General features: G+C 65.1%; 104 protein-coding genes (1 of these 104 running past the window's edge). 43 read left to right on the top strand and 61 right to left on the bottom strand.

The window, feature by feature from the left end; translation table 11 throughout:
* On the bottom strand, positions 1–374 hold the beginning of the coding sequence (locus tag ACLBYA_RS13950) for an acyl-CoA synthetase (RefSeq protein WP_447710011.1). 1,279 nt of this gene lie to the left of the window's left edge; the window shows 374 of its 1,653 coding nt (coding positions 1–374); it begins with the start codon at positions 372–374; its stop codon lies beyond the left edge, outside the window.
* A gap of 69 nt (positions 375–443) precedes the next feature.
* Between ACLBYA_RS13950 and ACLBYA_RS13945 the strand changes: the two genes are divergently transcribed.
* A complete protein-coding gene (locus tag ACLBYA_RS13945; RefSeq protein ID WP_447710010.1) occupies positions 444–1,244 on the top strand; it encodes a crotonase/enoyl-CoA hydratase family protein in 801 nt (266 codons plus the stop codon).
* A 51-nt stretch (positions 1,245–1,295) separates the two neighbouring features.
* On the opposite strand, the gene ACLBYA_RS13940 is transcribed toward ACLBYA_RS13945, so the two are convergent.
* Positions 1,296–2,630, bottom strand: coding sequence for an MFS transporter (locus ACLBYA_RS13940; protein WP_447710009.1), 1,335 nt, complete (start codon positions 2,628–2,630; stop codon positions 1,296–1,298).
* A gap of 88 nt (positions 2,631–2,718) precedes the next feature.
* Positions 2,719–3,315: an FMN-dependent NADH-azoreductase gene (locus tag ACLBYA_RS13935; RefSeq protein ID WP_447710008.1), complete on the bottom strand. Its 597-nt coding sequence runs from the start codon at positions 3,313–3,315 to the stop codon at positions 2,719–2,721.
* 82 nt (positions 3,316–3,397) lie between these two features.
* Between ACLBYA_RS13935 and ACLBYA_RS13930 the strand changes: the two genes are divergently transcribed.
* A complete protein-coding gene (locus ACLBYA_RS13930) occupies positions 3,398–3,871 on the top strand; it encodes a MarR family winged helix-turn-helix transcriptional regulator (RefSeq protein WP_447710007.1) in 474 nt (157 codons plus the stop codon).
* Here ACLBYA_RS13930 and ACLBYA_RS13925 read toward each other — a convergent pair.
* From ACLBYA_RS13925 to ACLBYA_RS13915, 3 genes are all read right to left on the bottom strand, one after another.
* Positions 3,868–5,091 carry a cytochrome P450 gene (locus tag ACLBYA_RS13925; RefSeq protein WP_447710006.1) on the bottom strand — a complete coding sequence of 408 codons (1,224 nt, stop codon included), beginning with the start codon at positions 5,089–5,091 and terminating at the stop codon, positions 3,868–3,870. The genes ACLBYA_RS13930 and ACLBYA_RS13925 overlap by 4 nt on opposite strands.
* On the bottom strand, positions 5,088–5,768 hold the full coding sequence (locus ACLBYA_RS13920; protein ID WP_447710161.1) for an acetoacetate decarboxylase family protein: 681 nt from the start codon (positions 5,766–5,768) through the stop codon (positions 5,088–5,090). The genes ACLBYA_RS13925 and ACLBYA_RS13920 overlap by 4 nt, the downstream gene beginning before the upstream one ends.
* Positions 5,769–5,872: 104 nt before the next feature.
* Positions 5,873–6,904, bottom strand: coding sequence for an LLM class F420-dependent oxidoreductase (locus ACLBYA_RS13915; protein ID WP_447710005.1), 1,032 nt, complete (start codon positions 6,902–6,904; stop codon positions 5,873–5,875).
* A 58-nt stretch (positions 6,905–6,962) separates the two neighbouring features.
* Between ACLBYA_RS13915 and ACLBYA_RS13910 the strand changes: the two genes are divergently transcribed.
* From ACLBYA_RS13910 to ACLBYA_RS13890, 5 genes are read left to right on the top strand one after another with little or no spacing between them, the layout of a single operon-like run.
* Positions 6,963–7,964, top strand: a complete 1,002-nt coding sequence (locus ACLBYA_RS13910; protein WP_447710004.1) for a Zn-ribbon domain-containing OB-fold protein — start codon at positions 6,963–6,965, stop codon at positions 7,962–7,964.
* 12 nt (positions 7,965–7,976) lie between these two features.
* Entirely contained in the window at positions 7,977–9,032 is a 1,056-nt protein-coding gene (locus ACLBYA_RS13905; protein WP_447710003.1) for a thiolase domain-containing protein, read from the top strand.
* Positions 9,032–10,207, top strand: a complete 1,176-nt coding sequence (locus tag ACLBYA_RS13900; protein ID WP_447710002.1) for a thiolase domain-containing protein — start codon at positions 9,032–9,034, stop codon at positions 10,205–10,207. Before ACLBYA_RS13905 ends, ACLBYA_RS13900 begins: the two co-directional genes overlap by 1 nt.
* Positions 10,204–10,605: a nuclear transport factor 2 family protein gene (locus ACLBYA_RS13895; RefSeq protein WP_447710001.1), complete on the top strand. Its 402-nt coding sequence runs from the start codon at positions 10,204–10,206 to the stop codon at positions 10,603–10,605. Before ACLBYA_RS13900 ends, ACLBYA_RS13895 begins: the two co-directional genes overlap by 4 nt.
* 54 nt (positions 10,606–10,659) lie before the next feature.
* Positions 10,660–11,271: a hypothetical protein gene (locus tag ACLBYA_RS13890; RefSeq protein ID WP_447710000.1), complete on the top strand. Its 612-nt coding sequence runs from the start codon at positions 10,660–10,662 to the stop codon at positions 11,269–11,271.
* Here ACLBYA_RS13890 and ACLBYA_RS13885 read toward each other — a convergent pair.
* Positions 11,268–11,792, bottom strand: a complete 525-nt coding sequence (locus tag ACLBYA_RS13885; protein WP_447709999.1) for a gamma carbonic anhydrase family protein — start codon at positions 11,790–11,792, stop codon at positions 11,268–11,270. The genes ACLBYA_RS13890 and ACLBYA_RS13885 overlap by 4 nt on opposite strands.
* 110 nt (positions 11,793–11,902) lie before the next feature.
* Here ACLBYA_RS13885 and ACLBYA_RS13880 point away from each other — a divergent pair, with 110 nt between their 5' ends.
* Positions 11,903–13,075: a Rieske 2Fe-2S domain-containing protein gene (locus ACLBYA_RS13880; protein ID WP_447709998.1), complete on the top strand. Its 1,173-nt coding sequence runs from the start codon at positions 11,903–11,905 to the stop codon at positions 13,073–13,075.
* Positions 13,075–13,551, top strand: coding sequence for a hypothetical protein (locus ACLBYA_RS13875; RefSeq protein WP_447709997.1), 477 nt, complete (start codon positions 13,075–13,077; stop codon positions 13,549–13,551). The genes ACLBYA_RS13880 and ACLBYA_RS13875 overlap by 1 nt, the downstream gene beginning before the upstream one ends.
* A 76-nt stretch (positions 13,552–13,627) precedes the next feature.
* On the opposite strand, the gene ACLBYA_RS13870 is transcribed toward ACLBYA_RS13875, so the two are convergent.
* The 3 genes from ACLBYA_RS13870 to ACLBYA_RS13860 all read right to left on the bottom strand — a co-directional run bounded on the left by ACLBYA_RS13870 (position 13,628) and on the right by ACLBYA_RS13860 (position 16,765).
* On the bottom strand, positions 13,628–14,773 hold the full coding sequence (locus tag ACLBYA_RS13870) for a sulfotransferase family protein (RefSeq protein ID WP_447709996.1): 1,146 nt from the start codon (positions 14,771–14,773) through the stop codon (positions 13,628–13,630).
* A gap of 76 nt (positions 14,774–14,849) precedes the next feature.
* Positions 14,850–15,608 (bottom strand): SDR family oxidoreductase, encoded by a 759-nt coding sequence (locus tag ACLBYA_RS13865; protein WP_447709995.1) that lies wholly within the window; start codon positions 15,606–15,608, stop codon positions 14,850–14,852.
* A gap of 29 nt (positions 15,609–15,637) precedes the next feature.
* Positions 15,638–16,765 carry a hypothetical protein gene (locus tag ACLBYA_RS13860; protein ID WP_447710160.1) on the bottom strand — a complete coding sequence of 376 codons (1,128 nt, stop codon included), beginning with the start codon at positions 16,763–16,765 and terminating at the stop codon, positions 15,638–15,640.
* 102 nt (positions 16,766–16,867) lie between these two features.
* On the opposite strand from ACLBYA_RS13860, the gene ACLBYA_RS13855 reads away from it, so the two are divergent.
* Positions 16,868–17,773 carry an IclR family transcriptional regulator gene (locus tag ACLBYA_RS13855; RefSeq protein ID WP_447709994.1) on the top strand — a complete coding sequence of 302 codons (906 nt, stop codon included), beginning with the start codon at positions 16,868–16,870 and terminating at the stop codon, positions 17,771–17,773.
* Here ACLBYA_RS13855 and ACLBYA_RS13850 read toward each other — a convergent pair whose 3' ends face one another.
* On the bottom strand, positions 17,774–17,980 hold the full coding sequence (locus tag ACLBYA_RS13850; RefSeq protein WP_447709993.1) for a DUF4287 domain-containing protein: 207 nt from the start codon (positions 17,978–17,980) through the stop codon (positions 17,774–17,776). It lies immediately after the preceding gene.
* A 72-nt stretch (positions 17,981–18,052) separates the two neighbouring features.
* Positions 18,053–20,131: a RecQ family ATP-dependent DNA helicase gene (locus ACLBYA_RS13845; RefSeq protein WP_447709992.1), complete on the bottom strand. Its 2,079-nt coding sequence runs from the start codon at positions 20,129–20,131 to the stop codon at positions 18,053–18,055.
* 49 nt (positions 20,132–20,180) lie between these two features.
* On the opposite strand from ACLBYA_RS13845, the gene ACLBYA_RS13840 reads away from it, so the two are divergent.
* Positions 20,181–21,014, top strand: a complete 834-nt coding sequence (locus ACLBYA_RS13840; RefSeq protein ID WP_447709991.1) for an alpha/beta fold hydrolase — start codon at positions 20,181–20,183, stop codon at positions 21,012–21,014.
* On the opposite strand, the gene dmpG is transcribed toward ACLBYA_RS13840, so the two are convergent.
* The 3 genes from dmpG to ACLBYA_RS13825 all read right to left on the bottom strand — a co-directional run bounded on the left by dmpG (position 20,986) and on the right by ACLBYA_RS13825 (position 23,780).
* Complete coding sequence (gene dmpG, locus ACLBYA_RS13835; RefSeq protein WP_447710159.1) at positions 20,986–21,990, bottom strand: 4-hydroxy-2-oxovalerate aldolase; 1,005 nt, start codon at positions 21,988–21,990, stop codon at positions 20,986–20,988. The genes ACLBYA_RS13840 and dmpG overlap by 29 nt on opposite strands.
* A gap of 77 nt (positions 21,991–22,067) precedes the next feature.
* A complete protein-coding gene (locus ACLBYA_RS13830; protein ID WP_447709990.1) occupies positions 22,068–22,985 on the bottom strand; it encodes an acetaldehyde dehydrogenase (acetylating) in 918 nt (305 codons plus the stop codon).
* A gap of 9 nt (positions 22,986–22,994) precedes the next feature.
* The gene (locus ACLBYA_RS13825; RefSeq protein WP_447709989.1) at positions 22,995–23,780 is read right to left on the bottom strand and encodes a 2-keto-4-pentenoate hydratase; all 786 of its coding nucleotides are present in this window, start codon (positions 23,778–23,780) and stop codon (positions 22,995–22,997) included.
* Positions 23,781–23,875: 95 nt separating this feature from the next.
* Here ACLBYA_RS13825 and kstD point away from each other — a divergent pair, with 95 nt between their 5' ends.
* Together kstD and ACLBYA_RS13815 are read left to right on the top strand one after the other, a co-directional pair.
* The gene (gene kstD, locus ACLBYA_RS13820) at positions 23,876–25,558 is read left to right on the top strand and encodes a 3-oxosteroid 1-dehydrogenase (RefSeq protein WP_447709988.1); all 1,683 of its coding nucleotides are present in this window, start codon (positions 23,876–23,878) and stop codon (positions 25,556–25,558) included.
* 1 nt (position 25,559) lies between these two features.
* Complete coding sequence (locus ACLBYA_RS13815; protein ID WP_447709987.1) at positions 25,560–26,420, top strand: MaoC/PaaZ C-terminal domain-containing protein; 861 nt, start codon at positions 25,560–25,562, stop codon at positions 26,418–26,420.
* 77 nt (positions 26,421–26,497) lie between these two features.
* Here ACLBYA_RS13815 and ACLBYA_RS13810 read toward each other — a convergent pair whose 3' ends face one another.
* The 3 genes from ACLBYA_RS13810 to ACLBYA_RS13800 all read right to left on the bottom strand — a co-directional run bounded on the left by ACLBYA_RS13810 (position 26,498) and on the right by ACLBYA_RS13800 (position 30,325).
* Positions 26,498–27,640, bottom strand: a complete 1,143-nt coding sequence (locus ACLBYA_RS13810; RefSeq protein ID WP_447709986.1) for a glycosyltransferase — start codon at positions 27,638–27,640, stop codon at positions 26,498–26,500.
* Between the two features lie 57 nt (positions 27,641–27,697).
* Entirely contained in the window at positions 27,698–28,396 is a 699-nt protein-coding gene (locus ACLBYA_RS13805) for a response regulator transcription factor (protein WP_447709985.1), read from the bottom strand.
* 714 nt (positions 28,397–29,110) lie between these two features.
* A complete protein-coding gene (locus ACLBYA_RS13800) occupies positions 29,111–30,325 on the bottom strand; it encodes a hypothetical protein (RefSeq protein ID WP_447709984.1) in 1,215 nt (404 codons plus the stop codon).
* Positions 30,326–31,140: 815 nt separating this feature from the next.
* On the opposite strand from ACLBYA_RS13800, the gene ACLBYA_RS13795 reads away from it, so the two are divergent.
* Genes ACLBYA_RS13795 through asnB form a run of 3 tightly spaced genes read left to right on the top strand, consistent with a single transcriptional unit; the run spans position 31,141 to position 40,194 of the window.
* A complete protein-coding gene (locus tag ACLBYA_RS13795; RefSeq protein WP_447709983.1) occupies positions 31,141–34,389 on the top strand; it encodes a non-ribosomal peptide synthetase in 3,249 nt (1,082 codons plus the stop codon).
* A gap of 4 nt (positions 34,390–34,393) precedes the next feature.
* Positions 34,394–38,329, top strand: coding sequence for a type I polyketide synthase (locus tag ACLBYA_RS13790; RefSeq protein WP_447709982.1), 3,936 nt, complete (start codon positions 34,394–34,396; stop codon positions 38,327–38,329).
* Positions 38,329–40,194 carry an asparagine synthase (glutamine-hydrolyzing) gene (gene asnB / locus ACLBYA_RS13785; protein WP_447709981.1) on the top strand — a complete coding sequence of 622 codons (1,866 nt, stop codon included), beginning with the start codon at positions 38,329–38,331 and terminating at the stop codon, positions 40,192–40,194. Before ACLBYA_RS13790 ends, asnB begins: the two co-directional genes overlap by 1 nt.
* Before the next feature lie 33 nt (positions 40,195–40,227).
* On the opposite strand, the gene ACLBYA_RS13780 is transcribed toward asnB, so the two are convergent.
* Positions 40,228–40,992: a class I SAM-dependent methyltransferase gene (locus ACLBYA_RS13780; RefSeq protein ID WP_447709980.1), complete on the bottom strand. Its 765-nt coding sequence runs from the start codon at positions 40,990–40,992 to the stop codon at positions 40,228–40,230.
* A gap of 402 nt (positions 40,993–41,394) precedes the next feature.
* Between ACLBYA_RS13780 and ACLBYA_RS13775 the strand changes: the two genes are divergently transcribed.
* A complete protein-coding gene (locus ACLBYA_RS13775; RefSeq protein WP_447709979.1) occupies positions 41,395–42,174 on the top strand; it encodes a heparin lyase I family protein in 780 nt (259 codons plus the stop codon).
* A gap of 67 nt (positions 42,175–42,241) precedes the next feature.
* Here the strand turns inward: ACLBYA_RS13775 and ACLBYA_RS13770 are convergent, their stop codons facing one another.
* The 20 genes from ACLBYA_RS13770 to ACLBYA_RS13675 form a co-directional block, all read right to left on the bottom strand.
* Positions 42,242–43,303 carry a GNAT family N-acetyltransferase gene (locus tag ACLBYA_RS13770; protein ID WP_447709978.1) on the bottom strand — a complete coding sequence of 354 codons (1,062 nt, stop codon included), beginning with the start codon at positions 43,301–43,303 and terminating at the stop codon, positions 42,242–42,244.
* 33 nt (positions 43,304–43,336) lie between these two features.
* Positions 43,337–44,479, bottom strand: coding sequence for a glycosyltransferase family 2 protein (locus tag ACLBYA_RS13765; RefSeq protein ID WP_447709977.1), 1,143 nt, complete (start codon positions 44,477–44,479; stop codon positions 43,337–43,339).
* A 62-nt stretch (positions 44,480–44,541) separates the two neighbouring features.
* On the bottom strand, positions 44,542–46,035 hold the full coding sequence (locus ACLBYA_RS13760; RefSeq protein ID WP_447709976.1) for an oligosaccharide flippase family protein: 1,494 nt from the start codon (positions 46,033–46,035) through the stop codon (positions 44,542–44,544).
* A gap of 20 nt (positions 46,036–46,055) precedes the next feature.
* A complete protein-coding gene (locus tag ACLBYA_RS13755) occupies positions 46,056–47,171 on the bottom strand; it encodes a glycosyltransferase family 2 protein (RefSeq protein WP_447709975.1) in 1,116 nt (371 codons plus the stop codon).
* 53 nt (positions 47,172–47,224) lie between these two features.
* Positions 47,225–48,295: a polysaccharide deacetylase family protein gene (locus ACLBYA_RS13750; RefSeq protein WP_447710158.1), complete on the bottom strand. Its 1,071-nt coding sequence runs from the start codon at positions 48,293–48,295 to the stop codon at positions 47,225–47,227.
* A 45-nt stretch (positions 48,296–48,340) separates the two neighbouring features.
* Entirely contained in the window at positions 48,341–49,501 is a 1,161-nt protein-coding gene (locus ACLBYA_RS13745) for a glycosyltransferase family 4 protein (protein WP_447709974.1), read from the bottom strand.
* Positions 49,502–49,510: 9 nt separating this feature from the next.
* Entirely contained in the window at positions 49,511–50,842 is a 1,332-nt protein-coding gene (locus ACLBYA_RS13740) for a nucleotide sugar dehydrogenase (protein ID WP_447709973.1), read from the bottom strand.
* Positions 50,839–52,965, bottom strand: a complete 2,127-nt coding sequence (locus tag ACLBYA_RS13735) for an alginate lyase family protein (protein WP_447709972.1) — start codon at positions 52,963–52,965, stop codon at positions 50,839–50,841. Before ACLBYA_RS13735 ends, ACLBYA_RS13740 begins: the two co-directional genes overlap by 4 nt.
* A 31-nt stretch (positions 52,966–52,996) precedes the next feature.
* Positions 52,997–54,211, bottom strand: a complete 1,215-nt coding sequence (locus tag ACLBYA_RS13730) for a glycosyltransferase family 4 protein (protein ID WP_447709971.1) — start codon at positions 54,209–54,211, stop codon at positions 52,997–52,999.
* A 43-nt stretch (positions 54,212–54,254) separates the two neighbouring features.
* Positions 54,255–55,379 carry a glycosyltransferase gene (locus ACLBYA_RS13725; protein WP_447709970.1) on the bottom strand — a complete coding sequence of 375 codons (1,125 nt, stop codon included), beginning with the start codon at positions 55,377–55,379 and terminating at the stop codon, positions 54,255–54,257.
* A complete protein-coding gene (locus ACLBYA_RS13720) occupies positions 55,376–56,458 on the bottom strand; it encodes a glycosyltransferase family 4 protein (protein ID WP_447709969.1) in 1,083 nt (360 codons plus the stop codon). The genes ACLBYA_RS13725 and ACLBYA_RS13720 overlap by 4 nt, the downstream gene beginning before the upstream one ends.
* Positions 56,451–57,833: an O-antigen ligase family protein gene (locus ACLBYA_RS13715; protein WP_447709968.1), complete on the bottom strand. Its 1,383-nt coding sequence runs from the start codon at positions 57,831–57,833 to the stop codon at positions 56,451–56,453. Before ACLBYA_RS13715 ends, ACLBYA_RS13720 begins: the two co-directional genes overlap by 8 nt.
* A 44-nt stretch (positions 57,834–57,877) precedes the next feature.
* On the bottom strand, positions 57,878–59,167 hold the full coding sequence (locus ACLBYA_RS13710) for a hypothetical protein (RefSeq protein ID WP_447709967.1): 1,290 nt from the start codon (positions 59,165–59,167) through the stop codon (positions 57,878–57,880).
* 121 nt (positions 59,168–59,288) lie between these two features.
* On the bottom strand, positions 59,289–60,275 hold the full coding sequence (locus ACLBYA_RS13705; RefSeq protein ID WP_447709966.1) for a GDP-mannose 4,6-dehydratase: 987 nt from the start codon (positions 60,273–60,275) through the stop codon (positions 59,289–59,291).
* A gap of 34 nt (positions 60,276–60,309) precedes the next feature.
* Positions 60,310–61,869, bottom strand: coding sequence for a sugar transferase (locus ACLBYA_RS13700; RefSeq protein ID WP_447709965.1), 1,560 nt, complete (start codon positions 61,867–61,869; stop codon positions 60,310–60,312).
* Positions 61,866–62,192 (bottom strand): hypothetical protein, encoded by a 327-nt coding sequence (locus tag ACLBYA_RS13695; RefSeq protein ID WP_447709964.1) that lies wholly within the window; start codon positions 62,190–62,192, stop codon positions 61,866–61,868. The genes ACLBYA_RS13700 and ACLBYA_RS13695 overlap by 4 nt, the downstream gene beginning before the upstream one ends.
* Positions 62,193–62,480: 288 nt before the next feature.
* On the bottom strand, positions 62,481–63,122 hold the full coding sequence (locus tag ACLBYA_RS13690; RefSeq protein WP_447709963.1) for a LuxR C-terminal-related transcriptional regulator: 642 nt from the start codon (positions 63,120–63,122) through the stop codon (positions 62,481–62,483).
* A gap of 369 nt (positions 63,123–63,491) precedes the next feature.
* Entirely contained in the window at positions 63,492–65,267 is a 1,776-nt protein-coding gene (gene glmS, locus ACLBYA_RS13685; RefSeq protein ID WP_447709962.1) for a glutamine--fructose-6-phosphate transaminase (isomerizing), read from the bottom strand.
* Between the two features lie 187 nt (positions 65,268–65,454).
* Positions 65,455–66,087 (bottom strand): LuxR C-terminal-related transcriptional regulator, encoded by a 633-nt coding sequence (locus ACLBYA_RS13680; RefSeq protein WP_447709961.1) that lies wholly within the window; start codon positions 66,085–66,087, stop codon positions 65,455–65,457.
* Between the two features lie 377 nt (positions 66,088–66,464).
* Positions 66,465–67,244 carry a LuxR C-terminal-related transcriptional regulator gene (locus tag ACLBYA_RS13675; RefSeq protein ID WP_447709960.1) on the bottom strand — a complete coding sequence of 260 codons (780 nt, stop codon included), beginning with the start codon at positions 67,242–67,244 and terminating at the stop codon, positions 66,465–66,467.
* Positions 67,245–67,794: 550 nt separating this feature from the next.
* Here ACLBYA_RS13675 and ACLBYA_RS13670 point away from each other — a divergent pair.
* Entirely contained in the window at positions 67,795–68,511 is a 717-nt protein-coding gene (locus ACLBYA_RS13670; RefSeq protein ID WP_447709959.1) for a GAF and ANTAR domain-containing protein, read from the top strand.
* A 19-nt stretch (positions 68,512–68,530) separates the two neighbouring features.
* Here ACLBYA_RS13670 and ACLBYA_RS13665 read toward each other — a convergent pair whose 3' ends face one another.
* Genes ACLBYA_RS13665 through ACLBYA_RS13630 form a run of 8 tightly spaced genes read right to left on the bottom strand, consistent with a single transcriptional unit; the run spans position 68,531 to position 76,397 of the window.
* The gene (locus tag ACLBYA_RS13665) at positions 68,531–69,274 is read right to left on the bottom strand and encodes a hypothetical protein (protein ID WP_447709958.1); all 744 of its coding nucleotides are present in this window, start codon (positions 69,272–69,274) and stop codon (positions 68,531–68,533) included.
* Between the two features lie 11 nt (positions 69,275–69,285).
* Complete coding sequence (locus tag ACLBYA_RS13660; protein WP_447709957.1) at positions 69,286–70,383, bottom strand: hypothetical protein; 1,098 nt, start codon at positions 70,381–70,383, stop codon at positions 69,286–69,288.
* A gap of 44 nt (positions 70,384–70,427) precedes the next feature.
* Positions 70,428–71,588, bottom strand: a complete 1,161-nt coding sequence (locus ACLBYA_RS13655) for a lipid-transfer protein (protein ID WP_447709956.1) — start codon at positions 71,586–71,588, stop codon at positions 70,428–70,430.
* Entirely contained in the window at positions 71,585–71,986 is a 402-nt protein-coding gene (locus ACLBYA_RS13650; RefSeq protein ID WP_447709955.1) for a MaoC family dehydratase, read from the bottom strand. The genes ACLBYA_RS13655 and ACLBYA_RS13650 overlap by 4 nt, the downstream gene beginning before the upstream one ends.
* Positions 71,983–72,942 carry a bifunctional MaoC family dehydratase N-terminal/OB-fold nucleic acid binding domain-containing protein gene (locus ACLBYA_RS13645; RefSeq protein WP_447709954.1) on the bottom strand — a complete coding sequence of 320 codons (960 nt, stop codon included), beginning with the start codon at positions 72,940–72,942 and terminating at the stop codon, positions 71,983–71,985. The genes ACLBYA_RS13650 and ACLBYA_RS13645 overlap by 4 nt, the downstream gene beginning before the upstream one ends.
* A 28-nt stretch (positions 72,943–72,970) precedes the next feature.
* On the bottom strand, positions 72,971–74,134 hold the full coding sequence (gene fadE29, locus ACLBYA_RS13640; RefSeq protein ID WP_447709953.1) for an acyl-CoA dehydrogenase FadE29: 1,164 nt from the start codon (positions 74,132–74,134) through the stop codon (positions 72,971–72,973).
* Positions 74,135–74,140: 6 nt separating this feature from the next.
* A complete protein-coding gene (locus ACLBYA_RS13635) occupies positions 74,141–75,139 on the bottom strand; it encodes an acyl-CoA dehydrogenase family protein (RefSeq protein WP_447709952.1) in 999 nt (332 codons plus the stop codon).
* A 10-nt stretch (positions 75,140–75,149) separates the two neighbouring features.
* Complete coding sequence (locus tag ACLBYA_RS13630) at positions 75,150–76,397, bottom strand: cytochrome P450 (RefSeq protein WP_447709951.1); 1,248 nt, start codon at positions 76,395–76,397, stop codon at positions 75,150–75,152.
* A gap of 170 nt (positions 76,398–76,567) precedes the next feature.
* Here ACLBYA_RS13630 and ACLBYA_RS13625 point away from each other — a divergent pair, with 170 nt between their 5' ends.
* The 8 genes from ACLBYA_RS13625 (at position 76,568) to ACLBYA_RS13590 (ending at position 82,683) form a co-directional block, all read left to right on the top strand.
* Entirely contained in the window at positions 76,568–77,731 is a 1,164-nt protein-coding gene (locus ACLBYA_RS13625; protein ID WP_447709950.1) for a steroid 3-ketoacyl-CoA thiolase, read from the top strand.
* Position 77,732: 1 nt separating this feature from the next.
* The gene (locus ACLBYA_RS13620; RefSeq protein WP_447709949.1) at positions 77,733–78,119 is read left to right on the top strand and encodes a hypothetical protein; all 387 of its coding nucleotides are present in this window, start codon (positions 77,733–77,735) and stop codon (positions 78,117–78,119) included.
* A 9-nt stretch (positions 78,120–78,128) separates the two neighbouring features.
* Positions 78,129–78,608 (top strand): nitroreductase family deazaflavin-dependent oxidoreductase, encoded by a 480-nt coding sequence (locus ACLBYA_RS13615; protein WP_447709948.1) that lies wholly within the window; start codon positions 78,129–78,131, stop codon positions 78,606–78,608.
* 107 nt (positions 78,609–78,715) lie between these two features.
* Entirely contained in the window at positions 78,716–79,987 is a 1,272-nt protein-coding gene (locus ACLBYA_RS13610) for a histidine phosphatase family protein (protein WP_447709947.1), read from the top strand.
* A gap of 54 nt (positions 79,988–80,041) precedes the next feature.
* Complete coding sequence (locus tag ACLBYA_RS13605; protein ID WP_447709946.1) at positions 80,042–81,370, top strand: EspA/EspE family type VII secretion system effector; 1,329 nt, start codon at positions 80,042–80,044, stop codon at positions 81,368–81,370.
* 53 nt (positions 81,371–81,423) lie between these two features.
* A complete protein-coding gene (locus ACLBYA_RS13600; RefSeq protein WP_447709945.1) occupies positions 81,424–81,894 on the top strand; it encodes a hypothetical protein in 471 nt (156 codons plus the stop codon).
* A complete protein-coding gene (locus ACLBYA_RS13595) occupies positions 81,891–82,187 on the top strand; it encodes a hypothetical protein (RefSeq protein ID WP_447709944.1) in 297 nt (98 codons plus the stop codon). The genes ACLBYA_RS13600 and ACLBYA_RS13595 overlap by 4 nt, the downstream gene beginning before the upstream one ends.
* Positions 82,188–82,227: 40 nt before the next feature.
* On the top strand, positions 82,228–82,683 hold the full coding sequence (locus ACLBYA_RS13590) for a nitroreductase family deazaflavin-dependent oxidoreductase (protein WP_447709943.1): 456 nt from the start codon (positions 82,228–82,230) through the stop codon (positions 82,681–82,683).
* Between the two features lie 18 nt (positions 82,684–82,701).
* Here ACLBYA_RS13590 and ACLBYA_RS13585 read toward each other — a convergent pair whose 3' ends face one another.
* Together ACLBYA_RS13585 and ACLBYA_RS13580 are read right to left on the bottom strand one after the other, a co-directional pair.
* Entirely contained in the window at positions 82,702–83,607 is a 906-nt protein-coding gene (locus tag ACLBYA_RS13585; RefSeq protein WP_447709942.1) for an SDR family oxidoreductase, read from the bottom strand.
* Positions 83,608–83,619: 12 nt separating this feature from the next.
* The gene (locus ACLBYA_RS13580; protein ID WP_447709941.1) at positions 83,620–84,390 is read right to left on the bottom strand and encodes an SDR family oxidoreductase; all 771 of its coding nucleotides are present in this window, start codon (positions 84,388–84,390) and stop codon (positions 83,620–83,622) included.
* A 59-nt stretch (positions 84,391–84,449) separates the two neighbouring features.
* Between ACLBYA_RS13580 and echA20 the strand changes: the two genes are divergently transcribed.
* From echA20 to hpxO, 10 genes are all read left to right on the top strand, one after another.
* Positions 84,450–85,205 (top strand): (7aS)-7a-methyl-1,5-dioxo-2,3,5,6,7,7a-hexahydro-1H-indene-carboxyl-CoA hydrolase, encoded by a 756-nt coding sequence (gene echA20, locus ACLBYA_RS13575; protein ID WP_447709940.1) that lies wholly within the window; start codon positions 84,450–84,452, stop codon positions 85,203–85,205.
* A complete protein-coding gene (gene ipdA, locus ACLBYA_RS13570; protein WP_447709939.1) occupies positions 85,202–86,071 on the top strand; it encodes a cholesterol ring-cleaving hydrolase subunit IpdA in 870 nt (289 codons plus the stop codon). The genes echA20 and ipdA overlap by 4 nt, the downstream gene beginning before the upstream one ends.
* Complete coding sequence (ipdB, locus tag ACLBYA_RS13565; protein ID WP_447709938.1) at positions 86,071–86,817, top strand: cholesterol ring-cleaving hydrolase subunit IpdB; 747 nt, start codon at positions 86,071–86,073, stop codon at positions 86,815–86,817. Before ipdA ends, ipdB begins: the two co-directional genes overlap by 1 nt.
* A complete protein-coding gene (gene ipdC / locus ACLBYA_RS13560; RefSeq protein ID WP_447709937.1) occupies positions 86,814–87,887 on the top strand; it encodes a (3aS,4S,5R,7aS)-5-hydroxy-7a-methyl-1-oxo-octahydro-1H-indene-4-carboxyl-CoA dehydrogenase in 1,074 nt (357 codons plus the stop codon). The genes ipdB and ipdC overlap by 4 nt, the downstream gene beginning before the upstream one ends.
* A 63-nt stretch (positions 87,888–87,950) precedes the next feature.
* On the top strand, positions 87,951–89,063 hold the full coding sequence (locus ACLBYA_RS13555; RefSeq protein ID WP_447709936.1) for an NDMA-dependent alcohol dehydrogenase: 1,113 nt from the start codon (positions 87,951–87,953) through the stop codon (positions 89,061–89,063).
* 50 nt (positions 89,064–89,113) lie between these two features.
* The gene (locus ACLBYA_RS13550) at positions 89,114–90,226 is read left to right on the top strand and encodes an NDMA-dependent alcohol dehydrogenase (protein ID WP_447709935.1); all 1,113 of its coding nucleotides are present in this window, start codon (positions 89,114–89,116) and stop codon (positions 90,224–90,226) included.
* Between the two features lie 72 nt (positions 90,227–90,298).
* Complete coding sequence (locus tag ACLBYA_RS13545) at positions 90,299–92,200, top strand: solute carrier family 23 protein (RefSeq protein WP_447709934.1); 1,902 nt, start codon at positions 90,299–90,301, stop codon at positions 92,198–92,200.
* Positions 92,197–92,703, top strand: coding sequence for a 2-oxo-4-hydroxy-4-carboxy-5-ureidoimidazoline decarboxylase (uraD, locus tag ACLBYA_RS13540; RefSeq protein WP_447709933.1), 507 nt, complete (start codon positions 92,197–92,199; stop codon positions 92,701–92,703). Before ACLBYA_RS13545 ends, uraD begins: the two co-directional genes overlap by 4 nt.
* Positions 92,704–92,797: 94 nt before the next feature.
* Entirely contained in the window at positions 92,798–93,115 is a 318-nt protein-coding gene (uraH, locus tag ACLBYA_RS13535; protein WP_447709932.1) for a hydroxyisourate hydrolase, read from the top strand.
* A gap of 2 nt (positions 93,116–93,117) precedes the next feature.
* Positions 93,118–94,281: an FAD-dependent urate hydroxylase HpxO gene (gene hpxO, locus ACLBYA_RS13530; protein ID WP_447709931.1), complete on the top strand. Its 1,164-nt coding sequence runs from the start codon at positions 93,118–93,120 to the stop codon at positions 94,279–94,281.
* Here hpxO and ACLBYA_RS13525 read toward each other — a convergent pair.
* Positions 94,268–95,614 (bottom strand): guanine deaminase, encoded by a 1,347-nt coding sequence (locus ACLBYA_RS13525; protein ID WP_447709930.1) that lies wholly within the window; start codon positions 95,612–95,614, stop codon positions 94,268–94,270. The two genes, hpxO and ACLBYA_RS13525, sit on opposite strands and share 14 nt — an antisense overlap.
* 84 nt (positions 95,615–95,698) lie before the next feature.
* On the opposite strand from ACLBYA_RS13525, the gene ACLBYA_RS13520 reads away from it, so the two are divergent.
* Entirely contained in the window at positions 95,699–96,514 is an 816-nt protein-coding gene (locus ACLBYA_RS13520) for an FAD binding domain-containing protein (protein ID WP_447709929.1), read from the top strand.
* Positions 96,511–99,213 (top strand): molybdopterin-dependent oxidoreductase, encoded by a 2,703-nt coding sequence (locus ACLBYA_RS13515; RefSeq protein ID WP_447709928.1) that lies wholly within the window; start codon positions 96,511–96,513, stop codon positions 99,211–99,213. Before ACLBYA_RS13520 ends, ACLBYA_RS13515 begins: the two co-directional genes overlap by 4 nt.
* Here ACLBYA_RS13515 and fadA6 read toward each other — a convergent pair.
* The 9 genes from fadA6 to ipdE1 all read right to left on the bottom strand — a co-directional run bounded on the left by fadA6 (position 99,210) and on the right by ipdE1 (position 107,794).
* Positions 99,210–100,370 carry a steroid 3-ketoacyl-CoA thiolase FadA6 gene (gene fadA6 / locus ACLBYA_RS13510; protein ID WP_447709927.1) on the bottom strand — a complete coding sequence of 387 codons (1,161 nt, stop codon included), beginning with the start codon at positions 100,368–100,370 and terminating at the stop codon, positions 99,210–99,212. The genes ACLBYA_RS13515 and fadA6 overlap by 4 nt on opposite strands.
* Positions 100,370–100,966, bottom strand: coding sequence for a TetR family transcriptional regulator KstR2 (gene kstR2, locus ACLBYA_RS13505; RefSeq protein ID WP_447709926.1), 597 nt, complete (start codon positions 100,964–100,966; stop codon positions 100,370–100,372). The genes fadA6 and kstR2 overlap by 1 nt, the downstream gene beginning before the upstream one ends.
* 43 nt (positions 100,967–101,009) lie before the next feature.
* Positions 101,010–101,183 carry a hypothetical protein gene (locus ACLBYA_RS13500; RefSeq protein ID WP_447709925.1) on the bottom strand — a complete coding sequence of 58 codons (174 nt, stop codon included), beginning with the start codon at positions 101,181–101,183 and terminating at the stop codon, positions 101,010–101,012.
* 176 nt (positions 101,184–101,359) lie between these two features.
* Positions 101,360–102,883, bottom strand: a complete 1,524-nt coding sequence (locus tag ACLBYA_RS13495; RefSeq protein ID WP_447709924.1) for a DUF4153 domain-containing protein — start codon at positions 102,881–102,883, stop codon at positions 101,360–101,362.
* Entirely contained in the window at positions 102,880–103,860 is a 981-nt protein-coding gene (locus tag ACLBYA_RS13490) for an ATP-binding protein (RefSeq protein ID WP_447709923.1), read from the bottom strand. Before ACLBYA_RS13490 ends, ACLBYA_RS13495 begins: the two co-directional genes overlap by 4 nt.
* Positions 103,857–104,522 (bottom strand): response regulator transcription factor, encoded by a 666-nt coding sequence (locus ACLBYA_RS13485; RefSeq protein ID WP_447709922.1) that lies wholly within the window; start codon positions 104,520–104,522, stop codon positions 103,857–103,859. The genes ACLBYA_RS13490 and ACLBYA_RS13485 overlap by 4 nt, the downstream gene beginning before the upstream one ends.
* 66 nt (positions 104,523–104,588) lie before the next feature.
* Positions 104,589–105,785 (bottom strand): acyl-CoA dehydrogenase family protein, encoded by a 1,197-nt coding sequence (locus ACLBYA_RS13480; RefSeq protein WP_447709921.1) that lies wholly within the window; start codon positions 105,783–105,785, stop codon positions 104,589–104,591.
* A gap of 63 nt (positions 105,786–105,848) precedes the next feature.
* The gene (gene ipdF / locus ACLBYA_RS13475; protein WP_447709920.1) at positions 105,849–106,637 is read right to left on the bottom strand and encodes a (5R,7aS)-5-hydroxy-7a-methyl-1-oxo-2,3,5,6,7,7a-hexahydro-1H-indene-carboxyl-CoA reductase; all 789 of its coding nucleotides are present in this window, start codon (positions 106,635–106,637) and stop codon (positions 105,849–105,851) included.
* The gene (ipdE1, locus tag ACLBYA_RS13470; RefSeq protein WP_447709919.1) at positions 106,634–107,794 is read right to left on the bottom strand and encodes an acyl-CoA dehydrogenase IpdE1; all 1,161 of its coding nucleotides are present in this window, start codon (positions 107,792–107,794) and stop codon (positions 106,634–106,636) included. The genes ipdF and ipdE1 overlap by 4 nt, the downstream gene beginning before the upstream one ends.
* A 47-nt stretch (positions 107,795–107,841) precedes the next feature.
* Between ipdE1 and fadD3 the strand changes: the two genes are divergently transcribed.
* The 4 genes from fadD3 to ipdE2 all read left to right on the top strand — a co-directional run bounded on the left by fadD3 (position 107,842) and on the right by ipdE2 (position 112,469).
* On the top strand, positions 107,842–109,374 hold the full coding sequence (gene fadD3 / locus ACLBYA_RS13465) for a 3-((3aS,4S,7aS)-7a-methyl-1,5-dioxo-octahydro-1H-inden-4-yl)propanoate--CoA ligase FadD3 (protein WP_447709918.1): 1,533 nt from the start codon (positions 107,842–107,844) through the stop codon (positions 109,372–109,374).
* On the top strand, positions 109,374–110,504 hold the full coding sequence (locus ACLBYA_RS13460) for an acyl-CoA dehydrogenase family protein (RefSeq protein ID WP_447709917.1): 1,131 nt from the start codon (positions 109,374–109,376) through the stop codon (positions 110,502–110,504). The genes fadD3 and ACLBYA_RS13460 overlap by 1 nt, the downstream gene beginning before the upstream one ends.
* A gap of 79 nt (positions 110,505–110,583) precedes the next feature.
* Positions 110,584–111,537 (top strand): acyl-CoA dehydrogenase family protein, encoded by a 954-nt coding sequence (locus tag ACLBYA_RS13455; protein WP_447709916.1) that lies wholly within the window; start codon positions 110,584–110,586, stop codon positions 111,535–111,537.
* Entirely contained in the window at positions 111,534–112,469 is a 936-nt protein-coding gene (gene ipdE2, locus ACLBYA_RS13450) for an acyl-CoA dehydrogenase IpdE2 (protein ID WP_447709915.1), read from the top strand. The genes ACLBYA_RS13455 and ipdE2 overlap by 4 nt, the downstream gene beginning before the upstream one ends.
* On the opposite strand, the gene ACLBYA_RS13445 is transcribed toward ipdE2, so the two are convergent.
* On the bottom strand, positions 112,457–113,017 hold the full coding sequence (locus tag ACLBYA_RS13445; RefSeq protein WP_447709914.1) for an isochorismatase family protein: 561 nt from the start codon (positions 113,015–113,017) through the stop codon (positions 112,457–112,459). The two genes, ipdE2 and ACLBYA_RS13445, sit on opposite strands and share 13 nt — an antisense overlap.
* Before the next feature lie 43 nt (positions 113,018–113,060).
* On the opposite strand from ACLBYA_RS13445, the gene ACLBYA_RS13440 reads away from it, so the two are divergent.
* On the top strand, positions 113,061–114,257 hold the full coding sequence (locus tag ACLBYA_RS13440) for a pyridoxal phosphate-dependent aminotransferase (protein WP_447709913.1): 1,197 nt from the start codon (positions 113,061–113,063) through the stop codon (positions 114,255–114,257).
* Here ACLBYA_RS13440 and ACLBYA_RS13435 read toward each other — a convergent pair.
* Positions 114,223–115,047, bottom strand: coding sequence for an alpha/beta fold hydrolase (locus ACLBYA_RS13435; protein ID WP_447709912.1), 825 nt, complete (start codon positions 115,045–115,047; stop codon positions 114,223–114,225). The genes ACLBYA_RS13440 and ACLBYA_RS13435 overlap by 35 nt on opposite strands.
* Positions 115,048–115,343 lie beyond the last annotated feature (296 nt).

Here is a 115,343-nt window from a genome sequence, read left to right as displayed (position 1 = left end):
TTGACGTTCGGGGTCTCGGGCAGCACGTTGTCCACCCGGTCGGCGTAGCGGCGCTCGTGGATCAGCGCGACCATGTCCGAGTTCTCGAACAGGTACTTCAGCTCACCCTCGACGTAGCGGAAGTTGACGTTGACCAGGATGGCGCCGGCCTTCACGATGCCGAGCATCCCGATCACGATCTCGATGCGGTTGCGGCAATACAGCCCGACCTTGTCGTCCTTCTTGACACCCTGGTCCTTGAGGTAGTGGGCCAGGCGGTTGGCCCTCTCCTCAAGCTGGGCGTAGGTCAGCTGTTCATCCCCACAGATGAGGGCTACGCGGTCCGGCACGGCGTCGATGGCATGCTCGGCGAGATCGGCGATGTTCAGGGCCATGGCACCTAAACTAGAACGTGTTACATTTCGTGACAAGTCTGGGGTCGGAACACAGAGAGGCGGACTGTCGTGAGCGAGACCGAAAAGGGGCCCGACGCCCTCATCGAGCAGCGCGGACACACCCTCATCGTGACGCTCAACCGGCCCGAGGCGCGTAACGCACTGTCCGGCGAGATGCTCTCGATCATGGTCGAGGCCTGGGATCGTGTCGACAGCGACCCGGAGATCCGCAGCTGCATCCTGACCGGCGCCGGCGGCTACTTCTGCGCCGGCATGGACCTCAAGGGCGCGACCAAGAAGCCGCCGGGCGACTCGTTCAAGGACGGCAGCTACGACCCGTCGCGAATCGACGGCCTGCTGAAGGGTCGTCGTCTCACCAAGCCGCTGATCGCCGCGGTCGAGGGGCCCGCCATCGCCGGTGGCACCGAGATCCTGCAGGGCACCGATATCCGCGTCGCCGGCGAGAGCGCGAAGTTCGGCATCTCCGAGGCCAAGTGGAGCCTGTACCCGATGGGCGGCTCCGCCGTGCGCCTGGTCCGCCAGATTCCGTACACCATCGCGTGCGACATGCTGCTGACCGGACGGCACATCACCGCGGCCCAGGCGCTGGAGTACGGGCTGATCGGCCACGTCGTGCCGGACGGCACCGCGCTGGACAAGGCCCTCGAGATCGCCGAGATCATCAACAACAACGGCCCGCTGGCGGTGCAGGCGATCCTGAAGACCATCCGTGAGACCGAGGGCATGCACGAGCTCGACGCGTTCAAGCCCGATACCGCCAACGGCATCCCGGTCTTCCTGTCCGCCGACGCCAAGGAGGGCCCGCTGGCCTTCAAGGAGAAGCGGGCCCCCAACTTTCAGATGAAATAACTGCGATTTGTGGAGTCTCAGCCGCACTGATTACGGCTGAGACTCCACAAATCACCGTAGAAACGCCTCGCCCTGCTCGCGGTCCAGGTAGGTGCTGGACTTGTTCTTCAGGAAGAACAGGTACACCACCAGCGAGATAGCGATGCAGACGGTGACGTAACCGATGAACAGCGGCACCTGGTCACGCTCCTTGAGTGCGGTGTAGATCAGTGGCGCGGTGCCGCCGAACATCGAATTGGCCAGGGCGTAGCCGACTCCCACGCCGAGTGCGCGCACGTGCGACGGGAAGAGCTCGGATTTCACCAGTGCGTTGATCGAGGTGTAGCCGGTCAGGATGATGTAGCCGACGGCCACCAGCAGGAACGACATGATCGGCGAATGCGTCTGCGGCAGATAGGTGATCAGCACGTAGGTGTAGATCAGACCACCGAACCCGAACCACAGCAGTAGCGGTTTGCGGCCCACCCGGTCGCTGATCATGCCTCCGACGGGCTGCAGCAGCATCAGGAAGATCAGCCCGATCAGGTTGACCCAGGTGGCGGTCATCGCCTGGTCCTTGTAAGTGGCCTTCACGATGGCCGGCGCGTTGACGCTGTAGGTGTAGAACGCCACGGTGCCGCCGAGGGTGATCAGGAAGCACAGCAGCAGTGGCTTCCAGTACCGGTTGAACAGCTCCCGCATCGATCCCGAACTGGTGTCCGCGCCGGTGGCCACCGCAGCGAGCTGTTCGGCGGACAGCGACTCGTCCATCGAGCGCCGCAGCCAGAAGACGACCACCGCGGCCACACCGCCGATGGCGAAGCCGATGCGCCAACCGAAATCGCGCAGCTGGTCGTCGGTGAGGAAGACATCGAGCACCAGCAGGGTGAACTGCGCCAGGACGTGCCCGCCGACCAGCGTCACGTATTGGAACGACGAGAAGAAACCCCGTCGTTCACGGGTGGCCGCCTCGGACATGTAGGTGGCCGACGTGCCGTATTCACCGCCGGTGGCGAAGCCTTGCACCAGCCGAGCGAGGATCAGGATGATCGGTGCCGCGATCCCGATGGTGGCCTGTGAAGGCACCAGTGCGATCACCATCGAGCACGCCGCCATCAGCGACACGCTGACGGTCAGCGCGGCGCGGCGGCCGCGCCGGTCGGCGTACCGGCCGAAGAACCAGGATCCGACGGGGCGCATCAGGAAGGTGACGGCGAAGATCGCGTAGACGTAGATCGTCGAGTTCTTCTCGGATTCGTCGAAGAACTGGCCCTCGAAGTACGCGGCGAACACCGTGTAGATGTACACGTCGTACCACTCGACGAGGTTGCCAGAGGACCCCCGCAGTGTGTTCCAGATGGCGCGGCGGGTCTGGGCCCTCGGTGACGTCGGTGTCGATGTGGTCATGGCCACATCCTGTGCGATCAGTCCGCCCGACGGAAAACCCTTCGGCGAATCCGTTCGTTTTCTTGCAGAGTCCTCACATTGGCCGTAGTCACACGGCGATCTCCTGCACATCCCACAGCGCATCGATCTGCGCTTGCCCCTCGGCCAGGCTCTGCGCTGCCCGGCCCCTGAGCTCGGCCATCGCGGGATTGGTCTCCGCCATCGTCAGCTCGACGACAACGAATCGGGGCGTCAGGCCGGTCAGCGACACCCCGTGGGTCAGCCAGCCCTGCGAATGATCCCAGCCCGCGCGCGGCGTGCCGGGGCCATAGCCACCGCCACGTGTCTCGATGGCGACCAGGTCGGTACCGCCGAGCAGTCCAGCGCCGGTCTGCGCATCGATGGACAGGCCGTGTGCAACCAGGTGGTCCACCCACGCCTTGACGGTGCTCGGCGGTCCGAAGTTGTACAGCGGCAGCCCGAGGACGATCGTGTCGGCCGCCTTGACCTCGTCGATCAGAACCTCGCTGAGCCCGGCCGAGGTGCGCGGGTCCAGGTGCGGCAGCGGGTCGGCGAACAGGTCGCGGTAGGTCACCGTGCCACCGGGGTGGGCGGCACGCCAGCCCTCGGCCGCGCGGGCGGTGAGCCGGCGGCTGGCCGACTGCTCGCCCTGGACCGACGAGTCGAGGTGAAGAAGGTGCGACATCATTAACTCCTCATAGATAGTTTGCGTTGTACTAACTATCTATACGACACAGGAGTTCGTCAAATTCCCGTACGCTGGCGCCGTGACCGACCAGCCACGCCACGAGTTGCTGCTCGGCCCCCTGCTGGATCTGGTGTTGCGACGGTTACGCGGCGCCGCCGATATCGAGGTCGCCAAGGTCGGCTTGCGGACACGGCACATCATCGCGCTGACGCTGCTGCGCGATTTCGGTGAGCAGAACCAGTCGGATCTGGCCGATTCACTGGGCATCGACCCGACGAACGTGGTCGCGCTGCTCAACGAACTCGAATCCGCCGACCTGGTTCAACGCCGACGCTCACCTCGGGACCGGCGACGGCACACCGTGCTGTTGACCGATGCGGGCGCCCAGCGACTCCGCGAGGCCGAGGCCGTGCTGGCGACCCTGGAGCACCGGATGTTCGCCGGCCTGACGCAGACCGAACTGGCCGATCTGCACGGACTGCTGCAGCGGGCGGCGACCGTCACCGGCGGTCAACCCGACGCGGTCTGCCGAATCGTCGATGAAAGCTGCTAGGCCAGAACAGGTTTCGTCGGCGTGAACACCACCGGCATGGACTCCAGACCACTGACGAAGTTGGCCGGCCGCAACGGCAGCATGTTCGCATCGGCCAGCCGCAGATCGGGAAGCCGTTGCAGCACCTTCTCGATCATGATCTTGAGTTCGAGTCGGGCCAGCTGATTACCCATGCAGAAGTGGGTGCCGAAACCGAAGGCGACGTGGTTGTTCGGCGTCCGGTCGATCCGGAAGTTCTGCGGGTCGCCGAACACCTCCTCGTCGAAGTTCGCGGACTCGAACATCAGCATGATCTTCTCGTCCTTGCGCAGCGCCTGGCCGTAGAACTCGGTGTCGGCGGTCAGCGTGCGGCACATGTTCTTCACCGGGGACGTCCAGCGCAGCATCTCCTCGATTGCGCCGGGCAGCTTGCCCGGATCGGCCGTCAGCGCCGCCCACTGATCCTGGTGGCGCAGAAGCTGTTCGGTGCCGCCGGACAGTGTGTGCCGGGTCGTCTCGTCCCCGCCGATGAGGATCAGCAGCGTCTCCATGACGATCTCGGCGTCCTCCATCCGCTGCCCCTCGACCTCGGAGTTCACCAGGATGGAGAACAGATCGTCGCGCGGGTTGGCACGCCGGTCGGTGATGACCTCCATGGTGAAGGCGGTGTAGGCGGCGAAGGTGTCCATCAGCATCTGCACGGTCTGCTCGTCGACATGCGAGCTGAGCCCGCAGACCAGATCATCGGACCACTTGAGCAGCAGTTCCCGTTCCTCGGGCAGCACCCCGAGCATGTCACCGATCACGGCCATCGGCAGCGGCGCGGCGATATCGCGGACGAAATCACACTCACCCTTTTCGCACACCGCATCGATCAGGGTGTCGCACAGGTTGCCGATGGAGGGCAGTTTGTCCATCACCCGCTTGCGGGTGAAGCCGGCGTTGACGAGCTTGCGGCGCAACAGATGTGCCGGATCATCCATGTCGATCATGTAGGGCATGCCCGGCTGATCGGGACGGATCCCGCCGGCATTGGAGAACAGCTCGGGGTTGCGCTCGGCGTCGAGCACCGCGGCATGGCTGGCCGCGGCGGCCTGGCCGTTGCGGTCCCGGAACACCGGCTCATGCGCCCGCATCCATCGATACGCCTCGCGGGCGTTGCCGTCGGCGTAGAACCGGCCGTCGGCCAGGTCGACATCCGGCTTGGTATCGGGCGTCGCCTGAGCAAGAACTTCGGTCATGCAATCTCCTCGGCGTCGGCGAAGGTCATCTCGACGTTGGCGGCGGAACCGGAGAACATGGCACGCTTGGGGAATCCCAGGGCGGCCAGTTCGCGTCCGTACGGGTGATCACCGAGGCGCACCGTGACGCCACCGGGCCGGTAGCGCACGCCGGTCATCGCCATCTGCCCGGATGTCAGCCTGGTGACGCCGTCGAGATGCGAGTAGGTCGGGTGCACCTGCGGCTTGCCCGAGAACGCCGCAGGGACCGGCAGGCCGGGCTTGAAATCCATGCCGACCGCGAGCTGCCCGTCCACCGAGGTGTCGAACGAAAAGGTGTGTCCGTCGCGAACGACGAAGTCGGCCAACACCTTCGGGTAGCCCCAGATCTGGCGACCGGCCGCACACGTGAACTCGCCGTCGACTGGCAGGTGGTGGATGAAGGCGCCCGCCTCCCCCAGCGCCTTGAACCCGGATGCGCTGGAGCCGGGCGGGTTCACCATGACGTTGGTGCCGTACTCCAGGTACGGGCCGAGGTCGCCGTCGATGTAGCGCATCAGCATCAGCACCACGACGGACTTGCCGGGCCGGTACCGGCAGACGGTCAGGCCGCTGTAGTCGATCATGGCTTGTGCCGCGTCGGCGTCCACCGAGAACATGGCCATGTGCTGCTGCGCGGTGCGGATCCGCACGGGCATGGTCACGGTCTCGCCCGCGATCACGTACTGCGATGTGGCGTGGGTCACGCGCCCCAATGTAGAACCCGGAGTAGACACATTGCAAGGAAGTGTCTAGTCGCGGGTCAGACGAGAGCGGCGAGATCCTTGATCTGCTCCACCGACCGGGCGCCGACGACCATCATCGTCACCCCGGAGGCCTCCCACGCCTTGATCTGCTCCTTGACGTACTCCAGGTTGCCGACGATCGCCGAGTCGTCGACCAGTTCGTCCGGGATGATCTTGGCCGCTTCGTCTTTCTTGTCGTTGCGGAAGAGCTTGGTGACATCGTCGACGACCTCGGCGTAGCCCATCCGGCGGTACACGTCGGCGTGGAAGTTGGTGCCCTCGGCGCCCATGCCGCCCATGTAGAGCGCCAGGTGCGGCTTCATCAGCTCCATGATCGCCGGGCGGTCATCGGTGACCACGACCTGCGCCGTCGCGCAGATCTCGAAGGTCTCCCGGGTGCGCCGGGCCCCCGGCCGGGCGAAGCCCTCGTCGAGCCATTCGTTGTACATGCCGGCAATGCGCGGCGAGTAGAAGATGGGCAGCCAGCCGTCGGCGATCTCGGCGGCCAGCGCGACGTTCTTCGGCCCCTCGGCGCCGAGCATGATCGGGATGTCGGCGCGCAGCGGATGGGTGATGGGCTTGAGGTTCTTGCCCAGTCCGGTGGTGCCCTCGCCGGTCAGCGGCAGCGGGTAATGCGGGCCGTCGCTGCGCACGGGGGCCTCACGCGCCCACACCTGGCGCATGATGTCGATGTACTCACGGGTGCGGGCCAGCGGCTTGGGGAACTTCGCGCCGTACCAACCCTCGACGACCTGCGGGCCCGAGACGCCGAGGCCGACGATGTGCCGACCACCGGAAAGATGGTCCAGCGTCAGCGCGGCCATCGCGCACGCGGTGGGCGTGCGCGCCGACAGCTGCAGCACCGAGGTGCCCAGTCGCATCCGCGTGGTCTCACGCCCCCACCAGGACAACGGGGTGTAGGCATCCGAGCCCCAGGCCTCGGCGGTGAAGACGGTGTCGAAGTTCGCCTCCTCCGCGGCGGCGACGAGTTCCGCATGGTTGGTCGGCGGCTGCGCGCCCCAATAACCCAGTTGCAAACCCAGCTTCATCGAACCGCCTCCAGACCCATGGTTGAAACCATTCTTAGAACCTGTTCTACTCGATGCCGTGACCACAGGCCAAAGCAGCCCGGTGCAGATCGACAAGCATGAGCGGCCCCTCTCGGCTCCGCTGAAGCTCTCATTCGACTACACCCGTTCAGTTGGACCGCTCCTGTCCCAGTTCTTCACCGCGCTGCGGACGCGACGCATTGTCGGCGTGCGCGGATCGGACGGTCGGGTACATGTCCCACCCGCCGAGTATGACCCCGTCACCTACGCGGCATTGACCGAGGTCGTGCCCGTCAGTCCCGTGGGCACCGTGCAGTCCTGGACGTGGCAGTCCACCCCACTGGAGGGCCAGCCGCTGGACCGCCCGTTCGCCTGGGCGCTGATCCTGCTCGACGGCGCGGACACCCCGCTGCTGCATGCCGTCGCGGCCGAGGAAGGTGCGATCAAGACCGGCGACCGGGTGCACGCGCACTGGGTCGACGAGCCCGTCGGCGCGATCACCGACATCGCCTACTTCCTGTCCGGTGAGGATGCGGAGCCCGAGGGCGCACCCGACGACCTCGATCCGGTCACCGTGCAGGTGACCCCGAGTTTCATCGAGATCCAGCACACCGCGTCGCTACCGGAGACCACCTTCCTCAAGGCACTCGAAGAGGGCAAGCTGCTGGGCGGTCGCACCAAGTCCGGTCGCGACGGCAAGCCGGGCAAGGTGTACTTCCCGCCCAAGGAGGCCGATCCGGCCACCGGCCTGGAACTCGACGAGTTCATCGAACTCCCGGATCAGGGCACCGTGACGACCTACGCGGTCATCAACATCCCGTTCCCAGGACAGCGCATCAAGCCCCCGTATGTGGCTGCCTACGTGCTGCTCGACGGCGCCGATATCCCTTTCCTGCACCTGGTCACCGAGATCGACCCCGCCGATGTGCGGATGGGAATGCGCGTGCAGGCCGTGTGGAAGCCCCGCGAGGAGTGGGGGCTGGGGATCGACAACATCGACTACTTCAAGCCCACCGGCGAACCCGACGCCGATTACGACTCCTACCGCCACCACCTGTAAAGGAACCCACCGATGACAGACGTTGCCGTCGTGGGTTTCGCCCACGCACCCCACGTCCGCCGCACCGACGGCACCACCAACGGCGTCGAGATGCTGATGCCGTGTTTCCACAAGCTCTACGAAGAGCTCGGGCTCAAGCAGACCGACATCGGATTCTGGTGCTCGGGATCCTCGGATTACCTTGCCGGCCGCGCCTTCTCGTTCATCTCCGCGATCGACTCGATCGGCGCCATCCCGCCGATCAACGAGAGCCACGTCGAGATGGACGCGGCCTGGGCGCTGTACGAGGCCTACATCAAGCTGCTCACCGGACAGGTCGAGACCGCGCTGGTGTACGGCTTCGGCAAGTCCAGTGCGGGCACCCTGCGCCGGGTCCTGGCGCTGCAGACCGATCCGTACACCGTCGCCCCGCTGTGGCCGGATTCGGTGTCGATGGCCGGCCTGCAGGCCCGCGCCGGTCTGGACGACGGCAAGTGGACCGCCGAGCAGATGGCCCAGGTCGCGCTGGATTCCTATGCCGCAGGCGGACGTACCGACCGTGAAGAGGTCGTCGGGAGCATCGACGAACTGCTGGCCCGGCCGTACTTCGCCGACCCGCTGCGCCGCCACGACATCGCGCCGATCACCGACGGTGCGGCGGCGATCGTGCTGGCCGCCGGCGACAAGGCCCGCGAACTGCGGGAGAACCCGGCCTGGATCACCGGTATCGAGCACCGCATCGAGACGCCGATCCTGGGAGCCCGCGATCTGACCACCTCCCCGTCGACCGCGGCCTCGGCCAAGGCGGCGCTGGGCGGAGACACCGGTTCGGTCGACATCGCGGAGATCTACGCGCCCTTCACCCATCAGCAGCTGATCCTCACCGAGGCCATCGGACTGGGCTCGAAGACGAAGGTGAACCCGTCCGGCGGTGCGCTGGCGGCCAACCCGATGTTCTCGGCCGGGCTGGAGCGCATCGGCTTCGCCGCACAGCACATCTTCTCTCGCTCGGCCCAGCGTGTGCTGGCCCATGCCACCAGCGGCCCTGCGCTGCAACAGAATCTGGTCGCCGTACTGGAGGGCAAATAATGACCAAACAGCTCGCCGCGGTGCTCGGAACCGGGCAGACCAAGTACGTCGCCAAACGCCACGACGTCTCGATGAACGGCCTCGTGCGCGAGGCGATCGACCGGGCGCTGGCCGATGCCGGATCCACGTTCGACGATATCGACGCCGTGGTGGTCGGCAAGGCGCCCGACTTCTTCGAGGGCGTCATGATGCCCGAACTGTTCATGGCCGACGCCACGGGCGCGACCAACAAGCCGCTGATCCGGGTGCACACCGCGGGTTCGGTGGGTGGCTCGACCGCGATCGTCGCGGCGAGCCTGGTGCAGTCCGGCAAGTACAAGCGCGTGCTGACCATGGCCTGGGAGAAACAGTCCGAGTCGAATGCCATGTGGGCGTTGAGCATTCCGGTGCCCTTCACCAAGCCCGTCGGTGCCGGTGCGGGTGGTTACTTCGCCCCGCACATCCGCGCCTACATCCGTCGCTCCGGCGCACCCAACCACATCGGTGCCATCGTCGCGGTCAAGGACCGACTCAACGGCGCCAAGAACCCGCTGGCACATCTGCATCAGCCCGATATCACCGTCGAGAAGGTGATGCAGTCCCCGATGCTGTGGGACCCGATCCGCTACGACGAGACCTGCCCGTCCTCCGACGGCGCCGCGGCCCTGGTCATCGGCAACGAAGAGGCTGCGGAAGCGCACCTTTCCAACGGCAATCCGGTCGCCTGGATCCACGCCACGGCCTTGCGCACCGAACCGTTGGCCTATGCCGGCCGCGATCAGGTCAATCCGCAGGCCAGCCGGGACGCCGCCGCCGCGTTGTGGCGCGACGCCGGTATCACCTCGCCGATCGACGAGATCGACGCCGCCGAGGTGTACGTGCCGTTCTCCTGGTACGAGCCGATGTGGCTGGAGAGCCTGGGCTTCGCCCCCGAGGGTGAGGGCTGGAAGCTGACCGAGGCGGGTGAGACCGCGATCGGCGGACGCATCCCATTCAACGCCTCCGGCGGCGTGCTGTCCTCCAACCCGATCGGCGCCTCCGGGATGATCCGGTTCGCCGAGTCCGCCATCCAGGTGATGGGCAAGGCGGGTGACCATCAGGTGCCCGGTGCCAGCAAGGCCCTCGGGCATGCCTACGGCGGCGGCGCACAGTACTACTCGATGTGGGTCGTCGGGGCGGACAAGCCGGCACAGTGACGGCTCCTGTCACCCTGGCCGGCCAGGCCTCGCGGGCGGCTGCCGCCGCCCGCGACAAGGACGCCTGGTTGGCGCTGTTCGCCGACGACGCGATCGTCGAGGACCCGATCGGGCCGTCACATTTCGACCCGGACGGAGTCGGGCACCGCGGCAAGGAGGCGATCGCGGCCTTCTTCGACATGGCGATCGCGCCGAGTCAGCTGGAATTCCACTTTGAGAAGACCTATGTCTGCGGCGACGAAGAAGCCAACACGGGCCATATCGTGATCGTTGCGAGCGGGTACCGCGTCGTCGCCGAAGGCGTGTTCACCTATCGGGTCAACCATGACGGCAAGATTGCTGCGCTACGCGCGTACTGGGAGCTCGAGAAGGCCGCAGCCAGCGCCACACCGGTGTGATGCCGCCGATCGCGTACTCTGGTAAGCGATTTCGTCCTCTACCCCGCTGAATCGATGTTGTCCCGATCACATTTGGCTGCCGCCGCACTGCTTGCCGTCGGCCTCACCGCCTGCACTCCGGCCGAGCCCGGCGCCCCGAGCAGCGCCGCGCCGACGCTGCCGGCCTTCACCACCACCAGTGCGGCACCGACCACCACCTCGCAGGCGACCGACTACACCCGACTGCTGCTGACCGCGGCCGATATCAGCGATGCCGAGGACACCTTCACCGAACGGCATCTGGAGAGCTCGCCGGGCGGACTGCCCGGTGCCAGCGCCTTCTTCGTCAATGCGCAGGACACCCGGGCGATCAGCAGCACGATCCTGGTCTATGCCAACCCGGACACCGCGGCCACCGCGCTCAAGGATGCGTCGGGCACCCTGAACACCCGAGTGGTCGGCGGCACTCCCACTCCCGCGGGCGTCGGCACCAACAGCGTCATGGTGCGCGGTACCGACCCCGACCAGGCCAAGGACGTCACCGTGCTGATGTTCACCGAGGGACCCGCGCTGGTGCGTCTGGAGTTCCAGAGCGCCGGCGGCGATGCGACCACCGACGGATTCGTCACCAACGTCGGCAAGATGCAGCAGATCGCGCTGCGGGTGGGCTTGTCCGAAAACAGCTAGATCTCGGCCATGCCGTCCCGGTACCGCTGCGCCAACTCCTGATAGATCCCGGCACTGGTCTTCACCCAGTTCTCCGCACCGGTTCCGGCCACCGGACCGCGGATCTCGGCAGGCGCACCGGCGACCAGCACGTCATCGGGTATCCGGGTGCCGCCGATGACCAGCGCGTGCGCCGCCACCAGGCTGCGCGCACCGATGACCACACCGTCGAGCACCGTGGCGTGGTTGGCGATCACCGCGTTCGCCCCGATATGGGCCCCGTGCACCACACACCCGTGCGCCACCGTCGCTCCCGGTCCGATATCCACCGGGATGCCGGGCGGGGCGTGTAGCACCGAACAGTCCTGCACATTGGCGCCGGCCCGGAGGATGATCGGCGCATAGTCCCCACGTAGGACCGCGTTGAACCAGACCGAGGCACCGGCCTCGACGGTCACATCGCCGATCAGCGCCGCCGTCGGCGCCACGAAGGCTTCCGGGTCGATTCTGGGTACCCGACCATCGAGTGAGTAAAGCGGCATCGTCTACATATACCGTGCGGTCCCTGCAGGTAGCGGCGATTACGTTGCGGAACGACCGGTTAAAACTGTAACGTGTTCTAGTTAGAGAGACCAGATACGGGAGGCCCACCGTGAGTACTGAAGCCACCGGCACTGTTGGTGTCAGGGAAATCGACACCGGCGACCTGCCCGACCGCTATGCGCGCGGTTGGCACTGCCTGGGACCGGTCAAGGATTACCTCGACGGCAAGCCGCACGGCGTCGAGATCTTCGGCACCATGCTGGTGGTCTTCGCCGATTCCGAGGGCAACCTCAAGGTCCTGGACGGGTACTGCCGGCACATGGGCGGCAACCTGTCGCAGGGCACCATCAAGGGCGACACCGTGGCCTGCCCGTTCCACGACTGGCGCTGGGGCGGGGACGGCAAGTGCAAGCTCGTCCCGTACGCCAAGCGCACCCCACGACTCGCCCGCACCCGCTCCTGGGAGACCGATGTGCGCGGCGGCCTGCTGTTCGTCTGGCACGACGCCGAGGGTAACCCGCCCTCACCCGAGGTCCGGATCCCGGAGATCCCCGAGGCGGCCGACGACGAGTGGACCGAGTGGCGCTGGAACACGATGCTCATCGAGGGCAGCAACTGCCGCGAGATCATCGACAACGTCACCGACATGGCGCACTTCTTCTATATCCACTACGGGCTGCCGACGTACTTCAAGAACGTCTTCGAGGGCCACATCGCCAGCCAGTACCTGCACAATGTGGGTCGCCCCGACGTCAACGACCTGGGCACCACCTACGGTGAGGCGCACCTGGATTCCGAGGCGTCCTACTTCGGCCCGTCCTTCATGATCAACTGGCTGCACAACAACTACGGCGGTTTCAAGGCCGAGTCGATCCTGATCAACTGCCACTACCCGGTCAGCCAGAACTCGTTCGTGCTGCAGTGGGGCGTCATCGTCGAGAAGCCCAAGGGCCTCGACGAGAAGACCACCGACAAGTTGGCCCGCGTCTTCACCGAGGGTGTGTCCAAGGGTTTCCTGCAGGACGTCGAGATCTGGAAGCACAAGACCCGCATCGACAATCCGCTGCTGGTCGAGGAGGACGGTGCCGTCTATCAGATGCGCCGCTGGTATCAGCAGTTCTACGTCGACGTCGCCGATGTGACCGCCGATATGACGGACCGTTTCGAGATGGAGGTGGACACCACCATCGCCAACGAGAAGTGGCACGTCGAGGTCGAGGAGAATCTCAAGGTCCAGCAGGCCGAGCAGGCAGCCGCCGAAGAAGCAGCACAGCCGAGCTGATGACCACGCACGACGAGCGGACCGAATCGCCAGATGTCGACGATCTGGCCCGCTCGATGCTGCTGTTGCACGGTGGCCACGACGACGAGGACGATCACGACCATCCTGAGCCTCGCCCGAGTACCGGAAACTGGTCCAAGGCACCGGATTTCGCATCGGACCCGCAGCGCGCGGCGGCAGTGCACGAGGCCACCGAGCGGGACAAACAGCGGTACTTGACATCCGGGCTGGCCTCAGTCGACTGCCGGTTCTGTCATGCCACCGTGCAGGTCAAGAAGCTGGGCGCCGAGCACACGTCGGTCCAGTGGAACAGCGTGGCGGCCAAGCGGTGTGCGGTGTTCGACGAGATCCGTTCCTCCGGAGGCGATCCGGCCCGGGCCCGCTCCTGCCACCGGCTCACCGACAGCATCAAGCACGCCATCGCCGAAGGGTGCCTGGAGGAGTTCTCCAGCTCCCCCTCCCCCGGCGACGGCTGACTTTCTTCCCGCGAACAGACGCAAACTCCCGCTATCTGTGCAGAAAAGCGGGAGTTTGCGTCTGCTCGCCGGGGAACTAGAGCCTCCCGAAGCGGTCCTTCACCTGGTCCTCGGTCAGACCGTAGTCGCTCAGCGAGTAGGTGTGCTTGGGCGCCCGCGGGCCCTTCTTGCTCTCCTCGTGACTCTCGGTGATGGCATGACGCGCCGTATCGGTGAACTCGATGCCGAACCTGTCGTAGATCCCCTCCACCGCGCCGACCGGATCCTTGACGAACTCGAAATAGTCGACATCACAGAACTGGGCCGGATCGTGTTTGGCCCGTTCGGCATCGAACAGCTCCAGGCCCCGCGACCAGGTCTCCAGGGAATCCTCGCCGATCACCTTGCCGAAGAAGCTGTTCGACCATCCCTCGGTGGTGTGCTGAGCCAGTGAGCACATCGACGCCATGATGGTCTCGGCCGGCCGGTGGCACTGCACGACGAGCGCGTCGGGGTAGGTGGCGAACATTGCGTCCAGCGCGAACAGGTGGCTCGGATTCTTGAGGACCCAACGCTTCTCGGGTTCGTTCAGACCGATCAACTGCAGATTCTTTCGGTGCCGCTGATAAGACTTCGTCCAGTCCTGCTGGGCCAACCACCGCGAGTAGGTGGGGATGTGCGCCAGCGTCTCATAGGACACCGAGTGCAGCGACTGCCGCAGCAGCTGCCAGCACTCCTCGACCTCGTCGGCGGTCATGTAGTGCAGACCGGTGTAGTCCGGATTCTCCTCGTGCGCCTTGGTGAACTGTGCATCGAGTTGGGCGAAGGTGGGGTTCTGTGACCAGGTTTCGCGCGGCGGGCGTGGCTGCGGGAACTCGGCCAGCCACAGTTCCAGGCCCTGGTGGCGTGGATCGGCGGTGAGCAACCGGTGGATGACGGTGGTGCCGGTGCGGGGCAGCCCGGTGACGAAGATGGGCCGCTCGATCGGCACATCCGCATGCAGCGGATACTGCTTGAACGCCGCCTCCGAGACCAGACGGGCCACCAGAGCGTTGCGCACGAAGAAACGCTGCATCTTGCTGCCGAACTCGGTCAGGTCGGCGTCACGCCGATAGGCGTCCAGCAGGACGGCCAGCGCCTCCTTGTAGTTGTCGCTGTCATCGCCGAAATCATCGAGCCCGCAGGCCTTCACGGCGGAGGCATGCAGGTCTTCGACGGTGCCGACATCAGTACGCTGGCTCATGGCTCGCCTCCCACTCGCTCCGGTCCTTGCTCGTCCCTCGCTGCGATCCTCACTCGCGCTCGGCTTCGCTGACTCATCAGAACTTGTACTCCCCGCAGTTGACGTCCAACGTCTGCCCGGTGATACCGCTGGACAGATCGCTGGCCATGAACAGGATCGCCGAGGCCACCTCGTCCTCGGTCGGCAGCCGCTTCAGATCACTGTTTATGGCGGCGGCCTTGTAGATCTCGTCGACGGTGGTGCCGTACTTGCCGGCCTGGTGTTCGAAGTAGCCCTGCAGGGTGCCGCCCCAGATATAGCCCGGCAACACCGAATTCACCCGGATACCGGACCCGCCGAGCTCACTGGCCAGCGACTGGGACATCGCCAGCAGGGCGGACTTCGCCAACTTGTAGGCCCCCTGCTTGGGGTCCGAATGCCGCACCACCATGGAGTTCACATTCACCACCGAACCCTTGGATTCGGTCAGCGCGGGTGTGAATCCCTGGACCAGCCGCAGCGCACCGAGCACCGTCAACTCGACCGTCTCGCGGATGTGATCGAAGCTGGTCTTGGCGAACGGCTTCATCGACGGCACCCGAAATGCGTTGTTGATCAACACATCGACCTTGCCGAACTCGGCCAGCGACACCTCGACCAGGTTGGCGACCTGGGCGTCGTCGGTGATATCGGTACCGACCGCCAGCGCCCTACGGCCGAGTGCACTCACCTGGCCTGCGACGTCCTCGAGACGTTCCACGGTACGGGCGGCCAGCACCACATCGGCGCCGGCTTCGGCACAGCGACGCGCCAGCGTGGTACCCAACGCCGGTCCGACACCGCTGATGACGACCACGCGATCTTCTAGAAGTCCTCCGGACACTGCTAGCCCACCATCCTTTCGCCGATCTGCTTCTGACGCAGCGCGATCCGCGCCCGCCACTCGTCATCGGAGATCTTGTTCGACTCGTAGTAGGGCAGCACATCGACCACCTTGCCGATATCGACCAGCTCCATGGTCGGCCCGTCGGCCTCGGTGAGCTGCCGGGACACCCGTTGCCAGCGGAACTGCAGATATCCGCGGCCGTGACCGAGTGTCTCGCACCAGTTCGTCACGCCGGGATTCTGGTCGGCGACCACGATGCGGATCTTGCCGTCCGGATCCGCCTGTGCCTGAGTACCGTTCAGCGAAGTCTGGTGATTGATGTAGTCCAGCGAGATGTACCACAGGCTGCCGAGCTGGAAGCCCAGGTAGGGAGCATCAGAGACCGGCAGCGTGATGATGATCGCCTGATCCGGCGTGATGTCGTAATGCCCCACCGAGGAATACTGGGTGGCCAGTCCACCCGGAGTGAGCCGCGGCGCGGTCAGTGTGTTGACCGGCAGGTTGTCGTAGAACCACTTCGGGAACTGCAGCCAGGTCTTCACCCGCTGTACGAGTTGCTTACCGGCCACCGAGAACCGCTTCTCGATGAGCGCCATGCTCAGCGGGTCCGGTGCGGTACCGGCCGTGTCGGTACGGGCGATGGCGAAGGACCCGCGCTGTGCCGACCAGTCGTTGTAGACCTCCCGGATCACCAGCTGGGACGGCTCGGCCGGGGTGAACCGCCATTCGAAGGTGCCATCGGCGGCGATATCGAGCTTGCGATCGTCGAACGCGGTCTCGCTGTCGGGCACCACCTCATCGGTGTACTCGCCGCCGAGCAGCTGGAAGCTGACATCGGTGGTGGTCCCCCGGCGGCCGGTGACGACGTATTCGTGACCCGGTTGCACCCGGGTGCCGAAGTACATGGTGTCCGGATTGTCCAGACCCATCTTGGTGAAGGGACCGGTGCCGCTGTGCAGGAAGGGGTGGTCGCGGTCGTAGTCGAACGCCACGTGGGTGCAGGCCGCGATGCAGCCGGCCAGGTACTGGAGGCCTTCGAGCAGGTCGGCCTCCGATTCGATGAAGGGGGCCTCGGCGACCAGGCGCTCGGCCTCGGCGATGGCGTCGACCAACGGTTGTGCATACATCCGGACTGCTGCCTTTCGTTCCATTATTGGACCGTGGTGGTAGAGTTTCCGACCTGAGACTAGAACGCGTTCTAATTCGAGTCAACGTGCGGGAGGCGTCTGATGTCAGCGGAGTCGACGGTGCGCGCCTCACCACCCACCGTCCGCGTCGTCGCCGTGCTGAACTTCCTCGCCCGGCACCCACACGACCGATTCGGACTGTCCGAACTGGCTCGCCGCGTCGGCCTGAGCAAGCCCACCTGTCTGGGGATCCTGACGACCCTGACCGAGGCCGGCTATCTGGTGCGCGACACCGGCGACGGCCGCGACAAGACCTACCGACTGGGCCCCGAGCTGATCACGCTGGGACACACTGCCCAGGAGTCGTTGCGTGTGAGCCCCGCGGCCCGCGACGAACTGCGCAGGCTGTCCGACCGGTTCGGTACCACCGCCGCGTTATCCGGCGTGGTCGACGACCGCATCACCCTGCTGGAACTCGTGGCGCCACCGGGCACCCCCGCGACGGTCCGGGTCGGGCAGAGCTATCCGTTCGCCCCACCGGTCGGCCTGATGTTCGTGCTGTGGGACGAGGGCGCCGTACGGGACTGGCTGGCCAAGGAGGCGACCATCCCGTTGCGCACCGACACCGACCGGCTGGAGCGGGTCATCACCGAATGCCGAGCGTCGGGCTATCTCGTCGAGCGCCTCACCCCGGGCGGTCGCAGGCTGTACGCGCTGATGGCCGGCATGTCGAATACCCTGCCGGACGAGTTACGGGCCCTGCTGGGCGAATTGGTGTCCGATATCGGCGAACGGGTCTACCTGCGTGGTGAGCCCGACGGGCTGGAACGCCACGATGTCAACGTCATCGCCGCACCGGTTTTTGATCACCACCGGCGCCAGGTGATGGTCGTGTCCCTGCAGATCGGCGCGGCGCTGACCGATACCGAGATCACCGAGCGCGCCGGCGGGTTACTGCTGACCGCGGACGCACTCACCACACAACTGGGCGGCACCAAGCCGTGGTGATTACTTGTCCTCGGCCAAGGTGTAGGCGACCAGCGCGTTGGCGTGGCCGTGGCCCATACCGTGTTCGGCCTTGAGCATGCCGACCAGTTCCATGTGTTTGGTCAGCGGCGACGAACGGATGAGTTGCTGCCACTCCGCGATCGGCCGACCGTACTTCTTCTCGATCGAGGGAAAGTAACTGCCGGGTCCGGTCACTGCGTCGGCCATCCTCATGCTCCTTCAACCAGGTGTTGTCCCCGATACCGACTCGGCCCACGGCGCAAACTCATCGCTCGGGACTCAGCTGACGGCGGCCAACGCGAACGGCAAGACATCCGCGGCACCTGCCTCACGGATGGTCAATGCCGCCATCGTCATGGTCCACCCGGTATCGGTCATATCGTCGACCAGCAGCACCGTCTCGCCCGCGACACCGGCCGGCGCCTCCCAGGCATCACGCAGGGCGGCCACCCGGTACGCCGAGTTCGCGGCGACAACCGGCCGGTGCTGTGGTGAATACTGCAGCACTCCAAGATCTTTGAGCCGGCCGACCTCGGCCAGCCGGGCGGCCATACTTCCGATCAGCAGCGGGTGCCGCTGGGAATCCAGAGCCAATACCGCCGTCGGCCGGTGCTGCCAATCCCAAGCCTTGAGCACCGCGACGGCGGCGTTCACCACCTCGGCGGGCACCTCACCATCGGGCTCGTCGAGCAGGCCGCGCAACCGCGCACCCCACCCCAGGTCGGTCAGCCGCCCGATCACCCGGCCCGGCGATGGCCCGTCCCCGATACGTCCCGACAGGTCGACACCGATGCGCGCCATGCCGGTCGGCCACTGCTTACGCGGTGCGATCTCCACCCCCGGTCGCATGAGCTGTTCACGGGTCGCCTCGGCCGCGCCGGCGTCCACCTCCGCCGTGTACTGCGGGCCGGTGCAGTTGTCACACCGGCCGCACGGCTGCAGACCCAGTTCGGGATCGTCGAGTTGCTTGCGCAGGAACGTCATTCGGCATTCGGTGGTGCTCTGATAGTCGAGCATCGCCTGCTGCTCACGCTTGCGCGCCTCATCCAGCCGCCGATAGCGGGGTTCGTCGTACTCCCATGGCACTCCGGTGGCGATCCAGCCGCCCTTCACCCGGCGGACGGCACCGTCGACATCGAGCACCTTGAGCACCATCTCCAGCCGTGAGCGATTGAGATCGACCAGCGGTTCCAGCGCCGCCGTGGACAGCGGCCGCTCGGACTCGAGTGCATTGATCACGTTGCGCACCATGGGTTCCGACGGAAACGCCACCGAAGCGAAGTACCGCCAGACGTCGGCGTCCTCACGGCCCGGCAGCAGGATCACCTCGGCGCTGGCGGTCGCGCGGCCGGCTCGGCCGACCTGCTGGTAATAGGCGATGGGCGAGGATGGGGCACCCAGGTGCACGACGAACCCGAGGTCGGGCTTGTCGAAACCCATGCCCAGGGCCGAGGTCGCGATCAACGCCTTGACCTTGTTGCCCAGCAGATCGGCTTCCAACTGTTCACGTTCGGCGGTCTCGGTGCCCCCGGTGTACGCGGCGACGGTATGCCCCTGGTCGCGCAGCAGGGTGGCGATATCGTGGGCCTGAGCGACCGTCAGGGTGTACACGATGCCCGAGCCGGGCAGTGAATCCAGCTGCGCTCCCAGCCATGCCGCGCGTTGCGCCGGACCGCCGGCCTGCACCACCGACAGCCGCAGCGACTCCCGATCCAACCCGCCGCGCAGCACCAAGGCATCATCGGCAGCACCACCGACGCCCAACTGCGCCGCGACATCCTCGACCACCCGGTCGTTCGCGGTCGCCGTGGTGGCCAGCACCGGGATGTCGGCGCCGAGTTCGGCGACCAGTGTGCGGATGCGCCGGTAGTCGGGCCGGAAATCGTGGCCCCAGTCCGATACACAGTGCGCCTCGTCGACCACCACCAGACCGGCGTCGGCGGCCAGTGCGGGCAGCACCTGATCACGAAAGTCGGGATTGTTCAACCGTTCCGGGCTGACCAACAGCACATCGAGCTCACCGGCCTCGACGCGCCGGTGCACATCCTGCCACTCGGTGACATTGCTGGAGTTGATGGTGGCGGCCTGTACCCCGGCTCTACGCGCGGCATCGACCTGGTTGCGCATCAGCGCCAGCAGTGGGGACACGATGACTGTCGGCCCGCGCCCGGCCGCGCGCAGCAGCTTGGCCGCGATGAAATACACCGCCGACTTTCCCCAACCGGTGCGCTGCACCACCAGGGCACGCCTGCGGCCCACCACCAGCGCCTCGATGGCCGTCCACTGGTCGTCGCGCAGCGCTGCCTCCGGCCCGGCAAGTTGTTCGAGGATCGCCTGGGCGTCTTCTCGGGTCACCATCACCCCAGCATGCCCTGCGCGTCTGACAGCAAGAGTGTTAGGTGAGGGGGTGATCTTTCCCGACAAAAAAGATTTCGTCCTCCCCGACGGTGCATCGATGGCCTATGTCGACCGGGGCAGCGGCCCGGCCGTGCTGCTGGTCCACGGTGTCTGCATGACGAGTGCGTTCTTCGCCCACAACATCGATGCGCTGTCGCAGAGTCATCGAGTCATCGCGGTGGACCTGCGCTCGCACGGTGATTCGCCGACATCGGCCACCGGCAACACCGTCGCGCAGTATGCCCGCGATCTGCACGACCTCATGGTCGGCCTGGACCTGCAGGACGTGACGGGCGTGGGCTGGTCGATGGGCTCGTTCGTCTTGTGGGACCACCTGCGCCAGTTCAGCACCGACCGGTGCAGCCGACTGGCCGTCGTCTCCCAGGGGCCGGCCGATCTGACCCGCCCCGACTGGCCGCACGGGATCGCCGACCCGGATGTGCTGAGCGAGTACGTCGACGCCATGCAGTCGGACTTCGCCGGCTTCTTCGCCGAGTTCGTCCCCGAGATGTTCAAGGACCCGGTGCCCGAGGAGGACGCCGCGCTGCTCGTGGGAGAGATCACCAAGATCGAACCCAACCCGGGCACGGTGATCCTGGCCGACCAGACGCTGCGCGACTTCCGCGGTTTCTTGCAGGGGAACGACGTGCCCCACCTTCTCCTCTGGGGTGCGGACGAGAAGGTGGTCAAGCTGGCCTCGGCGGACTGGCTCAAGGAGGCCTTGACCGACGCCGAACTGCACGTCTTCGCCGACAGCGGGCACTGCCCGATGTGGGAGGAACCCGACCGGTTCAACACACTGCTGACCGACTGGATCAGCCGGCGTTCTCCATCTCGCGCTTGATCTCCAGCGCGATGTCGATCAACTGATCCTCCTGGCCGCCGATCAGCTTGCGCTGCCCTGCCCGGTGCAGCAGCTGATGCGCGGGCACGCCGTAGCGTTCGGACTGGCGGATGGCGTGCTTGAGGAAGCTGGAGTACACCCCCGAGTAGCCCATGATCAGCGCGTTGCGATCCAGCAGGCACTCCTGCGGCATCGCCGGGGCGACAACCTCCTCGGCGGCGTCGGCGATATCGAAGAAGTCGATACCGGTCTTGACACCGATCTTGTCGAACACCCCGATCAACGCCTCCACCGGCGCGTTACCGGCCCCGGCGCCGAACCGCCGGCACGAGCCGTCGATCTGCTTGGCCCCGGCCCGGACCGCCTCGATCGAGTTCGCGACACCCAGCCCGAGGTTCTCGTGCCCGTGGAAACCCACCTGCGCATCGTCACCGAGTTCGGCCACCAGGGCACTGACCCGATCGGAGACCTGGTCGAGCACCAGCGCACCGGCCGAGTCGACGACATACACACACTGGCAACCGGCGTCAGCCATGATGCGGGCCTGGGCAGCCAGCTTCTCCGGCGAGATGGTGTGGCTCATCATCAAAAAGCCCACGGTCTCCAGCCCGAGTTCACGGGCCAGCCCGAAATGCTGAATGGAGACATCAGCCTCGGTGCAGTGCGTGGCGATGCGGCAGATCTCCCCGCCGTTGTTCTGCGCCTCCTTGATGTCCTCCTTGGTACCCACACCGGGCAGCATCAGGAAGGCGATCTTGGCTTCCTTGGCGGTCTCGGCCGCCAGCTTGATCAGTTCCTGCTCAGGAGTTTTGGAGAAGCCGTAGTTGAACGACGAGCCACCCAGACCGTCACCGTGGGTGACCTCGATGACCGGCACACCGGCGGTGTCCAGCGCGGCCACGATGGACTGCACCTCGTCCTTGCTGAACTGATGACGCTTGTGGTGGGACCCGTCGCGCAGCGACGTGTCGGTCATCCGGATGTCCCACACCGGGTTGAAGAAAATCTCGCCTACGGCGCCGATGCGCGATCCGCTTCGCTGCTCGCTGCTGCTCATGCCTGTGCTCCCGCTCCCGCACCCACGCGTTCCTTGGCGATCTCCTCGCCGACCTTCGTCGCTGCCGCGGTCATGATGTCCAGATTCCCCGCGTACGGCGGCAGATAGTCTCCGGCACCCTCGACCTCGACGAACGTGGTCACCACGTGCTGTCCGCCGTTGACCACCGACGGCTCATCGAACTGCGGCTCATTGAGCAACCGGTAACCGGGCACATAGGTCTGCACCTCGGCGACGACCTCCTTGATCGACGCGGTGATCGCCGCGTGATCGGCATCCTCGGGAATCGCACAGAAGATGGTGTCGCGCATGATCATCGGCGGCTCGGCCGGATTCAGGATGATGATCGCCTTACCCCGAGCAGCCCCACCGATGTCCCGCACACCGGCACTGGTGGTCTTGGTGAATTCGTCGATATTGGCCCGCGTGCCCGGACCCGCCGACGCCGAGGACACCGACGCCACGATCTCGGCATACGGCACATCCACGACACGACTGACCGCATAAACCATCGGAATGGTCGCCTGCCCACCGCAGGTCACCATGTTCACGTTCGGCGCATCCAGATGCGCATGCAGATTCGCCGGCGGGATCACCCCCGGCCCGACCGCGGCCGGGGTCAGATCGATGGCGGTGATACCGGCGTCCGCGTACCGCGGGGCGGCATCACGATGCACATACGCCGACGTCGCCTCGAACACCACATCGGGCTTCTCGGACTGATTCAGCAGCCAATCCACCCCCTCATGGGAGGTCTCCAACCCCAGCTTGCGGGCTCGCGCCAACCCCTCGGACTCCGGATCGATACCGATCATCCACCGCGGCTCCAACCACTCCGAGCGCAGCAGCTTGTACAGCAGGTCGGTGCTGATATTGCCCGACCCCACAATGGCTACCGATAGTTTTTCGGCCATAAAGGGCTCCTACTCGAAAGAGAGACGGACTGAACCTAGCCCGTCGAATTCAGCTACGAAATCGTCACCCGGAGTGGCATCTATCGCACGCATGCAGGCACCGGGCAACACAATGTCCCCGGCCCGCAGACGCACCCCGAACTGATCGACCTTGCGCGCCAACCACGCCACCGAGGTCACCGGGTTACCCAACACCGCATCACTGCGACCCTCGGCCACCACCTCACCATTGCGCTTCAGGGTCGCATTGATGTTCTTGATATCAATATCCTTGGGCGACACCCGTTCCGGCCCCAACACCCAACCCGCCGAAGACGCATTGTCGGCGATCGTGTCGCACAACTTGATCTTCCAGTCGGTGATCCGGGTATCGATCAACTCGATCGACGGCGCATACGCCGCCGTCGCCGCCAACACGTCGTCCTCGGTGCAACCCGCACCCGGCAGGTCGTCGGCCAGGATGAAACCCACCTCGACCTCCACCCGCGGATACAGGAACCGCCCCGCCTCCACCCGCTTGTCCTCATACACCTGCATATCGGCCAACAGATGCCCGTAATCGGGCTCGTCGACGCCCATCATCTTCTGCATCGCCTCACTGGAGAGCCCCACCTTGTGGCCCACCACCCGGGCGCCCTCGGCCACCCGCTGCCGAATGTTGATCAACTGGATCTCGTAGGCATCCACCACGTCGATATCGGGATACCGATCCGTCAACGGCGTGGTCGCCACCTTGCTGCGCTCCGCCTGAGCCAGATCGGCCGCAAGCTCATCGCGGACCTCGATACTAAGCATCGTGGTGAATTCCCCTCATAATCCTATTAGGCCCTCGACCGGCACAGTTACGGGCCTGTTGTCGAAAGGCACTGCAATTCTATAACGTGTTCTACATGACTGGACAGGTGTATGACGTCGTCGTGGTCGGCAGTGGTGCCGCCGGCATGGTTGCCGCCCTCACCGCTGCTCACCAGGGACTCTCGACAGTAGTCGTTGAGAAGGCCGCACACTATGGCGGTTCGACGGCCCGATCGGGCGGTGGCGTGTGGATTCCGAACAATGAGGTGCTCCAGCGCGACGGCGTCAAGGACAGCGCCGCCGAGGCCCGCAAGTACCTGCACGCGATCATCGGCGACGTCGTGCCGGCCGAGAAGATCGACACCTACCTGGACCGCGGTCCGGAGATGCTGTCCTTCGTGTTGAAGAACTCGCCGCTGAAGCTGTGCTGGGTGCCCGGCTACTCCGATTACTACCCGGAGACCCCCGGTGGCAAGGCCACCGGCCGGTCGGTGGAACCCAAGCCGTTCAACGCCAAGAAGCTCGGCCCCGACGAGAAGGGCCTGGAGCCGCCGTACGGAAAGGTACCGCTCAACATGGTGGTGCTGCAGCAGGACTATGTCCGGCTCAATCAGCTCAAGCGGCATCCGCGCGGTGTGCTGCGCAGCCTCAAGGTGGGCGTGCGCTCGGTGTGGGCCAACGCGACCGGAAAAAATCTGGTCGGCATGGGCCGCGCGCTCATCGCGCCGCTGCGCATCGGGCTGCAGAAGGCCAATGTGCCGGTGCTGCTGAACACCGCGCTGACCGATCTGTTCATCGAGGACGGTGTGGTGCGCGGTATCTACGTGCGGACCGCGGGTTCTCCGGAATCCGCTGAGCCGCAACTGATCCGGGCTCGCAAGGGCGTCATCCTGGGCTCCGGCGGCTTCGAGCATAACCAGGAGATGCGCACCAAGTACCAGCGTCAGCCGATCACGACTGAGTGGACCGTGGGCGCGGCGGCCAACACCGGCGACGGGATCCTGGCCGCCGAGAAGCTGGGCGCCGCACTGGAGATCATGGAGGATTCCTGGTGGGGGCCGACGGTCCCGCTGGTCGATGCCCCGTGGTTCGCGCTGTCCGAGCGCAACTCGCCCGGGTCGATCATCGTCAACCTCAACGGCAAACGCTTCATGAACGAATCGATGCCGTACGTCGAGGCGTGCCATCACATGTACGGCGGCGAATACGGCCAGGGCTCCGGGCCCGGTGAGAACGTGCCGGCCTGGCTGATCTTCGACCAGCAGTATCGCGACCGCTACATCTTCGCGGGATTGCAGCCCGGACAACGTATCCCGAAGAAGTGGCTGGAAACCGGCGTTGTCGTCAAGGCGGAGAGCCTGTCCGAACTCGCCGAGAAGACCGGACTGGCATCGGATGCGTTGAACGTCACCATCGAGCGGTTCAACGGTTTCGCCCGCTCGGGTGTGGACGAGGACTTCCACCGCGGCGAGAGTGCGTACGACCGCTACTACGGCGATCCCACCAACAAGCCGAACCCGAACCTGGGCGAGATCAAGAACGGCCCTTTCTACGCCGCCAAGATGGTGCCCGGCGATCTGGGCACCAAGGGCGGTATCCGTACCGATGTGCACGGTCGGGCGCTGCGTGACGACGACTCCGTCATCGAGGGGCTCTGGGCCGCAGGTAATGTCAGCTCACCGGTGATGGGTCACACCTACCCCGGCCCGGGCGGCACCATCGGTCCCGCCATGACCTTCGGATACCTCGCGGCCCTCGATATTGCCGGAAAGGCCTGACATGCCCATCGATGTCGAGAAGGCGCTCGCCGCCGACCTGGAGCCCATCGAGTTCTCTTGGACCAGTAGCGATATCCAGCTTTATCACCTGGGCCTGGGAGCCGGCGCGGATCCGATGGACGAGCGCGAACTGCGCTACCTCACCGACAACACCCCGCAGGTACTGCCGACCTTCGGCAATGTCGCGGTCAGCTTCCACATGACCGAGGCGCCGACGGTGCAGTTCCCCGGTATCGACATCGAGCTGTCCAAGGTGCTGCACGCCAGCGAGGGCGTCACCGTGCCCGGCCCCATCCCCACCATCGGCAAGGGTTTCTCCAAGCAGCGGTTCACCGAGATCTGGGACAAGGGCAAGGCCGCCGTCATCGTCAGCGAGTCCACCGTGACCGACGAATCGGGCACGGTGCTGTGGACGACCAAGCGCTCCATCTTCGCCCGCGGCGAGGGCGGCTTCGGCGGCGAGCGGGGGCCGTCCACCGCAGTGGAACTGCCCGACCGGGCCCCCGACGCCGAGCTCGCGCTGCCAACCCTGCCCCAGCAGGCACTGCTGTACCGGCTCTGCGGTGACCGCAACCCGCTGCACTCCGATCCGGGCTTCGCCAAGGCCGCCGGCTTCGACCGGCCGATCCTGCACGGACTGTGCACCTACGGCATCGGCGCCAAGGCGATCGTCGATCAGTTCCTCGACGGTGACGTCGCCCAGGTCGACACCTATGGCGCGCGGTTCGCCGGCACCGTCATCCCGGGTGAGACGCTGCAGGCAAACATCTGGCGCCAGGACGGCAAGTTCATCGGGACACTGACCGCACCGAGCCGCGACAACACCGTGGTGCTCTCCGGTATCGAGCTGATCCCACGCTGATCGAGTCGTCGCGCGCCCGTCGGCCCGAATCCGGTGCAGTTGCAAAAGGGCGGTCAGGGACTGCGGCGTACGCGCTCTCAGCGGACGAGAATCCCGCGACATTGGTGCCGTCGACACCACTGCGTCACCTTCAGCGCCGATTCCCTCCAGGTATGGCGCTGCGAATTCGCAAGTCCTTTGCGTTGCAACTCATCACAGAGGCCAGGTTCGGCGTCGAGCCTGTCTAGTTGTGCGATCAGCAGGTCGGGGTCACCTACGTCGAAGTACAGCCCTCCGTCGCGGCAGATCTCAGGCAGCGCAGCCGAATCCGAACACACGACAGGGCAACCGAGCGCCTGCGCCTCCAGCGTCGCCAGACCAAGCGTCTCATAGTCCGATGGCACGATCACTGCCCGCGCATGCCTATACAGCCAGGCCAACTCGGCATCGGTCAGTGATCGCGGTACGGCGACGCAGTCGCACAACACATCCACGGTGCCGCGTTCGCAGCTCTTCTCGGGCAGGCCGACGACCACCACCCTGCGGCCGGATTCGGTGACCGCCCGAGCGATCGCAAGCACACTTGTGTGCTGCGCGGACCAACCGATGATCAGGAACTCTTTCCCTGTCCATGCCACGGGCGGGGGCGTCGGATTCACCCCCGTCAGCATGTCCGCCGCACCTTGTGCCACGACGAAGCGGTCGACGTCGACACGTAGGACATCGGATAGTTCGTGCGCGGTGAACATTGCTGTCGTGGCCAGCCCGTCAGCCGCCCTGCCGAGCCACCACAGGGCAAGATAGCGGAGACGAACTTTCTTTCCCCGCAACGCCGCGGGCCGCCGGAACAGCGCGGCATCATGGATGGTCACCAGTTGTCTGCGCTTGAGCAGGGGCGCCGTCCCGGCGAAGTTCAACAGCTGCTGTCCGGCGGTCACCCACGGCAGATAGATCTGTTCGAAGACCCTGCCGGCGAATCTCGTCGACCGAACTTGGATGTGCGGGCCGCAAAGCCAGGTCGGCAAGGCTCCGGTGACACCCGCCGGCACGTGAACGATGACTTCCCAGCTGTTCAAGGCTGCGATGGCTTTGACCATCTCGGCGGCATATCGCGACTCCTGCCGCGGCTCGCCCGCCAGCCATGCACCGTTGACGTGCAGGCAATCGCGCGACGGATGGTCGTCGGCCGGACGCTGCCACAGGCACAGTCTCGAAAAGATCGTGGCCAGAGCGATATACACGCCTTCGACTATCTGGCACCGTCACGTTGCCGGTACATAGACCGAATGGTTCGAATCTCAGCTCGATCCGGACTGGTTCTCTGCCAGGGCAACGTCGTATCGCATGGTATGAGCAAGGGCTACCGCCTGCGCACGTGAACTCACGCCGAACTTGGTCAGCAGGCTGTGGACGTGATTCTTGACCGTGTGTACGGCGATCGAGAGCTGAGCTGCGATATCCCGATTGGACAGCCCCTGGGTGAGCATGCCCAGGATCTGATCCTCCCGAGCGGTGAGGACCAGACCTTTCGGTGCAGGCCCCTGCTGGGCAGCTAACGCCGACAATCTCCGCATCAGTATCGCGGAGACTCGCGGTGAGCAAACCGATTCGCCGGCAGCGACCTTGCCGACCAACTCGAGCAGATCATCCAACGATTCTGTCCGCGTGTGGTAGCCGGCGACGCCGGCCTCCGCACACGCAATGACACCTGACTCGTCGTCGTCAGGAACGCCCAGCACGACGACCCGCAACTTCGGATTCGTTGCCAGTGCCACACCGATCAGCGCCGCACTGCCGGCAGTTGCGATGTTGACCAGCGCAATGTCGACCGCACCCGCGCGGATGGCTGCCACCACCGTCGTCGCGTCCCAGGCGATCCCCACAACCTCGATATTGCTGCTGGTCAGGGCGTCGGCCAAGCTGTCGCGGTAAAGAATGCAGTCGTCGACGATCAGAACCCGTACGTCGCCACGAGAAATGGGAACCTCGGCGTCCATCATGGCTACCGCAACGGCCGTCGAGGATCTCCCGTTCGGCGCCCCCGAGATCGACCCTCCTGTGCCATGTACCGACTGGCCGGCCGGTCCGCCATACGCGGGCTCCCATGACCGCGCCACTGACCCATAAGCCTTCACATCACTCCCCCGGGATCGATTCGCACCTGTTGATCAAGGTGCCCACCCGCCCAACCCGACCCGCCGGAGCGGACGTTGCTGAGCAAAAAATACGCGGGTAGGCAGATTTGGCTAATTTCCCTCCTCCGCTGAAGCAGATCCTTCCAGAGAACCCACTTCGGGCGATGACGCTTGATCCGTTGTGATCATATCCGCCAGACCAGGGTACGTAGTCGTAAGTTGGCAAAAATATTAATTTACGCCAATCGTAGCCCGCAACCTTTTCAGTCACCGAGCGTTGAGTTCTAGCGAATTTTCGAGCATTCATCCGACGCATCCTGGATCGAGTCCGAAGATCTGGCATGTCGACCGAAGGATTTAGACGGCCTGTCGACCGAAGGATTGAGACGAGTTGACGGTTGCGTGGCGGACAGAACCAGCCGGCACGCCGCGTGGTCACGTGAACGCGGCACCACGACATGAGCCGCGATACCGCGTGGTTACCGGCGACATGCGGGGGTATGGGTGCCGGCCATCGATGCGCGGCACCCATACCCGACCCGCCTGGTCTGCAAGTCGAATGCGGACAGCCGGGAGCTAAGCGCCCCCGCCGCTGTCCCCGCCGGACGAGCCGTCGGACCCATTTCCGGCACCGGAATCGCCGTCACCAGAGCCTCCGGAGCCCGACGTGCCCTCCGATGCGCCACCAGCGACGCCACCATCACCGTTCGGCGGATCATCGTCCGAGGGATGTGCCGATTGCGCCTCCGGCGCCCGTGGGGAGCCGGACGGGGATGAATTACCCACGTTGTGCTGCGGTACCGACTCGTCGGACTCGAACTGTTCTCTTACGATCTTCGCGTCTTCGGACGTGTGCTGGGCCGGCTCCGCCGAGGTCGTCGACACGTGCACATGTTCGACCGGCGGCTGCGGCGGCGGCGGAGCGACGTCCACACTGACTGGTGCCGCGATCGGGGCTGGGGCGAACTCGAACTGCGCCATCATTGTCATCGGGGCCGGCGCAGGCAGAGGTGCAGGCGGCGGTGGGGCCGCCGTCGTGAACGTGGACACGATGACGCCGGCCAGCTCATCGAACCGAACGGCAACCGTCATCAGCGCTTCTGCCGCTGTCGGCACCGACTCCGCAGCCACGATCGATGTCGTGACACCCTCATCGGCCGTCGGCGTACGTACCGTGAACGCCACGTGCTCGCTCACTTTGACCACCTGAACCTGATCCCCGGCTCCCGGCACAGTCGCCACGTCAACCTTGTCCAGCTGAGTCTTGATGTCACCCACGCCGGACGTCCCGTAGAACACCGAGTCCAGCACGACGTTCAAACCGACGAGGTCAGGATGCTGAAGTAATTGGACGAGGACCGAATCCGGCAGCTCCAGCAGCGCCTCGATCTTCGCCCCCAGCTCAGCCGCGTCCAACTCGTCCATCTGAGCGTGGAGAATTCTCAGTAGTGCTTCCAGTTTTGACCGAATCGGTATCACACTCACGTCGATCACCGCACTGGCATAACGGATCTGGGGCTTTCCCGCCACCGAGATCACATTGGCATCGACATCGACGTTGTTGCGAGACAGAGCAATAGGAGGCAATCCGGCTTGGCGGCCGGGTTCATCCTGGTTGATCGACAACGCACCGGGGAGCGACACCTCAGGCAACGGGACGTAGGTTGTCGACTCGATTGCGGATGGGAACAGCGCCCAGGATGAGACGACGACTCCCGAAACCACAAGCACAGCAATGATTTCCCTACCATTCTCATGGTAGTTGTGGTCCCGCCGCGGCAACGCCGTCATGGGTGGCCCATCTATCTGCTCGACCGAAGGAGACTCCTTGTGCGCGCGAGCCGAAAAATTCGAAGTCATCTGAACATCACCCACCCCGGGCCCATAAGCGCCATCCGAAGCGCTGCCAAGTTTTAGGGTAAGACTTTGCTGTTTCGCATGTCAATGGCACCTGTGGCTGATCAGCAGGCAATGCCGATCTCGGCCGGACGAACCACACGTGGCCGCTCCGGCGCAGACCTGCTCGAGTATGGACCCACGAGCGCAGATGCCTCAGTAACCGCTGGTTCTCCTTTATAGGTTGTCTTTTCGCCACCGTCTCGGTGTACGGCGATGTACTTGCCGGCATCAGAACGGCGCCGACGCGGACCGGGTTCATGCAAGACTGCTCAGCCATCCGATCCACGGGGGCGCACTGTCCGGCGATCTGCACACCGTTGCTGAAATCGCACGTCGACGTCAATGGGGACAGGCCCACAGCACAGGGTACGGGCCCCTCCCAGGACTGGTTCCGATCTGAATCATTCGGACCACAACGCTTAGGTACATCGATGCGGGCGGTAGTCCAGGACCATTCGTCCGCCGCCGGTGAAGAGTTTGCCAGATACGAGCTTTTCGGTCCCGCAACCTCTCCTAAATGCCCAAACCCACGCGATTGCACCGACAATCGTTTGCCAAGCGTCGCGAAGGCTCTGCGGCTCAGAAGCCTGTTTCTCTTTGCTGGAAGTCGGTACCCTGAATCTCGACAGGCCGGAAGAACCGACCGAAGACACCATGCGACATCGGGGGGCGGGGTGTGCAGCACATGCTGAGCGGGGTAGTTGACCATGGTCGACGTCGTTGATTCGTACGAGCTGACCCCCCTGCAACAGGGGATGCTGTTCCATGCGATGAGCGCGCCCGGCTCCGGGGTCGACATCGAGCAGATCACCTTCGAGCTGGACGAGCAACTCGATGAGGAGTTGTTCGTAAAAGCCATGTCTGACGTGATGGCGCGCTATCCGGTGATGCGTACACGACTGCGATGGAGCGATCTTGGGGAGCCACGGCAGGAAGTGTTGGCGCGACCGGAGATGCCCACCCTGATCGCCGACTGGACCGCCGTTCCTCTGGAGGTCGCGCAACAGCGTTTCGATGCGTATGTCCGTGCCGATCGCCGCCGCGACTTCGACCTGTCGTTCGCGCCGATGATGCGTCTGTTCATTGCCCGGTTCCCCGGCGAAAAGACGCGGGCGCTCTATACCTTTCATCATGCAATCGGCGACGGACGCTCGTTCATCGCGCTGCGTGAATGGCTCATGTTCTATGACGCTGCCCGCAATGGCGAGGTCCTCTCGCTACCACCGGTGCGCCCGTTCCGTGACTACGTCACATGGCTGGGCTCGCAGGATTCCACTGCGGCAGAACAATTCTGGCAATCACGGTTGGGTGACTTCGCAGCACCGACGCTTTTTGGGGTCGATGCACCGAACCGGCGTGGCGTGAGTGTGAGGTCCGACGCGATCGAGCGTCGCCTCTCGTGGTCTTGTTCGGAGGCCATTCGTAACGCGGCCGAACGGGCCGGCGTGACGGTGAACACGATGGTGCAAGCCGCGTGGGCGGTGTTGTTGTACCGGTACAGCGGTGAGTCCGACGTGGTGTTCGGCACCACCCGCGTCGGTCGCAACGGATTGGATGGGGCCGAGCGAATCGTCGGCCCACTTTTCAATACGTTGCCGATGCGGGCAGAGGTGGATGATGGCGCCGAGGTCATGCCCTGGTTGCAGTCGTTACGTGCCCAGCAACTCGGTGTGCGGCCGTTCGAGTACGCGCCGCTGGCAACAGTCCACGCCTGCAGCGGTGTCGCTCGTGGCGGCAAACTGTTCGAAAGCATCGTGATCTATGACCACAAGACCCTCGACGCACTTCTGCAGAGTCCGGGCCGGCGGTTTCGCTACGTCGGACTGACGAACTTCCCGCTGGCATTGCGGGCGTGGGGCGATGCCGGTGGTGGCGAGATGATGTTCCGGCTGGAGTATTCGACGCAGCGTTTCTCCGATGTGGTGATCACGCGGATGCTCGGTCATCTGATGAACCTGTTGACCGGATTGGCTGATCCGCACTGCACCCACATCAGCGACCTGAACCCGCTCACCGGCACCGAACGTGTGGAGTTGGTGGGTGTGGAACCGATTCCGACGATCCCGACCCGGGATGAGACATTGCATGCCGGGTTCGCCCGCCAAGCCACCGCGACCCCAGCGGCGATCGCTATCAGCGCCGAGACCTCCTCCGGGCGATTGGAATTGAGCTACGCCGAACTCGATACCCGCGCCGAAGCGGTCGCCGCACACCTACGCGCGCTGGGCATCGGCGCCGGAGACGTGGTCGGACTACGCCTACACCGCGGCCCCGACGTCGTCATCGCCATCCTGGCCATCCTCAAAGCCGGTGCCGCCTACCTACCCATGGACCCGCTCTACCCCACCGACCGCATCGCCTTCATGCTCACCGACGCCGCCGTGCACGTGGTACTGACCCAACACGCCTTCGTCGACGAACTGCACCCGCTACCCGTGCACACCGTATGCCTGGACCAACCACTACAAGACCAACCACCACCGCCGATCACCACACCCACCCCACCACCGGCCGAAGCCACCAGCACCGACCTGGCCTACGTCATGTACACCTCCGGATCCACCGGAAAACCCAAAGGCGTACGCGTCACCCACCACAACGTGCTGCGCCTGTTCGCCGCCACCATCCCACACTTCGGCTTCAACTCCGAAGACGTCTGGACCCTCTGGCACTCCTACTCGTTCGACATCTCGGTCTCCGAACTATGGGGCGCTCTGCTGACCGGCGCCCGCCTGGTCATCGTCACCCAGGACACCAGCCGCGACCCAGCCGCCTTCCGCGCTCTGGTCGAACGCGAACACGTCACCGTCATGAGCCAAACCCCCACCGGATTCCAAGCATTCATCGACGTCGACCACACCGCAGACCCAGCCCACTTCGCCCTGCGATACATCCTGCTCTGCGGCGAAGCCCTACACCTGCAATCCCTGCAACCCTGGTTCGACCGCTACGGCGACCACACCCCACAGATCATCAACATGTACGGCCCCACCGAGGCCACCCTCTACGTCACACACCAACACATCACCCAAGCCCACCTCGACGCAGGCCTCGGCAGCATCATCGGCACACCCCTGCCCGACATCCGGATCTACCTACTCGACCCCCGCGGCGAACCCATACCCACCGGCGTGGCCGGCGAACTCTGCATCGCCGGCGCCGGAGTAGCCGCCGGCTACCTCAACCGCCCCGACCTCAACGCCGAACGGTTCCTACCCGACCCCTTCCACGGCGCACCCATGTACCGCACCGGCGACCTGGCCCGCCGCCTCGAAAGCGGCGAACTCGAATACCTCGGCCGCATGGACCAACAAGTCAAGGTCCGCGGCTTCCGCATCGAACTCGGCGAAATCGAAACCACCATCGCCACACACCCCGACGTCCACCAAGTCGCCGTCATCGACCACGAAAACACCCCCGGCGACAAAGAACTCATCGCCTACCTCGTCGCCCCCAACGCGGCACCCACCCTCCTCACCGACCTACGCCAAACACTGCGCGAACACCTCCCCGAATACATGGTCCCCGCCCACTTCCACCACCTCGACCAACTCCCGCTGACCACCAGCGGAAAACTCGACCGCAAAGCACTACCCACCCCCACCCGCCAACGCACCCACACCACCACCGCCTACACCGCACCACGCGACCCCGCAGAACAAACCATCGCCGACATCTGGAAAGCCGTACTCCGCATCGACAAAGTCGGCCTCGACGACCACTTCTTCGAACTCGGCGGGCATTCGCTGCTTCTGGTGCGCGCACACACCCAACTCGCCCACCATTTCCGGACCGACCTGTCGGTGGTGGCGCTGTTGCAGTACCCCACCGTGCGCACCCTCGCCAACCACCTCAGCGGCCATAAACAGAGCGCCACCAGCGAGGCCACCATGACACGCGCCCGAAAACAACGCGAAGCCCTTGCACACCGACGCAACCTAGCCGGAAGACGCTGACACCATGACCTATTCCGATGCCTACGATCCGCTGGACGGCATTGCCATCATCGGTATGGCCGGTCGTTTTCCGGACTCGCCGAGCGTGACCGAACTATGGCAGAACCTGCTCGCCGGGCATGATTGCATTTCACGGTTCGCGACGGAAGAGATCGAGGCCTCGCATGCCGACGACCCGCTCGCATGCTCGAAGCCGAACTACGTCGGGGCGCGCGGCGTTCTCACGGCGGTGGACGAATTCGACGAGGAGTTCTTCGGATTCACCCCGAGAGAGGCCGCCGTCCTCGATCCTCAGCAACGACTCTTCCTCCAGTCCGCGTGGTCGGCGATCGAGCATGCGGGCTACGACCCGCAACGCTTCGACGGACCCATCGGTGTGTTCGCCGGTGCGACGACCAACAGCTACTACTTCGAGAACCTGTTGTCGCGCCGGGACCTGACCGACCCCCTGGGTCCGGTGCTGATGATGATGGCCAACGGCAACGACTATCTCGCGACGCGCGCCGCGTACAAGTTCGATCTGAAGGGGCCGGCACTCAATCTCCAGAACGCCTGCTCGACTTCCCTGGTCGCGGTCTGCACAGCGGTACACAGTCTGCAGACCTATCAGTGCGACATGGCCCTCGCCGGCGGCGTATCCATCTTGTTGCCGCAGCGGCGCGGCTATCTGCACCAGGAGGGCTCGATCCTGTCACCCGACGGTCACTGCCGTGCCTTCGACCGCGACGCCGCGGGAACGGTGTTCAGCAACGGGCTCGGCATCGTCATGCTGCGGCGGTTGCGTGACGCGATCGAAGACCGGGACACGATCTATGCGGTCATCAAGGGCGCGGCACTGAACAACGACGGCAGCCAGAAGGTCGGATTCACCGCGCCGAGCGTCGATGGTCAGGCCGAGGTGATCTCGATGGCACAGATGCTAGGTGGCATCGACCCGGCAACCATCTCCTACATCGAGGCGCACGGAACAGGTACCGCCCTCGGCGATCCCATCGAGATGGCCGGCCTCACACAGGCATTCCGTGCCGGCGGCGCGGACGAGAACGGCTACTGCGCGATTGGTTCGATCAAATCGAACATCGGTCATCTCGACGTGGCGGCCGGTGTCGCCGGATTGATCAAGACAGCACTCGCATTGCATCACAAGGTCATTCCGGCCACCATCAACTTCGAATCGCCGAATCCGAAACTCGGCATCGAGAGCACCCCATTCTTCGTCAACGCCACGCAACGCGACTGGCCAAAAGGGAACACACCACGCCGGGCCGGTGTCAGCTCGTTCGGTATCGGCGGCACAAATGCGCACGTCGTCCTCGAAGAGTCGCCGCTGGTCGAATCGACAGCGCCCGGGTCGCGCCCCGAGCAGTTGCTGCTGCTCTCCGCATGCGATGCCGAGACTTTGGATCGCGTCGCACAGGACCTCAAGACCCACCTCGAGCAGGACCCGGTGACCGAACTCGCTGACATCGCCTACACACTTCAAGTCGGTCGCCGACGCTTCAACCACCGGCGCTCGCTCGTCTGCCGGGATCGCGCCGATGCGATCGCACTGTTGACAACCGCTGATCCGAAACGCGTCGACGATTTCACCGTCGACGACAGCACACCAGTGCGAGCCGCGTTCATGTTCCCCGGACAGGGCTCACAGTATGTCGACATGGGTCGGCGTCTGTTCGACACCGAGCCGTTGTTCAGAGATACGGTCGAATACTGTGCACGCGTGCTGGAACCGGAGGTCGGTGTCGACCTCCTCGGTGCGATCTATCCGGGTGAGTCCGACCGCGAGCATGCGCAGACACTCTTGACCAAGACCGCGATCACCCAACCGGCACTGTTCGCAATCGAATACGCGTTGGCCCAGTTGTGGATCTCCTGGGGTGTGCAACCCGATGCGATGATCGGGCACAGCATCGGCGAGTACGTCGCGGCGACCATCGGCGCCACCTTCGCCCTGGACGACGCGCTCGTACTCGTGGCGCGCCGCGCTCGCCTGATGGACGCGATGCCTGCCGGTGCCATGCTGGGCGTCCGCGCGTCTGCAGACGAGGTCGCGGCCGAGTTGACGAGCGGTGTGTCGATCGCCGCCATCAACGCGCCGCGACACACCGTGGTATCGGGCGATTTCGAAGCGATCACCGCGTTCGAAGCGAGACTGGACGCAAAGGGCACCGCCCACCGGCGGTTACACACATCGCACGCGTATCACTCGCCGATGATGGATCCTGCGCTCGACGCCTTCACAGACATCGTCGCGCAGATGCCGCGACGCGCACCGGACTTGCGCTGGATCTCCAGTGTCACCGGCCGCCCGATCACCGACGACGAAGCCGTCGATCCCGGTTACTGGGCCCGTCAACTGCGCGAGCCGGTGCAGTTCGCGGGTGGTGTCAGCCAGCTTGTCGATGCACACCGTGCACTGATCGAGGTCGGTCCCGGCCAGACCCTCGCGGCACTGGCTCGACAGAGCGACCAGCGCCTGCCACAGCAATTGATCACGACATCGCTGCATCCAGGACAGGACTGGCACGCGGATGTCGATTACATGCTCGCAGCCGCAGGCAAGCTGGCTGCCCGCAACATCGACCTTGATTGGCACACTTTTCACGGCAGCGCGCGCGGCCGAGTACCACTGCCCACGTATCCCTTCAGGCGCCGATCGCACTGGGTGGATCCGACGGCACGGAACGACGTGCGTGTCGCCCCAGGAAAGGCGATACCGTCTGTGCAGCACCCGCCCGCGGTCGCTCCTCGCACCGAACACCCCGTCGATGCCGGTGATCGCTCCGAGGCATTGTTGTCCCGGCTGCGGAAGGTGTTCGTCGATCTCTCCGGCGTCGATCCGGCGATTCTCACACCCGATGAGACCTTCGTGGAGATCGGCTTCGATTCACTGTTCCTGACACAGGCGGCCAGCGCACTCCAGAACGAGTTCGCGACAGAGTTCACCCTGCGCACTCTGGTCGAAGAGTCCCCCACGTTGACGCTGTTGATCGAGCGCATTCTGCCGACCCTGCCCGACATCGTGCCGACTGGCGCGGCTACAAATGCCCGAGCCGATGCTGAACGCGCCTACCGACCCGCGGACCGCGACGCCTGTGTCGCGTTCTTACGGGATTCGTTGCAGATGAACGATTTGCAGTGTGCCATCGTTCCGCTCGAGGCCGACGGCACGCGAACACCGATTTTCGCCGTGGGAGGGCACAACGGTGATGTGTTCACATTCCGCTCGCTCGTCACGCAGCTCGGGCCGGACCAGCCCTTCTTCGGCCTTCAGCCCCCCGGGCTCGCTGAAGGCAGCCAACCGCTGACTCGTGTCGAAGATCTGGCGTTCTACTTCGCCGAACAGATTCGTACGTTCCGACCAGCCGGGCCCATCGCAATCGCCGGCTACTGCGCCGGCGGCACGATCGCGTTCGAACTTGCCCGCCAGCTCGTGAATTCGGGGGTCGACGTCGCCAATCTGATCCTGATCGGCTCGCCGTACTATGCCGCGTACCGACGACCGCTGGCCTGGAGGACTGCACAGGCGCGCGACTACACGAACCGATTCGCGGCGCACGGGCGCACGCTGCACGGCATGTCCACGGCCGAGCGCGCCGGTTACATCGGCGCACGAGCGCGCAGGCGCCTCACCCGGGAAGCGACCACCGATCCGGTACTGGTTCGACGCGATGTTGTCGAGAAGTCGACATTGGAGGCAGTACGTTCCTATGTACCAGGGCCGTTCGACGGCCACCTCGACCTGGTGATTCCATGCGAGTCGTCGATGCGTTCGTGGATCCGGCCGTTGCGGTGGACCCGCCACGCCGCGAGCAGCACGGTGTACGTCGGACCCGACGACTGCGAAAAGGACACCATGCTCCTCCCCGGGAACGCCGCGAAGATCGCCGCCTTCATCACCGAAGCGCAGCAGCGCTCGACTCCGGTCAGGACGATCTGATGTGCGGCATCTGCGGCATCTGGAGTACTGGGGATCCGGACGCGGAAACTACTCGTATGGACCGCATGCTCGGGTCCATCGTCCACCGGGGTCCGGACGGTGCGGGGCGGTTCTCTCGTCCCGGCCTCGTCCTCGGAATGCGTCGACTGGCGATCATCGACCTGGCGGGCGGCGATCAACCGATCTTCAACGAGGACCGTTCCGTCGCCGTCGTCTTCAACGGTGAGATCTACAATTTCCGCGAGCTACGGGCCGATCTCGAGCGCGCCGGCCACCGTTTCACGACGCGGTCCGACACCGAGGTTCTCGTCCACGGTTACGAGCAATGGGGCGACGATATGCTCCATCGCCTCGTGGGGATGTTCGCCCTCGCACTCTGGGATGAGAAGCGCCGAAGGCTGCTCCTCGCCCGGGATCGTTTCGGAAAGAAGCCGCTCTACTACTCACGTATCGGGCAGGAGGTGGTGTTCGGCTCGGAGATCAAGGCGCTCTTATCCTCAGGAGTGCCCGCAGATCTCGACGAGACCGCGCTGCAGCAGTACCTGGCGCTGCGTTATGTCCCGGCGCCGCGAACGCTGTTCCGGACGGTGAGTCAGCTTCCGCCCGGTCACAAGATGGTCCTCGAGAAGGGTACGTGTGACGTGCAGCGCTGGTGGCGACTGCAGTACAGCCCCAAACTCGCGGTCACTCTCACCGACGCCGCCGCGGAAGTCGAGGACCTCATGCGCAGAGCGGTCGAACGACGCCTGGTGAGCGACGTGCCGGTGGGGTGCTTCCTATCGGGCGGGCTCGACTCGAGCACGGTCCTGTCGTTGATGACCGAACTGACAGATGAACCGGTGCGGACATTCTCGATCGGCTTCGATGAGGGCTGGTCGAGCGACGAACTGGGGGCCGCCCGCTCAACGGCGCACACGTTCGGTACACAACATCACGAGATTCGGATCGGACCCGACGAGTTCCTCCGACTCATGCCGACGGCGGTATGGCACCGCGACGAACCGTTGGCCGAACCGTCCGAGATCCCGTTGCTCGCGCTCTCCCGGATGGCTCGCGAGCATGTCACCGTGGTTCTTTCGGGAGAGGGCGGTGACGAACTATTCGGCGGCTACCCGAAGTATCGTGTCGACACTCTTCTGGAACGTGCCGGCCGACCGACCCGCGCCATCATCGGCGATCGACCACTCCACGCCCTCGCCGGCTGGCATCGTCTACCTCGGCGAGCTCGTTTGGCGGTCACCGCATTGGCGACGGACGCTCCCACTGAGCGGTGGCCGGCCTGGTTCGGCGCCGACCGCGTAGCGCGACTCTCATCGAACGGACGAAGGCCTCTCGCCGCCGCCCTGGCTGATATCGACGTTGATCTCGATCCACTCGATCGCATGCTCGCGTTGGATACCGAAACCTACCTGGTCGACAACCTGCTCGTCCGTGGGGACAAGATGACAATGGCCGCGTCGATCGAAGGCCGAATGCCGCTCCTCGACCACAATCTCGCCGAATATGCGGCGCGCCTGCCTGCGGAGTTCAAAGCCTCGCCGTGGACGACGAAGATCGTCATCCGCGAGATCGCACGAAGACGCCTCCCCGCAACGCTGTTGTCCCGCAAAAAGGTCGGGTTCTCGGTTCCGATAGCGTCGTGGTTTCGAGGTAGCCTGGGCGACAGCTTGGAGAGACTGACTTTCGGGCGCGACGCGCGCCCGTACCCGCTGGTGGACCCTGACCGTATCCGTCGCGCCTTGGCTCTGCACCGAGCGGGTCGTTACGACTTCGGGAAAGAACTCTGGAGCCTGCTGACGCTCGACGTGTGGGCGAGGATCTTCCTCGACGGAGCAGACCCGTCCAGCCTCACGTTCGATGCGTGACGCACTTTGACGTCTCCCGCGGCACGCGTGAGATCACCCGACGGCAGTGGACGATCCCGAACGCACCTGTGCGCACGGCCGGATGGCCATCAGCGACTTGGGCATGAGAAGAAAACGCTCACTCACGATGTGTGCGTCATAGAACAGTTCTCCCATCTCGGAACGGTCCAGCAGATACCAGTCCGGGCTGGTTTCCTTGACCCAGAATCGGTTAGTCAGTCCGAGAAACGGTACCAGCACACGCCTCGGCAACCATGCCACAAATGGCAGCCAACTGTGGCTCTCGATCGGAAAATGCCTGTAGGGAGTCTGGACAAAGTACCCTCGTCCCAGCCTGCGTACTTCGTCGGCGAATGCGCCCTGACGTTCCCGCGACTCACGACGAAACTGCCTGCCACTGCGAAGTTGCCAGACATCGGCCTTTGGGACGGTCACATGCTCGATCACCGACGAGCAGTACACGATGTCGAAATAACCGTCAGGAAACGGCAGGCGGCCGCACTCATCGATTGTCGTCGGCGCGAAACCATAGAGCTCGTAGCCCAACTCAACGGCTTCCTGATCGATGTCGGCGATGTGGACATTCTCCGGACGCACGTCTGTTCCACGTAGCACAGCATGAATGTTTGCACCTGATTCCGATCCCAGATCGAGGATCCGCGTGGTGGAATCCAACACAAACGACGACCGGAACATTGCGGCTCGGCGCTCGCGAGCGCGCGCCGACACGAAGCCGGCCGCCTTGCGCAGGTACGCCTTTCCACTACTCCCCCGTGTCAGAGCAGGACGATCTGACATGCCGACACCCCAGCTTCCCCGTGAATCAGATTCTCATGTAGGAGTTTCCGCACACCTGGCGTGCGGAACCACACGTTCTGCTATGCCCGCAAGTGTAGTCCCACCAGCTCGCGGCGAGGGCAATTTGGTCATCAAAAGGACGTCTGCGCCATGCCATTTCGGCATCAGTCACGTCACCGATGATACGTAAGGCGGACACCGTCGACTCGTAGGAGCCCGCCGCCGTGGAATGACGGCGATCACCACCGTTCCATGAGTGCTATACCGCTCAAGATCACGAAACTTGCTGCCGCAAAGGACTATCCGAATGCGCACCTCGCCGCGGCATGCCATCATGAATGGCGGCGAGATTATGGACAACCAATCGTAGAGGGCCTACGCTCAAACCGGAGGGTGAGGCCAATGAGCGACGTCACGAAGCCCACGTTGAACAGACGGAAAGTGCTGGCACTGCTCGGTGCGAGCGGCGCACTCGGCGCCGCGTACGCACTGCCCGGCGGTGGCGAAATCGCCGCCTCGGACGCACAACCGCCATTGAGCCACGCCGCAACGATCAACGGCTTCGGCGATCTGACCGCTGTGTTTGCGCCGGACTGGATACAGCCCGCGACCGCCGCCGACGGTTTCTCCACAGTGTCGACCCCTCTGGGTGACGGTTTCGAGTTCATCGTGCCGGATTCGGAGATCTCCCCGTGGGATTCGACATGCAAGTCGATCCTCGCGGTCAAGTACCCCGATACATCGCCCGTCGGAAGTGCGGAGCGCTGGACATTCCACATCCTCCTCCCGAAGCAGTCACTGATCGATGAATGGCACACCGGAGTGTTGTGGGAATTCCACACCAATACCTCCAGCGGGCATCACCTCAGCCTCAGCAGCGATTCGAGGTTCCGAATCGGCCGCGATATCGAACCCGTCGGCTCGAGGCCCGCATTCGACTACACGACCGGTCCTGCCGTGCCATGGGATCGCTGGATCAAGGTGACGATGGAACTGAAATGGTCATATTCTAACAACGGCTATTTCAAAGTGTGGATAGACGGCGTTCAGTACGTCAACGCAACTGCTGTAGCAACGGTTTTCACCGGTGATCCCTACCTCCAGTTCGGTTGGTACTCGACGCGCGGTGCCGGAATCACCAATAGAATCCGATTCGGAGGCATCCGCCGGGAAATACTGTGAGAAGCCACGCCGCGTGCCGCACTCGGGTGACAGTGGATTGAAGGCGAGACGCCATCATTTCACATCATCACGCGGGGTCGCTCTCATGAATGACCCTGATGGCTCGGTTCTTCACCGTACGAAGTCGCGGCCACAGCGAGGAGGACTTCAAGCTCTCGGTCGCGGCACGTTGCGCCGACCACAGTCGCGCCTGCAACGCATCGACCGCTACCTCGCCGTCGCAGACGGAAACCGAGTCCGTCATCGAGCGAAGTTTGTAGTCTTCATCGCCGACCCCCAGATCGATGCGCGTCAGCCCCTTGCTCGGGGCTGACGCGATCAACTCGCGCAACAAGATCCACCCGGGTGACACATGTGCATGAGGCCGGCTGAATACCGGGAACCACCAGTGCAGAACCTGACGGTCGCGCAGCCCGAAATGTGCGGCAAGAAGCGTGTCATCTGAGTATACGGCGGAAAGAACACCCTGAAAGCCGTCCACCTTGGTTCGCGCGAGCCGATGTACGAGGTCCCGATTTCGCGGCATCGCGAAGAAGTCATAGGCACCCGTAGCCCGGTATTGGGCCCGCTTGATCTCGATGAGGTGGTCCAGGAGGCCTTCATCCTGGGAATCCCACACCAGACGCACGTTGCCCAACTCGCGCTCGGCCTTGTTCGTGACCCTCCGCATCTTATGGCGCCCTTGCTTACCGACACGCGACAGGTAGCCCTCCAGGCCACCGTCGACGTCGATGAACGGAGACTGCTTCCGTTCCTTGATCCACGGGTCGAATTCGTTGTTGCACTCCTGGAGAAACTTGAACCGCAATGCACGTAATCCCGTTTGCCGCAGCAGTTCCAGTGGATCGATGATGACTCCGGGAGGCGCGATGGGGCCCTGGAAGTCAGACCCTGGGGTCAGTACCGGACGCGCCACCTTCCTGCGCACCTGCAATGGGAACCACACCTGGCGCTCTTCGTCCACAGCCACCGAAACATCACCGAACACCGCATTGACCGCACCTGCGAACGCCGGGTGGAAGAACGGGCTGTCGAGTGTCGGATCCGACTCACGAACCTGCCGCCACTTCTCCAACTCAGCCGCACCAAGCGCGCCAAAACTGGTCAATCTCCATGCCACAGTGCTCATTCAAGTAATCCTGACTAGTATCGGTGGGCTCTGTTACGGCAATCCGAATCTGCACGCGTACGCCCAAAGGTCGTAGCGGTGTGCAGCAAAAGCATGGTCAAGGTACTGACTTTCCGCACCTTGCCGATTGGTCCCGACCTGGTCTCGTATCGCGTTGACGACGACGCATGCTGCGGAGAAGACCATCCGGAGGACTCGCGGATCCTGGCCGGCAAGCCTCAACCAAAGGAGTTCGCCGAACTGGAACTCGACCGTATCGAGGAGACGCTCGTCCACCGGTATCCCGAGACGTTTCCGTTGTTCGAGCAGGACGGAAACGATCCAAAAGGCGTCGAGCGCAGACGCGCTACGGAGAACCTTACGTGTTATCCCGTCAGGATTGTCGCGGTAGTTGTATACCGGCTCACTGAGCGTCGTGTAGCGTCCGCACAGCGGGAAGAGCAGCAACGAGAAGATCGTGTCCTCGAAGTCCATTCCGTCGGGGAAGCGCACCGTTTCAAACATGCTCTTGCGTATGGCTTTACCCCAGGGATACCCGGAAAGATGCCGACCGGCAGGTGGTACACCCGAGGTGAAAGAATCGTATCGAACGTCGCCTGTCACCTTCCCCACTCCGTCTATGACCAGATAGCCACCCTGCACGATGTCGGCCTGAGTGGAAACTGCTGCACCGATCAGTAGCTCAACGCTGTTGCGCTCCAACCGGTCATCGCTGTCGAGAAACATGAGATACTTGCCTCGCGCTCGGGTGATCGCCCGGTTCCTGGCGGATGCCACTCCTTCATTCGCGACGCGAATGACGCTGACCTTGTCGCAGTTTCGGTATTCGTGGAGAATGGATCGAGTCTCGTCGGTAGATCCGTCGTCGACCACAATGATCTCGTATCGGAACACGGTGTCCTGGAGAAGAGCCGAATCCACGCATTCAGCCAAGTACGCCTCCGCGTTATAAGCCGGGATCAAGATGGATGCGTCGAGTTCGTCCGGTAGCAGCTCGAGCTCGACACCACACGAGAGTCCCGAGCGCGGTCTGATCGCCGCCAGCTGCTCTTCACATCCGGTCAGTACAGGTTCTGCCGATGGCCTCCGCATCACCTGCATCACCCAAAATCCAGTTCGCACAGCGATGTCGAAGATGCCGCAGGCTACTACGGCGGCGGTCTCAGACCTCGTCATCTCAGTGACGCGCCTGGAAATTCTATCTCTCATGATTGGAGCCCGAGGTCATGGTAGGGATATCACCGATCGCGCAGTTGCTTTACTGCTGAGAGCAACTCACGCCACGCGAGCGGAGCGCAGACTGCCAGTCCCGCAGTGTAGAGCGTGAAGAAGCCCGCACCTTCCAGCAGCAGCAGCCCGGCGCCCAGCAGGAAACCGTGTTGGTCTGAATTGATGACCGTATGTTCAAGGAATCCCATTGCGACGGTGATCACCAGCGCCAGCGGCAAGGGCGGGAGCAGTCGGTGAGCCAGTTCCGCGAACGTGACCCCAGCCAACGGACGAGCGATCAGCAAGCTGATCACGCCGGCACTCAAACACGAGATCGACAGGGCCAGCCCGACCCCCGCAACTCCGAGGGGCAACAACGCCAGCAGCAGTCCGATCGCCAGCACCGTACCCAGTAGCGTCACCCAGTGCAGGAGCCGGGTCCGGCCGATCCCCTTGATCGACTCCATGCCGACCGCCATCAGCGCCACCCCCGGGCCGATACCCGCGAGCGCCACCAGCATGACCCCGGCCCCTCGCCATGTCTCCCCGAGCAGAACCGCCACCAGCGGTTCCCCGGCGGCGATGATGAAGCACGCCACCGGGACCATCAGACACCACAGCACCTGCAGGGCTCGCAGGAAGGCCGAACGAAAGCGCTCCGGATCGGCGGCCAGCCGAGAGAAGGCCGGGAAGAGCACATAGGAACCGATCTCGATCACGGCCAGTTCCGGCAGGGCACCAAGTCGCCGACCATATCGGTAATAACCCAGAGCAGTGGCACTCAAGGCGGCACCGACCACCGCCGTCTCGAGTAGGTCCCGAGCACGGTTGACCACGGTCCACACCACGAGTGGCAACGAGAACCTGACCAGCTCCCGCCACAACGCGATTGATGGGCGGCCGACAGCCGCCACACGCCACCCGGCCAATGTCCAGGTCGCGACGAGCCAAGCGACAATCGAGCAGTAGGATCCGATGACCAGGCCCCAGACCCCGAACCCGTGCGCACACAGCGCGACGGAGCTCACCGCGAATGTCACTGCAACAACCGGTTGCACGATGGTTCGCGAGCGGAAGTCGAAGCGGCGCTGAAGAAGACCATCAGGCACGTAGGTCAAGGCATGCAGCACGATCGTTCCTGCCGACACGGCAGTGATGAGCCCGACGACATCGCTGCCGAAGATCCGTGACATCAGCGGTGCGCTGGCCACAGTCACGATGCCGGACGCGATGCCGGTGAGTACGGTCGCCCAGAAGATCGTCGCCGCAGCGTCGTCGAGCCGGTCCTCCCGCTGAACCAGGGCGTTGGACATGCCGCCTTCGGCAAAGGTGAGGAGAAAGGTTGACAGCACCGTGCCGGCGGCAAACCAGCCCACCTCTGCCGGCGACAGTAGCCTGGCAAGGATCAAGGTCTGGGCCAGCGACACCAGCTGGGTGAAGACCAGCATTCCGGTCGATATGGCTGCACCGCGGCGCAACGTGTTGGACAACGAGTCGGGCGCCTTCACGTCGAGCGAGTCCATGTCGGGTCCGGGTGGGCTACTCACTTGCCCACGATCCCGGTCGTGTCATCCAGGACGTGAGCCCTCGTGCCGGCGGATCGAGGTCCTGGCAACTCGGTGTGTGCGGTCGCCGCCGTACGCCGGCATACGTTGAGCGACGCGTGTACCGCGGCACGGGCACGCACCGGCGGCCGACCCTGTGATGCGCGGTACGAGAGCAGGTCAGTCGCATAACGACGACCGAATCTCATTCCCTCCAGCTTCGTGGCATGTAGCAACACCCGATCCCAGGCGCGCGCCGCGGCACGCGCGAGCGCGTCGGGCGCGTATCGGCCGCTACGCTCATTGGCTCGCTCGACATCCCGCATCCATCGCCGCAGGGCCAGCAGCCGGTCGAAGCTCAGTGCTCCTCGGCGCTGCGTACCGAAGTGAATGAGCGCGGCCATCAGGGCAGGATCGCAGGCTTCGGTTGCCACGCCGACATCCCGCAGAAGCAGCCGCTGGGTGACCAAGGTGTCGCGGCACACCTGGTCCAGCTTCGTGCCCATGATGCCGCCGGGCGACTCGCGGTAGTCCACGAGTGCAGCACGTACCATCGCGACGCTGTGATGGCGCGCCACATCGGCGGCCATCGCGTAATCCTCGGCATAGATCGGACGGAAGCCGCCTGCAGGGATGGCGGCTCTGCGCAACATCTGTGTCACTGCTGGAAACGGGTTGTTGAACAACATGAATGGCTTCAACGATTCGTCATCGAGTCGCCAAGCGTCGATGCCACGCTCGACCCGTCGACCGTGGACATCGATACGATTCACCAAGCAGCCCACCAGACCGAGGTCGGGTCTTCCCTGGAAGGCTCGCAACTGGCGGGCGATGCGGGTGGGTCTACTGACGTCGTCGGCATCCAACAGTGCCACGAATGGGCCACGTGACAGCGCGAGCCCGGCGTTACGCGCCCCTGCCAATCCCGCGTTCCGACGCAGCAGAAAGATCCCCAGCCGCGAGTCGTCGATGTCGAGTACTGCACCAGCGGAGTCATCGGGTGAGGCGTCATCGATCACGATGACCTCCAGATTGTGAAATGTCTGGTGCAGCAGGCTGTCGACGGCCTCCCGCAGAGTCTCCCGAGCCTGGTAAGCGGGGACGATGACCGACACTGCCGGCGTTCTGACGGCGACAGGTCTGAGGGTCGTGTACTCGGGTAATGAGTTCACACCGAGACCCCCTGTCGGTTCACTGACTTCGACGATGCGGCACCGAATCGACGCAGCGGAGGTCCGAATCCCGACACCTTCAGCCGGAACATCGCAAAGGACAGATTGCTCCCGATCCCGATGCGCGGCAGCGCAAGAGGGTCGGACTGACCATCCGCAAACCCGTGAATCGTCGCCAGTGACCAGCGGACACCATTGCGGCGCAGTGATTCCCGCGAACGATGATCGAAGTCGTCCGGCCCTCCGTTCGGGTAGGCGAAGATCTGTGGCGCGCGTCCGGTCTCGCGTTCGACCACCGCACAGGATTCCGCAATCTCGAACTCGACCTTCTCGTCGGAGCACCGAGAGAGGATCGGATGAGTGACCGTGTGCGGGTAGATGTCGACCAGACCATCCCTCGTGACGGTGCGAGCATCATCCCACGAAAGCATCTCGAACGGTCCTCCGTACGCGTCGAACGCGGGACCGAGAGCGGCAACGAGCGACTCGACCCGGGCGATCCGCTGCGCGTCGGGCAATCGTTTGAAACATTCGATGACCTCATCGCGCGTATGAAAGCGGTCGGCGTCGTCACGAAGCGAGCGCACTCCCATGCCGTCCTCGGTGAGGTCGATCTCGGTCGCCGCGGTCCGGCCGAAGGCGAGGAAAAGCCTATCGGGCCACAGCGCCTCACCGGTTCCCATCGGCCCGGTCGCGACGAAAACCGAAGCGGGCAATTGCAAATCTCGTAGGACGGGGGCGGCATGGACGGCCAGGTTTCGGGTTCCGTCGTCGAACGTCAGCGCCGCAGCACGGTCCGGCAACGAGCCGTCACGCAGTCGTTCCAGAGCCTCCTCGAGCGGAAGAACCGTGAAATGCCGTCGGACGTACTCCAACTCACGCCGCAGCGTCGCGGCATTCGTCACGTAACCGCACGGGGGATCCATCGGCTCGCCTTCAACTCCGTGGAACATCAGGATCGCCAGTCGCTTCGCTTGTCTCCGGCGGTTGCGTGCGGGACTGCCCGTCGCGCAAAGGACACGGGCCAGTGCATCTTTCGCGGTAGCACGCACCTGGGTGCTACGCAACCGGCCACGCCACTTCCTGCCGGAACTTGTTGGGACAGCCATGCGCTACGCCTCCTGACTCAGTGCTGTTCGGTATGCGTCGACGGTCAGCGCGGCGACCCTGTCGGGGCTGTACCGGGCCTTTGCGACCTCATGCCCGCGTGTGCCCATCCGCAGACTGAGATCTTCGTCTTGCAGCACGGTCAACAATCGGTCGACCAGCTTGGCTTCGTCCTCGGATTCGACAACGAAACCGGTCGCCCCGTCGTCGACCATCTCCGCGATACCACCGACGCGGCTTGCAACGACGGGCTTCCCGGCAGCCATGGCCTGCGCGATGATCGTCGGAGCAGTCTCCTGGCGCGAGAACAACACGACCGCCCTTGCCCGTGCGATCTCGTGCCGCATCCGTTCGTTGTCGACCTGGCCGACCATGTCGACACGGTCGTGCACTCCCAGCGATGTCACCCGCTCCCGAACGCGTCGGGCGTAGTCGGCGTCCGGCTGCGGCCCGACCAGCGCAAGTCGCGCGCCGGGCAAGATCTTGACGATCTGCGCGAACGCGTCCACCAGACCGAGCTGATTCTTGCGTGGGGTCAGCGCCCCGGCACACAGTAGACGCGGCTCAGTCGGTGCCGGTGGCGCCGACGCGAAGAACTCCCAGGACGTCGCATTCGGAATGCTCAGCAGTTTGCCGCGGACCATGCCGGCCACTTCTTCAGCGTCGTATCGCGATATCGAAACAACCACCTTCGCCCGCCGCAGTACACGCTGGGCAACATGTCGAATCAATTTCTCTCGCAGATACTTCCAGGCCGCGGGACCTCCGAAGAGACGACACTCGACGTAGGTGATGCCGTGCACCGTCACCACACATCTCGGGCTGCAGCGCGTGGCGATGTCCCCATCCACGTTGATCTCCTGAGCGTGGATCACGTCGGGTTTGACCTGCGCGATGAGCTTGCGCGCCTTGCGGAGGTCCAGTAGGGCGCCGGTGAGCATCCGGAGCCGATTCTGCGCACGCACATAGTGGATTTCGACCTTCGTCGACTCGCAACGGAAGGGTGTCGGCGCGTCACCGTGGTGAAAGCACAGTACGGTGACGCTGTCGATGTCGTCGCGTTGTGCCAGCGCCGGGACCAATGTGCTGGTCGCCGACTCGACGCCCCCGTTGACGACACCCTGCTCCAAGGGATAGACGCCGATCATCAGTACTTTCAGGCCCATGGGACTCGCCTACCAACCGATGCCCTGGTAATTGCTGGCGGCGCGGAGTTGCTCCGCGTCCGGTAGTCGTACGAGGTCGACGATGAACTGTCCCGATCCGGCCCGCGCAATCGCCTCGGCCACGCAGGTTTCACGCGACCCGGCGATCAGTACATCGCCATGCTCGAGAACTGCATCGACGTCGTCGGTGAGCAGGTCGCCGATGTGCGGCAACTGCTGACGGATGTACGTTCCGTTCGCGCCCGTCAACCGCGACAGCACGACGTTCGCATCGTAGATCTTGACGTCGAACCCCTTGCCGATGAGGCGTTCGGCGAGTTCCACCATGGGACTGTCCCGGAGGTCGTCGGTTCCGGGTTTGAACGACAACCCGAAAATGCCCACCTTGTGGCGGCCGGTGCCGAGCACGAGGTCGACAGCGCGGCGCATCTGACTCTCATTAGAAGTGAGTAGGTTCGCCAACAGCGGTACATCGAGATCGTTCCGGCGCGCGATGTGGGTGAGTGCGCGGACGTCCTTGGGCAGGCATGAGCCGCCGAAGGCGAATCCGGGCTTCAGATAGGCGGAGCTGATGTTCAGCTTGGTATCTGCGAGGAAGACGTCCATGACGGCATGTGAGTCGAGAGTCAAGGTCGAGCAGATCGCCCCGATCTCGTTGGCGAAGTCCACCTTGAGCGCGTGAAAGCTGTTGTCGACATACTTGGACATCTCGGCCACCCTGATCGGCACCCGGAACTGCCTACCCGGCAGGCCTTCATAGAGACCGAGCACCATATCCGCGCTTCGTGTGTCCGACGCGCCGACAACGGTTTTCGGCGGATCGAAGAAATCTCGGACACTGGTTCCCTCGCGCAGGAACTCCGGGTTCACGCACACACCGAAGTCGACGCCGGCCCGTTTACCCGACGCCAGTTCCAGCCGTGGGATGAGCAGGCTCTCACACGTCCCCGGCACCATGGTGCTGCGGTAGACGACGACGTGCCAACCGTCCTTGTCGGCCAAGGCGGCACCGATCTCATCGGTGACGTGTTCGAGGAATGCTGTGGACAGGCCTCCACCCGAACCGGATGGAGTGCCGACGCAGACCAGCGAGAGGTCTGTCTGCGACACCGCCGCTGTGGCATCCGGGGTGACGACCAGGTCGCCCGCGGCAACCACTTCGGCGGTCAGGTCGCCGATTCGCTCCTCGATCACCGGCGACCTGCCACGGCGGATGGCATCGATCTTGTCCGGATTGATCTCCACACCGGTCACCCGATGTCCCCGCGACGCGAGGCACGCCGCACTCACACAGCCGACGTACCCGAGCCCGAACACGCTCACCGAAACCGAATCACTCACGATTTGCTCACCAACCCCAGATCGGAAGAAGAGGACACCATCACTGCGCCGTAGGCACTCGTATCGATCGTCAACTCGCGCCGGACGCCCGACTCGGACCACCGAGCGAGCAACGTCGAACCGTCACGGACGATCTCCGCTGCTGCTATCACGGCAGAATCGCCTACCCTCAGCAGCGACAGAATCGCCATCGGTGCCGCTGCCCTGGCGCGCACCCCGACCAGCCACGCGGGAGTACGCGCCTCGAGCCGGTCCGACCACCATCCTAGGTTCGCGTCACCGTCCGCACGCACCTGCTCGGTCTGGATCGGCGCCGTTGCGGCGTAGCACAATTCCAGGACGGGACGGCAGTCAAGGCTGACCGCATGACCGTCCGGCGTGGCTGTAGATTCCAGCGCTGGATGCAATGGCCACGACACCGCCACGCCGTGGTCGGACCGGCCGTCCACCAGATCGACGACGACTGCGGTCGCGTCGCCGGGCGGTGCGATGAGCCACCGCCGGTGCACCACCGGATCATCGAGTCGGCAGTAGCCATCATGTTCCGCATCGACGACACCGCGGACGAGATCAACAGAGTACAGCGTGATTTCGGCGTGCCGGCGCCAGTAGAAGGCGCCGCCGAGGATCGACTGGTCGACATCGTCGACGCATACGGTGGGATGGGCGCGCGTGCCTCGATGCACATTGCGCACGGTCGGGTTTCCGTAGAAACTGCCGGTCCCAGGATCCACGATGAGGTCGTGTCCCCGGGCGCTGACCGTGACGGCAAGGGCATCGGCGTGCCCGTGCGCGGCGGTGGACAGGTAGCCGAGGGGCCCGACATCCATCGTCAACCGCCGCCGGTCACTTCGCAGCACAACCAGTCCACCGTACGGTGCGTAGGAGCTCGGCAGCGGTTCGCCGCCGCCGACGACCGCGACGGACTCGCCCGCGGACCTGCGCAACGCGGCAGCGAACCATTCAGCGGTCAGCGTGAATCCGCCATACCTCGCCGCGGTCGCGCTTCCCGTGATTGCTGCCACGATCCCGAGATGCTGGCGTACCGTCCGCTTCGGTTCGGCTCCCAATCTGAGCGCGAAACTGTCGTCGTCGTCCCCGTATCGCGGGTCGGGGTCCTCGGATCCGACGAGGGAGACGAAGTACTGTGCACCACGATCGAGGGCGGATACCAGTTCAGGTGGCACCCGATCTCCTCTGAGCTGCAATATCATCACCACCACGCCCAGCAGTTCGGCGGCGAAGATCTGATAGGAGACCGACTGTTCGGCACCGGCACCGTCAGGGAGGATCAATCGCGTCGATTCAGCCGCGAGACAGTCCAGCGCCCGATGGTAGAGAGCTGCGGGAGCGGCCAATTCGGGGAACAACAGATGCACGACCACCAGTCCGGCCAGCTCGCCGATCAGGTGGTTGTTGGCCGAGCTATAGCGAGATCGCGCGCGCCAGCAGTAACGGGCGCTCGCGTCCAGCAGACGGACCACACGACGGTACCGGTCTCTGTTCAGATCAGGCGAGTTCCGCAATCCCTGCACGGCGATGGCCACGGAGATCGCTCTGACACCCGCCTCGAACGCACCGCGCCAGGCGATTCCGCTGCCGATCGGGTTCTGGGCAAGCCAAGAATCAAGCTGCGCAAAAGCCGCTTCGGCGTATCGCGGGTCACCGGTGAACAACCACGATTCGGCCAGCACCGGCAGCTGCTGCAGGCGATTCAGCTCCCAGATCCATTTCGGGTCGCTCTCCGCCGTCCGATGATCGACCTTCGAGCCTGCGATGGCCGGCCAGTGGAAGTCGGTGATCGGATCATAGTTCCAGTCCACGACGGCACCGACGTTCACACTCCGATAACCGAAGTATGCGCGCTCGCCGGCGAGCACTCGGTCGGCTTCGGCCACCAGACGAGCAACCGCCGCTGGTCGTTTGGCGGCGAGCTGCTGTGCGAGAGCCGCGTCGAGGAGCACCGGCCGCTCTTCGTCGTCGCGGAACCGCTGCAAGAGTTCGTCCCAGTCGGGTGCTTGAGGTTTCAGAATTCTGAAATCCGCACGCTCGCGCAGTCCTTCACGGCAAACCAACTTGTCGATAGCACCGCCTGCACGCCAGATCATCTCGTGCGGCGACATCGTCGCAGCACGACCCAGATACCACGCGGGGCTAGGCACTTATCGTCCCGATACGGGCGGCTGTCTCAGTCTCATCCGAATCGAAAAGCCCGGCGTAGAAATCGATCAGTGCACGGCGCGACACCTCCCATGACAGTTCTCGCTCGACCCTGAGGCGTCCCAGTTCGCCCATCTTTCTTCGCCCTTCGGAGTCGTCCAACAACGCATTGATGGCCGACGCGAAGGCGAGTTCGTCGTTACCCGGCACGTACAGCGCAGCATCGCCGGCGGACACCCGTGCCTCTGCGAGATCGAAAGACACGATCGGACGTCCCATTGCCATGTACTCGACGACCTTGTTCATCGTCGAGACGTCGTTCAGCGGGTTCATCGGGTCCGGTGACAGGCACACGTCGGCGGTGGACAGGCATCGCAGGACGTACTCGTCGGGTACCCGACCGGGAAAGTCCACGATGTCAGCGATGCCGAGATCCCCACTGAGCTTGACCATTTCATCGAACGTATCGCCCGCGCCCATGAAGACAGCGTGGAAGTCGTGCCGTCCGAGGTGTTCACGCAGCAACTTCACCGATCGCAATGCGTAGTCGACGCCGTCCTGCGGTCCCATCACACCCAGGTAGGCGAGAAGAAACCGTTTGTCCCGGCGCAGGCTCGTGTCAGGTGGCCGTACGGTGAACCGACCGAGGTCTGGCGCGCTGCGCACCACCGTCACCTTCTCGGGTGACATTCCGCCCCGCTCTATCGCCACCCGCCGATAGCTTTCGTTCGTCGAGATCACGGCGTCGGCCGCAGCGAAGGTCAGTCGTTCGGTGAACCTGGTCAGCCGATAAAGAAGTCGACCGCCATGGGGAAAGCGTGACAGGAACAGCTCGGGCACCAGATCGTGGTGGTCGAAGACAAATCGCGTTCCACCGGGCCGCAGCAGCAAGGCGATCAGGAAGAGAAGATCCGGCGGATTGCACGCGTGCACAACATCGATGCGGCCTTGCCGACGTACCTTGAGCGCCAGCCGCAGCGTGTACCAGAGCGCAAGACTGTACTCGCGAAGGTACTCGGCAGGCCCTCCTGTCGCCGGTCGCAGTGGATAGCGCAGAATTCGGACACCGTCGATCTCGACCTCCCTCTCGGTATCCTGTTCGGTACCGGCCGGACAGATCACGGTGACGGCAAACCCGCTGCGGACAAGCGCCAGGGCCTCCTGCCACACTCGACGGTCGAACGGCACCGGCAGGTTCTCGACGAGCATCAATATGTGTCGCTTCATTGCGTACATCCCCCATAACCGATAATCATCTGACTACAACCGTTTCCTCGATCGCGAGCTGTGCTCCTTCGACACTGCGGTCCAGACCGAACTCCGACTCGACGCGACAGCGCCCAGCAAACCCCATGGACCGTGCCGCCTGCGGGTCCGACAGGAGGTGCACCACCCTGGCCGCGATCTGAGCCGGGTCCTTGGGTGGTACCAGGTAGCCAGTCCGCCCGTCGTCGACGATCTCGTTGATTCCACCGACCGCTGTGCAGACCACCGGACGCGCGCAGGCCATTGCCTCGAGCAACGCCATGGGAAAGCACTCCGTTACCGAGGTCATCGCAAAAACGTCCATGGCACAGAGCAAGCGGGATACGTCACTGCGCATTCCGGTAAAGCGGACGTTCTCCGTGATCCCGAGTTCACGGCACAGCCTCTCCAGTTGACCGCGGCATGGACCGTCGCCGACAACCAGGAACTTCGCCGAGGGCATCTGATCCAGCACGATGTGGGCCGCCCGAAGGAACGTCTCGTGATCCTTCTCCCAGCGGAGTGCTCCCAGAATGCCGACCACCGGTCCGGCCTCGGGTAATCCGAATTCGGCCAGCACATCTCGGTGCGTCGTGACGTCGAACAACGCCGCATCAACGCCGTTGTGGATGATCCGGATCTTCTGATCGGGATAGTGGCGTTCGCGCACCATGAACGGCCGCTGAACATCGGCGACTCCGAAATAGGCGCTTGTCCAGCGGATCATCCAACGGTCCAGTGTCCTGATCAGCGGGCCCCGTGACAGGATCTCCGTGGCGTTGTGCAACCACACGATCGTGTGGTCCACACCGGCGATGCGGGCAGCGACGCGGCCGAGGATCTCCGCGTTGCGGCCGGCCACCATCACGACGTCCGGTCGTTCGCGCCGCATGATCGAGATCAGTTCACGTAAGGCACGCGGCGCCTGCCTCTTTGGCATCCAGAGCGCCCTGGCGTCGATGCCTGCTGCGCTCACATCGGCGAAAAGCTCACCATCCCAACCAATACAGACAACCGACGGTATGAAGCGCGACGGGTCCAATCGTGGTAACAGCGTGCTCACGTGCCGCTCGGCACCACCGGCCGCCAGGTGCGGCACCACGAAAAGCAAACGGATCGGTCGCCCGCTCATGCGCACACCTCGCGGTATAGCGCGTCGAGCCTGCGAGCGATTGTCCGGGTGTCGAACACCGCTTGGACACGGGCGTGGGCGGCGGACCCGCATCTGGTACGAAACTCAGTATCAGCGAGCACCTCGCGAAGTGCTGCCGTGATCGCCTCAGGGTCCTCGGGCGGAATCGTGACACCACATCCGTCGCCGATCATCTCCGGCAATCCCCCTACCGCCGTGGCGATCACGCACAAACCCCGTGCCATCGCTTCCAACACGGCCATCGGCTGCCCCTCGTTTCGGGACGGCAGCACCAACACCTGCGCGCTGTCCAGCAGTTCGCCGACCTGTTTCTCCGAGAGCCATTCGTGTATCTCGACGCTGCGTTCGAGACTCAGTTCCCGAATTCGCTTGCGTGCCCGTTCGACGTCGCCGTCACCGGCAATCGTCAACCTCGCGGTACATCTGTCGACCATGCTGAATCCCGGTTCGCATGCCAGCTTGGCCCAAGCGTCGAGTAGGTTGTATGTGCCCTTGTGCGTGCCGATGCGACCGAGAAAGACGACATGGGTCGGCGCGTCCGGTGCCGGCTGATCCACTTGGCGTCCGAGTTGTACTCCGTTGGGAATAGCGACTATTCGTGACTCCGGTGCGATCTGCCGCATCCGATCGGCCCATAATTCGCCCAGCGTGACGAAGGCATCGGCACGCCCGAGTGTCGCGCGGACAATCGCCTGCACCACGCGGGGCGAGTTCTCGTAGTCCCCCTGAAATCCAGATCCGTGCATGTGGATGACGATGGGCACCCGCGTGGGTCTGCTCATCCAGAACAGAATCGCCTTACGCACGAAGCTGCCGCGTGTACTGGCGTGCAGATGGATGACGTCGGGGCGGAATCGGATCAGCTCGATCAGGAACTGCACGGTGCCGATCGCGAATGCAGTGACCTTCTGCATGGTGGAGCCATCCCGGTGGGTGGCGATGTGCCGAATGTTCCACTCGCGCCACAGCGGCGTCTGCTGCATGGCCCGGACATAGGATGCGATGCCGCCTCGGGTATCGATGCTCGTGGACACCCAGAGTGCTCGCTGCTCACCCATGGTGCACCAACTTTCCCGGCGAACTGCTGCCGGCCTCGGCGAGAATCGGTCGCTCGGCACGCTCCGACCAGCCAACCGCCATGCCGGCCAGCAAGAATGTCACCGCCGTCGGGAAGTCGAAGAAGCGCAGGTCGACTGTGAAACCGGTGAAGATCAATACACCGAAGGCCATGATCGCCATCACCACAAGGGGTTTGCCACACAGATCCTCCTCGGACGACTCGCGGTACGCCTTCCACAGGCGATACGCGATCAGCGCGAGGACACACACCCATCCCGCGAATCCGATCAACCCCAGCTCCGCGAGGATGCCGAGCTCGTTCTCGTGTGAGACCTCACCGAGCCCGCGAACCCACGGGGTTTCGGCAGACCACTGTTGGTGGTGGTACAAGTTCACCGCCTGGAACCGCGCGATTCCCCATCCCTCGACCGGCTTCTCGGCAAAGGCCCACAACGACGTCTGAATGGTGTTCAGCCGATCTTCGACCTCACTTGCCGACCCGACGCCACCCGCTTCCCGGTCGGCACTGGTGAACGTCGACCAGTTGGCTACCACCCCCATCGCCACCATGCTGAGCGCCCCGACGAAGCCTCTGCGGTGCCTCGTCGCCATGAGCGCGCCGATGACCAGCACCACCACGGCGCTCAACCAGGCCGCTCGTGTGTGCGTCAGATAGATTGCCCAGCCGCAGGCAGCCGCGGTGACGAACGCCAGGATGCGACACCATGCGGGTTCGCTGCGACGACTTGCGAAGAACATCGCAATGGCCAAGCCGAGTGTGAGGACCATTCCGTTGACGACTGGCTGAACGAAGATCCCGAGTGCCCGGCCGGCCCACGCGCCCGGGTCGCTGAGGACGATGTACCGGGGCCATACGAAGTCGCTGAGGCCGATGAACGGCATGATGCTGACAACCGACGAATAGGCCGCGAATGCCACGATGAACCAGAGCATTGCCCGTACTGCTGCGGGACGGTCGAAGGTTTGGCGCCCAATGAAATAGAAGACGAACGGCAGCATCGTCCCGATCACGATGAACCGGGTGACCGGAAGCGGCTCCCCGGTCAGCACATCGATCGCGGGGTACTTGTGGGGCGCCACCATCGAGTAGAAGTTCCACAGCAAGTACGCGGCCATGGCCCATTCGACGGGGCCGATGCTACGCACTCGCACCGATGTCCGGTCCAGCCACAACACGGTCGCGGTGAGCAGCAGGGCGAACCCGACCCACCAGAGTTCGACCGGCGTCTGGACCGCCGAGTTCAACACCTGGCGCAGACAGATAGCTGCCAGGACGACGATGGTGGCGAACACCGGGCTCCGCAGCGCGTAGAACCCGATCACCAAAGCGATCGCCAAGGCGAACAGTATCATTCGACCACCTCGGCGGGATGCGACACCGCATTTGTCGCGGTCATCTACGGTTCGCCTCGTCGGCCGTCGGTCAGCACTGTGCCGAGCAGTACCGCGCGCGCCTCGGCGAGTGCTCCTACCGCGGAGGTGACGTCGCCCGCGTGCGACGATCCCCTCGCCACAACGAGCACGGTGAAGTCCGCTGCTGCGCAGATCATCTGCGATTCGATGCTGTCGCTGATCGACGGCGCGGCGATCACTATGGTGTCGGCTCCGATACGCAGTTCGTCAAGTACCGCATCGATACGTTCACGGCCCATGAGTGTGTAGCGATCAGCAACACACGAACCAGCCGGCAGCGTCTTCAGCGACTCGATTGCGCAGTCCTTGAGCGCATTCTGCACCCCGTTGCTGTCGAGCAGCACGTCATTGAAGCCGACGCTGTCCGTCGGCTGCGAGTCGTCACCGTTCGCATATACGAGCACGGTTCGACGTCCTTGCTGCCCCGATATATTTGCCACCGCCTCGGACAGTTCTTGTGCCGCCCGGGATCCGCGACAATCGGTCAGGGCGACAACGGTGGACTTCGGCAGGTCGTGAAAGCTGATGAGGTTCGTGAGCGTGCGCAACCTGTCTTCGCGTAGTTTCGCCGTCTTCTCCGACCCCTTACCAGGTATCTCGATCGCGGGTTCGATGCCGGTCTTGTCCCGCAGGTCCGCCGAGACGACGATGCGTGAGGACAACGCCGCGAGCCCGAGGGCCGCGAGGATTCCCAGGAGCACGCCACCTGCGGCCCGCGTTGCCAAGCCGAACACGATGTCGGGTTCGATCTTCGTTACGCCGGCCCGTAGTTGAAGTTCCTGCAGATGATTGGCTGATTCGGCCCTGATGGCATCCAGACGCGTCTGCACCACCGGCACCATCGGGTTCAGCTGACCATCTGGACTGGGCCGAGCGACCAACGACTCGAGCTCTCGCTCCGTGCTCGCTATCAACTTCTGAGACGCCGCCTGTCGTTGCGCGCCGATGTCCGTTCGGAACGCCGCAGCCACGTTCTGTGCCGCATCCTGGGCCACTTGCGGACTGTCTGCCGTCGCCTCGATAGCGAGGATGGGGCTGGTTGCGATTGACCTGGCTTCGAAGGTGACCGCCTCAGGAGTCTTCGTCGCCTCCTTCAACCGGCCGATCGTCGCCGGGTCGTTGAACACCGTCGCGTATCCGATGGACATCGCCGCATCCTGCTCGGGAGCCAGTCCGGGTGTGGACTGAATCAACAGCGCCCTGGCGACGTAGGTCGGCTGCATCTGCAAGATCGGCAGCGCCGCCGCATAGGTGGCCAGCACAGCGACTGCCAAGACCAGCCACCATCGGCGCCTCACCTGGTCGATACGGTAGCTCAAACGAGATTTCACGCTCTCCCCCAATCTGATTCGTCCGAGTTCGCACCCGCCGCATGAGAGCCGTCCTGCGTCCCCATCACGCGCCGATCAGCTCGTCGGATTCGGCCTCCAGAACGGAACGGAGCCACTGAACCGTGCGTGCGATCCCATCGGAGAGGTCCACACCAGGAGCCCAGCCGAGTTCGGTCAGCGCCTTCGTTGCATCCAGGGCAATCGCCTGCAACTCGCCACTCCGTTTCTCCACGAAGCACGGCGGAGTCGACTTCCCGAGGACTTCGGCGATGAGCCGGTGCACCTCGATCACCGTGGTTTGTTGTCCCGTGCCGATGTTGTAGGTGCCAACAGTTCCGTCGGGAGTCTGAGCGGCCCGCACGAAGGCTTCGACGACATCATCGACATAGACGTAATCGCGTGCAGCAGAGCCATTTCCGAACACCGTGGCAGTTCGATTGGCGATCATCGCACTCCCGAACACCGTGATGACACCCGCTTCACCGCGCGGATTCTGACGTGGGCCGTATACGTTCGCCAGCGCCAGACAGATCGGCCAGATCCCATACATCTCGGCGTAGGCACGCAGATACATCTCGCCGGCCAATTTGGCCACCGCATACGGTGAGATCGGGTCAACCCGGACGGATTCATCTGCGGGAAGAGAATCTGGTGTTCCATAACGCGACCCACCCGACGCGGCGTAGACGACACGTCGAGCATCCGACTGGCGCACGGCCTCCAGTACGTTGATGGTGCCGAGCACGTTGGTTTGCGCATCGAACATCGGATCGGTCACCGAGGCACGCAGATTGACCTGCGCAGCGAGGTGAAATACCACATCCGGATTCGAACCCGCCACGATGTCCCTCAGCTCTGGGGCTCGTATATCGGCTTGCAAGAACGTGAAGCGCCCACGACGTGCCCGTTGGTGGTTGCTGGCCTCGTCCAGATTGGCCAGGACCCCCGTGCTCAGGTCATCGATTGCCACGACGCTGTGGCCTTCTTTCAACAGCCTGTCCACCAGTGTTGAACCGATGAACCCGGCGGCGCCGGTGACGAGTGCTCGCATGATTTGGTCTCCTGTTTCTCGTGGCCGATGGGGATCAGTAGGCACCGGTGCGGCGCAACACGGCCTGCACTGTCTTGGCGACGATCAGAATGTCTCCCACCATCGACCAGTTGTCGACGTAAGAGAGATCGAGTCGAACGGCTTTGTCCCACGGCAGATCTGATCGTCCACTCACCTGCCAGAGTCCCGTCACGCCCGGCTTGACGAGTAGCCTGCGCTGGACGTCGTCGTCGTAGCATTCGACCTCCCGCCGTAACGGAGGCCGAGGACCCACGACACTCATGTCCTGCGTGAGGACGTTCAGGAACTGCGGCAGTTCGTCGATGCTGAAGCGGCGCAGGAACCGTCCTACCGGCGTAATTCGTGGGTCATTCCTGACCTTGAACATCAGGCCATCGCACTCATTGGCCTGGAGAAGTTGCACCACCTGCTTGTCGGCGCCATCCACCATGGTTCTGAACTTCAGCATCGAGAACGGCTTGCCCTCGATACCGATGCGCTCCGATGAGTAGAAGATCGGCCCCCTGCTCGTCAGCTTGATGGCCAGAGCCACGACAACCCAGATGGGCAGCGTGGCGATCAGCGCCGCACCCGCGAAGAGGAAGTCGAACGTCCGTTTCTGAACTCGCTTCGCGCCTCGATACTGCGGTTTGTCGATGTGGAGCAATGCAAGACCGTCGACCGGCCGCATCACCAGCCTGGAGCGCGCGACGTCCATTACTCCCGGTGCGACAACGAGTTCGACGTCAAGGGGCTCGAGGTCCCAAAGCAGACGCCGAATTCCTCTGACTCCAAAATGCTCGGTGCCGGCGATCGCGACTGTGTCGGCTCCACAGCTGCCGACAGCCTGCAGGACGTACCCTTCACCGCCGACGACGGGGATCCGTTGACCATTGATCGTGAGGTACTCGCCGGTCGGCGCACCGTATCCGGGTATCCCGATTCCAACGACCGTATAGCCGTTCGCCACGTTGGCGGTGAGTTCGGTTGCCAGATCCACCACGGCTTCTCGGTGACCAACTGCCAAAACCGCTGTGCGGTATCCACCTTTAGAACGCTGCCGCAGAATGTACCGTCGCCAGCCGAAGCGTCCGGCCAGCAGGCCCACCATACCGATGGGCAATGCAACGGCCAGGTAGCCTCGCGACACCTCCAGTTTCAGGAGCAACTCTGCCATGGCGATCGTGCCGAACGTCCAGAACGAGGCAGTCACGACCCGCCGGTACTCCTCGATGCCAGATCCGATGTACTTCGGTGACCTCGTTCGGAGCCCGGACAGAGCAGCCAGCCAGATGATCGCGAGGACCGCGGAGCAGAGCGTCGCTATGAGATCGTTGCGGCTCTCTGCGGCCAGTGTGCTTCCGAACCGCAAGTACTGGCTCATCAGCACCGCACCAACGACCACAAGGGAATCTGTGATGAGCAGGTTGGCGCTGTATCGACGTTGCCACCGGTCGCGCTCAACCGCCCTGACCGACGACTGTATCGGTTCTACTGCTTCTGTTTTCGCCTCGATACTCTCGGCAAGGTCGGCCGGTTCGGGTGCCAGCGACAGCAATGGCCCCGGTGCGCCGCCGCTCTGCTGGACGGTCATCGGGCCAGACTCACGAGCGGTTCGGCACCGACAATCCACACCGGTGGTGTGCCGGCTGCGTGGTAGATCAACCACGTAGCGTTGGTCCGGCCGTACATCCCCACGTTGGCACATACGAACTGGGCGTACACCCGGTCGTCGACGGAGATTCGGTTCCCCGCAATGGTGGCGCGCCGCCCGGCACTCCTCAGCGCATCGCAGGCCGCGCCGATCTGGGGAATGCCGGCGACAACCGCGGCGACCTGCTCGGTGGTGACGGTGATGTTTCCGTCGTCATCGGCAGGTGCGGCTCGATCGGCCGATCCAGAGTTCGCCGTTGTCATGACCATGCCTGCCCATCCCGCAAACTGCGCTCCCGCTCGCACCGCTGCCTTTTCTTCGAGATGCTCGGCTTCTGGCACACCCCGCCGACACCCGTACCGCCGCGGTGTTGCGGCAACTTCCTCGCTGTCGCTGTGCCTTCACTCGTCACCTGCGCGGCTGTAACCACCTCACGGCACGGTGTCATGCTCTCAACGAAAGATGCTTTCCCCCAGATCATTAGCCAACTATCGGCCAGATCCAATCGTGGGTACATGGGCCAATGGAGCGAATTCAACCCGGTCCGGGATTCAGATCTCCGGGCCCTGCTGCCTGATGCTCACCGTTCGAAATTGCGCCGCCGCCTCGATTCGGGTGCTGACGCCCAGTTTCTTCAACACGCTGTGCACGTGGTTCTTCACCGTGTGGATGGCGATCCGCAGATCTGCAGCAATCTCGCGATTGGAAAGGCCCATTTCGAGCAATCGAAGGATCTGGGCCTCTCGGCGGGTGAGAACTGGTCGTTGGATTGATGACTGGTTCTCGGCAGCCAGGGTGGACAACCTACGCAGCAGCGTTGCTGAGATGGCGGGTGCGCATGTCCATTCGCCCTTCGCGACTTTGTGGACCAGAGACATCAGGTCGTCGAGCGATTCGGTGCGAAGGTGATAGCCGGCAACTCCGGCCTCTGCACATTCGATGATCCTGGCCTCGTCGTCCTCCGCCACCCCCAAGACGATTATTCTCGCCTGTGGGCAGATCTCGAGCGCCGCGTGCAGCAACCGACCGCTGTCTCGGGTGTCCATGTTCAACAGCACGAGATCCGGTGGGTTCATGGTCAGTGCGGTCAACAGCGAGTGCAGGTTCCACGCCGACGCGGTCGCGGCGCCGCCTGACGCAAGGACCGCGGTCAGGCTCTGGCGATGCAGCGTGTGGTCATCGACAATCAGCAAGGTCGGCTGTGTAAAGGGACTCCACGCCGTGTGCCCGACGGCGGACTCCGGAACCGGTACCCGTTTCACATTCTGCAACCCGTTGTGTCCGTTGGGCACATCTCTCGTCGGCATAGCCCGTCTCGACAAACCGTTGAACCGGCCGTGTCCCATAGCGTTCGGGTCGGTGCGCTCCCACGCACCCGCACCGGTGTCCGCACCGGAGTGTTTGTCGTCGGCCCTCCACATGTCCGCTCACCTCCCACTGCCTCCTGCGTGGATGTGCGGGCATGCCGCACATCTGGGCCGGCTTAGGTGCCGGTTAGGTGCTGCGCCGCCATGCCTTCGGCGAGAAAGTTCGGGGGATGGTTCGCCGTCGTTACCCAGCGCTCATTCCACGGTCACCGCCTTGGCGAGGTTGCGAGGCTTGTCCACATCGCGTTCCAGTTCGAGCGCCACCGCCCTGGCGAGCATCTGCAACGCGACTACGCTTTCCAGTGGACCCCAAGGTTGAACGGCCGCATCGAGTACCGGGAGCGTGCTGCCGTTCGACCCGATTCTGACAATCCGTCCGCCGCGGGCACGAACCTCGGAGATATTGCCTGCCAGTTTGGGCTCGCCGTTGTCCACCACTATGACCGGCGTACCGTCATCGATAAGGGCCAGTGGTCCGTGCTTCAACTCCCCCGCGGGATAGTAATCTGACCATCGGTAGCTGAGCTCCTTCATCTTCAATGCGCCCTCGGCGGCATATGGAAGCCCGGAACCTCGTGCCATGTAGATGAACCCACTCGCCCCCGCCAGTTGGCTCGCTATCTGCGGCACAAGCGTCTTGGCGGTCGCTATGGCAGCGGTAAGCCGATCCGGTATCCGGTGTACTTCTGCGCCGAGCGCACGCCCTTGGGCCGGAGACAGTCGGTCGCCGGCCACCAATGCGGAGATCGTCAAGGCGACGCCGCAAATGACCTGATTCACGAACGTCTTGGTTGCCGCAACCCCGATCTCCGGTCCCGCGGAGCAATTCAGCACAGCGTTTGCGCGCCGAGCCAATGTCGAATGCGTGTTATTGGTGATTGTCACCAGCGGGACGTCGGGCGGTACCGAGACCAACGCGGTGAGCACATCCGCGGTTTCCCCGGACTGGCTGATCGCCAAGCGATGTGTGCCAGGGTGGACGACGGTGGCACCAACCTCGCTGGCCACCGTTATGGTGACGGGAAGCCCGCCCAGAACGGCCGCCACGTGCCGGATCACCCTGCCGGCGTTGAGGGATGTGCCACAGCCGATTATCTGGAGACTGTTGAGCTCTCCCAGCCCGAGTTCGCGCCACAGCTCCCCGTTCGAAATGCCGCCGCCGATGGTATCGAGCAATCTGCTTGCCGCTGCTGGTTGTTCCTCGATCTCCTTGGCCATGAAGTCGGTATGCCCCTGCAGGTCTGCGTCCTGGTTGCGCCAGCAGTGCTGAATGAGCACCGGCTCGTCAACTGAAGAGCCGGACCGTCGGTCACGGGCCAGTTCGAGGACTTCGCCATCATCGAGTGCCCGGAACTCCGGCACCCAGTCGGCGATCGCGGCGATGTCGCTGGCAGCGAATGCCCCTGCCGAAGTCCAGCCGACCAGCAATGGCGACCGGTTGGCCGCGACCACGATACGCCCGGTCCCCTCCTCGAGAACCGCTATGCCCCATCCGCCCTCGACCGTTTCCAGTGCGGCGCGTACCGCGTCGACCAGATCCGCAGTCTGCAGCATTCGGGCTTCGATCAGGTGGCACAGGACCTCCGTGTCGACGTCAGATGTGAATCGGTGCCCCGCCGCCGCGAGCTCACGCCGGAGTCGATCAGCGTTCTCGATGATGCCGTTGTGCACGACACTGATTCGACCGGTGCAATCGGTATGCGGGTGGGCATTGGCCTCCGATGCGACACCGTGGGTAGCCCACCGGGTGTGTCCGATCCCGGAGCCGTTGAACTCCGCACCGGCGTGTAAACGCACCGCTTCCTCAAGGACGTGGATACGGCCGGCTCGGCGAAGTCGCACCACGCGACCGTCGGCGGTCTGAATGGCGACACCGGCGGAGTCATACCCTCGGTACTCCAGCCGCTTCAGGCCCACGAGAAGGTAATCCACTGCCGGGGCGTGGGTTCGGCACGCGATGATGCCGCACATCAGCCGGCCGCCCGAGATACGGCGAGGCCGACCGCGGCGAAGACAGCCGCACTTGGCAGCTTCGCTGGACGCGGCGGTCGAGCTAATCCTTGGTGCACCCCATCACTATCGAGGCAACCGGCATCGACGTATATGGACCATCGGGACCAACTTTGGCGGGGTCACGAACTAGTTCGCTCGATCAGGACTATCGACGCTTCAGCCCGCGCGACATCGCGGCTGCCTCGGCCCGGGTTCCGACCCTCAGTTTGGTGAGCAGGCTGTGGACATGATTCTTCACGGTGTGGACCGTGATCGACAGTTGCTCGGCGATTTCCTGGTTCGAACTACCCAGCTCCAGCATCTTCAGGATCTGGGTCTCGCGAGTGGTGAGGGCCGCATTGATGGTCGAGGATTGGCCGCCGTCTGCGAGCGCCGACAGCCGTCGCAGCAACATCGCTGATACTGCTGGGGTGCAGAATATCTCACCGTCAGCAACTCTCTGGATCATTCTCAACAGACCGTCGAATGAATCCGAGCGCATGTGATAGTCAGCCACACCTATCTCGGCACAGGAGATGATGCGCGCCTCATCGTCTTCCGATACGCCCATCACGATCGTGCGGAGCCCGGGGACGATGTCGGTGGCTGATTTCAGAAGTTCCACGCAGTCGCGGGTGGTGATGTTCAGCAGCAGAATGTCCGGTTCGATCTCATCCATCGCCCTGACCAGCGAGCGTAGATCCCAGGCCAACGACGGGGTTTTGGCTCCGGTCAGGGTGAGAGCGGTACTGAGGTTCTCCCGATGCAGCGTGCAATCGTCGACGATCAGGAGGGTCACGGTTTGCAACAGACCGAGTATCTCTCGTCGCGGTACGAACTGAGGGGCGCGAGCATCAACCGACGAAGGCGTTCGGAGGTCCGCCTTTGGACGTGGAAACGGATGGCCGTCTCTCGCCAGGTGCCGGCCGGCTTCGTAAGTATCAATGATGCCTGCCCCCACCAGTCGGACTGCAACCTCGCGGATTTGGCGCATTCGGCGCGCCTTGCCTCGATCGGCACGCTCCGAAATGAGTCGGCCAAAATCTGTTTCGCCGCCACTGTGATCTCGACCGGTCAGGTCAATAGGACGGTGGCTACGGCTCAACTATCACTTCGGGTGGGCCGTCCGTACATAGACCTGCGGACTCATTTCTGACCAACCCCGGATCTAGATCCTCAGGACGACTGCAGTGCGCTCTGCGGCGGTGCCAACGCGACAGCCTGAGCCCGGGTGCGAACGCCGAGCTTCGCGAGCAAGCTGTGCACGTGGTTCTTCACGGTGTGAACCGCGATACACAGTTCCCCGGCGATGTCGCGGTTACTGAGCCCCAGCCGGAGTAGCTCGAGGATCTGGGCCTCGCGAACAGTCAGGACCGGCTCGTCCGGTACCGCGGTCTGCCGCGAGGCCAGCGTCGACAATCTCCGGAGCAGCATCGCCGACACCAGTGGAGAGCAGAACGTCTCGCCGGCCACGACCTTCTTCACGAGCAGCACAAGATCATCCAATGACTCTGTGCGAGTGTGGTATCCGGCGACGCCGGCCTCGGCACACGCGATCACCTCGGCCTCATCATCCTCGGAAATGCCCAGGACGATCACGCGGATGGCCGGGTTGGTGGCCAGCGCGGCGCGTAGCAGTGACGCGCTCTGCCGCATCCTGATGTTCAACAACAGGAGCTCCGGCGCATGGTCCTCGATTGCGGTGAGCATCGTGTCCAGGTCCCGGGCGCACCCCGTCGGCCGCATACCGGCGGCCGCCAAACCCGCGGCAATGCTGTCCCGGTAGAGGACACAGTCGTCGACCATCAGGATTGCGGCATCGCACGCGCGTTCCGATTCCGGTGCCGGATGCATCGGCCGCCGGTCTGACTCACTGCTCGACACCGCCGATATCCGGTGTGCCGGTCCGGCCACCGTCGTCGCCGGAAGGTACGACGGAATCAAGACCGGTGCCACTGAACCAAAAGCTTTCATTGTGCACGCCCCATCCACGACATGGGCCGCTGACGCGGCCTCCCCCATAGATGCCCGGATAACCTGAGCCTCGCGAACGGCTCAGATCGGTTGATGCGGTCCCCCGACCGCTCTGACATCCCGCGCATCTTCTCTGACACCCACGCAACCAGGGACTGGGGCGGCGAGGTGGCTCCGAGATTAATTGACCGGCTCGCAAGTTCGCAAGGCTTTCGCAACCCCAGAGCGGCGATTGTGGCGAACGCAAAAAAATTTGCCACAAACGGATTCACAGGGGCAAAGCTCCCGGCAACGCTGTTCTGGCAACTGAATCGGGCGCTGCGCAGCCGCATGTCGAGCGCGACTGTCAGCCCCGCCGGAAACGTTATTCCTGCACCGTGGCGACCACAGCTACGGCTGCGCGTCGATGCGATCTCCCGCTTCTACCTGCGCAGTCCAACAGTCCCTGGCACCACGGCCAAACTGCGCAGCAATCCGTTTTTCCCGGTCTCAGCAACACCCGACTGTGGCAAAATGACGACAGGGGGCTCCGATGAATCGCTACAACGGGCTGGCGTTTGCGTTTGTGGGGTTGGCAGACACCTTGGTTGCCGACTTCGATATCACCGCACTGGCACAGCAACTTGTCGAGAGCGCTACGGTTCTGCATGCCGTCGACGCGGCTGGAGTTGCGCTCGCGGACCCCCAGGGCAGATTGGGCAAGCTGGCCTCCAGCGGTGCACAACTTCGCGAACTGGATATTCTGCGTAGCGATGATGGTCCGTGTGAGCGCGCGTACCGCACCGGCGCCGCCGTCGTCAACGAGGACCTTCGGGCCGACCATCAGCCATGGGAACAACTCGCCCGTACCGCGGTCGGCCACGGCTTTTTGTCCCTGCTGGTGCTGCCGATGACATTACGGTCGGACCGGGTCGGGGCGTTGTACCTGCTGCGTCGCGAGGCCGGCCGGATGGCCGATGCGGACATGGCCATCGTGCGATCGCTGGCCGACGTCGCCACCATCGGGATTCTGCACCAGCGGGTCGCGAATCAACTGCAGCAGTCGAATCAACAACTGCAGATCGCACTGGACTCACGCACGGTGATCGAACAGGCCAAAGGATTCCTGGCCGCCCACGGGTCGATCGACGTCGACCGGGCCTTTGCCCTGCTGCGTGGACACGCCAGACGGACCAATACCCGGCTGGCCGACCTCGCGCAGGCGGTGGTCTCCGGATCCGACACCACCGCGATCCTCAATCCGAAGTAGTCGACGGGGTTGAGCAGCACTAAACCCGACGAGACAGATCGCCCCCGTCGGTCGCTCTCGACGGACCGTGCGGCGGCGCGATGGGAGCCGGGCCGGCGGTGAATCCACCCGCGCTCGGTCCCGCGGCGGCCGAGTCCCGCGCATCCAAAGCCGACTCACGCTCATTCTGCAGATGCTCGCGGGCATCCTGCCCGGCCGCGCGCTCGTTCAGCTGGTCCTCGCGGTCATCCTGCTGCTGCTCACGCTCGTTTTGCTGCTGCTCGCGTTGTTCGGGTGTCAGAGCCCCGGGAGCTGCCGGTGCTCCCGGCGGCGGACCACCGGCGGGACCGCCCTGCCCCTGTCCCTGTTGGGCGGCCTGGGTGCCCTGCTGCACCGCACCCTGCGCGGCCTGCATGGCCTGTTGCATCAGCTGACCGAAACCACCCTGCCCGCCGCCCTGGCCGCCACCGCCGAGGCTGCTCGCGGCCTGCTGCGGCATCTGGGCCAACTGCCCGAGCTGGCCCAACATGCCGCCCACCTGACCGACCGACTGCCCACCGGTCTCGTCGCCGGTGTTGTACTGGCTTTGCGCCGCGCCCACCTTGCCCGAGAACGTATTCTCCTTGGCTGCAAGGGAAGTCACATTGGTGGTGAGGGACGCCTCCAGCATCGGCAGTACCGCGGCGATGGTCATGCTCATCGCATCGGCACCGGGCGGGATCACCGGCATCGGGGGCAACTCGACGGAAGCTGCGGTCCAGTTGATGTTTTCGGGTTTGCGCATCAGGCTCATCGTCACCAGTCCTCGTCGACGTCGTCTTCGGCCAGGTCGTAATCCAGCGATTCGGGTAGCGCCAGCCCGGTTTTGTTTCCGCCGCTACCGCCACGTTGGCCCATCATGGGTGCGCCCATGCCACCACCCATTCCGCCACCGGCGGCGACCGGCGCCAATCCACCGAGCGCGCCGCCGCCGGCATTGGCGCCCGACGGCGCGACGGACACCGGCAGGGTGCCGACCAGGCTGGCCATCAACGGGGACTGGGCCGAACCGCCACCACCACCGGGCAACGAGGCGGCCCGCATCATGCCCGCGCCGGCCGCCGCGCCCCCGCCACCGGCGAGCGGATGGTTCGAGAACGCCGAGAACGGCGATACACCCCCGGCACCCATGCCTGAACCGCCACCGCCGCCCAACATCGAGGTGAGCTGCTGCAGCGGTTGACCGACGGTCTGCATCAGCTGCTGCGGCGCCTGGGTCACCTGGCCCATCGCCTGGCCGAGCATCTGGGGCAGTTGGCCGACGAGGCCGGCCATCTGGCCCAGCATCTGCATGGCTTGACTGGGGTCGGCTTGGGATACCTGCTGTGCACCGACCGGCGGCGCCCCCGTGGTGGGAGTGCTGGCCGGCGCGCCGATGGTGTTGGCCATCGAGGATGCGTTCCCGGTGACGGTGGCGGTGTTCTGCGACAGCCCCATCATGATCCGGCTCTGCACCAGGGCCTGGGTGTTGCTGTAGGGCATCGACTGCAGTGCCATGCATTCGGCCTGGGTTTCCTGGGCCACGATATTGGCCATCGTCTTGGTCTGGATGACGGCGGCCTCCATGGTGCGCAGCTTGGCCGCAATGGCCGCGGCCTGGGCGGCGTTGGCCTCGTGCCCGCCGATGATGGAACTGGCTTCGCCGGCAGCCGACATGAAGGCGACGCCCTCCCAGTCGGCGCCCATCTTCGTCAGCTGGCCCTGCTGCTGCGGCACCACCGTGCCGCCGATCTTGGCCGCCAGCGCCTCGTACTGCGCGGCGGCCGCGGCCAATGCGTTCTCGTCGACGTTCGGCCACCCCGGGCCGGTCACCGTCTGCCCCCCGTATGGGCTCACATCAGGCTGGATCCCCATGCACTCGAGGTTACCGTGCCCCTACCGGGGACAGCACACCAAACTCAGCCCAGGATCAGTCCCGAGGTCGGAACCCCAGTACCCGCCGTGACCAGCACATGTTCGACATTGTCGACCTGGTTGACCGAGGTACCGCGCAGCTGTCGGACACCCTCGGCGATGCCGTTCATGCCGTGCACGTACGCCTCGCCGAGCTGACCACCGTGGGTGTTGATAGGCAGCCTGCCACCGATCTCGATCGCGCCGCCGGCGATGAAGTCCTTGGCCTCTCCTCGACCGCAGAAGCCCAGCTCTTCCAGCTGCAGCAGCGTGTACGGCGTGAAGTGGTCATACAGCACCGCGGTCTGGATATCGGCCGGGGACAGCCCCGACTGCTCCCACAACTGCCGGCCCACCAACCCCATCTCGGGCAGTCCGAGCTCATCGCGGTAATAGGAGTACATGGTGAACTGGTCGACACCCGCCCCCTGGGCCGCCGCCTCGATGACCGCCGGACGGTGCTTGAGGTCGCGGGCCCGCTCCGGGGTGGTCACCACGATGGCCACTCCACCGTCGGTCTCCTGGCAGCAGTCCAGCAGCCGCAGCGGCTCGGCGATCCACCGTGAACTCTGGTGATCCTCGATGGTGATCGGCTTGCCGTAGAAGTGCGCCTTGGGATTGTTGGCGGCATGCTTACGGTCGGCCACCGACACCACACCGAAATCGGCACTCGTGGCGCCATATTCGTGCATGTACCGCTGTGCGATCATCGCCACCGAGGCGGCCGGGGTGCTCAACCCGTGCGGATAGGACCAGCTGTACTCGACACCACGGGAGTCGGCGTTGATGGTCAGCCCGGTCATCACCTGACCGAATCGGAACTCCGACCGCTCGTTGAAGGCCCGGTAGGCGACCACGACGTCGGCGACGCCGGTGGCGACCGCCAGCGCGGCCTGCTGCACGGTGGCCGCAGCCGCCCCGCCGCCGTAGCCGATCTGGCTGAAGAACTTCAGTTCGCCGATCCCGGTGGACCGCGCGACCGCGGTCTCCAGATTCGAGTCCATGGTGAAGGTCACCAGGCCGTCGACGTCCGCCGGGGACAACCCCGCGTCGTCGAGAGCGTCCAGTACAGCCTCGGCCGCCAGCCGCAGCTCACTGCGACCGGAACTCTTCGAGAAGTCGGTGGCGCCGATACCGGCGATCGCCGCTTTTCCGGACAGGCTCACGCGGCCCCTCCCAGCGTCAAGGTGGATGTCGCGATGACATGGGCGCCGAGACTGTTGGTACCCACCACTTTCAACGTCAGCACATCATCGTCGATCGCGGTCACCTCACCGGTGAAGGTGATTGTGTCGTAGGCGTACCACGGCACCCCGAGTCGGAGCTTGATCGACTTGACGATCGCGTTCGGCCCCGCCCAGTCGGTCACATACCGCCCGACCAGTCCGGTGTCGGTGAGGATGTTGACGAAGATGTCCTTGGAGCCCTTGGCCTGCGCCTTGTCCCGATCGTGGTGCACGTCCTGGTAGTCACGGGTGGCGATGGCGGTGGACACGATGAAGGTCGGGTCACCGTAGATCTTGAGTTCGGGCAGCTTTGTGCCGACGTCGACAGTGCTGGTCATGCTTGTGGCTCCCATGCGTACAACGTCCAGGCCGGGCTGATCTCACTGTCGGGGAAGTCGATATACGTTGCGTTGACCGGCATTCCGATCTTCACCTGATCGGCGGCCACCCCGCGCAGCTCGCCGAGCATCCGGACACCCTCCTCGAGTTCGACCAGGGCGATCACGAACGGCAGCGTGCGCCCGGGCACCTTCGGCGCGTGGTGCACCACAAAGCTGAACACCGTGCCCTTACCGGAGGCGACGAGATAATCGACTTCAGCATCTTTGTCGGCCCATACCGCCGGAACCGGCGGGTGTTGCAGGCTGCCGTCAGGGCGGCACTGGATCCGCAGTTCGTGTGCGTTGATGCCATCCCAGAAGAACTTGGTGTCCCGCGACGAGGACGGCCGCATCAGCTTGTCGGGGTCCAGATCCTCTGGGATGGAGGATGTTTCGTCCTTCTCCTGTTGCGCCGCCGGCAGGAATTTCATGATCCGCCAGTCCATGTCGGCCACTTCTTCGTCGCCCACGTGCCAGCGGATCTTCTGGTTGATGAAGTAGCCCTCACCGAGTGCGGTCTGCTTGGGCCCGACGATCCCGACGATCTCGGCGCTCATGACCACCTGTTCACCGGGCTTCAGGTAGCGGTGATAGGTCTGATCGCAGTTGGTCGCAACCACACCGACATACCCGGCGTCGTCGAACAACTTCATCGCCAGACCCAGCGGATCGTCATCGGAGCGGCTGCGCCCCAAGCCCATCATGGTCCACACCTGGATCATGGCCGGAGGCGCGACGATGCCGACGTGACCGGCGGCCCGCGCCGCCGCCTCGTCGACATAGATCGGGTTCTTGTCACCGATCGCATCGGTCCAATGGTGGATCATCGGCTGGTTCACCGGATCCCGAGCGATCGTCGGCTTGCTGGTTCCGCCGGCGAGGATCTGGTCGATGCCGGATTGAAGGTCGTTCACCTGTGCTCAATTCTCTTCGCGCAAGCGCTCATCGGGGGACCCTCGGCACCTTGAGTCCGGACGCCGCGATCATCTCGCGCATCACCTCGTTGACACCGCCGCCGAAGGTGATGACCAGATTGCGCTTGGTCATCTTGTCCAACCAGTCCAGCAGTGCGCCGGTCGCTGGGTCGGCGGGGTTGCCGTAACGTCCCACGACCTCCTCCGCGAGGCGCCCGACCTCCTGAATGCGTTCGGTGGAAAAGACTTTGGTTGCGGCGGCGTCGGCGACGGCGATGGTCTCCCCCGATGCCGCGACCTGCCAGTTGAGCAGCTCGTTGACCCGCCAGATGGCTTTGATCTGGCCCAGCAGTCGTCGCGCACCCTCGTGCTCGATCGGTGCCACCCCGTCGGGACCGGGCTTGGCGGCCCATTCCCGCACCTCGTCGTAGATACCGGCGACGCGGCCGGCCGGTCCGAGGCCGACCCGCTCGTGGTTGAGCTGGGTGGTGATCAGCTTCCAGCCACCGTGTTCCTCGCCGACCAACATGTCGGCGGGCACCCGCACATCGTTGTAGTACGAGGCGTTGGTGTGGTGCGCACCATCGGACAGGATGATCGGCGTCCAGGAGTAGCCGGGATCCTTGGTGTCGACGATGAGGATCGAAATGCCCTTGTGCTTGGCGGCTTCCGGGTCGGTGCGGCAGGCCAGCCAGATGTAGTCGGCGTCATGGGCGCCGGTGGTCCACATCTTCTGCCCGTTGACGATGTACTCGTCACCATGTTTGACGGCCGTGGTGCGCAATGACGCGAGGTCGGTACCGGCCTCCGGCTCGGAGTACCCGATCGCGAAATGCACTTCACCGGCCAGGATTCCGGGCAGGAACTTCTTCTTCTGCGCCTCGGTGCCGTGCACCTGCAGGGTGGGGCCCACCGTCTGCAGGGTCACCATCGGCAGTGGCACGTCGGCCCGGTTGGCCTCGTTGATGAAGATCTGCTGCTCGATCGGGCCGAAGCCCAGACCGCCGTACTCCTTGGGCCAACCCACGCCGAGCTTGCCGTCGGTGCCCATCCGCTTGATGACGGTGCGGTAGGCCTCGTTGTGGCGATCGGACTCCATCGCTGCGGCTTCCTCGGCGGTGACCAAGGTGGAGAAGTACTCCCGCAGTTCGTCCTGCAGCTTGCGCTGTTCCGGGGTCAGTTCGATGTACATGCTGATTTACGCTCCCACCAGATCGAGCCGATGCGAGGGCCCGCCCAGCAGCCGGGTCAGATCCTTGATCGAGGAGAAGTACCGATCCATCGGATAGGTGATATCCATACCCATACCGCCGTGCAGGTGATGACACAGCCGCATGGCCGGTGGCGCCTGCGAGGTCACCCAGTAGCCCAGCAGCGCCAGATCGTCGGAGGCGTCCAGGCCCTCGGTGAGCCGGTAGATGACCGAGGTCGACACCAGAGCGATGGTGCGCGCGGCGATGTAGATCTCGGACAGCTGCGCGGCGACGGTCTGGAAGGTCGACAACGGTCGGCCGAACTGCTCACGGGTCGCGACGTAGTCGGCGGTCAACCGCAACGCGCCGGCGACCAGTCCCGCAGCGAAGGCGCCGGTGGTGGCCAGTGCCAACTGGTTCACCCGTTGGACCGTCGCGCCGTCGAGGACTCCGTCGACCTGCGCGTCGTCGAACACCACAACGTACTCGTCGGTGGCGTTGGCGGTCGGAGTCTTGGTGACTGTGACACCCGGGGTGCCCGGGGCAATCACCGCGACGCCACCGGCCGCGGTAACCAGTAGCCACTGCGCCTTCTCCGCATAGGGCACACCGGTTTTGGTGCCGCTCAACGTCCCCGCGGTCAGTATCACCGACGGACTGTCCGGCAGGGACGCACCCGGCTCGTTCAGCGCTGCCGACAGCAGAGCCCCCTTGGCCACCTCGGACAGGTAATGGTCCTGTTGTTCCGGGGACGCCAGCTCCAACAGCGGCACCAGACCCAGACCGAGTGTGGCCAGGGCAGGCCCGGTGGTGCCGTGCCGACCGATCTCGGTCAGCGCGGTGGCGATCTCGGCCAGACCGAGCCCGTCACCACCGAGGCGTTCCGGTACCGCCAGCGCCGCAACACCACCGGAAACCAGTGCGTCCCAACTGTTGTCCCGCTCCAACACGGAGGTCACCACATCGGCGACAGCCTGCTGCTCCAAGTTCGGTGTGAAATCCACCCGAGTACTCCTAGTTCGAGGCGCCCGCGCCGGTGTAGTCGACCTGCCAGTGCTTGATCCCGTTGAGCCAGCCGGACTTCAGCCGTTCCGGGTCACCGACCGGCGTGATATCGGGCATCACGTCGGCGATGGCGTTGAAGATCAGGTTGATGGTCATCCGGGCCAGGTTGGCCCCGATGCAGAAGTGCGCGCCGGTACCGCCGAAGCCGACATGCGGGTTGGGGTCACGAAGGATGTTGAACTCGTCCGGGTTCTCGAAGACGTCCTCGTCGAAGTTGGCCGACCGGTAGGACAGCACGACCCGCTCGCCCTTCTTGATCTTCACCCCGCCCAGTTCGGTGTCGACCAGCGCGGTGCGCTGAAACGCCGAAACCGGTGTGGCCCAACGCACGATCTCGTCGGCGGCGGTGCTGGGCCGTTCCTTCTTGTACAGCTCCCATTGCTCGGGGTGCTGTGCAAAGGCGATCATGCCGTGCGTGGTGGAGTTGCGGGTGGTCTCGTTACCGGCCACCGCGAGCATGACGACGAAGAAACCGAACTCGTCGTCGGACAGTTTCTCACCGTCGATATCGGCCTCGATCAGCTTGGTGACGATGTCCTCGGTCGGATTCTTCGACCGTTCGGCAGCCATCTGCATCGCATAGCTGATCAGCTCGAACGAGGACATCGCCGGATCGACATCGGCGTATTCGGGATCCTCGCCGGCGGTCATCTCGTTGGACCAGCGGAACAGCTTGTCGCGGTCCTCCTGGGGCACACCGAGCAGACCGGCGATTGCCTGCAGCGGCAGCTCGCTGGCGACCTGCTCGACGAAGTCACCGACACCTTCGGCCGCCGCGGTTTCGGCAATGGCGCGAGCGCGGTTGCGCAGCTCCTCTTCGATGCGCCCCACGGCCCGCGGGGTGAAACCGCGAGAAATGATCTTGCGCAGCCGGGTGTGCTGCGGTGCGTCCATGTTCAGCAGGACGGCCTTCTGCAGGTCGATGGCGTCGCGGGTCATCTCCTGCGGCCAGACCGGGATGGCGCCGTCGGGCGAGCTGCCGAAGACCTCGCTGTTCTTGGAGACCTCTTTGACATCGGCGTGCCGGGTGACGATCCAGTAACCCTTGTCGCCGAAGCCGCCGGTTCCACCCGGCACGTCCACCCAGTGGATAGGCTCCGCCTTACGCAGCTCGGCGAGCTCCTCGACCGGCAGCCGTTCGAGGTTCAGGCTCGCGTCCAGTGGGTCGAAGCCTTCGGGCAGGTTGGGGCTGGCCATGCGGAGATCTCCTTGCTCAACTCGGGACATGTCTCGCTCGACTGGCTGGTGCCGAGACAATTCCTTCTAGTGCCACTTGCGAACCATTGAAACATGCCTTCACCGCAGATAAAAGGCACGGGGGCATCGTCGCTTGTCAGAGTAATGAAACGTGTTCTAGCCTGACAAGCATGGGTAATCCTGTCATCGTCGAAGCCACCCGCAGCCCGATCGGCAAGCGCAACGGCTGGTTGTCCGGCCTACATGCGACCGAGTTGTTGGGCGCCGTGCAGAAGGCTCTGGTCGAGAAGGCCGGCATCGACGCCGGGGACGTCGAGCAGCTCATCGGTGGATGCGTCACCCAGTTCGGCGAGCAGTCCAACAACATCACCCGGGTCGGCTGGCTGACCGCGGGCCTGCCCGAGCATGTCGGGGCCACCACCATCGACTGCCAGTGCGGCAGCGCGCAGCAGGCCAACCATCTGGTCGCCGGTCTGATCGCCGCCGGTGCCATCGATATCGGCATCGCCTGCGGTATCGAGGCGATGAGCCGGGTCGGTCTGGGCGCCAATGCCGGGCCCGACCGCAGCATCATCCGCGCGTCGTCCTGGGATATCGACATGCCCAACCAGTTCGAGGCGGCCGAACGGATCGCCAAACGTCGCGGAATCACCCGCGCGGATCTCGACGCATTTGGCCTGGCCTCGCAGGCCAAGGCCAAGCTGGCCTGGGCCGAGGGCCGCTTCGATCGGGAGATCTCCCCGATCTCGGCGCCGGTGCTCGACGAGAACAAGCGGCCTACCGACGAGTGGGCTCCCGTCACCCGCGATCAAGGCCTGCGCGACACCACCGCCGAAGGCCTGGCATCGCTGAAGCCGGTCATGGAGGGGGCCATCCACACCGCGGGGACGTCGTCGCAGATCTCCGACGGTGCGGCTGCGGTGCTGTGGATGGACGAGGACAAAGCTCGCGCTCTCGGTTTGAAGCCACGCGCCCGCATCGTGGCGCAGGCCAATGTCGGTTCGGAGACCTTCTACCACCTCGATGGCCCGGTGCAGTCGACGGCGAAAGTGCTGGAGAAGGCCGGGATGAAGCTCGGCGATATCGACCTGGTCGAAATCAACGAGGCCTTCGCATCGGTGGTGCTGTCCTGGGCGCAGGTGCACGATGCGAATATGGACAAGGTCAACGTGAACGGCGGCGCCATCGCGCTCGGACATCCCGTCGGTTCCACCGGCGCCCGACTGATCACCACCGCGCTGCACGAACTCGAGCGCACCGACAAGAGCACCGCGCTGATCACCATGTGTGCCGGTGGTGCTCTCAGTACCGGCACCATCATCGAGCGGATCTGACTTGCCTGCGACCGAAGCCGAACGCATCGCGGCCGCACAGGCCTATATCGATGCGTTGGCCAGCCACCGGGCCGACTCCGTGCCGTTCCACCCGGACTGCATCCGCATCGAGATGGGCCTCAAGACCGGGCGGTCCGGAGATCACCTGCGGCGCAGTCTCAACAACGGCCCGCAGTTCAAACTGATCGAGCGATGCACACCGCCGGTGTTCACCGTCGACGGCGACCACATCCGGGCCCAGTTCGATGTGCTGACCAAACCGCGACTGTTCGGGCGGCGGGTGTGTTCGCACGTCGACGAGACCTTCCTGATTCCCGCCTCTGATCCTGGTGGGTCACCCCGGATCCGCCACATCCGGGCCTCCCTCAAGCCGTTCATCAGCCGATAGGGTTCCACCATGGCCGACACCCCGAAACCGCTCAACGCCAAGCAGGTCGAGCGACTCAACGCCGCTTCCACCCGCACCGTCATCAAGTGGATGTCGCGCATCAACACGTGGCTGTTCAAGAAGTCGGGCGGCAAACTCGGCAACAAGTTCCTGCGCGGCGCCGAGGTCGGCATCCTGACCACCACCGGGCGCAAATCCGGTGAACCCCGGGACAGTCCGCTGCTGTTCCTGCAGGAGGGCAAGCGCATCGTGCTGGTCGCCTCGCAGGGCGGCCGAGCCACCAACCCGATGTGGTACCTGAACTTGAAGGCCGACCCGAACATCTCCTTCCAGACCAAGAAGGAGAAGCTCGATCTGGTGGCTCGCGAGGCCACCGACACCGAGCGCGACGAGTACTGGCCCAAGCTGGACGCGATGTACCCGGACTTCGTCAACTACCGGTCCTACACCGATCGCAAGATCCCGATCCTCATCTGCGATCCCGCCTAGTGCCCTGAGCCCCGTACCCGACCGGTTCGCCGGGGCAGGTACACGGATCATGTCAGTGTTCTGCGGATCTTCATCTGCGGTCCGCCCGGGCTGGCTAGGGTGAGCCGATGGTCACGGGGTCGCACCGCCGGTCACTGAAACTCCTGCTCGCGGCGTTGACCGCGGCACTGCTGCTGGTCATCACCGCGCTGCCGGCGGCCGCGCTGACGGTGACGTTCGTCCGGCACGGCGAGTCGACGGCCAATGCGTCGGGGACCATCGACAACTCGATTCCGGGCGCCCACCTCACCCCGCTGGGCCAGACGCAGTCGCAGGCCGTGGCCGCGGCCTTGGTTGCCGACGGCACTCCCTACGACGCCATCTATGCGTCGAACATGGTGCGCACCACCGAAACCGCCGCACCCTTCGCGACCGCCACCGGACTGACACCTGTCGTGTTGCCCGGGTTCCGCGAGATCAACGCGGGTTGGTTCGAGGGCTGGTCGGATTCCGGGCTCGGCGGCATCGGTTATGTGCTCAGCCCTGCCCTGTGGACCCTGGGTGCGCGATCGCTGCCGATTCCCGGTGGTGGTGACGGCAATGCCTTCGATGCACGCGTCGACCAGGCACTGCAGCTCGTCGAGGAGTCCGGCGCCCAGAACCCGGTGGTGTTCTCGCACGCCGCGACCATCATGTTCTGGACGATGATGAACGTCGACAACCCGGATCTCGGGCTGATGTTGTTCAACCGGTTGCACAACACCGATGTCGTGGTCGTCGAGGGCAGCGCCGAGGAGGGCTGGACGCTGAAATCCTGGGCCGGCCGCGAGGTGGGCCCGGCGACGCTTCCGACGAAACTACTCGTCAACTTCCGCGATTTGGTGGTGACGCCGCAGACCGCAGCCTACAACGTGGTGCGGGCATTCCGCAGCGGAGATATCGGCACCATCGCCAAGGCCCTGCGCGACGGTGTCGGCGATGTGCTCAGAGCCCCAGTCGAATTCGTGAGCGCAGTGGTGCGCGACGTCGCCGGTGCCGTGACGGATGCAGTGCGACCGCGGGTCAGTACACCCATCGCACCGGCGTCGGAGATCGCCGCGCGCACGTCTGCGCCCGAGGTGACCGAGACTCCCGAAGTGGCCGAGGCAGCTGAGGTGGCCGAGACCCGCGAGTCCGACGAAGCAGAGCCTGCCACGAAGCGTTCCGCCGATCGGGTACCGCTGTCGGTGCGCAAGGTCCGGACCGCACAGCGGCCCTCGCCGCGGGCCGCACAGGCCGAGGACACCTCAGACGACGACGAAGCCCCGAAGCCGACAACAAAGCCCGCGAAGGACGACAAAGCCACCGGCAAAGACACCGATAACGACACCGGGACAGACACCGACCAAGCCGCCGCCTGACACAGGCAGAATCGGCGCACCTGACCCACCTGCCGCCGTGCCAGACTTGAGCACATGGGTGTGCTCGACGCGTTCCTGTCGACCTGGTCGAACGCGCGCAACACCTTCGGTCAGGGCACACCGCAGAGCGGCGATGGGTTCGACCAGAGCGCGACCCTGGACGGCCTGGCGGCGCAGCTCGAATCCGCGGCCCCCGGCGCGCAGTGGACCGGAACCGCCGCTGCCGCCTATGGCACGGTCAACACCGAGCACCGCCGGGTGATCGGCCAACTGGCCGATCTCGACCGCCGCCTCAGACACCAGATCGACATGTCGGCGCATGTCGTCAGTACCGGCCGGACCGGCCTCGACGAGGTCCGGCGCTGGGTCACCGACGCCGCCGCCTCGGTGCCCGGCAACGCCGCCGGCGAGCGCATGCTGGTGCCGATCGTGCAGAAGGGCATCGGCGAGGTCATGGAAATCGTGAGCCGGTCCAACAGCGAGCTCAACACGATCGGCGCGACCATCCGTCGGCTCGGCGACGAGTATGTCGCCCTGGGCGATCAAAAGTTCGGCGGCGGCGGGCAGCCCGGCGAAACTCCCGCCGATGGCGAGCCGACGGACCCCTACGAACAGGCGCTGCGCGATGCCGGCCTGCTCGACGGGCCGCCACCGGACGGTCTCTACAAGGAGTGGCTGGACAACGCCGAGCGCCAGGGCGTCCCGCCGGAAACCATTGTCGACATCGCCCGCAGGCACAACATCACACCGTCGAGTTTTGCCGTGCTCAAGGACATGCCACGGGTACGTGACCCCGACGGCAAGACCTTTTTCCAGCTTCCGAAGGGCACCTCGGGTGAGGACGCCCGAAAGGCGGTGCTGATGACCTACATCTTCAATGCCGGCACCGATTACGGGGACGGCACCGCGACCGACTTCACCCCCGAGCCGTACTCCGCGGACGAGGTGCAGCGGATCATCGACCGCCAGGACGCCAACTCGTGGACCTATGACGAGGACGTACCGTTCATCCTGAATGCCGACGGCACCCTGATGACGACACCCAACGGCATGTTGATGGGCATGGGCGGCAACTGGGTTCAGGATCAGTTCAGCTGGAAGGGTGGCACCGCATGGGGCGACATCTTCATGGAGAACATCGATCACGGGCACAATCCGACCGAACAGCTGACGCAGATCATCGAATCCGGGAAGTCGTGGAACGTGGGTGACAACGGCGTGCCGAAGGCGGGCTCACTGGATCTGGACCGACTGCTGCACCATGAGGAGATGCATTCGCGGCAATGGGCGGACAAGGGCTACTTCGGCATGTTGTGGGCGGCGATCAGCGATTCCGACGGGATCGAGAAGGAAGCCGGTCTGGGCGATGGGGGTTACAAGTGATGCTCCGCAGTGCGGCCACCCTGGCGGTTGGGCTTGTACTCTCGGGTTGTTCCGTGATCGGCGATGATCCCGAAGACCCCTCGCTGCCACCGGTTTTCGGCGCACGCGTCACCGACGGCCGCCTGCAGCTGTCCACCGGGACGCCATGCCAGAACGTGTCCCGCATCGTCGTGAACTTCAATCCGGGCAGTGCCCGGTTGATTCTCGAACCAGCCCAGGGCGCTTCGGCCGACGTCGAAACACTGACCATCGGCGGGCCGTACCCAGGAATGGAGATCGTCGAGGACCTGCCCGTGGGGTTCGACTGGAAGGCCGAACAGCAGGTGTTGATGACGGTGGACAGTGAACCCGCCGGTGCGGGGGCCACCCCGACGAGCATCGCCGAGCTCACCGCCGGCTCCGGCGACCATCCGGCCGACAGCTACTACTTCGAGGGCGTCGGCTGGCTGGGACCCGCCGAGGTTGCCGAGGGCAACGGAACCTCGCTGCTGACGGTCTGCACCCCCGACCCGGCCGCACCGTGAGTCCGGCCATCGCGCGGGTCGTCGCCGGAATGCTCGGTTCGACGGCCGGGTTCCTGTGGCTACTGTGCATGTATCTGGTTGCGCGGTCCGGGCTTTCGACCGACCCGGCCATCGACCCGCACGGATTCGCGCTGATGTTCGGCACCATCGTCGGGCTGGTGTCGGGACTGTTGTTCGCTCTCGTACTGCCCGCGGCGTTTCCACCCGACCGCCGCCGGCCGGTATCCCGGATCTGTATGGCCGTTGTCGTGGTGGCGACAGCACTGGTCTACGCAGCGCTGTACCTGCGATAGCGGGCGTTTGCCCGACGCCGGTTCGGGGCAACTATGCGGGATGGCCGATGTCTTCCACCGCGTCCGCAACTCCGGATTGCTCGCATGGTCGATGAAGCAGTTCGCCAGGGCACACGTGTGGGTGTACCAGCGCACGGATGGACGTGTCGGCTCGCGGCTGTTGTGGCTGCCTGCGGCGCTGCTCACCAGCACGGGTCGACGCACCGGCCAGCCCCGCGTGACCGCGACACTGTGCCTACGTGACGGCGACCGGGTGGTGCTGCCCGCGTCCTTCGGCGGCCGCGACCACGATCCCGCCTGGTACCTCAACGTCCAGGCCGATCCACGGGTACACGTCCAGTACGGCTCCGACCGACGGGCCATGTCGGCCCGCGACGCGACGCCGGAGGAGCGAAACCGCTACTGGCCGCGCCTGACCCGAATGTATCCGCCCTACCGCGGATATCGGGACGCCGCAGACCGGGTCATCCCACTGGTGGTGTGCGAGCCGATCTGACTCAGCTGCGGGATCCGGTCAGGCCCCGAACACCGGCAGCGCTATCCGTGACTTGGCCAGCAGATCGCTGACCACCGGACCGAGTTCGGCAGGATCCCAGCGCGACCCCTTGTCGATCTCGCCACCGCGGGCCCAGCCCTCGGCGACCCGGATGATGCCACCCTCGACCTCGAACACCTTGCCGGTGACACCACGAGATTCGACGCTGCCCAACCACACCACCAGCGGGGAGACGTTCTCCGGCGCCATGGCGTCGAAATCCGAGTCCTGCGTTGCCATCATGTCCGCGAACACGGTCTCGGTCATCCGGGTGCGCGCCGATGGCGCGATGGCATTGACTGTCACCCCGATGCGACCCATCTCGGCGGCGGCGACCAGGGTCAGCGCGGCGATACCGGCCTTGGCGGCGCTGTAGGTGGCCTGCCCGACACTGCCCTGCAGGCCGGCACCGGAACTGGTGTTGATGATCCGGGCATCCACGGCCTCACCGGCTTTGGACTTCGCGCGCCAGTAGGCTCCGGCGTGCTTCATGGTGGCGAAATGTCCCTTGAGGTGCACGGCGGTGACGGCGTCGAACTCGTCCTCGGTGGCGTTCACGAACATCCGGTCGCGCACGATCCCGGCATTGTTGACCAGCACGTCGAGACCACCGAACGAATCGACGGCCGTCTGGATGAGTCCCTCGGCCTGCCCCCAGTCGGCGACGTTGGCCCCACTTGTGACGGCTTCGCCGCCGGCCGCGGTGATCTCGTCGACCACACCCTGGGCCGCGCTACCACCACCGGCGGGCGAACCGTCGAGGCCGACGCCGATATCGTTGACCACGACCCGCGCGCCTTCCGCGGCGAACGCCAGCGCGTGCGCCCGGCCGATCCCGCCGCCGGCGCCCGTCACGATGACCACCCGGCCGTCAAGCAAACCCATTGCCAATTCTCCTTATTTGTTCGCGCTCGATGCGTCGAGATAGGTCGGCGGCTCGCCGCCACCGTGCACCTGCAGAGTCGCCCCACTGATATAGGAGGCGGCATCAGATGCCAAAAATGCACTGGCCCAGCCGATATCGGCGGGCTTGGCCAGTCGACCCAACGGTACGGTCGCGGCGACTGCGGCCACCGATTCGGCGTCACCGTAGAAAAGTTCGGACTGTTCGGTCTCGACCATGCCGACGACCACCGAGTTCACCCGCACCTTGGGCGCCCATTCGACGGCCAACGTCGTGGTGAGGTTGTCGAGACCGGCCTTGGCCGCGCCGTAGGCCGCGGTACCCGGGGTGGGCCGGTGCCCGCTGACGCTGGAGATGTTCACGATGGCGCCGCCGGAGTCCTGGGTCTGCATGGCCGCATTGGCATGTGTCGATACGGACAGGGCGCCGATGAGGTTGAGTTCGATGATCTTGGTGCTGAACTTGGCCGAGGCGTCGGCAGCCAAGACATACGGCGATCCGCCGGCGTTGTTCACCACCACATCGAGTCGGCCATGCCTGTCGACGATCGCCGCGATGAGCGCGGAAACCGAGTCGTCATCGCGGATATCGCAGGAGTGGAACTCGTACGGCGAACCCTCCACCGGACGGCGCGCACAGGTCACCACCGTGGCGCCCTGAGCTGCGAAAACAGAGCTGATACCGGCACCCACCCCGCGCACACCGCCGGTCACCAGGACCACCCGGCCGCCCAGTTGCAGATTGATTCCAGCCGCATCGCTCACTGTGCTAGCGTACCAAGCAAGTGCTTGCTTAGGTAGCGACCCCATCAGGAAGTGACTCGATGACGATCACCACCACGACAGTCGAACCGGGCATCGTCTCGGTCACCGTCAACTACCCGCCCGTCAACGCCATCCCGTCGGCCGGTTGGTTCGAACTCGGCGACGCCATCACCGCTGCCGGCCGCGACCGCAGCACTCACGTGGTGATCCTGCGAGCCGAGGGCCGCGGTTTCAACGCCGGTGTGGACATCAAGGAAATGCAGAACACCGAGGGCTTCACCGCACTCATCGACGCCAACCGCGGCTGCTACCACGCGTTCCGCGCCGTCTACGAGTGTGAGGTGCCGGTCATCGCGGCGGTCAACGGATTCTGCGTCGGCGGCGGGATCGGCCTGGTCGGCAATGCCGATGTCATCGTCGCCTCCGATGATGCCAAGTTCGGCCTGCCCGAGGTCGAGCGCGGCGCCCTGGGTGCCGCCACCCACCTGTCCCGACTGGTCCCGCAGCACCTGATGCGGCGACTGTTCTTCACCGCCGCCACCGTGCCCGCCGAGACCCTGCACCACTTCGGCTCGGTGCACGAGGTGGTGCCACGCGCCGATCTCGACGAGTCCGCGCTGCGGGTGGCCCGCGATATCGCAGGCAAGGACACCCGGGTGATCCGGGCGGCCAAGGAAGCGCTGAACTTCATCGACGTCCAACCGGTCAATGCCCGGTACCGAATGGAGCAGGGCTTCACCTTCGAGCTCAACCTCGCCGGCGTGTCCGACGAACACCGCGATGCGTTCGCAGGCACCGAGAAGGGGTCCAAATGACAGACAAGAGGACAACGCTGGACGAGGCCGTCGCCCCGATCGAGAGCGGGATGACCATCGGTATCGGCGGTTGGGGTTCGCGGCGTAAGCCGATGGCCTTCGTCCGGGCGCTGCTGCGCACCGATGTCACCGACCTGACCGTGGTCAGCTACGGCGGACCGGATCTGGGTCTGCTCTGTTCGGCGGGCAAGGTCAAGCGCGTCTACTACGGCTTTGTCTCGCTGGATTCCCCGCCGTTCTACGATCCGTGGTTCGCCAAGGCCCGGACCACCGGCGCCATCGAGGCCCGCGAGATGGACGAGGGCATGCTGCGCTGCGGCCTGCAGGCTGCGGCCGGGCGGCTTCCGTTCCTGCCGATCCGCGCCGGGCTGGGCAGCGATGTCCGCACCTTCTGGGGTGACGAACTCAAGACGGTGAAGTCCCCTTACGACGATCAGGAACTCATCGCGATGCCCGCGCTCAACCTGGATGCGGCGTTTGTGCACATGAATCTCGGTGATGCCAAGGGCAACGCCGCCTACACCGGCATCGATCCGTACTTCGACGACCTGTTCCTGATGTCGGCGCAGCAGCGCTTCCTGAGTGTCGAGAAGGTGGTGTCCACCGAGGAACTGGTGAAATCTACCGTCCCGCAACAACAGCTGATCAATCGGATGATGGTGGACACGGTGGTCGAGGCGCCGAACGGCGCACACTTCACCACGAACGAACCCGATTACAAACGTGACGAGAAGTTCCAGCGCCACTATGCCGAGGCCGCCGGATCGGACGAGACCTGGGCCGAGTTCGTGAAGACCTATCTGTCCGGCAGCGAGGCCGATTACCAAGCGGCGGTACGCAAGTTCGCAGAGGAAGGTGCCCAGTGATGTCGGTGACCCGTGCCGAGGTGTGCGCCGTCGCGTGCGCCGAACTGTTCCGCGACGCCGGCGAGATCATGGTGTCGCCGATGACGACGATCGTGCAGATCGGTGCGCGACTGGCCCGCCTCACGTTCTCCCCCGATATCGTGCTGACCGACGGTGAGGCACGCATCATCGCCGATACCCCGGCCATCGGCGCGCCGGCGGCGATCGAGGGCTGGATGCCGTTCAACCGGGTCTTCGAAACGCTGTCCTGGGGCCGTCGCCATGTCGTGATGGGCGCCAACCAGATCGACCGGTACGGCAACCAGAACCTGTCGGCGTTCGGTCCGATCCAGCACCCGACCCGGCAGATGTTCGGCGTGCGCGGCGCGCCCGGCAACTCCATCAACCACCCCACCAGCTACTTCGTCGGCAACCATTCCACGCGGGTGTTCACCGACAAGGTGGACATCGTCTCCGGGATCGGTTGGGACAAGATCGATCCCGCCAATCCCGCCTACCGGTTCGCCGACGTCTACCGCGTGGTGTCCAACCTCGGGGTGTTCGACTTCAACGGCCCCGACCACCAGATGCGGGCGGTATCCCTGCATCCCGGTGTCGAGGCCGACCTGGTCGCCGAGAACACCAGCTTCGAAGTACACGGGCTGGACACCGCCGAGACCACGCGACTGCCGAACGCGGAGGAACAGCGGCTGCTGCGCGAAGTCATCGATCCGAAGTCACTGCGCGACAAAGAAGTCAGGGTATGAGCACCCTCAGGACTCCACTGACCGAACTGGTCGGCATCGAGCACCCCGTCGTGCAGACCGGGATGGGCTGGGTCGCCGGCGCGCGACTGGTCGCTGCGACGTCCAACGCCGGCGGTCTGGGCATCCTGGCCTCGGCGACCATGACACTGGCCGAACTGGCGACGGCGGTCACCAAGGTCAAGGCCGCGACCGACAAACCGTTCGGCATCAACATCCGTGCCGACGCCGGCGACGCGAACGAACGTGTCGACCTCCTGATCCGCGAAGGGGTCAAAGTCGCCTCCTTCGCCCTGGCTCCCAAGCCCGACCTGATCGCCAAGCTCAAAGACGCAGGCGTGGTGGTCATTCCATCGGTCGGACTGGCCAAGCACGCCAAGAAGGTCGCGGGCTGGGGTGCGGATGCGGTGATCGTGCAGGGCGGTGAAGGCGGTGGCCACACCGGCCCGATCGCCACCACGCTGCTGCTGCCCTCGGTGCTCGACGCGGTCGCCGACACCGGGATGCCGGTCATCGCCGCGGGTGGGTTCTTCGACGGCCGGGGTCTGGCCGCGGCCCTGTCCTACGGTGCCGCCGGCGTGGCGATGGGGACCCGCTTCCTGCTCACCTCGGATTCGACGGTGCCCGATGCCGTCAAGCAGCGCTACCTGCAGGCGGCACTGGACGGCACCGTGGTGTCGACCCGCGTCGACGGTATGCCGCACCGCGTTCTGCGCACCGGTCTGGTGGAGAAGCTCGAAAGCGGCTCCCCGGTGCGCGGTTTCGCCGCCGCCGTGGGTAATGCCCAGAAGTTCAAGAAGCTGTCCCAGATGTCGTGGCGCTCGATGGTCAAAGACGGTCTGGCCATGCGGCACGGCAAGGACCTCACCTGGTCGCAGGTCGTGATGGCCGCCAACACCCCGATGCTGCTCAAGGCCGGTTTGGTCGAGGGCAATACCGAGGCCGGTGTGCTGGCATCCGGTCAAGTGGCCGGCGTCCTGCAGGATCTGCCGAGCTGCGCCGAACTGGTCCCGCGGATCGTCGACGAGGCCGTCGCGCATCTGCGTGAAGCGTCGGGTCACATCGCCGACTGACGCTCCCCGACGATGTTCCCGAAATGGCGACAGTAAGGCTTTCGACTCTTCTACGCTCACCCCATGAAGTCCAATGCGGCCATCCTGTGGGAGTACGGCGCCGACTGGACCGTCGAGGAGATCGATCTCGACGGTCCGCAGGAGGGTGAGGTCCTGGTGGCCTTTGAGGCCACCGGGCTGTGCCATTCCGACGAACACGTCCGCACCGGTGATCTGCCGGCACCGCTGCCGCTGATCGGCGGGCACGAGGGGGCCGGCGTGGTACAGGAGGTCGGCCCGGGCGTCCGCGACCTCAAACCCGGCGACCATGTCGTCGCGTCGTTCCTCCCGGCATGCGGCCGCTGCCGGTGGTGCGCCCGCGGCCGGCAGAACCTGTGCGACCAGGGCGCGATGACCATGACCGGTCTGCAACTCGACGGCAGCTACCGCCGTCGCGCGCGTGGCACCGAGGTCGGTGTGATGGCCGGGCTGGGTACCTTCGCCGAGTTGAGCACGGTGTCTGACTCGTCGATGGTCAAGATCGACGACGATATCCCGCTGTCCCGGGCCTGCCTGTTGGGCTGCGGTGTCACCACCGGGTGGGGCTCTGCGGTCAACACCGCCGATGTCCGCCCCGGCGACACCGTCGTGGTGATCGGCTTCGGCGGTATCGGCAGCGGCGCCGTCCAGGGCGCCCGACTGGCCGGTGCCGAACACATCGTCGTCGTCGAAGTGCTGGAGAGCAAACGCGAGACCGCGCTCCGGTTCGGGGCGACCCATTTTGTCGGTACCGTGGCCGAGGCCGTCGAGGTCGTCGGCCAGCTCACCCGCGGCGTGATGGCTGATTCGGCGATCCTGGCCGTGGGGCTGCTGCAGGGATCGATGATCAACCAGGCACTGGACCTCGTCAGCAAGGGCGGGGCGGTGGTGGTCACCGCGATCGCCGCGATGACCGAGCTGACCACGGAGCTGCCGCTGATGTTCTTCACCCTGTTCCAGAAGCGGCTGCTGGGCAGCCTGTACGGCGAAGCCAACCCGCGCAACGATATTCACCGTCTGTTGGACCTGTACCGCGACGGCAAACTCCTGCTCGAAGAGACGGTCACCCACGAGTACAAGCTGGGCGAGGTCAATCAGGGGTACGCGGACATGCGCGACGGCCGCAATGTCCGCGGCGTCATCGTGCACGACCATTGATTTCGCACATTCACCTGACCCAGCTCCCGACCAACTCTTAGGTTGGGGCCATGAAAATGGATGCGGCGGTCCTCTCCGAGATCAACGGCGACTGGAGTATCGAGCAGGTCGACCTCGACCCACCCCAGGAGGGTGAGGTGCTGGTCTCCTTTGAGGCCACCGGCCTGTGCCACTCCGACCACCATCCGCGCACCGGCGATTTCCCGGTGCCGTTCCCGGTCATCGGCGGACACGAGGGCGCAGGCATCGTGCAGGAGGTCGGCCCGGGCGTCCGCGACCTCAAACCCGGCGACCATGTCGTCGCCTCCTTCCTGCCCGCCTGCGGCAAGTGCCGGTGGTGCGCCAGCGGACAGCAGAACCTCTGCGATCTCGGCGCGATGTTGTTGGCGGGCACCCAGTTGGACGGCACCTTCCGCAGACATATCGGCGATCAGGGCATCTACGTGGCCTTGCTGCTGGGAACCTTCGCCCAGTACGGAGTGGTCTCGGACGCCTCACTGGTCAAGATCGACGATGACCTACCACTGAATCGCGCCTGCCTACTGGGCTGCGGTATCACCACCGGATGGGGGTCCGCGGTCAACACCGCCAAGGTCGCCCCCGGTGACACCGTCATCGTGATCGGAGTCGGCGGCGTCGGCGCCGGAGCCATCCAGGGCGCCCGCATCGCCGGGGCCGCCCACATCATCGCCGTCGACCTGGTGGCCGAAAAGCATTTCAAGGCAATCGAACTGGGCGCCACCCATTTTGTCACCTCATTCGAGGAGGCCACCGCACTGGCCGCCGAACTGACCCGAGGGGTGATGGCCGACTCGGCCATCCTGACCGTCGGTCTCGTCGAGGGGCAGATGATCGGGGCGGCCCTGGACATGATCCGCAAGGGCGGCGCGGTGGTGCTCACCGGCATCGCATCGATGACCGATATCACTCCGACGCTACCGATGGCGATGTTCACCCTGTTCCAGAAGCGATTGCTGGGCAGCCTGTACGGCGAGGCCAATCCACGGGCCGACATCCCCAAGCTGCTCAGCCTGTACCGGGACGGGCAGCTGTTGCTCGACCAGTCGGTGACCACCGAGTACAAGCTCGGCGATATCAACATCGCCTTCGACGACATGCTGGCGGGCCGCAACATCCGCGGGGTCATCCTGCACGACCACTGACCCGCCTGCGTCGCAACGTCAACGAAACCTGCGCGACACGGGAAATAAGCACAGGTGTCAGATTCTTACCGCATGTCGGCACCGACCAAGAGCTCGAAGAAGCGCGTGCACCCCGTCGACGAGGTGCTCCCCCTTCCCAAGTTGGCCACCTACGGCTTCCAGCACGTCGTCGCGTTCTACGCCGGCGCGGTGCTGGTACCGATCCTCATCGCCAATGCGATCGGGCTGTCGAGTGAAGAACTGGTCATGCTCATCACGGCGGACCTGTTCACCTGCGGCATCGCCTCGATCATCCAGGCGGTCGGGTTCAAGAACGTCGGTGTGCGACTCCCGCTGCTGCAGGGCGTCACCTTCGCCGGTGTCGCACCGATCATCGCGATCGGCCTGGCCCACGGCGGCGGCACCGAAAGCTTGCTCTACGTCTACGGCGCGGTGATCGTCGCCGGTGTCTTCACCTTCCTGATCGCCCCGGTGTTCGTCCGGCTGCTGAAGTTCTTCCCACCGGTCGTCACCGGCACGCTGATCACCATCATCGGTCTGTGCCTGGTGCCCATCGGCGCGCTCGACGCGGTCACCAATCCCGCGACGCATGAACCCGATCCGACCAACCTGCGCTGGGTGCTCTACGCGCTGGGCACCATCGTGGTGATCGTCGCGATCCAGCGCTTCTTCCGCGGGTTCATGTCCACCATCGCGGTGCTGCTCGGTCTGGTGGCCGGCTGCGCGGTGGCATATGCGCTGGGCGACATGAACTTCGACCGGGTGGGCCAGGCCTCGATGTTCGGCTTCACCCCACCGTTCGCGTTCGGTATGCCCAAGTTCGACATCGTCGCGATCATCACCATGATCATCGTGATGATGATCATCGCGGTGGAATCCACCGGCAGCACCATCGCCACCGGCGAGATCGTCGGCAAGCGGGTCCGGCCGGCCGATATCGGCAACGTCCTGCGCGCCGACGGGGTGGCCACCACAATCGGCGGCATCTTCAACTCGTTCCCCTACACTGCGTTCTCCGAGAACGTCGGCCTGGTGCGCCTCACCGGCATCAAGAGCCGCTGGGTGGTGGCCGCCGCCGGCGTGATCATGATCCTGCTCGGCTTCCTGCCCAAGGTCGCCGCCATCGTCGCGTCCATCCCGAACCCGGTGCTCGGTGGCGCGGCGCTGACCCTGTTCGCCACCGTGGCCGTCGTCGGCATCCAGACCCTGGGCAAGGTCGACTTCACCGACCACCGCAACGTCATCATCGTCACCACCAGCCTGGCGCTGGCCCTGCTGGTCACCTCATACCCGGACATCTCCTCGCAGCTGCCCGCCGGCCTGGACATCCTGTTCGGCAGCGGTATCAGCACCGGGGCTATCACCGCGATCGTGCTGAACATCGTCTTCTTCCACCTCGGCAAGAAGGGCCCGCGCGTCGCGGGCTCGGGTTCGATCACCCTCGACGAGGTCAACACCATGACCCGCGAGCGGTTCACCGAGGTCTTCGGGCATGTGGTGCAGGGGGTCTCGTGGGCCGCCGACCGTGCCTTCGACCAGCGTCCGTTCGCCGATACCACCGCGCTACGCGAGGCATTCCAGGACGCGGTGCTGACCGGCAATTCCGAGCAGCAGACCGAACTACTGGACGCGTTCCACGATCTCGGCGCCGAAGATGAGACCGGGCAGGTGCTCGCGGCCGACCATGTGGCGCTGAGCAACCTGGACGAAGAGGATCATCAGGATGTGGTGAACCTGGCGGCGGCCTACCGCGAACACTTCGGATTCCCGTTGATCATCTGCGCCCGGGAGACCGAGCGTTTCGACCGGGTACTACGCAACGGCTGGTCCCGGATGGACAACTCGGCGGCCACCGAGAAGGCGTATGCCCTGATCGAGGTGGCCAAGATCGCCAACTATCGGTTCACCGATCTGGTCGCCGATGCCAACCCCATTGCGGCGGCCCGGTTCGGCAGGCTCAACGAGCTCTCGTGAAATCGATCGGGCTCAGCAGCTTCAACGCACTCTCCGAACGTCAACGGATGCATCTGCTCTTCGAGGTGTGCTCGTCGACGATCTGGGCACGCCGGGTGGTCGCCGGTTCCCCGTTCCGGGATGCCGACGCGCTCTACGATCGCGCCGACCGGGTGCTCGCCGAACTACCCGACGCCGAGATCGACGCCGCGTTGGACGGCCACCCGCGGATCGGCGCTTCGGTTTCGGCGACCGACAGTCCCTCGTCGGCCCGTGAGCAGGCGCGCGTCGCGTCGGCGGACGATTCGGTGAAGGCCGCACTGGCGGCGAAGAACCGTGAGTACGAGGAGCGGTTCGGTTATGTCTACCTGGTGTGCGCCAGTGGACGGTCGGCCGACGAACTGCTGGCCATCCTGACCGACCGGCTGCACAACGACGCCGAGACCGAGCGTCGGGTGATGCGCAACGAACTGGCCAAGATCAACCGATTACGCCTGGAGCGACTGTTGAGTGAGCCGACGTGACTGTTCGATACAGCACCCTGCTGATGGAGTGGTGGACGCGCAGAAAGACCCGTAGATCCACCGGTCCGGGCGCCGACGTTGGCAGGCTGATGTCATGACACTTTCCACCCATGTCCTCGATGCCTCGACAGGTAAGCCCGCGGTCGGTGTCGTCGTGACCTTGACCGCGGCGGGCACCGTGGTGGCCGACGGCCTGACCGATACCGATGGGCGTATCAGCGGACTCGGCGGCGAGCTGGCCGTCGGGATCTACAAGCTGCACTTCGACACCGGCACCTATTTCGCGGCCGAGGGTGTGAAGGGGTTCTACCCGGAGGTGGTCATCGCCTTCGAGATCACCGAGCTGGCCGGGCACTACCACGTGCCGCTGCTGTTGTCCCCGTACGCCTACTCCACCTACCGAGGGAGCTGAATGTGAAGGTCGTCATCATCGGTGCCGGGATGGGCGGGATGAGCGCGGCAATCGCCCTGCGGCAGATCGGGATCGACACCGCCGTCTACGAGCGGGTCACCGAGAACAAGCCGGTGGGTGCGGCCATCTCGGTGTGGTCCAACGGCGTGAAATGCCTGAATTACCTTGGTCTACAGGAGGAGACTGCGCAGCTGGGCGGCATCGTCGAGACCATGAGTTATGTCGATGCGCACACCGGCGACACCATGTGCCGGTTCTCCATGCAACCGTTGATCGACCAGGTCGGCCAGCGGCCCTACCCGATCGCCCGGGCCGAACTACAGCTGATGCTGATGAAGGCCTACGGCCTCGACAACATCAACTTCGGTATGAAGATGGTCGATGTGTCCGACGGGCCGGAACAAGCCACCGCCACCTTCGCCGACGGGACGACGGTCACCGCCGATGTCATCATCGGCGCCGACGGGGCGAGTTCGATCACCCGCGAGTACGTCCTCGGCGGCCCGGTGACCCGGCGCTACGCCGGCTATGTCAACTTCAACGGCCTGGTGGACACCGACGAGGAGATCGGACCAGCCACCGAATGGACCACCTATGTCGGTGACGGTAAACGGGTTTCGGTGATGCCGGTGGCGGGCGGACGGTTCTATTTCTTCTTCGACGTGGTGGAGCCCGAGGGCCTGCCGTATGAGCGGGGCAGCGCCCGGGAGGTACTGCGCGGGCATTTTCAGGGCTGGGCCCCGGGTGTGCAGAAGCTGATCGACACGCTGGACCCGCAGACCACCAACCGGGTGGAGATCCTGGACCTCGACCCGTTCCACACCTGGGTCAAGGGGCGGGTCGCGGTGCTCGGTGATGCCGCGCACAACACCACCCCGGATATCGGGCAGGGCGGCTGTTCTGCCATGGAAGACGCCATCGCCCTGCAATGGGCGTTCAAGGACAACCCGGATGACGTGCACGCCGCCCTGGCCGCCTATCAGGCCGCCCGCACCGAACGGGCCGGCGATCTCGTGCTGCGGGCCCGCCGACGCTGTGATGTCACCCATGCCAAGGACCCGCAGGCGACCGCCCAGTGGTACGACGAGCTGCGAACCGAGGACGGCACCAACATCATTCGCGGGATCGTCGGCAACATCCTGGGCGGGCCGCTCACCCCGGCGTGATCATCCTGCCCCGGACGTAGACTTGATCGACCGCGTCCTCCCGCATGCCCATCAACAGCGTGAACAGCAGCCGATCGGCATCGTGGGCGCCGATGCGGCCCAACAGCTCCGGTAGCAGCGACTGCCGCTGCGGATCGATCACCACAAAATCGGCCTCCTTACCGACATCGAGATTCCCGATCCGGTCGTCGAGATCCAGCGCCCGCGCCCCGGCAAGCGTCGCGGTGAACAGCAGATCCGCCGGAGGGATCGAAAGTGCCTCGGCCCCAGGTTCACTGATGTGCACCTTGAAACAGTCGTTGAGCACCCGCGGTATCAACCATTCGTCGCCGGCGGACACATCGGTACCCAGTGCCACGTTCACACCGCCAGCGGTGGTGCGCCGCCACGGCATGGTGCCCGAACCGAGAAACAGCTGCGAGGTCGGACAGTGCGCGATGGAACTGCCCGTCTCGGCCAGCCGGCCCAGTTCGTGGTCGGTGCAGTGCACGGCGTGGGCGAACACACTGCGCGGGCCCAGCAGTGACAGACCGCCGCCGGCGAAGCGTCCGTCGTAGGTGTCCAGATAGTGCTCGACACCGTAACTGCCACGCACTGCGTCGATCTCGCTGAGATTCTCCGAGAGGTGGGTGTGGAAGTAGACACCTCGTTGACGCACCGACTCGTAGAGCTCCCCCAGTGCACCCAGGGTTTTCTCGGTGACCGACAGCGCGAACCGGGGCACCACGGCCACGCCGATGAGGCCGTCCCCGGCACCATGCCAGCGGTCGATCTCGCTGTGCGTCAGCGCTATTGCTGTGTCTTCTCCGGTGAGCAGCGGAGCCGCGGCATCAGGTCCCACCGTCTGGATGCCGCGGCCGGACACGGTACGCAGCCCGATTCGTCCGGACTCCGCGAACAGCGCGTCCTGAGCGTGTGGGAATGCCGAACCGAACACCAACGCCGTCGTGGTCCCCACCGCGGCCCGGCGCCGGCAGAAGTCCCTGGCCACCCCGCGGGCGTAGTCGGGGTCGGCCAGCATCGCCTCGGCGGGAAAGATGCAGCGTTGCAACCAGTCCAGCAGCTGGCCGCCACCATAGGAGTCGACGCAGTGGGTCTGTGGAAAGTGGATGTGGGTGTCGATGAATCCCGGCAGCAGAAAGCCCGGCCGGCAGTCCACCACCTCGGCTGCGGCGAACCGCTCGGGCACCTGCCGATACTCTCCGCTGTAGCCGATGGTCCCGGATTCGTCCACCACGAGCGCACCGTCGGGCACATTCACCAGGTGCGCACCGACATCGGCCAGACGCGGCGATCCGGCGATGTGGATCAGATGACCGCGGTAGACACGCATCCTCCGATTCTCACAGCGTCCTCGCCGCCGCGCAGTCCGACATTTCGACCTGCGCCCGCACGCAGGCGAGACTACGGTCGATAGATGGACCTCAACACTGTCGAGGCGGTACACATACCGACCCGCCGCGACGAGGTGTGGCCGCTGGGGCCGGCCGACGCCGTCCTGGCCGGTGGGACCTGGCTGTTCTCCGAACCGCAGCCCGAGGTTTCACGCCTGGTGGACATCACCCGACTGGGCTGGCCGCCGATCACCCTGACCGATCACGGCATCGAACTTGCCGCCACCTGCACACTCGCCGAACTGGCGCAGTTGTCAACAACTTTGCGTTCGGTGTGGGCCGCCGCACCGTTGTTCCGGCAATGCTGTGGCGCGCTCCTGGCGTCGTTCAAGATCTGGGGTACCGCGACCGTCGGTGGCAACATCTGCCTGGCCTTTCCCGCCGGGGCGATGATCTCGTTGGCCGCCGCGCTGGACGGGACGGTCACGGTGTGGCGGGCCGACGGTTCGGACTATGTGCTGCCCATCACCGAGTTCGTCACCGGTGAGGCCCGCAACGCGCTGGCCCCTGGGGACGTCCTGCGCTCGGTGTGGCTGCCGGCCGCCGCGCTGCGCTGCCGCACCGCGTTCCGCAAGCTGGCACCGTCCCCACTGGGCCGCTCCGGGGTCGTCGTGATCGGTCGCCGCGACGCCGACGGACGGTTCGTGCTGTCGGTGACGGCCGCGACGGTGCGTCCGTACGTGTTCGGCTTTCCGACACTGCCGTCCGCGCACGAGCTGCACTCGGCACTGGACGCGATCCCCGAATCGGCGATCACCCGCGACGCCCATGGTGACCCCGACTGGCGCCGGGCGGTGACCCATACCCTTGCCGAGCAGATTCGCGGTGAGCTGACGTGAGGCTGTCCGTCAACGGCGCCGACTACACCAAGGACCCCCGTCCCGGGCAGTGTCTGCGCACCTATCTGCGCGACCACGGCCACTTCGAGGTCAAGAAGGGTTGTGACGCCGGCGACTGCGGCGCCTGCTCGGTCCTGCTGGACGGCGCCGCCGTGCATTCGTGTGTGTTCCCGGCCTTCCGCGCCGACGGTCGGTCGGTCACGACCGTCGCCGGATTGGGCACGCCTGCGGACCTGCACCCGGTACAACGGCGTTTTGTCGAGGCCGCCGGATTCCAGTGCGGGTTTTGCACAGCGGGAATGGTCACCACCGCCGCGTCGTTGACGCCGGACCAACTGGACGATCTGCCCCAGCAGCTCAAGGGCAACCTGTGCCGGTGTACCGGCTACCGCGCCATCACCGACGCGATCGCCGGACGGGTCAACACCGACAAATCGGCCGGTGACGATGTGGGCCGCTCGATCGGCGCTCCCGCCGGGGTGCGGGTGGTGACGGGCACCGAGGAATACACGATGGACGACGCGCCTGCCGGGCTGTTGCACATGGCGGTGCTACCCAGCCCACTGCCGCACGCCCGCATCCGGTCGATCGATACCACTGCGGCCGAATCGATCCCGGGTGTGCACCTGGTGCTGACGTACCGGGACAGCCCGGCCGTGCGGTTCTCCACCGCCCGCCACGAACTGCGCGACGACGACCCCGATGACACTGTGATCCTCGACGAAACCGTGCGGTTCGTCGGTCAACGTGTCGCCGCGGTGGTCGCCGACAGTCTGGGAGTCGCCGAGCGGGCCTGCCGGGCAATCGTCGTCGATTACGTGGCGCTGCCCGCGGTGTTCGATCCGGATGCAGCACGCCAACCCGGCGCCCCGTTGCTGCACCCGGAGAAGGGACCGGAGTCGCGGATCGCCGATCCGTCCAGCAATCTGGTGGCCGAACTGCACGGCGAGGTCGGCGATGTGGCCGCTGCGGTGGCGGCCACGGAATCCACTGGGGGCAAGGTGATTCGGGGCCGGTGGCAGACCCAGCGCGTGCAACATGCCCATCTGGAGACACACGGGTGCACCGGCTGGCGTGATGAGACGGACCGACTGGTGATCCGCACCAGCTCGCAGGTCCCGTTCCTGGTGCGCGACGAACTGTGCCACATCTTCGGCCTGGATCCCGACGCGGTGCGGGTGTTCACCCGCCGTGTCGGCGGCGGTTTCGGCGGTAAGCAGGAGATGCTGGCCGAGGATCTGGTGGCGCTGGCGGTGCTGCGACTCGGCGTCCCGGTCCGCTTCGAGTTCAGTCGGACCGACGAATTCACCGTCGCCCCCTGCCGACACCCGTTCCGGGTCGACGTGACGGTGGCCGCCGGACCGGACGGCATCCTCACCGCGCTGGCCGTCGACGCCCTGCTCGATGCAGGTGCCTACGGCAACCACAGCCCCGGTGTGATGTTCCACGGGTGCGGCGAATCCGTTGCGGTGTACCGCAGCCCGAACAAGCGGGTCGACGCTCAGGCCGTCTACACAAACAATCTGCCGTCCGGCGCGTTCCGCGGCTACGGGTTGGGCCAGATCATGTTCGCCGTCGAATCGGCCATGGACGATCTGGCGGCCCGACTGGGGATCGATCCGTTCGAGTTCCGTCGTCGCAATGTCATCGTGCCGGGCGAGAAGTTCGTGGATTCCCATGTGCTCGACGATGATCTGACCTTCGGCAGCTACGGACTCGACCAATGCCTGGATCTCGCCGAGACCGCATTGCGGTCGGGCAACGGGGTGGCCGCCCCCGAGGGCTGGGCGGTCGGCGAAGGGATGGCGGTGGCGATGATCGCGACCATTCCGCCACGTGGCCACTTCGCCGAGGCAGCCGTGTCCGTCGACGCCGACGGTGTGTACACCCTCGATGTCGGCACAACGGAGTTCGGCAACGGCACCACCACGGTGCACACCCAGCTGGCGGCCACCGAACTCAACACAGTGCCCGAACGGATCCTGATACGCCAATCCGACACCACCACAGCGGGTTACGACACCGGCGCCTTTGGCTCCGCCGGTACCGTGGTCGCCGGTCGGGCCACTCTGCTGGCCAGCCGGAACCTGCGCACGGCGCTGACGACGGCGGCCGCCGAGCTGACCGGTACGTCACCGTCGCTGTGTGTGTTGGGCCGCAACGGCGTGTTATGCGGTGAGCAGCTGGTGGATTTCGGATCACTGCCGACCCCGATGCGCGGCACTGCCAAGCATGATGGCACGCCGCGGTCGGTGGCGTTCAACGTGCACGCTTTCCGGGTGGCAGTCGACACCGAAACCGGTGAGGTCCGGATTCTGCAGTCGGTGCAGGCCGCCGATGCCGGTGTGGTGATGAATCCGCAGCAGTGTCGCGGCCAGGTGGAGGGCGGTGTCGCCCAGGCCATCGGGTCGGCGCTGTTCGAGGAGCTCCAGATCGGCCCGGACGGCGCCGTCGCCACCAAAACGCTACGCAATTACCACATTCCGCAGCTTGCGGATGTCCCGGTCACCGAGGTGTACTTCGCCGACACCTACGACGAACTGGGACCACTGGGCGCCAAATCGATGAGCGAGTCACCGTACAACCCGGTCGCCCCGGCGCTGGCGAATGCGATCGCACGGGCGACCGGGGCACGGGTGCATCAGCTCCCCATGACCCCGGCCAGGGTGTGGCGCGCGTTGAACTCCGCGAAAACCTAGAGCCGTTCGATGATGGTGACGTTGGCCGTACCGCCACCTTCACACATCGTCTGCAGGCCGTAGCGGCCGCCGGTGCGCTCCAGGTTGTTCAGCATGGTCGCGAACAGCTTGGCCCCGGTCGCGCCTAGCGGGTGGCCGAGTGCGATGGCGCCGCCGCTGGGATTGACCTTGGCGGGGTCGGCGCCGGTCTCCTTGAGCCAGGCCTGTACGACGGGAGCGAACGCCTCGTTGATCTCGACGGTGTCGATGTCCTCGATGGACAGCCCGGTCTTCTGCAGCGCGTAGTGGGTGGCCGGGATGGGTCCGGTCAGCATGTACACCGGGTCGGCGCCGCGGGCACTGATGTGGTGGATGCGGGCGCGCGGCTTCAGTCCGTGCGTCTTGACCGCGTCCTCGGAGGCCAGCAGCACCGCGCTGGCGCCATCGGCGATCTGACTGGCCATCGCCGCGGTCAGGCGCCCGCCCTCGACGAGGGTCTTGAGGCCGGCCATCTTCTCCAGAGTGGTCTCGCGCGGGCCCTCGTCGGTGAGGAACCCGGCTCCATCGATCTGGACGGGGATGATCTCGTTCTCGAAATAGCCTGCCCGGATGGCCTCCTGGGCGCGCTGGTGGCTGGTGAGCGCGAACTGCTCCATGTCCTCGCGGGACAGGCCCCACTTCTCGGCGATCAGTTCCGAACCGCGGAACTGGGAGATCTCCTGGTCGCCGTAGCGGTGCAACCAACCCTTGGACTCATTGGTGGGCGAGGTATGGCCGAACTCCTTGCCGACGATCATCGCCGAGCTGATCGGGATCTGGCTCATGTTCTGCATGCCGCCGGCCACGATCAGGTCGGCGGTGCCGGACAGGATGGCCTGCGCGCCGAACGAGATGGCCTGCTGGCTGGATCCGCACTGGCGGTCGACGGTCACACCGGGAATCTCTTCGGGGAATCCGGCGGCCAGCCAGGACAGCCGGGCGATGTTGCCGGCCTGCCCACCGACGGCGTCGACACAGCCGGCGATCACATCGTCGACGGCGCTGGGGTCGACGTCGTTGCGGTCGAACAGTCCGCGCCAGGCGGCCGCGCCGAGGTCGACCGGATGCACCCCGGCCAGCGATCCGTTGCGCTTGCCGATCGCGGTGCGGACGGCATCGATGACGTACGCCTCAGCCATTACGGGGTCTCCTTCTCGTTGGTGATGCCACCGAGCACGATGGCGAGATATTGGGCGCCAACCTGTTCGGCGCTGAGCGGACCGCCGGGCTGGTACCAGCGCACCGAGACCCAGGTGGTGTCGCGGATGAACCGGTAGACCAGGTCGACGTCCAGATCGGGCCGGAACGTCCCGTCGGCGATGCCCTGCTGCAGCAGGTCCAGCCACATCTTGCGCTGCTCGCGGTTGCGTTCGTCGACGAACCCGAACTGGGACAGCGCGGAGAGCCGCTTGGCCTCATCCTGATAGATGACGACCTGGGCATGCCGGTGCTCGATCGCCTCGAAGGAAGCCATGAACAGGCCTTTGAGCCGGTCCAGCGGGGTGGCCTCGTCGGCCAGCACCTGCTGGTAGCGCTCGAAGAGCCAATTAAGGAAGTCCCGCAGAATCTCCGAGACCATTTCTTCCTTGGATCTGAAATGGTGGTACAGGCTGCCGGACAGGATGCCCGCCGAGTCGGCGATGTCCCGGACCGTGGTGGCCTTGAGGCCGCGCTCGGCGAACATCATCGCGGCGAGCTGCAGGAGCTCGTCACGGCGGCTGGCCGGCTGCGTCATTCGGACAGCGTACCAACCAAGCACTTGCTAGGTCGAATGTGGTTCAGCGTTGCATCAGCGCGAAGACTCCCCAGCCGAGATACTCGCGCTGATATCTCGTGTAGCGCGCCGGTTCGACGGTCAACTCGGCCCGCACCTGCGATGTCAGTTCATCGTCCGGGATGGCGTCCAGCCGGCGACGCATGTTGAACCACGTCCGCAACAGAACCGACCGCATGGCCAGGTCCAGCATGCGATCCCCGGAGCAAGGTGCAGAGCCCCACCGATCGCGGCGAGCTTCGCTGCCGTGATCGGGTTGTGGATGCAGCGGCCACTTTCCCTGATGGTGAAGATGCGGGGCAGATCCATGGGCTCACAACTAGTCCATCCCGGTCCGGAACGCCACCGAATTCATCAGCGATAGAACCCCGGCCAGTACTGCTCGCAGGCCACCGGCAGGTCGGCCAGGTAGGGATAGTCGGTGGCGCGGGCACGGGACAGGTTGAACAGGTACCAGGGATCAGGCTCGGCGCCTTCCCGGTTGACGCATTGGCGCACGTCGGGCGGCAACCGGAACACGGCGGGGTCGATATCGGCGGACAGATCCGACAGGTATTTCGCATCGAGTTGGCCGGTCCGCTCGAACCGGTCGATGTTGCGGTCGGCGATCAGCCTCTCCGGATTCAGTGCCGCCAGGCCGAGCAGGGCGGCTACACCGGCCACCAGCACCGCGCGCGGCAGCCAGGATGCGCTCATCCGGACTCCGGCCACCGCGACCATGACGAACACCGCACCCAGCCACAACTCGATCGTGATCACCATCAGCCGTTCGGTGCTGAACCCGTAGGCCTGCTGATAGACCCACATCCGCATGATCGCCGAGATCACCACGACAATCGATGTGGCACACAGTGTTCCGACCAGCACCCGAAGCATCCGTCGATACCGCACGGTATCGGCGACCCGGACGATCACGGCCAGCACCAGCAGCGCCAGCGCGGACACCCACAACAGCTGCCAGAAGCCCTGCCGCGCATACTCCGCATAGGTCAGCCCCTCGGTCGCCAGTACATGGGTGTGGCCACCGAACAGCACCGCGGCCTGCACGGCGACAAACGCGACGAACACCATGTCGAGCACGGCCAGCGGCAGCGCCCACTCCCACTGCGGCAACGACTTCCGTGGTTTCGGTGCCATCGCGTCGAGTTTCGGAGCGAACCGCACCAGATAGCCACCGCCCAAGACGAACATCAACACCAACACGAAGACCGCGGCACGGCTGATGCCATCTGCGGTGTCGATCGACGGGATCACTCCGCTCACAAAGCTTTCGAAGGCTGGATCGGCGCCCATGAACAAGCCTCCGAACACCAGCACCAGCGCCAGCGTGACGGCACCGACCAGGGCCATTCGACCCGCGTTGGGCACCTGGGCGCGCCGCGGCATCCCCCGTTGCACCCAACCGATGAGGCGACCGGGGAGCGCCCACGCGATGAATGCGCCGCCCACCACAGCGGTCCAGGTACGGCCACCGACCAACGTGTGCCAACCCAGCACCCATGCCGCAGCCACACACAGGCCGCCCACCCAGCCGGCCGCCAACAGGCCGGGCACCGTGAGCAGTGTCAGAGTCAGTGCAATACACAAGCTTTCGTATCGCGAAGGGCGGTGACCCGCCGTGGCGTAGACCAGCGCGAACACCATGACGCCGACCAGCAGGTAGCCGATGCTTAGCTCGGTGGGCCGCCACACCGCAGTGCCGACCAGCCCGACAAAAAGCGCCGAGACGCTGAACCGCCATGGTGCGGCCGCCAGCGGATCGAGTGGCCAGATGCGGTGCGGCCATACGGTGAAACCGGGTTCGCCATGACGTGCCGGCAAGGGGCCCAGCATGGGCGGCGGCAATATCGGGGGCATTCCGGGAGCCATCATCGTCATCGGTTTTCCTCCATCTCCGGAAGGGTCACCAGGATCCGACAGCCACCGTCGCTGTCGAGCACCTCGATCGATCCGCCGTGCAGGTCGACGGCCCAGCGCGCGATCGCCAGCCCCAGCCCGGTACCGCCGTCGGAGGTACCGCCTCGGGTGAAACGTTGGAACATCCGCTCCCGCTCGGTTTCCGGGATGCCGGGGCCGTCGTCGGCGACCTCCACACGCAGCCCGGCATCGGACCAGGCACGCACGGTGACGCGGCCGCCGGGTGGGTTGTGCCGGACGGCGTTGTCCACCAGGTTCACCACGACCTGGCGCAGTCGGCCCGGGTCGGCCACCGCCGTCAGATCGGCGGGATCGACCGTCAACGCGGCCGATGTGTGTGCGATGGCGTCGGCCAGGAACTCCCGCACCGGGAACCGGCTCGTCTGCAAGGTGATCGCACCGCCCTCGACACGGGACAGGTCGAGCAGGTCGGTGACCAGTTCGCTGAGCCGCTCGGTCTGCTTGAGGGCGGCGCGCAGGGTCTGGGGATCGGGTTCGGCGACACCATCGACCATGTTCTCCAACACCGCACGCAGCGCCGTGATGGGGGTGCGCAGTTCGTGCGAGACGTTGCCGATCAGGCCGCGCCGGTACTCGTCGGCGGCCCCGAGGTCCTCGGCCATCTGGTTGAATGCCGTTGCCAGTTGCCCGATCTCGTCACGCGAGGTGGCGCGCACCCGGATGCTGTAGTCGCCGCGGGCCATCGCGCGGGCGGCAGCCGTCATCTGACGCAGTGGCGAGGTCATCCCGTGGGCGAGGAACTGGACGGCGACCACCGAGGTCAGCAGCGCCGCGAGCAGGGCGTAGCGGAACTGCCAGTTGGCGCCGATCCAGAAGGTGAACGCCGCCAAGGTGATCGCACTGCCCACCAGCAGGGTGGTCTTGACCTTGAACGAGGCGATCGGATCCAGTGGGCGGGGCAGCCAGTCGGTGTTCACCTCGGCACCTCCAGGGCGTATCCCACCCCGTGCACTGTGCGGATCAGATCGGCGCCGAGCTTGCGCCGCAACGCCTTCACGTGACTGTCGACGGTGCGGCTCTCCACCTCCGCGGCCCAGCCCCAGACCTGCTCCAGGAGCGTCTCGCGAGCGACCGCCGCACGTGGCCGGCCGGCCAGGAACGCCAACAGGTCGAATTCGGTTCGGGTCAGGTAGATCTCCCGATCTCCGTCATGCACGCGTCGTTCGGCCAGGTCGATTCGATAGCTGCCCACCGACAGCGGCTGGGTACCGCCGGCGCGGTCCACCCGACGTAACAACACGTGCGCGCGGGCGACCAACTCGCGCATGCTGAACGGTTTGGTCAGGTAGTCGTCGGCACCGATGCCCAGACCGATCAGCATGTCCGTCTCGTCGCTGCGGGCGGTCAGCATGAGGACCGGGATCGGCCGGTCGGCCTGGATACGACGGCACACCTCAAGGCCGTCGAACCCGGGCAACATCACATCGAGCACCACCAGATCCGGCGCGGTCGCCTCGGCCGCCGCGACCGCCGAGGGCCCGTCGACCGCCGTCTCGACGAGGAACGACTCGGCCCGCAGTCGGTCGGCAACCGCGGCGAGGATGGTCGGCTCGTCGTCGACCACGAGGATGCGCTTCACACCGTTGACTGTAAGTCCAGGCTGTGGTGCTTCCGGGAAGCGTTTGTGAAGGTTATGTGGAGAAACCTAGGCGGGCGCAGGTGCCAGGCCGACGGCGGTCAAGCCGATCGCCTCCAGCACCGCGTCACTGTTCGGTGGGTGCAGCGAACCGGTCCGCACATCGCGGTACAGCCGCTCCAGCTCGTGACGCCGTGAGACCGCCGAGGCGCCCACCACCTGCACCGCGGTGTCGACGACATCACGGGCGGTCGCGGTGACGAACTCCTTGGCCGCCAGTGCCCGCAGGGACGGCCAGCCCGCTTCTGCCGGTTCGGTGACCGAGTCGAGAAACGCCGCGGCCGCCTCCAACTTGATCTCGGCCTGCGCGATCTGGCGCTGCACCGCCGACTTCTGCGCATGCCGGTCGACATCGGGACGCAATGAGCCCCGGTTCCGGGCACCGAGGATGGCGATATCGAGGGCGCGGCGGGCAATGCCGAAGTACACATTCGACAGCAGGGGCAGATACCAGGCGAGCAGCGCGCCGATGTATTCCGGATACAGCGGACCGACGGGGTGGGTGGCGATCGTCTTGTGCGCAGGGGCGATTGCGTTGTCGAAGACGGTGTCATGGCTGGCGGTGGCGCGCACGCCGAGCGCGTCCCAGGTCTCGTCGATGCGTACGCCCGGATCATCACGGTGCACAAACGTGTGCACGATGATCGGGTTGGCCGGATCGGAGTTGTCACGGGCATGGATTCCGATCTGATCCCACACCGGCGAAAGCGATGTGAAGACCTTACGGCCACTGATCCGATACGAGCCGTCGGCTTGCCGGATCGCCTGCACCTGAGCATCGTCGAGGCCGACATCGTTACCCGGTTCGCCATGTCCGGCAGCGAACACCTGCCCGGCACCGATGTCACGGAGCAGCCAGTCCACCCCGGCAGTGGCTGCCGAGCCCGCCCAATAAAGATGCATGTTGATCGCCAGCGCCGTCGCGGGGGCCCAGTAGGCCAGGTGCCGCTGTTCGGCGGCGAGCTCGGCCAGCGTCAGTCCGCCGCCGCCGAATGCCGCCGGCAGCGGAGCCTTCAGGTAGCCGGCCTGCACCAGATCTACGAAATCGTCGGCGAAGAACGCATTGTCGGCGTCGTAACCACCGGCGCGGTGATGGAACCGCGCATAATCCTCCGTGGAGAAGTACCGGCTCTCGAAGCCGTCCGCCAACGGACTGGTGCCGCTGACCACGGCTGCGGTGTCGAGTGGCGGAGCGGTGAGCGTCATGCCTCGATGCTGCGCGCGGCTAGCCCGGCGACCCAGCCTTGTGGTCAGCGAGATTCCATCGGCTCAGGCGCGCTGGCTGGACACCGAGATGATCTCGCCGGTCAGGTAGCTGGAGTAGTCGCTGGCCAGGAAGGCGATGGTGGTGGCGATCTCCCACGGCTCGGCGGCCCGGCCGAACGCCTCGTCACCGGCGAGGCGGTCCAGCAGCTCGGCCGACGACGTCTTCTCCAGGAACTTGTGCCGGGCGATACTCGGCGACACCGCGTTGATGCGCACGCCGTACTCGACGGCTTCGATTGCACTGCAGCGGGTCAGCGCCATCACGCCGGCCTTGGCGGCCGCGTAGTGCGACTGCGAATGCTGGGCACGCCAGCCCAGGACGCTGGCATTGTTGACGATCACCCCGCCGTGCGGGACGTCGCTGAAGTAACGCAGCGCGGCACGGGTGGCCCGCATGACCGAGGTGAGCGTGACGTTGAGGACGCGGTCCCACTCGTCGTCGGTCATGTCGATCACCGGGGTCTGCCCGCCGAGTCCGGCGTTGTTGACCAGCACGTCGATCCGGCCGGCCTTAGCCACGGTTTCGGTGATCAGGTTGTCCACGGCCTCGGTGGATGTGACATCGCAGACCACGGCGTCGACCTTGCCCAGCCCGAGTGCGGCCAGTTCGTCCCGCGTCTCGCCGAGTCGGCGCTCGTGGAAGTCGGACACCACCACATCGGCACCTTCCAGCAGGGCGCGGCGTGCCGTCGTCGACCCGATACCGGTGCCGGCGGCCGCGGTGACCAGCACGACCTTGCCCTTGAGCAGGCCGTGGCCCTCGATCTCCTGCGGAACGTCTGCCAGACTCACCCTTTTGCCTCTCGGGGTAGGCCGAGCACCCGCTCGGCGATGATATTGCGCTGGATCTCGTTGGACCCGCCGTAGATGGTGTCGGAGCGCGAGAACAGGTAGAGCCGCTGCCACTCGTCGAACTCGTTGTCCGACAACGTCAACCCGGCCATGCCCTGGACATCCATGGCGATCTCGCCGAGTTCCCGATGCCAGTTGGCCCACAGCAGCTTGCTCACGTTATCTTTTCCGGCGGCCTGGACGGCCCCGTCGACGTCCATCGTCGCCAGCGAGTAGGACCGCATGGCCGCCAATCCGGTCCAGGACCGGGTGAGCCGCTCCCGGATCAGCGGGTCGTCGGCGGTACCATTGCGCTTTGCCAGCTCGACCAAATTGGAATGCTCACGGGCGTAACGGATCTGCTGTCCCAATGTGGACACCCCACGCTCGAAGGTCAGCGTGCCCATCGCGACCCGCCAACCGTCACCGGGCTCACCGACCACCAGCGACGCCTCGGTGCGGGCGTCGTCGAAGAACACCTCGTTGAACTCGGAGTCACCGGTCAGCTGGATGATCGGACGGATGGTGACCCCGGACTGGTCCAACGGCACCAGCAGATAGGACAACCCGGCGTGGCGCTTGGAGCCCTTCTCGGTGCGCGCCACCACGAAGCACCACTGCGCCCAGTGCGCCAGCGAGGTCCACACCTTCTGACCGTTGATGACCCACTCGTCACCGACCAGTTCCGCCGACGTCGACACGTTCGCCAGGTCGCTACCGGCGTTCGGCTCGGAGTACCCCTGGCTCCACAGCTCGGTGACATCGAGGATGCCGGGCAGGAACCGCTTCTTGTGCTCCTCGGTGCCGAACGCGATCAGCGTCGGGCCGAGCAGTTCCTCACCGAAATGGTTCACCTTGTCCGGGGCGTCGGCCTTGGCGTATTCCTCGTAGAACGCCACCCGGTGCGCCACCGTCAGACCACGTCCACCGTGCTCCTCCGGCCAGCCCAGGCAGGTCAGTCCCGCCGCGGCCAGATGCTGGTTCCATGCCCGACGTTCCTCGAATGCCTCATGCTCGCGACCGGGGCCGCCGAGGCCCTTGAGCGCGGCATATTCGCCCACGAGGTTGTCGGCGAGCCATTGCCGGACCTCGGCCCGGAACTCCTCGACCTCAATCACCCTTGTAGGCTAACCTACCAAGCACTTGCTTTGTTAGGAGAGCGTCAATGACGAGCGAAAGCCGGACCGTTCCCGCGGTGCTGGACACGATTGCCGTGCAGTTTTCCGATCACGACGCGGTGGTGACGGGTCCCAAAACGCTCACCTACACCCAGCTACGTGACGAGGTCCGCCGTGCCGCGGCCGCCATGATCGACCTGGGTGTGGCGGCCGGAGACCGTGTCGCCATCTGGTCCCCCAACACCTGGCACTGGGTGGTGGCCGCGCTGGCCACCCATTACGCCGGCGCCATCGTCGTGCCACTCAACACCCGGTACACCGCCAGCGAAGCCACCGACATCCTGGCCCGCACCGACGCCCCGCTGCTGATCGCGGCCGGCGAGTTCCTCGGCGCCGACCGCACCGCACAACTGGACCGCGACGCCCTGCCCGCCCTACGCCATATCGTGCGCATCCCCGTGGAAGAGCGAGACGCCGAGTCCGTAGTGTCCTGGGATTCCTTTGTCGCCCGTGGCACCGACCTCGACGCCGTGGATGCCCGCGCCGCCGCGGTCTCACCCGACGATGTCTCCGACATCTTGTTCACCTCGGGCACCACGGGACGCAGCAAGGGTGTGCGCTGCGCGCATCGACAGTCCCTGGACGCTTCGGCGGCCTGGGCCGCGTGCGGGCAGGTCAGCAGCACCGACCGCTATCTCTGCATCAATCCGTTCTTCCACAACTTCGGCTACAAGGCCGGCATCCTGGCTTGTCTGCAGACCGGGGCGACGCTGTATCCGCTGCTGACGTTCGACCCGGAGCAGGCGATGCGCGCGGTGTCCGACCGGCGGATCACCGTGCTGCCCGGCCCGCCGACCATCTATCAGACCCTTCTCGATCACCCGAAGAGGTCGGAGTACGACCTGTCCTCGCTGCGGTTCGCGGTCACCGGCGCCGCCGTGGTGCCGGTCGTGCTGATCGAACGGATGCAGTCCGAGCTCGATATCGACATTGTGCTGACCGCGTACGGCCTGACCGAGGCCGCCGGGTTCGGCACCATGTGCACCGCCGATGACGATGCCGTCACCGTGGCGACCACCTGCGGCCGCCCGATCGCGGATTTCGAACTGCGCCTTGACAACTCCGGTGAGGTGCTGCTGCGCGGCCCGAACGTGATGCTGGGCTACCTCGACGACCCGGAGGCCACCGCCGCAGCCGTCGACTCCGAAGGCTGGCTGCACACCGGTGATATCGGCACCCTGGACGACGCCGGAAATCTCACCATCACCGACCGGCTCAAGGACATGTACATCTGCGGCGGATTCAACGTGTACCCCGCCGAGATCGAGCAGGTGCTGGCACGCCTGGACGGTGTGGCCGAATCCGCGGTGATCGGGGTACCCGATGACCGCCTCGGCGAGGTCGGCAAGGCATTCGTCGTCGTGAAGCCCGGCGCACCACTCGACGAGGACACCGTCATCGCCTACGCCCGTGAACATCTGGCCAATTTCAAGGCGCCCCGATCGGTGGTGTTCCTCGATGTGCTGCCACGCAACCCTGGAGGCAAAGTGGTCAAACCACAACTGCGAGAGATGATCTAATGGATCTGACATTCGACGATGACAGCGAGGAGTTCCGCGCCGAGGTGCGCGACTTCCTGACGAGCAACCGAGACAGGTTCCCCACCAAGTCCTATGACACCCTCGACGGTTTCGAGCAGCACCGGGTCTGGGACAAGGTGTTGTTCGACGCCGGACTGTCGGTGATCGCCTGGCCCAAGAAATACGGCGGCCGCGACGCGACACTGCTGCAGTGGGTGGTGTTCGAAGAGGAGTACTTCCGTGCCGGGGCGCCCGGCCGGGCCAGCGCCAACGGCACCTCGATGCTGGCGCCGACACTGTTCGCGCATGGCACCGACGAGCAGCTGGATCGGGTGCTGCCGAAAATGGCCAGCGGCGAGGAGATCTGGGCCCAGGCCTGGTCCGAACCGGAGTCGGGCAGCGACCTGGCCTCGCTGCGGTCGACAGCGACCAAGGTCGACGGCGGCTGGAAGCTCAACGGCCAGAAGATCTGGAGCTCCCGCGCGCCGTTCGGCGAGCGCGGCTTCGGACTGTTCCGCTCCGACCCGACCGCGCTGCGGCACAAGGGCCTGACGTACTTCATGTTCGATCTCAAGGCCGACGGCATCACCGTCCGGCCCATCGCCCAACTCGGTGGCGACACCGGTTTCGGCGAGATCTTCCTCGACGATGTGTTCGTGCCCGACGAGGACGTCATCGGCGGCGTGCATGACGGCTGGCGCGCCGCCATGAGCACGTCGAGCAACGAGCGCGGTATGTCGCTGCGCAGCCCGGCTCGATTCCTGGCACCGGCCGAACGGCTTGTCGCCCAGTGGAAGGCCAATCCCGATCCGGCGTTCACCGACCGGGTGGCCGACGCCTGGATCAAGGCGCAGGCCTACCGACTGCACACGTTCGGCACCGTCACCAGGCTCGCCGGCGGCGGCGAACTGGGTGCGGAGTCCTCGGTGACGAAGGTGTTCTGGTCGGATCTCGATGTCGCACTGCATCAAACCGCGCTGGATCTGCAGGGCGCCGACGCCGAGATCATCGACCACACCACCGAGGGTCTGCTGTTCGCGCTCGGCGGTCCGATCTATGCCGGCACCAACGAGATTCAGCGCAACATCATCGCCGAGCGTCTGCTGGGCCTGCCCCGGGAGCCGAAGTAGCCATGAACCCCCGAAGACGATCACGAGTGAGGATCGCAGCGAGGCACGAGCGAGGACCGGAGCGAGTGGGAGTCGAGGCATGAATTTCGAGATAGACGAACAGCAGCGTGATTTCGCCGCGAGCATCGACTCCGCCCTCGGCGCGGCGAACGTCCCCGCGGCGATCCGCGCCTGGGCCGGCGGGGACACCGGGCCCGCACGCAAGGTGTGGTCGCAACTGACCGATCTGGGTGTCACCGCACTGCTGGTGGCCGAGAAGTTCGACGGTATCGAAGCCCATCCGGTCGACCTCGTGGTCGCCCTGGAACGGTTGGGCTACTGGGCGGTGCCGGGTCCCGTCACCGAATCCATTGCCGTGGCCCCCGTTCTGCTCGCCGACGACGACCGGTCGGCTTCGCTGGCCGCCGGCGAACTGATCACGACGGTGACGCTACCGCCGCAGGTGCCCTACGCCGTCAACGCCGATTTCGCCGGACTGACGTTGCTGGCCGGCGACGGTCAGGTCAGCGAGGCAACCGCGGGCTCCGGGCATGAGTCCGTCGACCCCACCCGAAAGCTGTTCGAGGTCAGTACATCCGGCGACAGCCAGGCAGCCGATACGGCCCGTGCCTACGAGTTCGGTGTGCTGGCCACCGCCGCGCAACTGGTCGGGGCAGGGCAGGCCATGCTCGACCTGTCCGTCGAATATGCCAAGCAGCGCACCCAGTTCGGCCGGGTGATCGGCTCGTACCAGGCGATCAAGCACAAGCTCGCCGACGTGCACATCGCCGTCGAGCTGGCCCGCCCACTGGTCTATGGCGCCGCGCTGGCACTGGCCGACGGCTCCCCGGACACCGCCCGCGATGTCAGCGCCGCCAAGGTTGCCGCTGCCGACGCCGCATTGTTGTCGGCCCGGTCCTCGCTGCAGACCCACGGCGCCATCGGCTTCACCCAGGAGCACGACCTGTCGCTGCTGCTGTTGCGGGTGCAGGCGCTGCGCTCGGCCTGGGGCGACCCGACCCTGCATCGCCGTCGTCTGCTGGAGGTATTATGACCGAAGAGCGCAAGTTTCTACAGGAGACTGTCGCGGCACTGGTCGACAAACACGCCGGCCCCGAAGCTGTCCGCACGGCAATGGAATCTGAGCGCGGCTACGACGAGTCGCTGTGGAAACTGTTGTGCGAGCAGGTCGGTGCGGCCGCTCTAGTGGTGCCCGAGAACCTCGGCGGAGCCGGTGGTGAGCTCGCCGATGCCGCCGTGGTTCTCGAAGAGCTCGGTAAGGCCCTGGTGCCCACACCGCTGCTGGGCACCACACTGGCCGAACTCGCCCTGCTCGGCGCCGGCGACCACGAACCGCTGGAAAGTCTGGTCGAGGGCACCTCCATCGGCACTGTCGTCTTCGACCCCGAGTACGTCATCAACGGTGACATCGCCGATATCGTGATCGCCACCGACGGAACCGATCTCACCCGCTGGACCACCTTCACCGCGCGGGCACACTCGACGATGGATCTGACCCGCCGGTTGTCCTCGGTGACCGCCGGGGACACCTCGGCGCTGGGCAGCGATCCGGGCCTGGCCGATACCGCGGCCCTGCTACTGGCCGCCGAGCAGATCGGAGCTGCGGCCCGCGCCCTGGACCTGACGGTGGCCTACACCAAGGACCGTGTGCAGTTCGGCCGCCAGATCGGCAGCTTCCAGGCGCTGAAGCATCGGATGGCCGACCTGTACGTCAAGGTGCAGTCGGCCCGCGCGGTCATCTACGACGCGATCGCCGAACCGACACCGGCATCGGCGTCGCTGGCCCGGGTGCTCGCCAGCGAAGCGTTGACCGATGTGGTGGCCGAGGCGGTCCAGATGCATGGTGGCATCGCGATCACCTGGGAACACGACATCCAGCTGTACTTCAAGCGGGCGCACGGCAGCGCCCAATTGATCGGCCCGCCACGCGAACACCTGCGTCGACTCGAAGCTCAGATCTTCTGAGCCAGCACCACGTCGTCGGCGTCCATCACGGCGGCTGTGCGCCCCGGAGCCGTCTGATGCGCCCAGTAGAGGTTGGTGTGCGCGATCACCTGGTCCGGCGGCGGCGCACCCCACTGGGTCAGATCGGTGGTGGTGTGTGCGTCACCGACGAGCGTGACGTCGTACCCCCGGGTAAAGGCGCCGTGCACGGTGGAACGCACACACTGGTCGCTGCACGCCCCGGTCACGACGAGCCGACCGACCAGCAGGCCGGCCAGCACGCTCTCCAACGTTGTCGCCTCGAAGGCGTCACCATGGGGCTTCTCGATGCGCGCCTCGCCGGAATCGGGCGTCAACTCGTCGACGATGTGCCAGCCGGCGCTGCCGTATTCGAGCCCGTCGTCGGAATGCTGGACCCACACCACCGGAACGTTCTCGGTACGGGCCCGGTCGATCAGCCGACCGATCGCCGCGACAACCTCGTCACGGCGCACCGCCTCGGCGACGACGAGGTCCTGCACATCGATGACCAGCAGCGCACTGTTCGGCCGGTTCTGCAGCGTTGTCATGTCTTCAAAGTAGCCACCACGATCGCGGACTAACCTGGTTTCGATGACCGACACCACCACACGCGTGGCCCTGCGCGCCGGAATCCCGCCCTTCTACGTGATGGACGTCTGGCTGGCCGCCGCGGAACGCCAACGCACCCACGGCGACCTGGTGAACCTGTCGGCGGGTCAGCCGAGCGCCCAGGCTCCCGCTCCGGTGCGCGCGGCAGCCGCCCGGGCACTGGCCGATCACAATCTGGGTTACACCGTCGCACTGGGCATTCCGGAGTTGCGGTCCGCGATCGCCGGGTTGTATCGAGACCGGCACGGTATCGAGATCGATCCTGACGCAGTCGTGGTGACCACCGGATCGTCGAACGGATTCCTGTTGGCCTTCCTGGCCTGTTTTGATGTCGGCGACCGGGTGGCGGTGACCAGTCCCGGCTACCCCTGCTATCGCAACATCCTGTCGGCGCTTGGTTGCGAGGTCGTCGAGGTGCCGTGCGGCCCGGACACCCGGTTCCAGCCGACGGTCGCGATGCTCGAGACCCTCGATCCGCCGGTCAAGGGGTTGATCATCGCCAGCCCGGCCAACCCGACCGGCACCATCATCCCGGCCGCCGACCTGGCCGCCATCGTGGCGTGGTGTGATCGGCGGGCCGTGCAGCTGGTCAGCGACGAGCTGTACCACGGACTGGAGTATCCGGGAGCGCCGGCGACCAGCTGCGCCTGGGAGACGTCGCGCAATCCCATTGTGGTGAACAGCTTCTCGAAGTACTTCGCAATGACGGGCTGGCGGCTGGGCTGGCTGCTGGTCCCGGAACCGTTGCGCCGTGCGGTCGACTGTCTGACCGGCAACTTCTCCATCTGTCCGCCGACGCTGCCGCAGCTCGCCGCGGTGGCCGCATTCGAGGCCGAATCGTTGACCGAGGCCGACGGGTTGGTCGGCGAGTACAGCGTCAATCGCGAATTGCTGTTGAACGGACTGGCCGAGATCGGATTGGGGCGGTTGGCGCCGGCCGACGGGGCGTTCTACGTATACGCCGATATCTCGGACTACTCCACCGACTCCCTGGGTTTCTGTGCCCGACTGCTGGCCGACACCGGTGTCGCGATCGCACCGGGGGTGGACTTCGACACGGTGCACGGTGGTTCCTTCGTGCGACTGTCCTTCGCCGGTGCGGCCACCGACATCGCCGAAGCGCTGGCCCGGATGGGCCCGTGGCTCAAGACTTCAGGAACTCCAGCAGATCGGCGTTGATGACGTCGGCGTGCGTGGTGGGCATGCCGTGCGGAAAGTCTTCGTAGGTGGTGAGTGTGCCGTTCTGCAGTAGCGCAGCCGATTTGGGTCCGGCGGCCACATAGGGAACGATCTGGTCGTCGCGGCTGTGCATCACCAGGGTGGGGACGGTGATCTTCTTGAGGTCCTCGGTGAAGTCGGTCTGGGAGAAGGCGACGATCCCGTCGTAATGCGAGAAGGCGTCGCCCATCATGCCCTGGCGCCACCAGTTGTCGATCACGGCCGGAATACTCTGCACACCAGGTCGATTGAACCCGTAGAACGGCCCCTCCGGAAGCGCGCGGTAGAACACCGAACGGTTGGCCGCGAGCTGCGCCTGCAGGTCGTCGAAGACGCTCTTGGGTAGGCCCTCCGGGTTGGCCTCGGTCTGCACCATGAGCGGCGGCACCGCGCTGATGAGCGCGGCCTTGGCCACCCGCACCTCACCGTGGCGAGCCAGGTAGCGCACCACCTCGCCGCCACCGGTGGAGTGCCCGACGTGGATGGCCTCGTGCAGGTCGAGACGTTCGGTCAGGGCGGCGAGGTCGTCGGCGTAGTGGTCGAGGTCGTGTCCGCCCGGGGTCTGGGTGGACCGTCCGTGCCCGCGCCGGTCGTGGGCGATGACCCGGTAGCCGTGGGCCAGGAAGAACAGCATCTGGTTGTCCCAGTCGTCCGACGAGAGCGGCCAGCCGTGGCTGAAGACGATCGGCTGCCCGGTGCCCCAGTCCTTGTAGAAGATGTCGGTGCCGTCGGCTGTGGTGAGGATGCTCATGCCGGGTAACTCTGCGCCGACTGCGCGCGTCTGTCGTTACCGCTAGCCGCCATCCTGCGGGGAGGCTGGCTGCAGATCCGCGGGCATCGTCGGCCAGACGCTGATGGGTCGGACCTGATTCTGTTGTCAGAGGTGCGGAGTAACCTCGGAGACATGATCGAACACCAGTTCGAAGCGTCGGGAGCGGTGGTGGCTGACCACCTCGATACCGCGCGCGATCAGCTGCGCACCGAACGGGTCGCCGTGGCGGCCAAGATTCTGGCGGCGGGCCGGTTCGCGCTGGCGCGGATGGCTGA

It is taken from the genome of Mycobacterium sp. C31M (assembly GCF_053345865.1).
The sequence above is the reverse complement of the archived record's forward strand: the minus strand, read 5'-3'. Positions and strand labels throughout refer to the sequence as shown.

Coding starts and splice junctions, on each gene's coding strand:
- ACLBYA_RS13860 (WP_447710160.1), bottom strand. CDS start 16,765: ATGTATGCACAACCGTTGGTCGACGCCATCGCCGAGGCCGAGCGCCTG.
- ACLBYA_RS13805 (WP_447709985.1), bottom strand. CDS start 28,396: ATGGACGCCGAGGTTCCCATTTCTCGTGGCGACGTACGGGTTCTGATC.
- ACLBYA_RS13545 (WP_447709934.1), top strand. CDS start 90,299: ATGTCGGCACCGACCAAGAGCTCGAAGAAGCGCGTGCACCCCGTCGAC.
- fadD3 (WP_447709918.1), top strand. CDS start 107,842: ATGACGAGCGAAAGCCGGACCGTTCCCGCGGTGCTGGACACGATTGCC.
- ACLBYA_RS13850 (WP_447709993.1), bottom strand. CDS start 17,980: ATGGCCGACGCAGTGACCGGACCCGGCAGTTACTTTCCCTCGATCGAG.
- ACLBYA_RS13875 (WP_447709997.1), top strand. CDS start 13,075: ATGACCACGCACGACGAGCGGACCGAATCGCCAGATGTCGACGATCTG.
- ipdE2 (WP_447709915.1), top strand. CDS start 111,534: ATGACCGAAGAGCGCAAGTTTCTACAGGAGACTGTCGCGGCACTGGTC.
- ACLBYA_RS13870 (WP_447709996.1), bottom strand. CDS start 14,773: ATGAGCCAGCGTACTGATGTCGGCACCGTCGAAGACCTGCATGCCTCC.
- ACLBYA_RS13890 (WP_447710000.1), top strand. CDS start 10,660: ATGTTGTCCCGATCACATTTGGCTGCCGCCGCACTGCTTGCCGTCGGC.
- ACLBYA_RS13720 (WP_447709969.1), bottom strand. CDS start 56,458: ATGGGTGAGCAGCGAGCACTCTGGGTGTCCACGAGCATCGATACCCGA.
- ACLBYA_RS13605 (WP_447709946.1), top strand. CDS start 80,042: ATGGGTGTGCTCGACGCGTTCCTGTCGACCTGGTCGAACGCGCGCAAC.
- ACLBYA_RS13800 (WP_447709984.1), bottom strand. CDS start 30,325: ATGACGGCGTTGCCGCGGCGGGACCACAACTACCATGAGAATGGTAGG.
- ACLBYA_RS13745 (WP_447709974.1), bottom strand. CDS start 49,501: ATGGGCCTGAAAGTACTGATGATCGGCGTCTATCCCTTGGAGCAGGGT.
- asnB (WP_447709981.1), top strand. CDS start 38,329: ATGTGCGGCATCTGCGGCATCTGGAGTACTGGGGATCCGGACGCGGAA.
- ACLBYA_RS13550 (WP_447709935.1), top strand. CDS start 89,114: ATGAAAATGGATGCGGCGGTCCTCTCCGAGATCAACGGCGACTGGAGT.
- ACLBYA_RS13845 (WP_447709992.1), bottom strand. CDS start 20,131: ATGGTGACCCGAGAAGACGCCCAGGCGATCCTCGAACAACTTGCCGGG.
- ACLBYA_RS13525 (WP_447709930.1), bottom strand. CDS start 95,614: ATGCGTGTCTACCGCGGTCATCTGATCCACATCGCCGGATCGCCGCGT.
- ACLBYA_RS13445 (WP_447709914.1), bottom strand. CDS start 113,017: ATGACAACGCTGCAGAACCGGCCGAACAGTGCGCTGCTGGTCATCGAT.
- ACLBYA_RS13495 (WP_447709924.1), bottom strand. CDS start 102,883: ATGACGATGATGGCTCCCGGAATGCCCCCGATATTGCCGCCGCCCATG.
- ACLBYA_RS13435 (WP_447709912.1), bottom strand. CDS start 115,047: ATGAGCATCCTCACCACAGCCGACGGCACCGACATCTTCTACAAGGAC.
- ACLBYA_RS13925 (WP_447710006.1), bottom strand. CDS start 5,091: ATGACCGAAGTTCTTGCTCAGGCGACGCCCGATACCAAGCCGGATGTC.
- ACLBYA_RS13615 (WP_447709948.1), top strand. CDS start 78,129: ATGGCCGACACCCCGAAACCGCTCAACGCCAAGCAGGTCGAGCGACTC.
- ACLBYA_RS13660 (WP_447709957.1), bottom strand. CDS start 70,383: ATGGGGATCCAGCCTGATGTGAGCCCATACGGGGGGCAGACGGTGACC.
- uraH (WP_447709932.1), top strand. CDS start 92,798: ATGACACTTTCCACCCATGTCCTCGATGCCTCGACAGGTAAGCCCGCG.
- ACLBYA_RS13520 (WP_447709929.1), top strand. CDS start 95,699: ATGGACCTCAACACTGTCGAGGCGGTACACATACCGACCCGCCGCGAC.
- ACLBYA_RS13885 (WP_447709999.1), bottom strand. CDS start 11,792: ATGCCGCTTTACTCACTCGATGGTCGGGTACCCAGAATCGACCCGGAA.
- ACLBYA_RS13480 (WP_447709921.1), bottom strand. CDS start 105,785: ATGACGCTCACCGCTCCGCCACTCGACACCGCAGCCGTGGTCAGCGGC.
- ACLBYA_RS13700 (WP_447709965.1), bottom strand. CDS start 61,869: ATGACCGTCCAGCAGAGCGGCGGCGCACCGGGGCCATTGCTGTCGCTG.
- ACLBYA_RS13760 (WP_447709976.1), bottom strand. CDS start 46,035: ATGGACTCGCTCGACGTGAAGGCGCCCGACTCGTTGTCCAACACGTTG.
- ACLBYA_RS13830 (WP_447709990.1), bottom strand. CDS start 22,985: ATGGCCGAAAAACTATCGGTAGCCATTGTGGGGTCGGGCAATATCAGC.
- ACLBYA_RS13665 (WP_447709958.1), bottom strand. CDS start 69,274: ATGCGCAAACCCGAAAACATCAACTGGACCGCAGCTTCCGTCGAGTTG.
- ACLBYA_RS13795 (WP_447709983.1), top strand. CDS start 31,141: ATGGTCGACGTCGTTGATTCGTACGAGCTGACCCCCCTGCAACAGGGG.
- ACLBYA_RS13555 (WP_447709936.1), top strand. CDS start 87,951: ATGAAGTCCAATGCGGCCATCCTGTGGGAGTACGGCGCCGACTGGACC.
- ACLBYA_RS13775 (WP_447709979.1), top strand. CDS start 41,395: ATGAGCGACGTCACGAAGCCCACGTTGAACAGACGGAAAGTGCTGGCA.
- ACLBYA_RS13500 (WP_447709925.1), bottom strand. CDS start 101,183: ATGCGGTCGGTTCTGTTGCGGACGTGGTTCAACATGCGTCGCCGGCTG.
- kstD (WP_447709988.1), top strand. CDS start 23,876: ATGACTGGACAGGTGTATGACGTCGTCGTGGTCGGCAGTGGTGCCGCC.
- ACLBYA_RS13790 (WP_447709982.1), top strand. CDS start 34,394: ATGACCTATTCCGATGCCTACGATCCGCTGGACGGCATTGCCATCATC.
- ipdB (WP_447709938.1), top strand. CDS start 86,071: ATGTCGGTGACCCGTGCCGAGGTGTGCGCCGTCGCGTGCGCCGAACTG.
- ACLBYA_RS13940 (WP_447710009.1), bottom strand. CDS start 2,630: ATGACCACATCGACACCGACGTCACCGAGGGCCCAGACCCGCCGCGCC.
- ACLBYA_RS13735 (WP_447709972.1), bottom strand. CDS start 52,965: ATGTCGCCGCACGAGATGATCTGGCGTGCAGGCGGTGCTATCGACAAG.
- fadE29 (WP_447709953.1), bottom strand. CDS start 74,134: ATGTACATCGAACTGACCCCGGAACAGCGCAAGCTGCAGGACGAACTG.
- ACLBYA_RS13455 (WP_447709916.1), top strand. CDS start 110,584: ATGAATTTCGAGATAGACGAACAGCAGCGTGATTTCGCCGCGAGCATC.
- ACLBYA_RS13590 (WP_447709943.1), top strand. CDS start 82,228: ATGGCCGATGTCTTCCACCGCGTCCGCAACTCCGGATTGCTCGCATGG.
- ACLBYA_RS13855 (WP_447709994.1), top strand. CDS start 16,868: ATGTCAGCGGAGTCGACGGTGCGCGCCTCACCACCCACCGTCCGCGTC.
- ACLBYA_RS13460 (WP_447709917.1), top strand. CDS start 109,374: ATGGATCTGACATTCGACGATGACAGCGAGGAGTTCCGCGCCGAGGTG.
- ACLBYA_RS13630 (WP_447709951.1), bottom strand. CDS start 76,397: ATGGCCAGCCCCAACCTGCCCGAAGGCTTCGACCCACTGGACGCGAGC.
- ACLBYA_RS13920 (WP_447710161.1), bottom strand. CDS start 5,768: ATGCCCGTGCGGATCCGCACCGCGCAGCAGCACATGGCCATGTTCTCG.
- ACLBYA_RS13440 (WP_447709913.1), top strand. CDS start 113,061: ATGACCGACACCACCACACGCGTGGCCCTGCGCGCCGGAATCCCGCCC.
- ACLBYA_RS13610 (WP_447709947.1), top strand. CDS start 78,716: ATGGTCACGGGGTCGCACCGCCGGTCACTGAAACTCCTGCTCGCGGCG.
- ACLBYA_RS13825 (WP_447709989.1), bottom strand. CDS start 23,780: ATGCTTAGTATCGAGGTCCGCGATGAGCTTGCGGCCGATCTGGCTCAG.
- ACLBYA_RS13765 (WP_447709977.1), bottom strand. CDS start 44,479: ATGACGAGGTCTGAGACCGCCGCCGTAGTAGCCTGCGGCATCTTCGAC.
- glmS (WP_447709962.1), bottom strand. CDS start 65,267: ATGTGCGGCATCATCGCGTGCCGAACCCACGCCCCGGCAGTGGATTAC.
- ACLBYA_RS13780 (WP_447709980.1), bottom strand. CDS start 40,992: ATGTCAGATCGTCCTGCTCTGACACGGGGGAGTAGTGGAAAGGCGTAC.
- echA20 (WP_447709940.1), top strand. CDS start 84,450: ATGACGATCACCACCACGACAGTCGAACCGGGCATCGTCTCGGTCACC.
- fadA6 (WP_447709927.1), bottom strand. CDS start 100,370: ATGGCTGAGGCGTACGTCATCGATGCCGTCCGCACCGCGATCGGCAAG.
- kstR2 (WP_447709926.1), bottom strand. CDS start 100,966: ATGACGCAGCCGGCCAGCCGCCGTGACGAGCTCCTGCAGCTCGCCGCG.
- ACLBYA_RS13905 (WP_447710003.1), top strand. CDS start 7,977: ATGACAGACGTTGCCGTCGTGGGTTTCGCCCACGCACCCCACGTCCGC.
- ACLBYA_RS13900 (WP_447710002.1), top strand. CDS start 9,032: ATGACCAAACAGCTCGCCGCGGTGCTCGGAACCGGGCAGACCAAGTAC.
- ACLBYA_RS13695 (WP_447709964.1), bottom strand. CDS start 62,192: ATGACAACGGCGAACTCTGGATCGGCCGATCGAGCCGCACCTGCCGAT.
- ACLBYA_RS13935 (WP_447710008.1), bottom strand. CDS start 3,315: ATGTCGCACCTTCTTCACCTCGACTCGTCGGTCCAGGGCGAGCAGTCG.
- ACLBYA_RS13915 (WP_447710005.1), bottom strand. CDS start 6,904: ATGAAGCTGGGTTTGCAACTGGGTTATTGGGGCGCGCAGCCGCCGACC.
- ACLBYA_RS13770 (WP_447709978.1), bottom strand. CDS start 43,303: ATGAGCACTGTGGCATGGAGATTGACCAGTTTTGGCGCGCTTGGTGCG.
- ipdC (WP_447709937.1), top strand. CDS start 86,814: ATGAGCACCCTCAGGACTCCACTGACCGAACTGGTCGGCATCGAGCAC.
- ACLBYA_RS13585 (WP_447709942.1), bottom strand. CDS start 83,607: ATGGGTTTGCTTGACGGCCGGGTGGTCATCGTGACGGGCGCCGGCGGC.
- ACLBYA_RS13650 (WP_447709955.1), bottom strand. CDS start 71,986: ATGACCAGCACTGTCGACGTCGGCACAAAGCTGCCCGAACTCAAGATC.
- dmpG (WP_447710159.1), bottom strand. CDS start 21,990: ATGACCGACACGTCGCTGCGCGACGGGTCCCACCACAAGCGTCATCAG.
- ACLBYA_RS13815 (WP_447709987.1), top strand. CDS start 25,560: ATGCCCATCGATGTCGAGAAGGCGCTCGCCGCCGACCTGGAGCCCATC.
- ACLBYA_RS13730 (WP_447709971.1), bottom strand. CDS start 54,211: ATGCTCGTCGAGAACCTGCCGGTGCCGTTCGACCGTCGAGTGTGGCAG.
- ACLBYA_RS13715 (WP_447709968.1), bottom strand. CDS start 57,833: ATGATACTGTTCGCCTTGGCGATCGCTTTGGTGATCGGGTTCTACGCG.
- ACLBYA_RS13705 (WP_447709966.1), bottom strand. CDS start 60,275: ATGCGAGCACTCGTCACCGGCGCCGCCGGGTTCATCGGTTCAACACTG.
- ACLBYA_RS13725 (WP_447709970.1), bottom strand. CDS start 55,379: ATGAGCGGGCGACCGATCCGTTTGCTTTTCGTGGTGCCGCACCTGGCG.
- ACLBYA_RS13670 (WP_447709959.1), top strand. CDS start 67,795: ATGAATCGCTACAACGGGCTGGCGTTTGCGTTTGTGGGGTTGGCAGAC.
- ipdA (WP_447709939.1), top strand. CDS start 85,202: ATGACAGACAAGAGGACAACGCTGGACGAGGCCGTCGCCCCGATCGAG.
- ACLBYA_RS13625 (WP_447709950.1), top strand. CDS start 76,568: ATGGGTAATCCTGTCATCGTCGAAGCCACCCGCAGCCCGATCGGCAAG.